The following is an 81,422-nucleotide window of genomic DNA, read 5'->3' on the forward strand; positions in this document are numbered from 1 at the left end:
TGTGGTTGTTCCGCCGCGGCCGCACGCCGCGCGCCCGCTGGTTCTTCCCCGTCGCGACCGCCGGGATCGCGCTGCCGTTCCTGGCCAACAGCGTCGGCTGGATCTTCACCGAAATGGGCCGCCAGCCCTGGTCGGTCTTCGGTGTGCTCAAAACCGCCGACTCGGTGTCGCCGACCGTCCCCGCGAGCAGCGTGCTGACCTCGCTGATCGTGTTCACCCTGCTCTACGGCGTGCTCGCGGTCGTCGACGGCGTCCTGATGGTCCGCTACGCCAAGGCCGGACCGCCACCGGAAGCACCGCAAGAACCCGAGTCCGACGAGCCGCGCCCCGCGGCCTTCGCCTACTAAGCGCCGGAGCACCGCCATGGCCCTCACCGACATCTGGTTCCTGCTCATCGCGGTCCTCTGGACCGGCTACTTCGTCCTCGAAGGCTTCGACTTCGGCGTCGGCACGCTCCTGCGCGTCCTCGGCCACGACGACACCGACCGCCGCGTCCTGATCAACACGATCGGCCCGGTCTGGGACGGCAACGAGGTCTGGCTCCTCGTCGCCGGCGGCGCCACCTTCGCCGCCTTCCCGCTCTGGTACTCCAGCCTCTTCTCCGGCTTCTACCTCGCGCTGCTGCTCGTGCTCGTCGCCCTGATCCTGCGCGGAGTCGCGTTCGAGTTCCGCGGCAAGCTCGACAGCCCCCGCTGGCGCACCACCTGGGACTGGATCATCGTCTTCGGCTCCGCCGCCCCCGCGCTGCTGTGGGGCGTCGCCTTCGGCAACATCGTCCACGGCGTCCCGCTCGACGCCCAGCACCACTTCACCGGCACCTTCTTCACCCTGCTCAACCCCTACGCCCTGCTCGGCGGCCTGGCCACGCTCAGCCTCTTCACCTTCCACGGCGCGGTCTTCCTCACCCTCAAGACCACCGACGCCCTGCGCGACCGGGCCCGCACCCTGGGCCGCGCGCTCGGCGGCACGGCGATCGTGTTCGGCGGCGTCTTCCTCACCTCCACCGCTATCGAACACGGCGGCTGGGCCTGGCTCACCTCGGCCCTCGCCGCCGCGCTGCTCGTCGCGGCGGTGCTGTTCGCCACCGGTGAGCGGGACGGGTACGCCTTCGCCTGCACCGCCGGCGCGATCATCGCCGTCACCTTCACGCTGTTCTGGTCGCTCTACCCGAACGTCCTGCCCTCGACCACCGACCCGGCGTTCAGCCTCACCACCACCAACGCCGCCTCGACGCCGTACACCCTGCAGATCATGACCTGGGTCGCGGTCGCGTTCACCCCGATCGTGCTCGCCTACCAGACCTGGACGTACTGGGTGTTCCGCAAGCGGATCAGCCGCGCCTCGATCCCGGCCGGCGGCGGCCTGCCCGTGGTCCGCCGGTGAAGCCCCTCGACCCCCGCCTGCTGCGCCACGCGAGCGCGGTCCGGCCGTTCGTCCTTGCCTGCGCCGCGCTGGGCGCGCTCACCGCGCTGCTGGTCCTCGCCCAGGCGGAACTGCTGGCGAAGACGATCACGTGGGCGTTCCTCGACGGCTTCGGTCTCCCCAGCCTGCTGCTGCCGCTCGGCCTGCTGGCCCTGGTCGTCCTGGCCAGAGCCGGGATCACCTGGCTGGCCGAGACGACCGCGCACCGCGCCGCCGCCCGGGCCCTCTCCCAGCTGCACGAAACGGTGATCGCGGCCGCGCTGCGGCTCGGGCCCCGGCCGGCCGGCCGCTCCCCCGCCGAGGTCGCCGCCCTGGCCACGCACGGCGTCGACCGCCTGGAGGGCTACTTCGCCCGCTACCTGCCGCAGCTGCTGATCACCTCGGTCGTCCCACTGGTGGTGGGGGTGCGGATCCTGCTCGCCGACTGGGTCGCCGCGGTCATCGTGGGGTTCACGGTGCCGCTGATCCCGATCTTCATGATCCTCATCGGCCTCTACACCCAGCGCGACGTCCGGCGCCAGTGGCAGACGCTGTCCGTGCTGGGCAACCACTTCCTCGACCTGGTCGCCGGGCTCGCCGAGCTGACCGCGTTCGGCCGCGCCCGCGCGCAGATCCGCTCGCTGCGCGAGATCACCGGGAAGTACCGCACGCACACCATGCGGACGCTGCGGGTCGCGTTCCTCTCCGCGCTGGCCCTCGAGCTGCTGGCGACGCTGTCGGTGGCGGTCGTCGCCGTGTCGATCGGCCTGCGGCTGCTGGCCGGCGAACTCGACCTCCAGACGGCGCTCGTCGTGCTGATCCTCGCCCCCGAGGTCTACCTGCCGCTGCGGGCGGCCGGCGCCCGGTTCCACGACAGCGCCGAAGGCCTCGCCGCCGCCGAAGAGATCATCGCCCTCGCCGACACCCCCACCGGCGACACCGGCACCCGCACCGTTCCCGACCTCACCCGCGTCGCTCTGCGCTGCGAAGACGTCACGGTCGAAGGGCGGTCCGGGCCGATCCTCGACCGGTTCAGCCTCCAGGTCCCGGCCGGCGAGGTCGTCGGCATCACCGGCCCGAGCGGAGCAGGCAAGTCCACGTTGCTCGACCTGCTCCTCGGCTGGCGACGTCCCGACGGCGGCCGGATCGTGGCAGGCGACGTCGACCTGGCCGACATCGGGCGGGCCACGTGGCACCGGCACCTCGCCTGGGTACCGCAGCAACCGCACCTGGTCGCCGGGACGGTGGCGGAGAACATCCGCCTGGGCTCCCCCGACGCGACCGGCGACGCCGTGCTCGCCGCCGCCGACACCGCGGCACTCGACGTCCCGCTGTCCACGGTGATCGGCGAGCTGGGCGCCGGGCTCTCGACCGGGCAACGCCGCCGCGTCGCACTGGCCCGCGCGGTGCTGCTCGACCGGCCACTGATCCTGCTGGACGAACCGACCGAGGGCGTCGACGCGGAGACCGAGGCTGCCATCCTGGAGCGGCTGCCCAAGGTCCTGTCCGGGCGGACCGCGGTGATCGTCAGCCACCACCCGGCGGTGCTGGCCCGCTGCGACCGGGTGGTCTCGCTCGGCGAACCGGTCGTCGTTCCCGCTGTCCCGGACACCGTCCCACCGCGGCCGGTCACGCGCCCGGCCACCACTCCGGTCGTTGCCTCGTCCACTGTGGACGTGGCGCGCTGGCGGCCGCTGCGCGAGGCGATCCGGCCCCACCGGCTGCGGCTCGCCCTGGCCTGCCTGGCCGCCACGGCCGCCCTGGGCTCCGGAGTCGCCCTCACGGCGACGTCGTCGTGGCTGATCGCGAGCGCGGCCCTGCACCCGCCGGTGCTGAGCCTGATGGTCGCGATCGTCGCGGTGCGGACGTTCGGCCTCGCCAAAGGGATCTTCCGCTACCTCGAGCGGCTGCTGTCCCACGACGTCGCCCTGCGCGCCCTGGCCGAGCTGCGGGTGCGGGTGTGGGCCCAGCTGGTCCGGATCGGCCCGGCGGGCACCGCCCGTCTCCGCCGGGGCGACCTCCTGCATCGGCTCGTGTCCGATGTGGACAGCCAGCAGGACGTCCTGGTCCGCGGCCTGGTCCCGGGCGTGTCGACGTTCCTGGTGTTGTCGGCGACCGCGGTCACCCTCGGGATCGTCCTGCCCGGCGCGGGTCTGGCGGCGGCCCTCGGCCTGGCCGTCGCCGGTGCGCTGGCCCCGGCCGTGGCAGCCCTGGCGGCACGCCGCGCACAACGCGAGACAGCGCGCCTGCGCGCGGACCTGACCGCGGGAACGGTCGAACTGCTGCAGGCGTCGGCGGACCTGATCACCCACGACGCGGCGACCCGGCGGCACTCGCGGCTGCGCGAACTCGACTTCGTCCTGACAGCCCTTCAGCGCCGGTCGGCGGTGTGGCGGGGCCTGGGTGGCGGGATGGCCACGCTGGCCGTCGGGCTGACGTCGGTGACATGCCTGGCGCTGGGCGTCCTGGCGGCGGTTCCCGGCCCCGCGCTGGCGGTGCTGGCGCTGACGCCACTGGCGACGGCCGAGCTGGTGGCGGGGCTGCCGGAGGCGGCGCAGCGGCTGCTCGGAGCCGCCGGCTCCGCACGTCGCCTCGCCGAACTGGACGTCCTCCCCGCGCCCCACACCGTCTCCACCCGTCCTGCCCCGGCCGCCGTGGAGCTGACCGCCGAACGCCTGTCGGTGCGCTGGCCCCAGGCCACGGCCGACGCGGTCCAGGACGTGGACCTCCACCTCGGCCAGGGGTGCCGGCTCGCGTTGACCGGCCGGTCGGGCGCGGGCAAGAGCACGGTGATCGCGGCGCTGATGCGTTACCTGGACCCCTCGGCGGGCCGGGTCCTGCTGGCCGACACCGACACGTTGACGTGCGAGGGCGACTCGGTGCGGAAGCGGATCGCCTGGTGCGGGCCGGAGACCCACCTGTTCGACAGCACGGTGCGCGAGAACCTCCGCCTGGCCCGGCCCTCCGCCGGCGACTCCGACCTGCGGGCGGCACTGGACCTGGCCCAGCTGGGACCGTGGCTCGCCCGGCTGCCGGACGGCCTCGACACGACGCTGGGCGCCCACGGAACCCCGGTCTCGGGCGGCGAGCGCCGGCGCATCGGCGTGGCCAGGGCCCTGCTGTCGGACCGGCCGATCCTCCTGCTCGACGAACCGACGGCGCACCTGGACGCACCCACGGCGGCGGCGTTGGCGGCCGACGTGCTGAAGGTGACCGAAGGTCGATCGGCGCTGGTCGTGACACACCGGCCGGCGGAGTTCGCGACACTTCCGGTGGTGGCGGTCTCCGCCGGCCGCGCCGTGAGCGCGACCTAGGGTTTCGTACCCGCGGCGCGAACCCTGCTGTTGACATCCCCGTAATCGCCGGAGACTCTGTTAGCGCTCACATCGCACCTGCTCGTGCGCCGGCCCCCGAGGAGCCCACCTATGGCAACGTTCACCCGTGTCCGTCAGCGATGGGCGGTCGCACTCGGCGTGCTCATCGTGCTGCTGACCGTGTTCACCCCGCCGGCCGGCGCCCAGTTCATCACGGTCAACAACCCGGTCATCCAGCAGCGCGCCGACACCGCGATCTACAAGCACACCGACGGCTACTACTACATGACGGCCTCGGTCCCCGACTACAAGCGGGTCGAACTGCGACGCGCCACGACACTGCAGGGCCTCGGCGGCGCCGCGACGGTCAACGCGTTCACCGCGCCGTCGAGCGGCGCGCTGAGCGGGTGGATCTGGGCGCCGGACATCCAGTTCATCGACGGCGCCTGGTACATGTACTTCTCGGCCTCGCCCGGCACCGCGCGATTCGACCAGCGGCTCTACTGGATCCGCAACACCTGCGCCAATCCGATGACCTGCGCGTGGAGCGCACCCCAGCGCTTCAACACCGGGTGGGAGTCCTTCCAGCTCGACGCGGCCTCGTTCGTCAATCGCGGGGTGCGCTACTTCACCTGGGCCCAGGACAGCCCGGCCACCAACTTCAACAGCCACATGTACATCGCCCGGATGAACGGGCCCACCGGCATCACCGGCACGGTCACCGAGATCGCGCGCCCGACGCACGCCTGGGAGATGGAAGGCGTCGCCGGCGTGGTGGAAGGGCCGTCGCCACTGGTCAAGAACGGCCGCGTGTTCATCGCCTACTCGGCCTCGGCGACCGACTCCCGGTACAAGCTGGGCCTGCTAACGGCCGACGACACCGCGGACCTGCTGGACCCCGCCTCCTGGCGCAAGAGCCCGAACCCGGTGTTCCAGACCGCGAACGGGGTCTACGGCCCGGGCCACGGCAGCTTCACCGTGGCCGAGGACAACCGCACGGACGTGTTGGTCTACCACGCCCGTGACTACGCCAACCCGACGCCGGACGCGCTCACCGACCCGAACCGGCACACCCGCTTCCAGCAGCTCTACTTCAGCGACAACGGCGCCCCGTTCTTCGGCCAGCCGCTGCCGAACGGAATGACCGCGCCCGGCATCCGGGGCCAGTACAGCGACCGCTGCGTCGACAACTACGACTTCGACACCACACCCGGCGCGCTCGTGCGGCTGTACAGCTGCAACGGCAACGCCGCGCAGGAGTGGGAATTCAACTACAAGGGCGCCGGCGGGTACGAGATCCGCAACCGCAACACCGGTACCTGCCTGACCGACATCAACGCCAGCACGGCGCTGAACGCCGACGTCGGCCTGGTCGCCTGCACCACCTCGACGGCCCAGCAGTGGCAGATCATCGACCAGGGCAACGGCTGGTTCTCGCTGCGCAACGTCGCCGGCAACATGTGCCTGGACAACTACGAATGGAAGGCCGTGAACGGTGCCCGGCTCTCGCTCTACACCTGCAACGGCTTCGCCGTCCAGCTGTGGCGGCGTGGTTAGCGCAGGACCGACGGAAGGGTAAGCGATCGCCGCGGCCGGTCCGGCCGCGGCGATCGGGTTCTCAGCCTTCCCAGGCCCAGTCGCGGATCTCCGGCAGATCCTCGCCGTGGGTGCGGATCCAGCGGCTGTGCCGGCCCTGGGCCTCGGTCATCTTCTGCCGCAGCACACCCGCCGTCGCGACGAGGCCCGGCACCCGGTCGATCACATCGATCACCAGCTGGAACCGGTCCATGTGGTTGAGCACCAGCATGTCGAACGGCGTCGTCGTCGTACCGTGCTCGGTGTAGCCGCGCACGTGCATCCCCGCGTGGTTGGTGCGGCGGTAGGCCAGCCGGTGAATCAGCCACGGATAGCCGTGGTAGGCGAAGATCACCGGCCGGTCCGGGGTGAACAACGCGTCGAACTCACGATCCGAGAGCCCATGCGGGTGCTCCGCCTCCGGCTGCAAGCGCATCAGGTCGACGACGTTCACCACCCGCACCGCGAGGTCCGGCAGCTCCTGCCGCAGGATCTTCGCGGCGGCCAGGACCTCCAGAGTCGGGGCGTCACCCGCGCAGGCGAGAACGACGTCCGGTTCCCGGTCGGTGTGGGTGCTCGCCCACTCCCAGATGCTCACCCCGCGCGCGCAGTGCAACGCGGCCTGCTCGGCGTCCAGCCAGTTCGGAGTGTCGTTCTTCCCCGCCACCACCACGTTCACGTAGTCACGGCTGCGCAGGCAGTGTGCCGCGACCTCCAGCAGCGTGTTGGTGTCCGGCGGGAAGTACACCCGCACCACCTCGGAACTCTTGTTCGCCACGTGGTCGACGAACCCCGGGTCCTGGTGGGAAAACCCGTTGTGGTCCTGCCGCCACACGTGCGAGGTGAGCAGGTAGTTCAGCGACGCCACCGGGCGCCGCCACGGGATCTGCCGGTGCACCCGCAGCCACTTGATGTGCTGGTTGACCATCGAGTCGACGATGTGCACGAACGCCTCGTAGCAGGAGAACAGCCCGTGCCGGCCCGAGAGCAGGTAGCCCTCCAGCCAGCCCTGGCACAGGTGCTCCGAGAGCACCTCCAGCACCCGGCCGTCGCGGGCCAGGTGCTCGTCGACCGGTTCGACCGTCGCCTGCCATTGCTTGCCGGTGACGTCGTAGACCGCGTCGAGCCGGTTGGAGGCCGTCTCGTCGGGGCCGAACAGGCGGAAGTTCGCCCGGCCGGCGTTGAGCGCGAAGACGTCGCGCAGGAACCGGCCCAGGACCCGGGTCGGCTCGGCCACCGTCGCCCCCGGCGAGGGCACGGCGACGGCGTGGGCCGCGGTGTCCGGCAGGGCGAGCGGGCGCAGGAGGATGCCGCCGTTGGCGTTCGGGTTGGCACCCATCCGCCGGTCCCCTGCCGGGATCATCGCCGTGACGTCGGCGACCGGGCGGCCGCGCTCGTCGAACAACTCCTCCGGACGGTAGGAGTGCAGCCAGTCCTCCAGCTGCTTCAGGTGGCCGGGGTTGTGCCGGACCTCGGCCAGCGGCACCTGATGGGAGCGCCAGGTCCCTTCGACCGGTTTTCCGTCCACAACGGACGGTCCGGTCCAGCCCTTGGGGCTGCGCAGCACGATCATCGGACGGGCCCCGAGGTCGGCGACCGCCGAGTCGAGCGCGGCGGCCATGGCCTGGTGCATCGTCTCCGGATCGCTGCCTTCGACGTGGATCGGCGCGTAGCCGTAGCCGCGCAACAGGGCGTCCAGTTCGGCGTGCGGGATGCGCGAGAGCAGCGTCGGGTTGGCGATCTTGTAGCCGTTGAGGTGCAGGATCGGCAGCACCGTGCCGTCGCGGACCGGGTCGAGGAACTTGTTGGCGTGCCACGACGTCGCCAGCGGACCGGTCTCGGCCTCACCGTCCCCGACGACGCAGGCGACGAGCAGGCCGGGGTTGTCGAACGCGGCCCCGAAGGCGTGGGCCAGGGAGTAACCCAGCTCGCCGCCCTCGTGGATCGACCCGGGCACCTGCGGCGCCACGTGGCTGGGGACACCGCCCGGGAAGGAGAACTGCTTGAACAGCTCCCGCATCCCCACCGCGTCGCGCGTGACCTCCGGCCAGGCTTCGGTGTAGCTGCCTTCGAGCCACGTGTTCGCCAGCAGCGCCGGACCTCCGTGACCGGGTCCGGTGACGAGCATGGCGTTCAGGTCGTGGGTGAGGATTGCCCGGTTGAGGTGGGCGTAGACGAAGTTGAGGCCGGGCGAGGTTCCCCAGTGCCCGAGCAGTCTCGGCTTGACGTGCTCCGGCCGGAGCGGATCGCGCAGCAGCGGGTTCGCCATCAGGTAGATCTGGCCGGCCGAGAGGTAGTTCGCGGCCCGCCAGAGGGCATCCACCTGAGCCAGCGCGGTGCTGCCGAGCACCGCGGGCCGGACGTCGACGGCGGTCATGCCTTCCGCTCCGGGCGGACCACGAGCACCGGGCAGCCGGCGTGCTGGACCAGCGCCTGGCTCGTCGAGCCCAGGAGCATGCCCGTGAACCCGCCGCGGCCGCGGCTGCCGACGACGACCAGCTGGGCCGTCTCGCTCTCCTCGAGCAGGGCGTGCCGCGGCCGATCGCGAACCAGCTTCCGGCGGACCTCGACGTCGGGGTACTTCTCCGGCCAGCCCGCGAGCCGCTGACCCAGCAGCCGCTCCTCCCCCTCTTCGAGGGATTCCGGCTGGGTCAGGATGCGCGCGCTGCCGAAGGCGTCCTCGTAGGTCACGTCGTTCCAGGCGTGCACCGCGACCAGCGGGACGCCGCGCAGCGAGGCCTCTTCGAACGCGACGGCGATGGCCTGCTCGCTGGTCGGGCTGCCGTCGACGCCGACCACGACGGGGCCGGTCGCGGAGTCGTGGTGCCCGCGGACGACAGCGACCGCGCAGTGCGCGTGGGCGGCGACCGACGCCGCCGTGCCGCCGAGGAGCATGTCGGCGAACCCGCCCGTGCCGGTCCGGCCGACGACGAGCAGCCGGGCGTGCCGGGACTCCTCGATCAGCATCGGCACCGGCGGGTCGTTGGGCAGCTCGGTCGTGACGACGAGGTCCTGGTCGACCGACAAGGCCAGAGCGCGGGCCTCGGCGACGGCGCGTTCGCCGTCGGCTTGGACCGCCTCGAACAGCGTCGCCGCGCCGACGCCGGTCATCCCGCCGCCGTAGTAGAGACCGGCGACCTGCAGCCCGTGCACGATCTTCAGCTGAAGGTGCCGCCGGGAAGCGAGCTTCGCCGCCCACGCGACGGCGGCGGTCGACCCCGCCGAGCCGTCGACGCCGACGGTGATCCTCGGGTCGGTGGTGGTCATCGTGTCTGCTCCTCACCCGCGTACGCGGTGTCGGCGGCGACGACCCCGGGCACAGCCAGCGCCAGCAACTGGGCGACGTGCCGGTCGGTGTCGTCGTCGTACTGGTCGGTGATGTCGGTGCCCGACGTCCGGGCGATCTCGGTGTCTTCCCGCGCGAGCATGCGGACGACGTCGCCGCGGGTGACGATCCCGACGACGGCCGAGCCGTCGACGATCGGCACCGCCCGGATCCGGGCGTCCACCAGGGCCTGGCACAGCTCGGCGACGTCGGTGCCGGTGCCCATCGCGGTGACGGGAGTGGTCATGACGTCGCCGACGGTCTTGCCGGCGGTGCTCTCGCGGGGTTCGCGGACATAGCGCGGATCGGCCGGGATGCGGCCGCGGATCAGGTCGGCCTCGGCGACGATGCCGACCAGGCCGCCGTCGTCGTCGACCACGGGCAGAGCGGTGAAGCCGTGCATGGACAGCCGCTCGGCCGCCTCCTTGGCCGAAGTCCACGGCTGCACGGTGATCACCGGCGAGGTCATCAGGTCGCGTGCGCGCATCGGAAGGTCCTTTCTGGTCACTTCCAAGCTAGAAAGCCGGGAACGTGGTGACCGCTGGCGTCGGTCACCGGTCGCGAGGACTTACGTCCCTTCTCGCGATCACGTCCGCGGGGGCCGCACCACCGCCACCGGGCAGGGCGAGTGCGCGATCAGGGCCTGGCTGGTCGAGCCGAGCAGCATGCCGGTGAACCCGCCCCGGCCACGGCAGCCGACCACGACCAGCTGCGCGTGCTCGCCGCGCTCCAGCAGCGTCCGCACCGGCCGGCCGCGCGTGACCTCCAGCTCGATCGCCAGCTCCGGGTACTTGCGCTGCCAGCCCACAACCTGCTCGGCGAGCTTGACGCGCTCCGCCGCCGCGATCTCGGCCGGGTTCTCCGCCAACGGGTGCGGCCGCAGCATGCCGTCAGCGACGACGTCGCTCCAGGTGTGCACCGCGACGAGCCCGATGCCGCGCAACCGCGCCTCCTCGCAGGCGAACGCGATCGCGGCCTCGCTGTCGGGCGAACCGTCGACGCCGACGACGACCGGCCCGGTGACCGGGGGCGGATCGTGCGGCTTCCGGCCGCGGACGACCACGATCGGGCAGTGCGTGTGGGCGGCCACGGCGACCGCGGTCGAACCGACCAGCAGCCCGGTGAAGCCGCCCAGTCCCCGCGAGCCCAGCACCAGCAGTTCGGCGTGCCGCGACTCCCGGACCAAGGCGGTGACGGCGCTCCACTCCCGGGCGGCCGTGGTGACGGACGCGGGGCTGTTCTTCGGCGACCGTCGGCACGTGGTCGCCGGCGGACGACGTACGGCGGTTCCTCTCCCGGAGTTCAGTGCACGACCACGACCGGGCAAGCCGCGTGCGCGAGCAGGGCGTTGCCGGTCGACCCCAGGACGCCGCCGGCGACCGGGCCGCGGCCGCGGGTGCCGACGACGATCAGCCGCGCGTCGCCGGCCGCGGTCAGCAGAGCGCTGGACGCGACGCGGTCCCGGACCGCCTGTGCGGTGATGTCCAGCGCCGGGTACTTGCGGGCCCAGCCCGCGAGGTGGGCGTCCAGCTCGCGCTGCTCGGTGACCCCGATGTCCGCGAGCTCCGCCTCGGGCACCAGCGGGCCGTCGTGCCAGGCGTGCACGACGTGCACCGGCGCCCGCACCGCGGCGGCTTCCTCGATGGCGAACCGCAGAGCGTGCTCGCCGGAGCCCGACGGGTCGACGCCGACGACGATCGGGCCGGTCCGCTCGGGCCGGTGCGCGGGCACGACCACGACCGGGCAGAACGCCCCGGCCGCCACCCGCAAGGCCACCGAACCGATCACCGCGCCGCGCAGCCCACCGAGACCGTGCGAACCGAGGACGACGAGCGCCGCGCCGCCGGACTCGGCGAGCAGCAGATCGACGGCGAGCCCGAGCCGGACCGACGTCTCGACCCGCACGCCCGGCGCCTGGTCACGGGCGATCTCAGCGGCGCGGCGAAGGAGTTCCTCCTGCGGGTCTCGGAGCCGGCACAGCTGCGCCGCTCAGGCGACGTCGTTCCAGACGTAGTCCAGGCGGTTGCGGACCTCCACCACCCCGGACAGCTCCTGGATCAGCCGCGTCACCGGGTCGATGTCGCTGCGCCGCTCCACGCGCCCCACGACCATCACGACCCCGGCCCGGACCTGCACGCGAACCCGGTCGGGCCCGAGGTCGAGCCGGTCACGCACGCGGTCGGTGATCTCACGCTCGAGGTCGGCGTCGCCGCGGGTGAAGACCGCCACCAGATCGCGGCGGGACAGCACCCCCGCCACCTTCCCGCCCCGCAGCACGAACAGCCGGCGAACGCCGGTGCGCGCGAACTCCGCCGCGGCGGCGGCGAGCGTCGCCTCGGCGTCGATCGTGACGGCCGGGCTCGTCATCAGGTCCTTCGCCGTGCACGCCGTCGCCTTGCGGGCCAGCCGGCGGTCACGCCACCGGGGCTTGCGGTCCTCCCACAGGTGCGGCAGCAAGTCGGCCTCGGAGACGACACCAACGAGCGCGCCCGTCTTGTCGAGGACACCGACCGCGCCGATCCCGTTGGCGGTCAGCAACTCGGCGATGTCCTTGAACGGCGTCTGCGGGGAAACAGTGATCGGGTCGGCGGTCATCACCGCGGACACCATTCCGGCGTTCATGTCCGGTTCTCCTTCTCGGTACGGACCACCATCACCGGGCACGACGCGTGATGCAGCAGAGCCTGACTCGTCGAACCCAGCACCAGCCCGGTGAAACCACCCCGGCCGCGGCTGCCGACCACGACCAGCTGCGCGCCGCGGCTCGCCGACAGCAACCGGGCCCGGGGCCTGTCGTGCTCGACCCGGCGCTCGACCTGGACGTCCGGGTACTTTTCCTGCCAGCCGGCGAGCCGCTCGGCCAGCAGCCGCCGGCCGGAGTCCTGAACGGCTTCGCCCTGGAAGGCGACGTTGCCGTCGCTGAACAGGCCGGCGGTGTCCCCGTCGTGCCAGGCGTACAGCGCGACGAGCGGAGCACCGCGGAGCGAGGCCTCCTCGAACGCCCAGGCGATCGCGGCCTCGCTCAGGGGGCTGCCGTCGACGCCGACGACCACCGGGCCGTCCACGGACTCGTTCCCGCGCACGACCACGACCGGGCAGTGCGCCTTGGCGGCGAGGTCGACGTCGGGCGAGCCGCTGAACAGGCCCGCGATCGCGCCGACGGGCTCTCCGGTGACCAGGACCCGCGCCCGTGCCGAGACCTCCAGCAGGACGGGGATCGGCCCGCGATCACTGGCCTCGGTGGAGACGGCCGCTCCGGGAACGGCGGCTTCGAGGGTCGCCCGCGTCGTGCGCAGCAGCTCGCCGGCTTCGGCCCCCTTGACCGCGAGCCAGTCCGACGGCGGGTACATCTTTCCGCCGAACGCGGCGTCCTCGTAGCCGTACGCGGTGAAGACGAGCAGCGCCGCGTGCCGGCGAGCGGCTTCCCCGGCCGCCCACAACGCGGCCGCCGCGGCCGTTTCCGAACCGTCGACGGCGACGACGACCGGCGGGTTTCCGGTTGTGCTCATGACCTGTTTCCTCCGGGTTCCGGTGCGCGGACCACGCATCCGGCTCGAAGGTAGGGCTCGCCGGCGGGCGGACGCTGCGGCCGTTCGTCCCCGCACGCGAGGACCTTTGGCCGCTCTGCTTCAGGCGAGACGGCGGCCTGCGTCCATCACGAATTGATGGATTGATAGAATCATCAATCCAGGAGGTACTCATGCCCGCCAGGTCCCGCACGACCGAGCCGCTCTACCGGATCAAAGCCGACCTGTTCAAGTGCCTCGCGCATCCGACCCGGATCCAGGTGCTGGAGGTGCTGGCCGCGGCCGGCGACGAGGGTGCCCCGGTGACGCGGCTGCTCGAAGTGACCGGCTGTGAAGCCTCCCAGCTGTCCCAGCACCTCGCGGTGTTGCGCCGTACCCGGGTCGTCACCTCGTCGCGGACCGGCAACGCCGTCGACTACTGGCTTGCCGAACCGCTCGTGGCCGAGCTGCTCGTGGTCGCGCGCGCTTTCCTGCTGGCCGGGCTGCACCCCGGTTCCGAGCAGCTGCGCGCGGCGCGCGAGCTGCCGTCGCTGCCCGGCGCGAGTCCCCAAGCCGTGCTCGACGCGATCGCGGCACGGGTGTGACCGCCCGCGACCTGCTGCCGGGCCGCGACGACTACGACCTGCGGCCGCCGGTGCTGCGCGCGGACCTGCTCGCCGGGGTCACGGTCGGTGTCGTCGCGTTGCCGCTGGCACTGGCCTTCGGGGTCAGCTCCGGCGCGGGACCGGCGGCGGGGCTGGTCACGGCCGTCGTGGCGGGGATCGTGGCCGCGGTGTTCGGCGGCTCCCCGGTCCAGGTGTCCGGGCCGACCGGTGCGATGGCCGTCGTCCTGGCCCCGATCGTCGCGGCCCACGGCGCGTCCTCGGTCGCTTTGGTCTCGATCCTCGGCGGTCTGGTCGTGCTCGTCGCGGGAGCCGCGCGGCTGGGCCGGCTGGTCGGCTACCTCCCGTGGCCGGTCGTCGAGGGCTTCACACTCGGCATCGCCTGCATCATCTTCCTGCAGCAGGTCCCCGCGGCCGTCGGCACCAGCGCGCCGCCGGGGAAGAACCCGCTCCTGGCCGCGGCCGGATCCGTCGCCCGTGCCGTGACCGGCGGCGGCCCGGCCGTCTGGACGATCGCGGCCGTGGTGCTGGTCGCCGTGCTCATGGTGGTGCTGCCCAAGCTGCACCGCGGCATACCGGCGTCCCTGCTCGCGGTCGCCGCGGCGACCGTCGCCGCCGAGGTCGTCCACGCGCCCCTGCCGCGGATCGGTGGCTTGCCGAGCACCCTGGCTCCGGCACTGCCGTCCTTCAGCCTCGGTGCCGTCGGCGACCTCACCGGAGCGGTCGTCGCGGTCGCCGCGCTGGCGGCGATCGAGTCCCTGCTTTCCGCTCGCGTCGCCGTGACGATGACCCGCGGCGGGCCACCGGTGGGGCCGACCCGCCCGAACCGCGAACTGGTCGGCCAGGGACTGGCCTCGATCGCCAGCGGGCTCTTCGGCGGTATGCCCGCCACCGGCGCGATCGCCCGCACCGCCGTCAACGTCCGCTCCGGCGCCCGGACCCGGCTGGCGGCCATCACGCACGCCCTGGTGATCCTCGCGGTGATCTACGCCGCCACGGGGCTCGTGTCCCGGATCCCGCTGGCCGCGCTGGCCGGCGTCCTCATGGTCACCAGCCTGCGGATGGTGCCGTTCGGCACGATCCGCGAAGTCGTCCACGCGAGCCGCTCCAGCGCGGTCACCTTCGCCGTGACCGCGCTCGTGACCGTCGCGGCGGACCTCATCCTCGCCGTCGAGGTCGGCCTGCTGGTCGCCGCGTTCTTCGCCCTGCGCCACCTCGCCGGCGCCGCCCACGCCCGCCGCGACCCGCTGCCCGGCCCCGCCGCCCCCGGCGACGAGCACATCGCGGTGTTCGGCTTCGAAGGCGCCCTGTTCTGGGGCGCCTCGGAGCGCATCGTCACCGAAATCGGCGGCACCGCCGACGACGTCCTCGTCGTCATCCTGCGGCTGTCCCGCCTGCACCTCCTCGACGCCACCGGCGCCAAAGCACTCGGCGAAGCGATCGAAGAACTGGAAGCCCGCGGCATCACCGTGCTGGTGAAGGGAATCCGGACGCACCACCGCCACCTGCTGACCGCCACCGGCGCCCTCGGCAAGCTCCGGCACGAGAACCACCTGTTCACCGACCTCGACGACGCGGCCGCCCACGCCCGCTCGCACGTGCGGCGCGCTCGGACACCCGATGCCACGGCCGTCGGTCCGGAAAGCCGGCCCAGGCTGCGCTGAAGCCGTACCCGTACCCGCGCATCGTCCTCCCCCGCTCGGTGTCCGAAGTGGACTGTGCCGTCCCGGCGACCACCGGGCCCGGCGGCTCGGACCCGGTTCACTGCTGGTGACCTTGTGCTCTTTCGGAGCCCGGTCCACCCGGGAGATCCTCGAGCCGAGCCTTCCGATCCACAGCGTGCCGCGCCGCGGCATGGGGGGAGACATGACTTCAGCCATCACGCCGGTCGGCCTGCTGGACTCCGATCAAGTGAAATCCGTGATCGGCGCCGCGGTGCTGGCCCCGTCCACGCACAACACGCAGCCCTGGCGGTTCCGCTGCACCCCCGTGGGCCTCGAACTGCACGCGGACACCGAGCGCGCGCTTCCGGTCGTCGACGCCGACCAGCGGGAACTGCTGCTCTCCTGCGGGGCCGCCTTGTTCAACCTGCGCACCGCCATCCACGCCCTCGGCGCCCACCCGGCCACGACGCTGCTCCCCCGGCGTGACGAGCCGAACCTGCTGGCCGTCGTCCGGCCCTTCGCCGCCCGCAAACCCGACCCGCGGCTGGTCGAGCTGGCCGGCGCGATCCCCCGCCGGCACACCAACCGCACGCCGTTCGAGAAGGCCGCCATCCCCCCCTCCGTGGTCACCAAGCTGCGCCACGCCGCCGAGATCGAGCAGGCCTGGCTGCCCCGGCTGGACGCCGTCCAGCTGGACCGGCTGCGGGAACTGGTCAACAAGAGCCACCACGCCCAGCTCGCCAACCCCGCCTTCGTCGCCGAATGGCGGTACTGGACCGGCCGCGACCGGGGCAGGCGCGACGGCGTCCCCGGCTGCGCCGCCGGAGCGATGCCCGCCGACGACGGTGGCTGGATCTTGCGCGACTTCGGGGCCGAACCCTCGGCCCGGCGCGGCCGGATCGACGAATCCGACCCACTGGTCGTGGTCATCGGCTCCTTCGACGACACCCGCCTCGACCAGCTCCGCGCCGGCCAAGCCATGCAGCGAGTGCTGCTGACCGCGACCGCCACCGGGCTCGACGCGTCGTTCATCTCCCAGCCGGTCGAAGTCGGCTCCGTCCGTGCCGAGCTGCGCGACCTGCTCGGCGGCGGACTCTGGCCGCAGATCGTCCTGCGCCTGGGCCTGGGCAAGCCGGTGGCATGGACACCGCGCCGGTCGCTGGCCGACGTCCTGATCGAGCCGGACCGGCTCAGCGCCTGATCACCAGGCGGCCGGACGGGTTTCCGGCAGGCGAACATCCGAACAGAGCTACGGGGAAGGAATGACGATGACGGAACAGGGAGCGCGGCCGATCGTGGTGGGGGTGGACGGTTCGACCGCCGCGACCCACGCGGTGAGCTGGGCCGCCCAGGAGGCGGTCCGGCGGGATCTGCCGCTGGTGATCGTCCACGCGTGCGTGCTGGTGCCGGTGGCCGTGCCGTACGCGGAGGGGCTGGTGCCCGCCTACCACCGCGCGCAGCTGGAATACGGCCGCGAATGGCTCGATGCGGCGGAAGCGGTGGCGCAGAAGGCCGCGCCGGACGTGCGGGTGAGCACGGACCTGGTCCGCGGCTGGGCGGCCGAGCAGCTGATCGCCCGCTCGGCGTCGGCGGAGCTCGTCGTGCTGGGGTCACGGGGCCTGGGCGGGTTCACCGGCTTGGTGGTGGGGTCGATCGCGGTGGCGGTGGCCACCTACGGCCATTGCCCGATCGTGGTGGTCCGCGGCGCCGACGCCCGGACCGAACCGCGCCACGACGGGCCGGTGGTCGTCGGCGTGGACGGGTCACCCACCAGCGCGGCGGCGATCCCGTTCGCCTTCCGCGCCGCCGCCTCGCGCGGGGTGCCGCTGGTCGCGGTGCACACCTGGCTGGACCTGCCACTGGGCGAGATCGGCGTGGACGAGGCCTGGAACGCGATCGAGCGCGAGCACCGCGCGCTGGTCGGCGAGTGGCTCGCCCCGGCCCGGGCCGAGCACCCGGACGTGCCGGTGGAGGTCGTCGTCGCCCGGCACCGGCCCGCGCACACCCTGCTCGAACAGGCCGAGAACGCCCAACTGGTCGTGGTCGGCTCCCGCGGCCGGGGTGGCTTCCGCGGCCTGCTCCTGGGTTCCACCAGCCACGCCCTCATCTACCACGCCGCCTGCCCGGTGGCCGTCGTCCCACCACCCCGGCCGTGACCGGGACACGGACCGGCCAGGAACCTGCAGCGTCGCAGCCGTGGCGGCTGGACACCACCGACGTCGCCGCCCGGCTCGGCGTGGACCCCGCCCGTGGCCTGGACGAAGCGGCGGCGGCGCACCGGCTCGCGGACGCGGGACCGAACCGGCTGGCCGAAGCGGCGGCCCGGCCGTGGTGGCAGGCGCTGGCCGCCCAGATCGCCAATCCGCTGAACGTGGTGCTGGTGCTCGCCGCCGCGCTGGCCGGCGTAGTCGAACGGTCGTACCGGGAAGCGCTGGTCATCGGGGTGGTCGTGGGCCTCAACGGCGTGCTGGGGTTCTTCCAAGAACGCCGCGCCGACCGCGCCGTGGCGGCCCTGCGGGAAATACTGAGCCCGTCCGCGCGGGTCCGGCGTGGCGGGCAGGTCGTCGATGTGCCGGCCGCCGATCTGGTGCCCGGCGACATCGTGCTGGTCGAGGCCGGAGACCGGATCCCCGCCGACGGACGCGTCCTCGACCAAGTCACCCTGGAGGCCGACGAATCCGGCCTGACCGGCGAATCGGTCCCCGTGGCCAAGACCAGCGAAACCCTGCCCGCCGATGCCGGCCTGCCCGACCGCGCCTGCATGGCCCACATGACCGGCATCGTCACCCGCGGCCGCGGCGAACTGCTGGTCACCGCCACCGGCATGGCCACCGAGATCGGCAAGGTCGCCGGCCTGCTGCAACGCACCGAAGCCGTCCGCACCCCACTGCAGCGGCAGCTCGACCGGCTCGGGGTGCGGCTGGCCTCCCTCGCCGGGATCGCGGTCATCCTGGTCGCGGTGATCCAGTTCGCCACCGGCAGCGGCCTCGGCGAAGTGATCACCCTCGCCGTCGCACTGGGGGTGGCGGCCATCCCGGAAGGCCTGCCCGCGGTCGTCACGGTCACCCTCGCCCTGGGCATGCGCCGCATGGCCCGACGGCGCGCCATCGTCAAACGCCTCACCGCGGTCGAGACCCTCGGCTCCACCACGGTGATCTGCACCGACAAGACCGGCACGCTCACCCTCAACCAGATGACCGCCCGCTCGCTGTGGCACGCCGGCCGCCGCTACCGCGTCAGCGGCGAGGGCTACCGGCCCGAAGGGACGATCACGGCCGAAGACGACGGCCCGGTTCCCGACCTGCGCGACGTGCTGGTCTCCGCCGCCCTGTGCAACGACTCCGTCGTCCACGACGGCACCCTCGTCGGCGACCCCACCGAGGGTGCCCTCGTCACCCTCGCCGGCAAAGCCGGAATCGACGTCACCGCACTGCGCCGGGCCGCCCCGCGCGTCGCCGAAATCCCGTTCGACTCCGGCCGCAAGTACATGGCCACCTTCCACCGCCACGGATCCGGCGTCCGGGTGTGCGTCAAGGGCGCCCCGGACGTCCTGCTCCGCCACGCCACCCACGTCCGCCGCGCCGACAGCGACCGCCCGCTGGACGAGCAGCGGTACCGCGAGATCTCCGCGGTGCTCGAGGAACTCGCCGGCCGCGGCGAACGCGTGCTGGCCATCGCCGTCGCCGACCTCGACCAGCCCGGCCTCAACACGACGGCTCCGTCCCTACCGGAGCGCCTCATCCTCATCGGCCTCGTCGGCATCCTCGACCCGCCCCGCCCGGAAGTCGCCGACGCGGTCGCCGAGTGCCACACCGCCGGCATCGACGTCAAGATGATCACCGGCGACCACCTCGCCACCGCCACCTCGATCGCCCACACCCTCGGCATCACCGGCCGCGGCATCACCGGCCAGGACATCGACCGCCTCGACGACGACGCCCTCGAACAGCAGGCTCCCGCGATCGGGGTGTTCGCCCGCGTCGCCCCGGAACACAAGATCCGCATCGTGCAGACGCTGCGACGCCGCCACGAGACCGTCGCCATGACCGGCGACGGCGTCAACGACGCTCCCGCGCTCAAAGGCGCCGACATCGGCGTGGCCATGGGCATCACCGGCTCCGACGTGTCCAAAGAGGCCGCCTCGATGGTCCTCACCGACGACAACTTCGCCACCATCGTCGGCGCCGTCCGCCAAGGCCGCACCATCTACGACAACATCGTCAAGTTCGTCCGCTTCCAGATCAACACCAACCTCGCCGCCATCCTCACCATGGTCGCCGGATCCGTGCTCTTCCGGTCCGAACCCGCCGTCCTCACCCCGCTGATGCTGTTGTGGGTCAACGTCATCGCCGACGGACCGCCCGCGCTGGCGCTCGGCCTCGAACCCGCCCGCCGCGCCGTCATGCACGAACCACCCCGGCCCCCGGGCGCGCACATCCTCACCGGACGCCGCCTCGCCCGCATCGCCGGCACCGGCCTGCTCATGACCGCCGGCACCCTCTACGCCTACCAGCTCGGCCTCGACCACGGCACCGCCACCGCCCAAACCCTCGCCTTCACCACCTTCGTGCTCTACCAGCTGTTCAACCTCTTCAACGTCCGCGACGAAAACGCCACCGTCTTCGGCCCACTGCTGCTCCGCAACTGGCGCCTCTGGACCGCCACCGCCGCCGTGCTCGCCCTGCAGATCGCCGCGGTCCACATTCCGGCAGCACAGGCACTGGTCGGCACGACCGCCCTCACCGCCACCGACTGGGCCGTCGCCACCGCACTGGCCGCCACCGTGCTCGGCTTCGAAGAACTCCGCAAAGCGCTCCGCCGCCGGCTCACTCCCAGCGGCCACGCCCCGGTCGTCGACGGCGGCGTCACGGCCCACCCGACCCGGCGCCCCGGGGCCCGAACCAGGCCGTGAGAGCCTGTGTCAGGCGCTCCGCGTCCCGGCCCGTCCAGGCGACATACCCGTCCGGGCGCAGCAGGACCGCCGGTGTGCCGAGGTCGTGCGTGACGACGTCGACGCCGTCCTTCCAGTCCGCCGCCGCGTCGGCCAGCGCCGCCGCGGCCGGGGCGACCAGGAGCACCGGGCGGCCCGGGTGCAGCAGCTCGGCGACCGTCCGCTCGCCGAGCCGGAAGTTCGGCAGGAACTCGCCGTCCGGGCCGTAGCGGACGCCCTGCCCGGTGATCCGGTCGCTGAGCAGCCGGTTGGCCTCCGGGACCGCCAGCAGGTCGCCGAGGAGTTCGCGCAGCGGCTCGAACTCCGGCCCCGGCCGCATCAGCGCGGCCTGCGCGCGGGTGTTGGCGATGACGGCTTCGGCGACCGGGTGCCGCTCCGCGTGGTAGGTGTCGAGGAGCGTGTCCGGGGCGGTGCCGGCGACGACCATCGCGAGTTTCCAGCCGAGGTTGATCGCGTCCTGCAGCCCGAGGTTGAGGCCCTGGCCGCCGAGCGGCGCGTGCACGTGGGCCGTGTCGCCGGCGAGCAGCAGCCTGCCGTGGCGGTAGCGGTCGGCCAGCCGGGTGAAGTCGCTGAACCGGCCGAGGAACGTCGCGTCGCTCATCGGCACGTCGTGACCGAGGATGCGGGACGCGGCCGCGCGCAGTTCCTCGAGCGTGACCGGGGCGCCGCGCTCGGGCAGCGGCTCGGTGAACTCGTGGGTCAGGATCCGGCTGTGCCCGGCCGGGTTCGGGTTGATCAGCGTCCAGCCGGACGGCCCGTGCGTCCAGCCGCCGGGCACCCGCGCCGGGTCACCCAGGCGGGCCAGGCCGAGGAGGCCGGCGAAGGTCGCCGGGTGGGTCGTCCCGGTGATCCCGGCCGCCTCGCGGACGGTGCTGCGGGCGCCGTCGCAGCCCACGACGTAGTCGCCGGTCAGTTCGCCGCGGTCGGTGGTGACGGTGACGCGGTCGCCGTCGTCGCGGACGCCGGTGACCTGGTGCCCGCGCAGGACCTCCACGCCGGACGAGCGTGCCCGCGCCTCGAAGAACCGCTCGATGGCGGACTGGGACTGGCCGATCATCGGCGGCCCTTCGAGGGCGGGCGACTCCAGCGTCAGCACCGGGCGGCCGCCGAAGTGGAACGGGACTTCGACGACGGCGTCCGGCTCGGACGGCGGGTCCGGCACGGGCAGGTACCCGCAGCGCAGCAAGGACTGCGTGGTGCGCGCGTGCAGGGTGCCCGCGCGCGGTTCGTCGTGGGTGGTGGTCAGTTTTTCGACGACGGTGGCCGCCACGCCGCGGCGGCCGAGCTCGGCGGCCAGCAGCATGCCGACCGGCCCGCCGCCGGCGACGATCACGCGGGGCATGGTCCCTCCCGTGCGGTGCCTCACGCCGGGCGAATCGACTGGCGGTGCCGGAACACGTCGTCCGGGTCCCAGTGCGCCTTCGCCCGCCGCAAGCGCGCGTAGTTGTCCTTGAAGTACAGGTCGTGCCACGGCACCCCGGAGGTGTTCCAGTCCGGGTCCGACAGGTCGGCGTCCGGGTAGTTGACGTAGCAGCCGTCGACCACCTCGCCCGGCACCGGGACACCGCCCGTTCCGGCGTACATCGAACGGTAGAACTCCCGCACCCAGGCGATGTTCGCCGCGTCGGCGTCCACTGTGGACCAGAACGACTGGTACAGCAGCTTGAACGTGCTGTCCCGCTGGGCCACCGCGGTCGCGGCCGGATCGGCCGCCGAGATCGCGCCGCCGTAGGAGAACGCGACCAGCATCGTGTTCGGGTTCGTGACGCCCGGCCGGGTCAGGAACGCGTACGCGGTCCGCAGCTGGTCGTCCGGCAGGGGGTTCCGGACGTACGCCGACTTGTGCTCGGCGCGCAGCGTCGGGTCGTTCAGCACCGGCGTGTTCGTGCCGAGGAACCGCGTCGCCCGCAGCCACGGCAGCCGCCGCGGCCGGGCCAGGCCAGGCATCGGGCCGAATTCGCCCGCCCGGGCGAACCCGGTCGTCGCCAGGTCGCCGAGGACCGCGGACAGGTGCTCGTCGAGCACGCGGGCCGCGGCCGGCGCGGCCGCGTCGATCTGCGCCACCAGGCCGACCGTGCCGTTGCAGCGGTGGTTCAGCATGAGCAGGCTCGACAGCGCCGCGCCCGGCGAGTCCGGCGCGCGGTGCTCGTGGTGCCAGCGCGCGTAGCCGCCGAGCAGGCGGGCGAACCGCCGCTCGTCGAGGTCCGCCCACGGCACCGACAACGCGGCCACCAGCACCTCGGACGGCGGCGTGACCAGCGGCGCCTCGAACAGGAACCGCGTCACCACGCCGAACGAGCCGCCCCCGCCGCCGGTGTGCGCCCAGAACAGATCCGCCTCGGGGCCGGTGGAATCGCGGGTGGCGACGACGGTCCGGCCGTCGGCGAGCACGACCTCGACGCCGTGGAGGTGGTCGACGGTCAGGCCGTCGCGCCGGGACAGCAGGCCGTAGCCGCCGCCGGTGATGTGGCCGCCCGCGCCGACCGAATAGCAGATCCCGCCGGGGATCGTCACGCCCCAGCCGCGGTACAGCTTCTCGTAGACGTCCTGCAGCTTCGCCCCGGCCCCGACGGAAAAGACGCCGTCCGAGAAGTCCACTTCGGACATCGCGCCGAGGTCGACGAGCTCGTCGACGTCTTCGTGGTGGACGAAGTCCTCGAAGCAGTGGCCACCGCTGCGGATCGAGAGCCGCCCGGTGGCGCCGGCGACCGCCGAAGCGACCTCCGCCGTGGTGCGCGGCAGGTGCACGGACGCCGGTTTCGCGGTGTAGCGCTGGTTGATCCCGGCCGTGAAGTCCGCGTAGCGCGGGTCTTCCGGCCCGATGGCGCATCCGGTCATGGCTCCTCCTGGGGGAAGGCCGGGACGGCAGCGTCCCGGCCTTCGCTCAGAGGTCTTCGGCGAGCTTCCCGCCGAGGCCCCAGTGGTCCTTTTCGACGTCGGTGACGATCACCGTCACCGCCGCTTCCGGGCACTTCGCGAGCCGGGAAACGGTGCCTGTCACCTCTTCGACGAGCTGACGGCGTTCGGGCTCACCGGCCCCCTTCCACCAGCTGACCTGCACGACCGGCATGGCGGTCCACCTCCTCTCCGGTTTTCGTGTCGCCACGGCGGTCGAGTCCCACCGCGGCCAGGGCGACGGCCAGCGAAGCCACCGCCAGCCCGGCGCCGATCCAGCTCGGCGAAAGCAGCCCCGCACCGGCGCTGATGCCGAGGCCACCGAGCCACGGGCCGAGCGCGTTGCCGACGTTGAACGCCGAGATGTTGCTGGTGCTCGCCAGGGTCGGCGCGCCTTCGGTCTCGTTCATCACCCGCGTCTGCAGCGCCGGGTTGATCAGGAAGCTGCCGATCCCGAACAGGAACAGCGTCGCGATCATCGCCGGCTTGCTGTGCGCGGCGAGCGAGAACGCGCCGAGCATCACGGCCAGCACGAGCAGGCCCGCGCACAGCGTGCCCATCAGCGAGCGGTCGGCGAACCGGCCGCCGAGCACGCTGCCGAGGAAGGTGCCGACCCCGAACAGGGCCAGCAGCGGTGGCACCGAACCGGACGAGAAGCCGGTGACGTCGGTCAGCAGCGGCGCGATGTAGGTGTACGCGGTGTAGAGCGCGGCCTGGCTGAGCATGGTCGTGCCCAGCGCCAGCCACACCTTCGGCTTGCGGAACGCGGCCAGCTCGTGGCGCACGCCCAGGTGGCCGGCGCGCGGCTGGTGCGGGACCAGCGCGACGACGCCGATGAGGTCGATCACGCCGAGGACGGCGATCGCCAGGAACGTCGCGCGCCAGCCGAAGTGCTGGCCGATGAACGTGCCGAGCGGGACACCGGCGATGGTGGCGATGGTCAGGCCGCCGAACATGATCGCGATGGCGCGGGCGCGTTTGGCCGGTTCGACCAGCCCGGCCGCGACCACCGCGCCGATACCGAAGAACGAGCCGTGCGCGACGGCGGTGACCACGCGGGCGGCCATCAGCACGCCGAACGACGGCGCGAGCGCGGCGACCACCTCGCCGACGACGAACACCACCAGCAGTGCGACGAGCGCCGCCTTCCGCGGCACCTTGGTGGTCGCCGCGGTGATCAGCGGCGCGCCGACGACGACGCCGAGCGCGAACAGCGAGATGAGCAGCCCGGCCTGGGGCAGGGAAACACCGAAGGCGCCGGACAGTTCCGGCAGCAGGCCGGCGATCATGAACTCGGTCGTCCCCAGGCTGAACACAGTCAGCCCGAGCACGAACAGGGCGATGGGCATCGTGACTCCCGAAGGGGTTCGGTGCGCGGTCAGGGCTTCGCGTCGAGGGCCGACAGGCCGGCTTCGGCGATCTTGACGTCGTCGGTCCAGTGGGCACCGGAGACGCCGATCGCCCCGACGAGCTCGCCGTCGACCACGATGGGCAGGCCGCCGCCCATGCCGACCAGGCGGTCGATCGCGGTGGGCGCGGCCGTCCGCAGCACCGGGTCGGCGTCGAGCACCTCCGACCACTTCTGGGTCGGCATCCCCGACGACGCGGCCGTGTAGGCCTTGTCCTGCGCGACCTGGACGGCGTTGAGCTTCGCCCCGTCCTGCCGCAGGAACGCCTTCAGGTGGCCGCCTTCGTCCACCACCGCGACGGCGAACCGCTTGTCGGTCCCCTTCGCGGCCTCGTCGGCCGCGCGGACGATCTGCCAGGCCAGCTCGTCGCTGACGGACGACCGGCGCTGCACGTGAGGCATGACTGAACTCCTTCTCGGGTTGGCGCTGTCTGTGGGCTCCGTTCGACCGTAACAAATCTGGATTGATCGGTAAACAACAGGGGGGTTGATGACGTGCCCTGAATCAGCAACTTCCTGGGAAAACGCCGAAAAATTTACCTCAGCGGCCAGCCATTGTTGATCAATCAGTCCAGATAACGACTCCTGTTGTTGACCGATCGTTCCACCATCTTTAGACTGGACCCATGCCACGCGTCCGCGAGTTCGACACCGACGAGGTGGTCCAGAAGGCCATGGAGGTCTTCTGGCGCCAGGGGTACGAGGCCACCTCGATCCAGGACCTCGCCGAGGCGACCGGGCTCGGGCGCGGCTCCCTCTACGCCGCGTTCGGGAGCAAGCACGGCCTCTACGAGCACGCGCTGCAGCGGTACGTGCGGCAGACCACCGACGCCACGCGCGAATCGCTGATGCGGCGGGTGCCGATCCGGCAGGTGATGCGCGACCTGCTGCTGGGCCGGATCGACGACGCGCTGAAGGAACCCGGCCGGCCCGGCTGCCTGCTCGTCATGGCGATCACCGAACGGGTACCGCACGACGACGTCGCCAACCGGATCGTGTGCGATGCGATCGCCGCGTTGCAGGACTCCTTCCACGGCACCCTGCACCTGGCCCGCGGCATGGGCGAGCTGCCGCCGGACACCGACATCCCCGCGGTGTCGAACTTCCTGGTGACGATGATCCAGGGACTGCGGGTGATGAGCGCGGTCTGCCGCGACAAGCCACTGCTGGAACAGGTCGTCGACACCGCTTTGCTCGCCATTCCGCAATAAGCACCGTTTCCACACCCGACTGGCGGCCACCGCGAGGTGGCCGCCTTTTTTCTTGTCCAGGAAAAGTCGATCATGCGTGGCAGGCCATTCGGTTTCAACCAGCCGACATCAGCGGAACCATCCGTAAAACCCGGACTTGCGGGAAGTAACCGCACGACGTATGTGACATCCTTCACAGCAGGCGCCCGACTCGGGGTTTCCCCGTGGTTTTGGGCAAACCGGCGGACATCCCCGTTCCCTCGTTCGGCGGACACCGATTTTTACTGAATCGATTCAGTCAATATCTCCTACTCCATTCGAGGCGATTACCGGCGGCTGTTCACAAATTTGCAACATTCCGCCGGGCTATGTACGGTCGTCACCGGAAGCCGAATCAATGATCTGATCATGGTTAATTGATCAATCCGCTTCCCATCCATTGGCAAATCGTCAGCAACTGATTGGACCTGGGATGCTCACCGACCAGATTCAGGGGACGATCGTCCGCGCCGCGGACTTCGTCTTCGCACCGTTCGACTGGGGGCGCGTCGCCGAGCCGGTCGGCCCGGCCATGGGGGCACGCAAGGTGACCCTGCTCGTCGTGGAGGTCGCACCGGGCAAGACCTGGCGCCTCGGCTGGGCCCTCGAAGAGGAGAACGTCGCGGTCGTCTTCGCCGGCTCCGGCCACGGCGACGTCACCGGCCACCGCACCGAGGTCGAGCGCGGCTCCGCCCTGCACTCGCCGACCGGGCGGACGCTCGAGCTCGAAGCCGGCGACGACGGCCTGACCGCGTACGTCTGGCGCACCCGGCTGGAGGGCGGCGAGCCCACCGGCACCGCGCCCCGGCTGCGGAACGACCTGTGGAACACCGAAACGCAGCTGCACGGCTTCAGCGGCACCGGCGAGGTGACCGCCGACGAGAACACCGCCGTCATGAACTTCCTGTTCTGGCCCGGCACCGGCAGCGCGCGGCTGTGCCTGCACTGCGGGATCCAGGAGCCGGGGCAGACCTTCAACGTCCACCAGCACCCGGACAGCGAAGAGGCCTTCATCGCTTTCGAAGGCGACGGCCAGATGTTCCTGATCGACCGCTGGCACGACGTCTCCCCCGGCGACGTGCTGTTCGCCGCGCCCGGCGTGCCGCACGGCACGCGCAATCCGGACACCGCCGCGAAGCGGTTCGCCACCTGCGGCGGTCCCACGCCGTTCGACCCCGTCCTCTACGCCCGTGCGGGCGTCTCCGCGGAGGTGAAGTAGTAGTCATGTGCCGGATCTATGGACACCTGGGCGGTGACCTCGCGCACCACCACCTGCGCGCGGTTTCGGCGCTGCAGCGGCACGGCGGCCCGGATGCCCGGTTCAGCGCGGCCGGGGACGGCTGGGCGCTGGGCAACAACCGGCTGGCCATCATCGACCTCGACGGCGGCGAGCAGCCCTACCGGCTCGGCCGCGACATCAAGGTCGTCTTCAACGGCGAGATCTACAACCACACCGAGCTGCGCCGCGAGCTGCACGCCGCCGGCTACGTCTTCCACGACCACTGCGACGGCAACGTGATCCCGGCCCTCTACCACCGGTACGGCCTGGACTTCGTCGACCACCTCGACGGGATGTACGCCATCGCGGTGCTCGACCTGCGGGCCGAGCCGAAGCTGGTGCTCGCGACCGACGACGCGGGCATGAAACCGCTGTACTACCACGAAAACGGTCACGAGCTGTACTTCTCGTCGGAGCTGCCGGCGCTGCTGAGCGTGCCCGGCGTGCCGTGGGATCTGTGGGAGGAAGGTCTCGACAGCTACCTCACCACCAAGACGCCGTTCGGCGAGCGGACGATGTTCGACGGCGTCCGCGTGCTGCCGCGCGCGGCCACCGCCGTCTACACGCGCTCGGGCGGGCTCAAGATCTCGAAGCGCGCCGAAAGCGCGTTCCCGGCCGAGGACGGCGGCGACCTCGCCGCGGCCGGTGCCCGGGTGCGCGAGATGCTGCGCGCCGAGACCCACCGGCTCGCGCTGGCCGACGTGCCGATCTCGACGATCACCAGCGGGGGCCTGGATTCCAGCCTGGTGACGGCCCTGCTGGCGGAGAAGGTCCCGCACGTGCACGCGTTCAACATCGCCTACACCGGCGACTGGCCGTTCGACGAGAAGCGCTACGCCCGCGAAGTCGCGGCGCGCAGCGGCGCCACCTACCACCAGATCGAGGCGGACCCGGCGACGTTCCCTGGCCTGCTCGACGAGGTCGTGTGGCACCTGGGCCAGCCGAACGCCGACCCGATCACGCTCAGCACGTACCTGCTGTTCCAGGGCGTGCACGACGCCGGGTTCAAGGTGACGCTCTCGGGCGACGCGGCGGACGAGATCTTCGGCGGCTACGGCCGCATCCGCGACGCGCTGCTCGGCACCGAGGACTGGCCGAACGGGTACGTCGAGGCGCTCGCCGCGGTGCCGTCCGCGCTGCGGCAGCGGCTCTACACCGACGACTACCGGGAACTGTTGCGGCAAAAGGGAACCGAAGCCGAACGCATCGAGCGGCGGCTGCGCGCCGACGGCGGCGACCGGCTGGCCGCGATCACCGGGTTCGAAGTGGACGAACGGCTGCCCGCCTACCACCTGCGCCGCGTCGACCACCTGAGCATGGCCCACTCGGTCGAGGTGCGGCTGCCGTTCTGCCAGCGGTCGGTGACGCGCCTGGCCCGCCGGCTGCCTGCCGAGCACCGCGTGCGCGGCCGGGAGGTCAAGCGCGCGCTCTACGCGGGCGCCCGCGGCCTGGTCCCGGACTCCGTGCTCGACCGGCCGAAACAGCCGTTCACGCTGCCGATCACCGCCATGCTCGTGCCGGGGCAGCCGTTGCACGGCTACGCCCGCGACCTGCTGTCCGGTCCGTCGCTCGCCCTCGGCGGGCAGCTGGACCCGAAGGCCGTCGCCGGGCTGTTCGATGCCCAGGCCGCCCGGCCCAACGACGAGTCGGCGCTCGCCATCTGGTCGCTGCTCATCCACCGGATCTGGACCGAGCAGCTGGCCCGCGGCGGCGCCGGGGAAAGGAGGGCGGCCTGATGCTCGCCCACATCGCACACGCCCACGGCAGCCCGAGCTCCACGCTGGTGCTGCCGGCCGAACAGTTGCCGACGTCCGAGGAAGCGCTTGCGCAAGCGCTCTCCGACGGCGTCGCCTGGCTCGCCGAGCACGGCTTGGCCAAGGTCACGAAGATCGCGCTGGTGTCGGTCTCCGAGCACCCGCTGTTCGATCTCGACTACCGGTTCGTGCAGGTCATCCCCGGCGATCCGGTGCGGTTCGACTTCCGCGGGAGCTGCGGGCACTCGGTGCTCTCGTCGGTCGTCGTGGCCAGCAGGCTCGGCTGGCTCCCCCGGCTCGCGCCCGGCCACCGCGCCCGGGTGCGCGTGCTCAACACCGAGGACCACGTGGTGTGCGAGGTCGACGAGTGCGTCCGCGACCGGACGACGTTCACCGCGCACTTCCTCAACCACCCCGCGGTGCCGCTGCACGAGCTGCTGCCGTTCGGGGAGACCACCACGGACCTGCCGTACGAGGACGGGATGATCCGGGTCAGCGCGGTCTCGGCCGGGAACCCGTACCTGTTCCTGTCCGGCCACGACCTCGGCGTGGACACCCCGGAGGAGCTGTTCGCCGCCGGTGAGCCCCTGTTCCGCACGATGAGCGCGATCCGTCGCGCAGCCGCGCACCAGTACGGCTACCCCGTCGGCGGCGCCTTCCCGAAGGTGGCCGCGGTCCTGCCGGACGGCGAGGACGGCCTCGCGGTGCGCGCGGTGTCCGTGCCGTCGTGGCACCCGACGATCGCGCTGACCGGCGCCGTCTGCCTCGGCGCGGCCCGCCGGATCCGCGGCACCATCCCGTTCCACCTCGCCGGCGGCGAGACCCGGCGCACCGCGCCGCTGCGGATCCGCACCGCGGGCGGCTGCACCACCTCCGCCGCGGCGGTGACCGGGCACGACCACGACAGCGAGCTGTCCTGGGTCAGCGTCCCGGAGAAGACGGTGTCGTTCACCGGCGCCGTGTCCATCGACTCGTTCGAACCCCACGTCCTGAAGGAGGACTCGTGCCTGCTGTCGATCTGACCGCCCCCGCGAGGCTGGGTGTCGACGAGCTGGTCGACGTGCTGGAGCAGCATGCCGTCGCGGCCGACGAGGCCGGCCGGCCCGCGCCGGAGGTGCTGGCCGCGCTGCGGGACTCGCCGCTGCCCGGCCTGGTCGTCCCGAAGTCCTACGGCGGCGCCGGCGCGGACGCGCTGGAGTCCAACCGGATGATCGCGCGGATCGCCCGGCACGACCCGTCGACCGCGATCATCGCCTTCCAGCACATGGCCGTGTGCAGCCGGATCGCCGAGTGGGGCAGCGACGAGCAGCGTGCCGAACTGCTGCCGAAGCTGGCCTCCGGCGAGTGGCTGGCCGCCTCGGCGTGGAGCGAATCCGGGGCAGGCGCGGCGAAGAAGAACCTGTCCACCATCGCCGACGAGCTGCCCGGCGGCGGCTGGACGGTCAGCGGCGGCAAGGCGTTCACGACCGGCGCCGGGATCACCGACATCTACCTCGTGCTCGCGCAGAGCACGCCGGTGACCGACGACGACTCCGCGTACGGCTCCGGCGGGCAGAGCTTCTTCCTGGTGCCCGCGACGAACCCGGGCATCGAGCCGGACCTCAGCCTCGACCTGGTCGGCATGCGGGCGTCGGCGACCGGGTTCGTCGAGCTCAAGGACTGCCGGCTCGGGCCGGAGGCGCTGCTCGGGCCGCGGGACGCCGCGAGCACGATCATCGCCGGCGTCCGGCAGTCCGGGGCGACGCTCGGTGCGGTGTCGACCGGCATCGCCGAAGCCGCCTGGGACCTCGGTTTCCAAGCGGCCCAACGGAAGTCACTGCTCGAACTGCAGGCGGTCCGGCACCGGCTGGTGGACCTGCGTGGGCAGGTGGAGTCCGCCCGCGCCCTCGTCGAACGGGCCGGCCGCCGCGACGGCACCGACCCCGGCGAAGTCACGCTGCACAGCAAGATCCACGCCTCCCAGGTGGCCGAGGAGGTCGTCGCGAGCGTCGCGCGGCTGCTCGGCAGCACCGGGTACGTGGTGACCAACCCGATCAACCGGATGGCCCGCGACGCCCGCGCCGTCGCGCTGATGGGCCCGACCAACGACCTGAGCCGAGAGCTGGTGAGCTTGCCATGGGCCGCGTGAAAGACCACGACCTCGTCGTGCGGGGCGGCCGGGTGACCGGACCCGACGGCGTCCGCGTCGCCGACGTCGCCGTCAGCGACGGGAAGATCGCCGACGTGCTCCCCGCCGGGAGCGGGGTCACCGGCACCGAGGAGATCGACGCCGGCGGCCGGCACGTGCTGCCCGGCCTGATCGACTCCCACGTGCACTTCCGCACGCCGGGCCTGACGCACAAGGAAGATTGGGCGCACGCGTCGCGCGCCGCGGTGGCCGGCGGCGTCACCACGGTGTTCGACATGCCGAACACGCGCCCGGCCACGTTCACCCCGGACGACGCCCGGGCCAAGGACGCCGAGATCCGGGGCAGCAGCCTGGTCGACTACCGCTTCCACGCGGGCGTCAACCCGGACGACGTCTCTTCGCTCGAGGCGTTCGAACCGGCCGAAGCGATGACCGCGAAGGCGTTCCTGACCGGGCACCACACCGCGCCGCACGTGCTGCGCGACCCGGGACGGCTCGACGAGCTGTTCGCCCTCGCCGCGCGCAAGGGCCTGCGGCTGCTCTTCCACGCCGAGGACGACGACGTCTTCAAGCTGCTGGACCAGTGGCAGGGCAAACCCGCGGCGTACGGCGACTACGAGCGGTTCCGGCCGCGCTCGGGCGGGATCGTCGCGGTGGCCAAGCTGATCGAGCTGGCCCGGCGGCACGGCACCGCGGCGCACGTGCTGCACGTGTCCAGCCGCGAGGAAGCCGACCTGCTCACCGCCGCCGGGGCGACCGGGCTGCCGGTCACCTGGGAGGTCACCGGGCACCACCTGTCGTTCACCGCGGCCGACACCGCCCGCTACGGCTCCCGGATCCGGCTCAGCCCCGCCATCCGCGGGCAAAGCGACCAGGACCGCCTGTGGGACGCGGTGCTGCGCGGCGAAGTGTCCACTGTGGGCAGTGACCACGCACCGCACGCATTCGCGGACAAGGTGCTCGACGCCCCGGACGCGCCACCCGGGCTGCCGGGGGTGCAGGAGCTGTTCCCGGCGCTCTACACCGGCCTGCGCCGCCGGGTACCGGACGCCACGCCGGACGAGCTCCTGCCGATCGTCACCCGGCTCATGGCCGCCGAGCCGGCGCGGCTGTTCGGGCTCGCCGGCCGCAAGGGCGCCATCGCCCCCGGCTTCGACGCCGACCTGGTGCTGTTCGACCCGGCGCGGAACTGGTCGTTCGAGCACGGCGACGTCCAGGCGAAGTGCGGCTGGACGGCGTACGCGGGCTGGCTGTTCACCGGCCGCGTCGAGCGCACGATCCGCCGGGGCCGCACGGTGTTCTCCCGGTCCGCGGATGCCGGCGTGGACTTCGGCGCGGCCGACGGCGAATGGCTGACCCCCGCCGCGGTGGAGGCCGTCCGATGACCGCGGCGCTGCTCGACGAGTTCAAGGACGCGATGGCGGCGCTGGCCGGCGGGGTGTGCGTGGTGACCGCACTCGACGCCGACGGCACCCCCCGCGGGTACGCAGCGACGTCGGTGACGTCGGTGTCGATGCGCCCGCCGCTGCTGCTCGTCTGCCAGGCGAAGACGTCGAGCTCCTACGAGCTGTTCTCGCGTTGCACGCACTTCGGCGTCAACGTGCTGACGGCGGAGCAGGCCGAGCTGGCCGCGCTGTTCGCCACCCCCGGCGCCGACCGGTTCGGCGGCACCGGCTTCGAAACCGGTGAACACGGCACGCTGCTGCACCCGGACGCACTGGCGAGCGTCGAATGCCGGCGCCGCGACACGGTCGACGCCGGCGACCACGGCCTGCTGCTGGGCGAGGTGTGCGCGGTCCGCACCCGCCCCGGCGACCCCCTCGTCTACCACGGCCGGCGCTACCAGCGCGTCCGGCCCCTGTTCCGGAGGTGAACCATGTTCGAGTTGCCTGAACGCCCCGGCCCCGAGCCGCGCACCCGCGGCCCGGTCCCGCACGGCCAGCTCAACCAGATCGCGCCGACCACGCTGCAGGAGGAGCTGTGGCAGCGGATGCGTTCCCTGGCCGGCGTCTACCTGGCGCCCACGCACGTGCCGTACCCCGAGGCCAGGGCGATCCACCTGGCACCGGAGTTCGGCACCGGCCCGGACGACGCGTTCATCAAGAACAGCCGCGAGTTCGCGCACCTGCACCCCCCGCAGGACGGCAGCCTCCACATGACGCTGCCACCACTGGTGAAGAAGGTCGTGACAGAGGCCGGCTGGGGTGTCCCGCACCCGATCCAGAACACGCAGCTCGTGTACGGCCCGCGTGACCGCGACGAGATCGAGCTGGTGTGGCGGGTGTTGCTGGAGTCGTACGCCTACGCGCGGGGCCGGCACACGGGCTGAGCGCGGCGTGGGGGGGGGTGCGGGGGCGGGGGGACCCCCCCCGCCCGGGCGGGGGGGGCGCGCCGGGGGGGGGGGGGGGGGGGGGGGGGTGTGGGGGGGGCGCCCCCCCCCCCACGGCCGGGCCGGTTCACGTCCGCGCGCCTTCGAAGCTCCCTGTCTCGATTCCCAGCGTGTTCAGGCTGCTTGGCCGTCAGTGCTCTTTCACCGGCCGAACGACCAATAGCGACTTTCGCAGTATGACCAGCGAATCAGACGAACAGGCGCTCCGCTGCGCCGCCGTCGCCCGGAGACCTCGAAGGGTCAGGCGCGCGGACGGGCCTTGCGGCCGGTCACCTTGTTGTAGATGACCAGGACGATGACCGCGCCGATGACCGATCCGATCCACCCGGCCGGCTGGAAGCCACGGATGCCCACGGTAAGCAGGCCGAACAGGAAACCGCCCACGACCGAGCCGACGATGCCCAGCACGATCGTTCGCAGCAGGCCGATGTCGTCCTTGCCCGGCACCAGGGCTCGCGCGATGAAACCGGCGATCAGGCCGAACAGGATCCAGCCCAGGATGGTCCAGAACATCGCTTCCCCTTGTGATCGATCGAGCGAACGTGATCACGATACGAAGAACGGTTCACCGGCGCCACACGGCAGTGAACCGGCCGCTTCCGCGCCGCGAGAATTTTGGGCGCTTTATCCGGAACCATGGACTCCGCAACGGCGTTGGGAGGTTATCGATCACGACCTGTCGAAGGAGAAGACTCCCGGATGGTGTTCAAGAAGATGTTGCAGAAGATCGGCGTCGGCGGCGTTTCGGTCGACACGGTGCTGAGCGACCCGCGCTGCCGGCCGGGTGCCCCGCTGACGGGCGAGGTACGGCTGACCGGCGGTGAGGCCGACGCCGAGATCGAGCACATCGCACTTTCGCTGGCCACTCAGGTCCACAACGACCGGGGCGGCCGGTCGCAGGCGGAGTTCCACCGGGTCGTCGTCGCGGGCGTCACCCGGCTGGCCGCCAAAGAGCAGCGCACCATCCCCTTCACCGTTCCGCTGCCGTGGGAAGCTCCGGTGACCGAGGTGTCCGGCCGGCGGCTGCCCGGTATGGAACTGGGGTTGCGCACCGAGGTGTCGATCGCCAAAGCGGTGGACAAGGGCGACCTGGACCCGGTGATCGTGGAACCGCTGCCCTCGCAGGATGCCGTGCTGGAGGGCTTCGGACAGCTCGGTTTCACCTTCAAGTCCGCCACGGTGCAGCAGGGGCACGCCTACGGGGTCCGGCAGGAACTGCCGTTCTTCCAGCAGCTCGACTTCTCTCCTTCGGGCCAGTTCGGCGGCCGGGTCCAGGTGGTCACCCTGACGCTGGTCACCACCCCCGCCGACGTCACGGTGCTGCTGGACGCCGACCGGCACATGGGCGCGTTCGGCGCCGGTGGCCAGGGGCGGTTCCAGGCCACGCACGAGGAATCGGCGGAGCAGGAGTGGGCCGCCCGCATCCACGACTGGCTCGCCCAGGTCGTCGAGGCCCGGCAGGCCCAGATGATGCACTCGGGCTACGGCCAGCCGGGTTATGGGCAACACGGGTACGGCCACCGGGAACGGCGCGGGCCCGGCATGGGTGGTGTGGTGGCCGGAGTCGCCGGCGGTGTCGTGGGCGGCATGCTGCTGGGCGAGATGCTTGACGGCGACGACGACGGGGGCGACGAAGGCTGACCAGCCGGAACCACCGGACGGGTGAGACCAGAATTTGGTCTCACTCCTCTGTTGTGCGGCATCGGGTGCCACACCGGTCCGGCGCCGGTGCTGATGGGTCACACGGCATCGAGCCGTCGATCACCCGGTTCAGCCGGCCGGACGCGACTGCGGGTCGGCGAGCCAGCGGCTCTTGAACTCCTTCGGCGCGGCGACGTCGAGCCGGTCGCACGTCAGCGTCGTGCGCGCGTTGATCGCCTTGATCTTTCCCCCTGCTGCGGCATGACGCCGCCGGCCACGCGCCGGCCGTCCGGGCCCGTGACCGTGGCCGGGAAGGCTTCGCGGGCGACGAGCACGCCGCCGATCACGGCGAGGACCACGATCACGGCGAGGACCCAGCCCCAGGCCGGGAACCCGCCACCGGAGTCGCTCTGCCGCTGGGCGCGGCAGCTGAGGCGACCAGCACGATTCCCCGTGGCAGGGATGATCACCGGGAGACGGGCCAGCGACGGTGGTGGCGGTCGATGACGAACTCGTGGCTGTGCCGGTATACGCCGTCGCCGACTTCGGTGGCATCTTCGAGGTGGTCGTGCTCGGCGAGGTCGTCGTGGGTGTGCTCGATGTACGCGGGATCGCGCCGCGGCCAGGCGAGCGCGGCGGTGACCAGCCCGGTGGCCGCGAGAGCAGCCAGCACCGACCAGGCCGCGGTGAACCCGGCCGCGGTGGCGACCCAACCCGCGATCGGGTAGGCCAGCAGCCAGCACGCGTGCGACAACGAGAACTGGGCGGCGAAGACCGCGGGCCGGTCGCTCGCGGTGCTGGAACGGCGCAGCACCCGCCCGACCGGCGTCAGCACGAGACCGGTCCCCGTCCCGATGACCGCCCACAGCACCAGGACCGCGGCCCAGCGCCAATCCCCCGATGACGCCGTGGACAGCGCGATCGCACCGGCGATCCCGGCGAGCAGCACCACTGCGCCGGTCAGCAGCACCCGGCGTTCGGGGACGCGGCCGAGCACCGGCGGCAGCAGCAGGGCGACGACCATCGTCCCGACGCCGTTGCCCGCCAGCAGCAACGCGACGTCGGCCTGCGAGCGGCCCAGCTCGCCCTGGACGTAGTTGACCGTGTTGACCATGACGACCGACCCGACCGCCGCGACCACCAGGTTGACCCCGAGCACGCCGCGCAGCCGCGGGGTCGCGGTGTAGATCCGGACCCCGGCCAGCGTGCGGTCCCAGACGCCGCCGCGATGGCTGCGGACGGCGTCGGGAATCCGAGTGGTCACCACCAGGACCGCCGACACGACGAAGCCCACCGAGGTGCCGGTGAACAGCCAGTGGAAGCTCACAACGGTGAGTACGGCCGCGGCGAGCATCGGGCTCAGCAGGCTTTCCGTGGTCGAGGCCAGCTGGGACGCCGACAGCGCCCGCGTGTAGTCGCGTTCGCCGGGCAGGATGTCCGGCAGCACGGCCTGGAACGTCGGGGTGAAGGCGGCCGAGGCGGACTGCAGCACCACGATCAGCACGTAGATCTGCCACACCTGCGTCACGAACGGCAGCGCGAGCACCACCAGCGCGCGCACGACGTCCAGGCAGACCAGGAAGGCCCGCCGTGGGACGCGGTCGGCGTAGGCGCCCGCGATCGGCGCGACGGTGACGTAGGTGATCATCTTGATCGCCAGCGCCGTTCCCAGCACGGCGCCGGCCTCGGCGCCGGCCAGCTCGTAGGCCAGCAGCCCGAGCGCGACGGTCGTCAGGCCGGTCCCGAACAGCGCCACCAGCTGGGCGGTGAACAGGTGCCGGTAGTCCCGGTGTGCGAACAGCGAGGGCATGACGGAAGACTCCTGGGTGACGACGGTTCGCCTCCATGATAGGTGCACATGTACGCACACGACGAGTCTGGTGACCAGTGGTCCCAGTTGCCGCCCGCCGCGCAGGTGGAGGCGGCCACGAATTCACTGCGCATGCTGGCCGACCCCGGCCGGATGCGGATGCTGTGGCTGCTCAGCGGCGACGAGTACGACGTCGCCTCGCTGGCCGAGGCGGTCGGTATCGCGCGGCCCGCGGTTTCGCAGCACCTGGCGAAGCTGCGGCTGACCGGGCTGGTCAGCCAGCGCCGCGACGGGCGGCGGGTGCTCTACAAGGCGCGCGGCGGGCACGTCCGGCGGCTGCTGGTGGAGGTGCTGAACGCCGCCGATCACCACTTGCACGACATCCCCGACCACGACTAGCTGTGCTGCTGCTTCTGGTCGTTGACACCCTTGGGATTGGGGGTTGGATCTTCTGGAGCAGCTTCTCATACGGGGTCTGGCCGCCCAGGCCGCCGTGCGGGCGGGTAGTTGTAGTCCTCCCATTCCTTGAGCCGTCGAACGGTCCCGGAAGACCTGCCGCACGCTGCCGAAGGACTCCGTGTTCGCCAGCCTGGTCCTCGGCGGCACCGCGGTGTTCTTCTCCGGCGACGGCGTGTTCCCGGTCGAGGCCGGGAACCTGGTGCTCGACGAGACCGAGCGGCCGTACCTGTTCGCGTTCTCCGCACCGATGCGCCAGATCCTGGCGGACATCCCGCGCACGGTCTTTCACGGAGCGCTGCCGGCCCGGCGGCGTGCCCGAGCCCACGGTGCTCGGCACGCGTTCGACGGCCGAGACGGCGGCCGTCTCGGCCCCGCGCTCGGTGGCCGACGCGCTGGCCACTCTGCTGGAGCCCTGGCAAACCCGCAGTAACCAAAGATGCGGTCAACCCGGCAGCTCAACCACGACCAGCGCACCTCGCCCATCCCCCGGATCGTCGAACCGGGCACGCCCGCCGTGTGCGGCCGCGATGTCCGCGACGATCGCCAGGCCGAGTCCCGAACCCGGCAGCGACCGAGCCTCGGGAGCCCGCCAGAACCGCTCGAACGCGGCCTCGCGGTGATCCGGCGGAATACCGGGGCCCTGGTCGGCGACGGAGATCCGGCCGGGTGCCGAACGGACCGTGATCACCGACCCCGCCGGCGAGAACTTGATCGCGTTGTCGAGCAGGTTGAGCACCATCCGCTCGAGCGCGGCCGCGTCGCCTCGCACCCGCCACTCGGCGCTTTCGACTTCGAACTCGTGGTCCTGGGCACGGCTCGAAGCCCGCCGGACGGCCTGCCGGACCACGACCGGCATCGCGACATCGGCGTGCTCCAGTTCGCGCTCGTCGCGGGCGAGCACCACCAGCTCGGTCACGAGGTCGCCGAGCTCCTCCGCCTGCACCTGCAGCCGGTCCAGCGTCCGGGCGCGCTGCCCGTCCCCGAGCGGGCGGCCGGTGTGCTCGCTGCGGGCCAGCAGCTCGATGTTCGTCCGGAGGCTGGTCAACGGGGTGCGCAGCTCGTGGGCCGCGTCCGCCACCAGCGCCTGCTGACGCCGCCGCGACTCGGCGAGCGCGCCGGTCATCGCCGCGAACGCCCGCCCCAGCCTGCCCACCTCGTCTCGGCCGGACACCGCCACCGGGAGATCGAGGTTCTGGGTCCGGGCGATCTCCTCGGCCGCCCCGGTCAGCCGCGCCATCGGTTCCAGGGTCCGGCGGGTCAGCAGCAGCCCGGCGGCGGCCGCGAGTGCCGCCCCGACGAGCGACACGATGATCAGGACGTTGGCCAGCCCGTTGAGCGTGCTCTCGACGTCGGCCAGACTGCGCGAGATGACCAGCACGTTCCCGTCGCCGACCGGACCCAGCAGGACCCGCACCGGCGTGCCGGACTGCGTGTAGCCGTCTCGCAGCGTCACCGCGCGCGTCGTCCGGTCCGATGCCGCCAGCGTGACCGAGTCCACGCCCGCGGGCGCGCAGGTCGTCCCGTCGGGCTTGAGCAGCTGCACGCCTTCGAGGAACCGCTGCAACGGACGGCCCCGGTTCACCGCGCGGCACAGGTCGGCCCAGTCGGGTTTCGGTGCCGCGGGATCCTGCGCGCCGGGTGGCGGCCAGCCGCCGAGCAGTGTCTCGTCCAGCTGCGCACGCAGGTTGTGCTGGGTGGAGACGTAAGTGACGGTGCTGATCGACGCGATCGCGAACGCGACGATGGCCGCCGTGATCAGCGCGACGCGGCTGCGCAGCATCCGCGGCCTCACGGTGCCCGCAACACGAACCCGACACCGCGGACGGTGTGCAGCAGGCGGCTCGCCCCGCCCGCCTCCGTCTTGCGCCGCAGGTACCCGACGTAGACGTCGAGGTTGTTGGTGCGGCTCGGTTCCCGCCCCCACACGGCCTGCCTCAGCTGGTGTTTGGTCAGCACCTTGTCCGGCGCGTCGAGGAACGCGGTCAGCAGGTCGAACTCGGTCGGGGTGAGGTCGAGGCGCCGCCCGCCGCGGGTGACCTCGCGGGTGCTCGGGTCGAGCGCCAGGTCACCGAAGCGGCGGATCTCGGGGACACCCCGGCGGTGGCGGTTCTGCTTGAGCAGCGCGCGGACGCGGGCGAGCAGCTCCTCCAGTGCGAAGGGCTTGACGAGGTAGTCGTCGGCGCCGGAGTCGAGGCCGGTGACGCGGTCACCGAGCGCGTCACGCGCGGTGAGCATCAGCACCGGCAGCCGCTCCCCTGCCGCCCGGATCCGGCGGCACGTCTCCAGGCCGTCGATCTCGGGCATCATCACGTCGAGGATCACCAGGTCAGGCTTCGCCTCGCCGGCGACGGCCGCCAGCGCCGTCGTCCCGCAGGTCGCCGTGCCCACGTCGTAGCCCTCGAACTCCAGGCTGCGCTGCAAACTTTCCCGCACGTCGGGGTCGTCGTCCACCACCAGCAGTCGCACCGGCCAGAGGTTACGCGGTGATTCTGTGTGCGAGCTGTTGATCTCACCGGGTCCGGTGAAAGATCCACCTCTCATGATTCTCTCAGGTTAATTCCAGGCCATTCTCACGACCGGTAGCCCACCGTGAGAGCTACGTAACCGGTCACACAGCGTCGTGCTCGACCGCAAGAGACCCAGAACGGAGGAAGCATGTCGGTCGGCGCGACCGGAGGCCTCACGACCTCCCCCGAACAGCGTGCTGTGACAACCACGGTGGACATCGTCGTCCCGGTGTACAACGAGGAGCGCGCGCTGCCGGGGTGCATCCACGTGCTGCGCGAGTTCCTCCGCGACCAGTTCCCCTTCGACTGGACCATCGTGGTCGCGGACAACGCCAGTACCGATCGGACCCTCGAAGTCGCGGAGGCCCTGGCCCGCGACGACGAGTCCGTCCGCGTGCACCACCTCGACCGCAAGGGCCGCGGCCTGGCCCTGCGTGAAACCTGGCGGGCCAGCACCGCCGACGTCGTCGTGTACATGGACGTCGACCTCTCCACCGGGCTCGACGCGCTGCTGCCGCTGGTCGCCCCGCTGGTCAACGGCCACTCCGATGTCGCCATCGGCTCGCGGCTGGCCCCGGGGGCGCGCACGGTCCGCGGACCGAAACGCGAGTTCGTCTCCCGCTGCTACAACGGGCTGATCCGGCTCAGCCACGGCGCCCGGTTCTCCGACGCGCAGTGCGGCTTCAAGGCCGCGCGCACCGACGTCGTCCGGCCGCTGCTGGACCACGTCGAGGACGACGCCTGGTTCTTCGACACCGAACTGCTGCTCCTGGCCGAGCACAACGGGCTACGCGTGCACGAGGTCCCGGTCGACTGGGTCGAGGACACCGACAGCCGCGTCGACGTCACCAAGACCGCCCTCGACGACATCCGCGGGCTGATCCGCGTCGCCCGCGCGAAGGCGGCCGGGACGGCGCGCGTGCCGGACCTCCCCCGCCGTCCCGCCCCGCGCGCCGCCCACCCGGACGCCGTCCTGGGCACGCCGAGCGGCGGCCGGCTCTGGGAAATCCTGTCCTTCGCCGTGGTCGGGGTCGTCTCCACGATCGCGAACCTGGTGCTGTACGCGGTGTTCCGGTTGTGGTGGCCGGTGCTGGTGGCCAACCTCGTCGCGCTCGTGCTCACCACGCTCTTCAACACCGAAGCCAACCGCCGCTTCACCTTCGCCGGCGCGAGCACGTCACGGGGCAAGGCGCACCTGCAGGGGCTCGTCGTCTTCGGGCTGTACTACGCCTTCACCTCCGCCGCGCTGCTGGCCCTGCACGGGTTCGACCCCGAACCGGGCCGCGCGCTGGAGCTGACGGTGCTGTTCGCCGCCTCGGTGCTCGGCACCGCGGGCCGGTTCGTGCTGCTGCGCAGCTGGGTTTTCCGCAGTTCCCCGGGAAAGGACGAAGAATGACAGTCGCCGCCGAACAAGCGGCACCGGCCGGTTCCGTCACCACCCCCTCCCGCACGCGGTGGCGGGTCTGGGCACTCGCCGGGATCTGCGTCGCCGCCGCCGTGCTCTACGCGTGGCGGATCGGCGCGGGCCAGCTGGGCAACACATACTACTCGGCCGCCGTGAAGTCCATGACGAGCAGTTTCACGAACTTCCTGTTCGGCTCGTTCGACCCGTACGGCGTGTTCACCGTGGACAAACCGCCGATGTCGCTGTGGCCGCAAGCGCTTTCGGTGCTGGCGTTCGGATTCCACGGCTGGTCGCTGCTGCTGCCGCAGGTGATCGAGGGCGTCGCGGCGGTGTTCCTGCTGCACCGCACGGTCCGGCACTGGGCGGGCGAGAACGTCGCCCTGCTGGCCGCGCTGATCCTGACGCTCACCCCGATCACCGTGGCGATCAACCGGGACAACAACCCGGACACGCTGCTCGTGCTGCTGCTCGTCGCCGCGGCATACGCGTTCACGCGCTCGGTGAAGGCGGACACGAGCCGCGCGCGGACACGCTGGCTGCTGTGGTGCGCGTTCTTCATCGGCTGCGGGTTCGTCACGAAGATGATGCAGGCGTGGATCGTCGTCCCCGGGTTCGCGCTGGCGTACCTGGCCGGCACGCGCGCGCCGGTCAAGCGGCGGATCGTCGACCTGCTCGGGGCGGGTGTCGTGCTGTTCGCGTCGTCGTTCTGGTGGGCGGCGCTGCACGACTGGTGGCCGGGATCGAAGCCCTACATGGGCGGCAGCACTGACGGCACCGCGTGGAACCTCATCTTCGGCTACAACGGCTTCGGCCGGGTCTTCGGCGGCGACGGCAACCTCGGACCCGGTGGTGGTGGCGGCGGCGCGCGGCCGGATCTTCCCGAAGGGATGAGCCTGCCGTCCGGGATGGGCGGCGGCATGTTCGGCGGCGACACCGGGCTCGGCCGGATGTTCAGCTCGTCGGTGGGCGGGCAGATTTCGTGGCTGCTGCCGCTCTCGCTGTTCGTACTGGTGGTCGTCGCCATCCAGGGCGTGCGGGCGAAAGGATCGGGTGACCCGGCTTCGCGGGCCGGCTGGTTCGCCTGGGGCGGCTGGCTTCTCGTGACGGGGATCGTGTTCAGCTACGCCCAGGGCATCTGGCACCCGTACTACACGACGATGCTCGCCCCGGCGATCGCGGCGATCTCCGCGGCCGGGCTCGCGCGGTTCTGGCGCGCGTACCGCGGGGACGGGGCGGCCTCGTGGCTGCTGCTGCCCGGCGCCGTCGCTCTCACCACGGTGTGGGCGTTCGTGCTGGCGGGCCGCGATCCGTCGTGGCACGGCTGGACCCGCTGGGCGGTCCTCGTCGCGGGCGTGGTCACGCTGGCCGTGTTGCTCGGGGCGCGGCTCGTCGAGACGCGCCGGCTGGTGGTTTCCCGGGTGGCGTTGGTGTTCGGGCTGGTGACGGTACTGCTCGTGCCCGCGGTGTGGTCCACCGCCACCGCGGCGACCGGCGAGAACCTCGGCACGATGCCGGCCGCGGGACCGAGCGGCGGCGGGTTCGGCGGTATGCGCCCGGGCGGGTTCCCCGGCGGTTCGGGAGACCTGCCGCAGTTCCCCGGCGGCACCGGCGGGTTCCCGGGCGGCATGTCGCAGCTGCCCGGCGGCACCGGCGGCTTCCCCGGCGGCGCCCTCCCGGAAATGCCGGGCGGCTCGGGCGGCGGTTTCGGCGGTATGGACGGCAAGCTCACCGACGAGCAACGCCGCGTCCTCGACTACGCCCGGCAGCACAAGGGGAACGCGGAGATCACCCTGGCCGTCGATGCCTCGGCGATGATGGCCGCGGGCTTCATCATCGGCTCCGACGAGACAGTCATCGGCATGGGCGGCTTCTCGGGCATGGACGACTCGCCCTCGGTCGATCAGCTCCAGCAGTGGACCGCCGAAGGCAAGCTGAAGTTCGTGCTCGGCACCGGGTCCGGCGGACGCGGCGGCGGACTGCCCAGCATGAACAGTGGGGCCGGCCAGCGGCGGCAGCAGTGGATCACGCAGCACTGCACCGAGGTCGACCCGGCTGCCTATGGCGGGCAAGCCCAGCAGCAGGGTCAGCAGCAAGTGGAACCGATGGGAGCACAAACCCTCTACGAGTGCCGTGCATGAGCGGCGTTGCCGTCCCGGACGCGCCCCCCGGGCGGGGCCGCCACCCCCCCCCCCAACCCCCCCGGGGGGGGCGGGGCGCCCCTGCGGGGGGGCGCCCCCCCCGCCCCCCCCCGGGGCCCGGCCCCCCACCCCCACCGCCAAGCCGGCCGGGCGGGAGCGGGCACACCGCCGACAACCCGGCGACCAGATCCGGAACGTCGAAGATCATGTCCGCGAGCGACGCCATCCGGACCACCTCGTCATCGAGCAGGCACGTGACCGCGGCATCGGGGTCGACCTCCCGGTCGACGCGGTCGACGCGGTCGCCCGGCAGCTCGACGGTCTCCTGTGGACCGGCGACGCAGGCCGGGAACTTGGTGCACACCAACAGGTCGTCCGGTGGCTCGAACCCGGCCGTCGTCGAGCAGCCGGAGGCCGCGCTCCACACCGACGCACTGGTCACCCTCGCCGCCACGCGCGCCTTCCCCGATCGAGCCGCCCTCGGGAGGCTGATGAGCGCCATGCATCACGGCGTCCCCAACCGGCATTGGACCGCCCCGGAGCCGGTCACCGATAGTGCTGGGCATGGGCGCAGACGCCGTGACGGAGGTTCGCCGATGACCAGCTCCCCAGCACCAGGAACCGCCGAGCCGGCCCGTGCCGCTTCGCCGTTGACGATCAGCGAGCAAGGCGCGTTCTGGGTCGGTGCCGGGCGCAAGCCGACCGAGGCGGGGACCGCCGCCGAGGCCGCGATGTACGTCCAGTCGGGCCACCCGGCGCGCGACCTCGGCGAACGCCGGGGCGGCCGGCGAGTGGCCCGTCTTCGGCCTCGATCACCGATCCCTCGCCGACGACCTGGGCATCAGCTCCGTGTACGTGCGCTACAACTCCGGCCGGCACGTCTCCGGCAACGGCGGCGACCTCGTCACCCCCGCTGACCCGACTCGCCGCTTCATGGCCGGTGCCCCGGCACCGACATCGTCCTCATCGGACACTCCATGGGCGGACTAAGTGCCCTCTACCAAGCACAAGAGCGGAGCGCGCCGTGGCTGCCTCTCGCGAGCCGGCCCGCCTGCCCGGGCACCCCGCACACCGGAGCGCCGCTGGAACGCCGCGTCGCCCAGCTTGCCGGTTTCCTTGACAAATCCTCCCTGACTGCGGCGCCGGCTACCACAGGCCATCACCCATGCGCAGATGGTGGTGGGCGTCGGCGCTCCCGGTCGCAACCTCCGCGTTCCGGCGCCGGTAGACGACCAGCAGCAGGACCAGGCCCGTGACGCTCAGGGCGTGGGTCGAGATCCGCCCGGTGATCGGCAGGCCGCGAAAGAGGTCGCTCGCCGAGGCGACGCCGAGCACGACGGTCAAGCCGCAGTAGAACGGCAGCCAGATGCCCGCCAGCCGTGGGTACAGCGCCACGCACAGCAACCCGGCGCCCAGCGCGAGATTCCAGGAAACACCGGCGAAGCCCGGCTGGACGGGGTACGTCATCCCGGGCATGCCCGCCATGTCGGCATGCGCGCCGGCGGCCAGGAACAGCGTGCCGAACCCGAGCCCGGCCTGCACGAGGGCGATGAGCGCGAGGGCGTACCGCACAGACCACTTCCGGGCTGCGGGCCGCCGGGTGTCCTCCGCGAGAAGTGTCGTCACACCAGGGACACGGCTCCCGGGCCGGATCGGTTGAAGTGATCTCGAGTGGTCGTCACGTCTCCGCGCCCCGCCAACGCACCCTGCTACGTCTGGCGCACTCGGCACGGCGTCCAGCTGTGGCTACCCGAGACAGGCAGCCCGGTCGATCTCGCCGACCGCGACCACAGGGCGCTGCTGGCCACCCAATCGCAGCGTGAAGTACTCCGCACTCGCCACCGCGTCCTGGCAGCGATGCACAAGGCAGCGGCGCGGCCGGCGCCGCGGGTGCCGGGCGAGCAGCGACCGTCGGCTCGAGGCTGCAGCGCCGAGCTTCGGCCCCGCCCTGCAAGATGCCTTCGTCTGCGTCGTCATTCCTCCGCTCCCGTCAGCCGGACTTGGCCTCCTGGATGGCCGCGACCGCGGCGTGCGGATCGGGTACGGTGATCGTCACGCTCCGACCGGTGTGCAGGACCAGCCGCAGAGCAGGCCCGCTCCGGGCCGTGAAGTAGGTGTGACCGGGGGTCCACCAGTGGCCGAGAAACAGGGACCACAGCGGCGACAGGTCGATCACCCCGGCGCGGTCGATCTCGACCAGCCGGTAGGTGCGGCGCGGCCAGCCGAACGCTCCACAGTGGACCGACACCCCGTTGGGTCCTGCCGTCGTCCGGACGCTCACTCCGGTCAGGGCGGTGAAGAGCACGGCCATGGTGGCCACCACCAGCGTGATCGCGGGGCCGCCCGAGTCGAGCCAGCCGCCGTGCGACAGGCTTCCGAGGGCCACCAGCGGCACCATCAGGGCGCCGAAAGCCACCACCAGCGGCCAGTTCGTCACCCGGCCGGTGTAGATCGAGTACCGGCCTGGGCCGGGCAGTGCGGATGCCGTCATCGAGCACCATCCCCTCGCTTTGTCACGTCAACTTCTCGATGAGACGAAGCAGGTCATCGCGCTCCAGTCCGTGCTGACGGGCGACACTCACGAGTGTCAGCGCCGCCTCGGTGACAGGGGCCGGCTCCGTGCCGGCGGACGCGACCCGCGCCCCACGGCCCCGGCGGAACTCCAGCACACCCTCACCGCGTAACCGCCGGTAGGCGGCCAGCACCGTGTTGCGGTCGACCGACAGCGCCTTCGCCAACTCTGCCGCCGGCGGCAGCTGTTCTCCGACGGCAAGCTCACCCGAAGCCACGCCCCGGCGGACACACGCCACGATCTGGAGCGGGAGGGCCTCCCTGGAAGTATGATCGACTACCCATCTCATAGTGCTAGTATTATTAGCACCATACCGTCGAGGCGTCAACCACGCCGCCTCCTCAGCCAACCAGCAGAGAGCTGCGCACCGCTCGGCCCGCTCCTTGCCGTCGCGGCCCAGGTGTCGGTCGAGTTCGTTGCATCGTTCCGGCAGGCTTGGCGAACCAGGCCAGAGCAAGGTGCTGACTGAGGCTTCGTCGGGTTGGTTGTCACCGCACTTTCCGATCAAGTGCACGATCAATGCCGGGAGTTGCGACCGCATTTGTGAATCACTACATCAGTTCGGCGAGTGTTCTATCGATTACCGGTCTGCAGGTTCTGCACTCTCGCACGAGCAGGCGTTCGCGGCCAGAGATCACCCGGATGGCCGGGTAGTCAGGACGGCATCCGACAGGGGGAAACCGGTAATCTGGCGGTGCGGCTGGGCTTCTCCCCGTCAACTCTCGGGCATCACGCCCGTGAGCTCCGGGGAAACCCGGGGTCAGCGGCCCGCGTGAGCGGGCTTGAACCACGGAGAAGTCCATGGCGCAACGGAGAGACAACCGGAAGAAGGCCACGAAGACGACGAGGCTGCGGGTCGCGGCAGTCCTTGCGCACATCGTCCTCGGTTTGGCGCTGGCTGAGCGGGTCATCGACTTGTTTCACCAGCTCAAGGGCCTCGCAGGCTAGCGAGAGGTGGCGCCTCTCTTGCAGTCCAAAAAGCCAGACCCACGCTCTGTGCAACCCCCTGGTACAGACCCATGGTCAGCCGGCATCCGATTATCTCCGGTGCGCCGCAACACCAAGTGACCCGGTGAACGACGAGGAACGAGCATTCACGTCGTGGCAGGTGGCGACCTCTCGCGTCCGTGCCACGCCGCTACTCGACCGCGACGGCGTCACCCGCGATCTCGCCGACGGCATCCAGGACGCCTTCGAACGCCGTGATGGGACCCCAATCGTCCAGGTGCCGTGCCCAACCAGTACCTGGCGATGTGCCGGAAACCCGTCTGCGAGCTCAGTCGGGAGACTTCGCCTGGCCCGCGCATTGTCAGGCCCAGGGCGTGTGCGGCGACGTCGCGCAATACGGCGTCACCGATCCAGGCCGGACGTGGCGCCCGATCTCGAGGCCGGGCGCGATGGGCGCCGACGCCGGTGGCCGCGCGTGGCGCACGATGAGCAGCGTCGAGCTCCAGTCGCCAGGCCCTTGCCGTTTCGCGTCGGGGATGCGCGACCCGCTGCTTGCGCAGCCTCGGTGCGGGCTGTGGTTTCGTCGTCTGCGGGACGCAGTAGGGTGCCGGATGGGACACGTTCCGTCACGTCGGCGGGACCTGGAGCAGGGGGATGGGATGCGTGACTTCGTGATGCGGTCATGACTACACCCAGGCGGGATGTGCGGCTGATGCAGCAGCAGGCCGGTGAGGTGGACGCACGGCTTGCCGCCGCTCGGCACACAGCCCGGTCCGGCGACCAGCTGGTCACGGCCGTCGTCACGGGCCAGGGAAAGCTGCTCGACCTGCGGATCGACGACGGGGCGCTGCACGGCGCGCACGGGCAGAAGCTCGGGCTGAGCATCGTCGAGGCCGTCCGCGCCGCCCGCTCCGCGGCCAACGCCTCGGCGCTTCCGCAGCTGAACGCGCTGTTCGGCAAGCAACCGCCGCCGCCGGTCACTCCGGCCGCGCTTCCGCACCCGCCGGCCGCTGCGGCACCTGCCCGGCGCGAGGCCGCGCCGGCGGACGAGGAGAACTTCGAGGAGCTGGACTTCCTGACCGACGAGCCGGAGCCAGGAGGCCGACGCTGGTGAAAAGCGAAGAACAGCTGTACCACCTCGCGAAGGAAATCGACGCGCGGGTGGCCGCGGTGGAGCAGGCAGCCCGGACCGGTGAGGCCCTGCCGCTGGTGCTCGACATCGGCGCCGGCCTCGGCACCGTGACCGTGGACGGCCTGGGCGGCCTGGTGTCGGTGGACCTCGCTCGCGACGCGGTCGCCAGGCACACCGGGGCCAGCCTCGCCGGGCATGTCCTGCGCGCGATCGCCGGCGCCGAATCGGCCGCCGCCACCCGGCGCAAGACCATGATCGACGACGCCGCCCGGGAGGTCCGATGAGCGACGGCAACTTCAACCCGTTCGGCACCGCCGCGGCCGGCTCCGGCTTCGAGGTCTACCCCCAGGCCCTGCGCGCGGCCACCGACGACGTGTTCGCCGCACGCGACAAGGTGATCAAGTTCGGCCAGGAGGACCTCGCGCAGGTGGTCCTGCGCGACGACGACGTGGGCATCCTGGGCGCCCAAGCCGGTGTCGTCGAGATGTTCAACAGCACCATCGCCCACATCCGCGACAAAACCGCCAAAGGCGCCATGCAGCTGGGGCAGTTCGCCGAAGCACTGGACAAGGCAGCCGACTACTACGACACCCAGGACGAAGCGGACTTCAAGCGTCTGCGCGACCTGGAGAAAGGCATGGGCTGACCTGTGAGCGCACCGACCGCCCCGCCGACGCCAGCGGCGCCGCAGCCCTATCCCGACGAAGCCGACGGGAAGATCCGCAGGATCGCCGAGCTGCTCGGCCGCGGCGACATCATCCAGCTGCTCAACGACGTCCGCAACAAGCTGCTGGGCAACGCCTTCCAGGTCCAGGACATGGCCATGGCGTTCGCGAAGAACCACACCCTCGCCGACGCCGGCGACGACATCGACAACGCGGTCCAGGCGGTGGCCGGCACCTGGAGCGGACGCGCCGCCGCCCAGTTCAACACCTACGCCGGCACCGTCGGGAAAGCGCTCGGTGACCAGCAGAACGTCGTCGGCAGCATGTCCGGCATCCTCTCCGGGATCGCCACCTGCGTGATCGAGACCTACGGCAAAGCCATCGAGTTCATCGGCACCTGCGCCGTCGAGCTCGGCAAGCTCGGCTACAAGACGATCGTCGCGATCGCGACCGCCGCGATTCCCATCGTCGACGTCTTCACCTCCAAGGAAGTCATCGACGCCGTCGTCGACGCGTTCGCCAACCTCATCACCGCCATCAACGGGCTGTTCAGCCAAGCCCTGTACACGCTGGGCAACTTCCAGGCGCAAGCCACCGCCCTCGTGCAGGGCGACACCGACTTCCCCGACCTGCCCCCGATGCCCACCAACTCCGGAATGGACAACGAGAAGCAATGGCGCATCGACCCGTCAGCCGCCCCGGCATGAGGACACCAGCCCTCGGCTGTGCCGCACTCGTGGCGGCGAGCCTGCTCACCGGGTGCGGCCCTTCGACACCCGAACGCGTACTGGCCCAGCCACCAGCCCCCGCGCAGACCGGCGCGCCGCTGCCACTGGACCAGGTCGACAAGCCCCTTGACCTCGCCAAGTTCGACACCGACCCGTGCAGCCTCCTGACGAAAGACCAGGTAGCTGCCGTCGTGGCCGATCCACCCTCTGACGTCAAGCCGTTCAGGACAGCCACCGCGCCCAGATACGGCTGTTCCTGGGTCGCCCCCCTCGGGGCAAACGCCACCGCCTCGAAACCGGCCGAGCGCCCGCAAACCCTCACCGAGCTGGCGGAGTCACCGGCACGGAAACGCGACATGTTCGAACCGTGGACCGAAACCTCGATCGACGGCCTGCCCGCCATCATCTACCACCAACGCGGCAGCACCGACGCCTGCACGGTCGCCGTCCAGGTCACCGACCAGCAGATGCTGACCTTCGAGATCATCGGGAAGGACCTGCCCCGCAACTACTGGGCCAACGACCGCTGCGGCGGGGCCGCCAAAATGGCCGAAGCCGTGATCGGCAACCTCCGCCAGAACTAGCACTGCAACAGCAGTTGAGGTGCGTGGGAAGCTGCAGCCTTGGTCGTGGCCAAGGCGAGCTTGGTGGTGTCGTCGTCTCGCCGGATTTCACCGACCTGCTCGGCCGACGTCCAGTGGTTCTTCCTCAAGCTAACCCTCTCTCATCGGTCGAAGAGGGGCGAGGACCGGACTCTATGAGACGACACCGCCAGTACTCGTCGTGAACGGCCCAGGCATTGTCATGGCGCCGGCGGGCGGCTCAGTAGCCGCGTTTCCACGGCGAGCAGACCTCGTTGTCGAGCGGTCCGTAGCAGACCTGGAAGGAGTCGACACTCGAACCGCCGACGGGTCTGCCCAGACGACGGCAAGGGTGAGCAGCCGCCACGCCGATTTGCCTTCTCCGGCACGAACATCGGGTTCCTTTCCGGAAGATGCGCGAATGGCGTCGCCGGCCTGGGACGAGACGATCGCCGGGCGAAGCACCGGCGTGGTGCGGCCAGGCTGTTGTGCGGCAGCGGCTGGCGCCGGAGGAGCGATGTCTGCCGGCGTGACGGGCGCCACTGAGCAATGTGCTTGCTAACAGACCATTGCTTGCCCGCGCAAGAGCGGATCCGCCGCCGGTCGGCGCGTCCACCGGCTCGGGTAAGCGCTTTCCCCGTGGCTCGCGTGATCAGGAACGAAACTCACGTGATTGGAGCCGTAACTCGCGAGATCCGGCTTCAATCACGCGAGTTACGGCTTCCATCACGCGAGGCACCCTGGCGGCAGCCCGCGGGTCGATCTCGTCGTGGCGGGTCAGATCCGGTTCCAGAACGTGCAGTGGTGGTCGGTGGCGAACGGCGTCGGCGCGATCGAGTCCGCGGCCAGGCCGAGCACGGACGTCGACATGGCGTGGGTGGGCGCCCACGGGGGCAGGTCCGGGGTGTTCGGGTCGCCGCGGTGGGCGAACGTGGTCCAGTAGGCGGTCATGGCTTGGCTCAGCCGACGTTGCGGTGGCGTCATGTCGTGCAGGCCGGGGTATTGGCTGCGCGGGATCGAGGTGTCCAACAGGAACGGGAGATCCCAGCCGTGGTAGGCGCCGTAGGGAAGATTCCCCAGGAACCGCCCGGAGCTCTCGGTGAGCTCGTAGGCGTAGACCGGTGCGTGCCGGGCGGCCGTCCGGGCGGTCGCGAGCGCCGGGCAACTGCCGATCCCGCCGCCCCAGTCGGTGAGCACCGTGGCCAGCGCGAGTGCGGGGTGGGCGAAGGCCTCGGCGGGATATTTCCCGAGCACTGCTTCGGCGTCGGCGCCGAACGCGGTGCGAATCATGGCGGCGTAGCCGTCAGCGGTCAGATCGGCGTACCGGCCGAGCACGAACGCCCGCATCTCGTCGTGGGTGCTGCCCATCAGCAGCGGAACGCCGGCGGCGGATCCGTGCCGGATGGCGTCGATCGGCTGCCACGGCAGGTACGGCGTGCCGGCGACCGGTCCCCACGGGTCATCCCGGCGCTCGCCGGTGACCGGCCTGTCGGGATCGGCCAGCTTCAGCAGCAGATCCGCGACCGGGACGCTGCGCAGGCAGGCGGCGGTGCCGCCCGGGGCGTCGGCGCAACCGAGCGTGCCGACGGCCTGGGCGCCCTTGCGATCGGCGACCGCCTTGGTCATCACCGGGTTGGCGCACGCACCGCTCTGCACGATCGCCCGCTGGAACAGCCCGCGCGACCCGGGTGAGGCCAGGTGGGTGCAGACGCTGCGCGCGCCCGCGGACTGACCGGCCAGGACCACCAGGTTCGGGTGCCCGCCGAACGCGGCGGCGTTGCGGCGGACCCAGCGCAGCGCCTCGGCCTGGTCGAGCAGGCCGTAGTTGCCCGAGACCGTGCCCTCGGCGTCGAGAGCGTTCGAGGAGAGGAAGCCCAGTGCGCCGAGGCGGTAGTTGACGGTGACCACGACGACGTCGCCGCCGGTGGCCAGGCGGGCGCCGTCGTACTCGGAGGCCGCGCCGGAGGCGAGGTTTCCGCCGTGGAGCCAGACGACCACCGGCCGGCGACCGGGGCGGCTGTGGCGGGCCGGCGCGACGACGTCGAGGTAGAGGCAGTTCTCGCTGCCCACGAGGATCGGGTTGAACTCCGCGTCACGACCGACCTGCGGGCACTTGCCGGTCGGGGTGGTGGCGTCGCGAACCCCGGTCCACGGCCGCGGCGGTGTGGGGGCCCGCCAGCGTTGGTCACCGACCGGCGGGGTGGCGTACGGGATGCCCGAGAAGCGGACGACGCCGTCGCCTGTGTCGCCGCGGACATAGCCCCCGTCGGTACGCACGAACGTGGGATCGTGGTCGAGTGGATCAGCCGCGGCCGTGACCACGGGCGTGAGCGTGGTGAGCACCAGGGCGAGCACGATCACCAGACGACGTTTCATCGGGACTCCTCCATTGACGGCGGTGTTCACCGGACGGCCGCGGGGATTGACTGCCGCTCGCCGGCCGTGATCGGATCACCCCGGTCGGGGTGCCGGGTGGTCATGCCCACGATCCCGGGGTGCCCGCCGCCGGGCATCGGCCGACGCTCGTATCCTCGACTACGCCGACGAATGTACGACCTCTCCCCGGCTACGTCAGTGAACGTACGACCTCGAACCCGCCGTCGAACGGCAGCTCCGACCGTCACCCAGCGAGTCAAGCGTTGCCGCAATTGATATGATGTATGCGCTTACTTCTCTCCCCGAACAGACCAGTTGGTCACCCTTGACGGTAAATACATAGGATCTCTAACCTGAATCTTCCTGTCGTCCAGCGAAGAACACGGGTGGGGCGGACATGCGCGTTCGAGGGGAAGCACCACGGCGGACCGCCGTAGCCGTGACGGCCGCGATGGCGTTCGCCCTGGTCAGCGCCGCGGGGGCCGACGCTGACCACAGCGGCCGAGGCGCCGGGCCCGGCCTCGCTGCGGCGGACAAGGCGTCGACCCTGTGGTACGACGAACCGGCGACCGACTGGGAGAGCCGGTCGCTGCCCATCGGCAGCGGCGCGCTGGGAGCCTCGGTGTTCGGCGGCGTGCAGCACGAACAGCTGCAGTTCAACGAAAAGACGCTGTGGACCGGTGGCCCGGGCGTCGCCGGTTACAACTCCGGCAACTGGACCTCGCCCCGGCCGGACGCGATCAAGCAGGTGCAGGACAAGATCGCCGCCGACGGCCGGGCCGATCCCGAGTGGGCCGCCTCGGTCCTCGGCCAGCCCAAGACCGGGTTCGGGGCCTACCAGAACTTCGGCGAGCTGCGCATCTCGCAGCCGAGCGCCCCGGCCGGCGTCACCGGCTACCGACGCGGCCTCGACATCGCGAAGGCGACCGCGAGCGTCGCCTACACCTCGAGCGGCACGACGTTCACGAGGGAATACTTCGCCTCCGCAGCCGACAAAGCCATCGTCGGCCGGTTCACCGCAAGCAAGCGCAAGCAGCTCGGCTTCACCGTGTCCGTGACCGCGCCGGACAACCGGTCGTACACGTCCACCGCCGAGAACGGCCGGATCACCTTGTCCGGCAGCCTGACCGACAACAAGCTTCGGTTCGAGTCGCAGGTGCAGGTCCGCACCGTCGGCGGCACCCGCACCGACAACGCCGACGGCACGGTCACCGTGGCCGGCGCAGACGAGGTGGTCCTGGTCCTCTCCGCGGGCACGGACTACGCCCCGGCGTACCCCGCCTACCGCGGCACGGACCCGCACGCCGCGGTCACCCAGCGGGTCGGCAGCGCCGCCGCCAAGCCGTACCACGCCCTGCGTGCCCGGCACATCGCCGACTACACGAAGCTGTTCGACCGCGTCTCGCTGAGCATCGGCCAGCAGATGCCGGATCTGCCGACCGACGACGTGCTTTCGGCGTACCGCACCGGAACCCTCGCTCCGGCCGGGCGCAAGGCGCTGGAAGTCCTGTACTTCCAATACGGCCGCTACCTGCTGATCAGCTCATCGCGCGCCGGCTCGCTGCCCGCCAACCTGCAGGGCGTGTGGAACAACTCCACGTCCCCGCCGTGGAGTGCCGACTACCACGTGAACATCAACCTGCAGATGAACTACTGGCCCGCCGAGATCACCAACCTCACCGAGACGACCACGCCCCTGTTCGACTACGTCGATTCGCTGGTCGCCCCCGGCAAGGTGACCGCGCGGCAGATGTACGGCAACCGCGGCTGGGTGGTCAACAACGAGACCAACCCCTTCGGCTTCACCGGGCTGCACGACTGGCCCACCGCGTTCTGGATGCCCGAAGCCGGCGCCTGGCTGGCTCAGCACCACTACGACCACTACCTGTTCACCAAGGACGAGAAGTTCCTGCGCGAGCGCGCGTACCCGATCATGAAGTCGCTCACCGAGTTCTGGGCCGACGAGCTCGTGCCCGACCCGCGCGACGGCAAGCTCGTCGTGACCCCGAGCTTCTCCCCCGAACAGGGCCCGTTCTCCGCCGGGGCGTCGATCTCCCAGCAGATCGTGTGGGACCTGTTCACCAACACCCGGGCGGCCGCCCGCACCCTCGGCGACACCGCCGCGGTCCGCTCCACCGGCGACGTCCTGGCCAAGCTCGACCCGGGCCTGCGGATCGGCAGCTGGGGCCAGCTGCAGGAGTGGAAGTCCGACTGGGACGACCCGGACAACACCCACCGGCACGTCTCGCACCTGTTCGCCCTGCACCCCGGGCACCAGATCTCCGCGCGCACCAACCCGGAACTGGCCACCGCGGCCAAGGTCTCGCTGACCGCCCGCGGCGACGGCGGCACCGGCTGGAGCAAGGCCTGGAAGATCAACTTCTGGGCCAGGCTGCTCGACGGCGACCACTCCCACCTGATGCTCGAAGAACAGCTCAAGAACAGCACCCTGCCGAACCTGTGGGACACCCACCCGCCGTTCCAGATCGACGGCAACTTCGGCGCCACCTCCGGCGTGGCCGAAATGCTGCTGCAGAGCCAGAACGACGTCATCGACGTGCTCCCCGCCCTGCCGGCGGCCTGGGCCGACGGCGCGGTGAACGGGCTCAAGGCCCGCGGTGACGTCACCGTCGACACCCAGTGGGCAGGCGGCGTCCCGACCCGGATCACCTTGCGGCCAGGTCACTCCGGCGAACTGAAAGTCGGCAGCGACCTGTTCACCCGCCGGTTCCGCCTGGTGGACGCCATCAGCGGCACAGTGGTCCCGCACCGGCTCGACGGCCGGACGATCACGTTCCGGGCGGCCGCGCACCACCAGTACGTCGCCGTTCCCGTGGCGTGAGCGCGGGGCACCGCCCCAGGGTGTGCGGAGGCGTTGTCCGGTCGCCTACCTCGGGGTGGCGCCGGCTTCGCCATCGGCGATGACGAAGCTCGCGCGCGTGGTCACCGGGGCCCCGGGCCGGGAAACGTAGTCGACGACGCGGTAATCGGCCGTCCACTCGGTCCGGGTCACGACGTTGCGGACGTAACCACGCTTGCGGTTGACGAACTTGATGTGCGGGTTCTCCCGCAGCTGCACGGCATCGCCGGCGTTCTGGTCGACGCCGTCGCCGCCGGAGGTGATCGAGGTGCCCACCAGTTCCGTGCCCACGGTCGCCGAAGCCGGGTTCGTGAAGTCGGCCTTGATGTCGGCGACGTAGCTCGCGTGCACGTCGCCGGTGATCACCACCGGGTTGCCCGCCTTGGCCAGGTGGTCGCGGACGAGGTCGCGCTCGACCGGGTAGCTGTCCCACGCGTCGTCGCTGAAGCTCGTCTCCGGGCCCGCGGTGAAGTCTCGGGCGGAGAAGAACACCTGCTGGGCCAGGATGTTCCAGCGCGCGGTGCGGCCGGCGAGGTTCCGCAGCAGCCATTCCCGCTGCGCGGAGCCGAGGATCGTGCGGGCCGGGTCGAGCCGCTCCTGCGGCGTCACCTCCTGGTCGTCGCGGAACTGGCGGGTGTCGAGCAGGTGCACGTCGGCCAGGTCGCCGAAGGTCAGCCGCCGGTGGATCCGGATGTCCGGGCCGGACGGACGCTGGGCGCGCCGCAACGGCATGTGCTCGTAGTACGCCTGGAACGCGGCCGCGCGGCGCTGCCGGAACACCGCCGGGTCCTGGTCGGGTTCGGTGTCGGGCTGGGAAATGTCGCCCGCCCAGTTGTTCTCGACCTCGTGGTCGTCGAACACGACCGCCCACGGGAAGGCCGCGTGGGCCGCCTGCAGATCAGGGTCGCTCTTGTACTGGGCGAGCCGGGTGCGGTAGTCGGCGAGCGTCCAGATCTCGGCCGCCGGCGCGTGCGCACGGCCGATCGTGCCCTGCGCGCCCCCTTCGTAGATGTAGTCGCCGAGGAACGCGACGAGGTCGAGGTCCTCCTCGGCCAGGTGCCGGTAGGCCGTGTAGAAGCCCTCCGGGTAGTTCTGGCAGCTGGCGAAGGCGAACGCGAACCGGTCGGTCCGCGCGCCCGGCCGCGGCGCGGTCTTCGTCCGGCCCACCGGGCTCAGCTCGCGGCCGGTCCGGAAGCGGTAGAAGTACTCGGCTCCCGGCCGCAGCCCGGACACCTCGACGTGCACCGCGTGCGCCTGATCCGGGCGGGCCGGCTCGGCACCGGCCGCCACCACGCGGTGGAACCGCTCGTCCTCGGCGACCTGCCAGCTCACGGGCACCGGCCGGGCCGGCATGCCACCGTCGGCAGCCAGGGGTTCGGGCGCCAGCCGCGTCCACAGCACCACGCCGCCGGGCAGCGGGTCGCCCGACGCGACCCCCAGCGTGAAGGGCGCCCGCACCGGCGCGCGCCCCGCGCCCTCGGCCGCCGCGGCCGGGATGCCGGACAGCGCGGCGGCGCCGAGCACGGCGCTACCGGCCAGCAGGACCTGACGGCGGGACGGCGCCGGACCCGCGGCGGCGTCGAATGGACCAGCCATGTGTCACCTCTTCCGAAAAGACCGTTGCGGCCTGCACACGCTAAGTTCGAGGGATGACTACGGTGCGACGTCCCGATGACCCGGCGGTGTACACCCGGAGGAAGTAGCAAACTCCCCCTCGGAGCAAAGAGTAACGGCGTCCGGCGAGGGCGCTTTCCCGGCGTGCGGGTGCCACGCAGTCGATCCCGGCATGGCGAAGATCAGCTCGGAGAACGAGGCAGCCGGGAAAGGGCCGCAGTGGCGCTGTGCGTCAACCGGGCCAGACGTGGGGGGCGTGGGTGATCAAGGAAGGGGTTTCCGTGACCTGGACGAGTTCGCCCGGACGCACTGCCGTGGTCGTGCCGTTGATCCGCGAGTGGGACTCGGCGCCCGGGCCCGTTGCCGTGAACGCGGTTCCCGCGTGGGTCCAGCGGATCACCCTCAGCCGGTCGGACTCGTCGAGGAAGGCGCACTGCCAGACGGTAGCGGGCAGTCCCGCGGCGAGCCCCTGCCCGCAGCCTCGCAACCGGGAACCGGTCAGCCAGCGTTGAAGTGTCTCGACAGCGAGGGCGGCGCCGGTCGGCGGGCTTCCTTCGGCCTGCAGCACCAGGGGAAGCTTGCTGGAACCCCAGTTGTAGAAGTACATCCGCCGCAGGTTGAACTCCCTGCCGTAGAGGCCGGCGAGGTAGAACCGCATCGCGTAGTCGGTGGAGCGCGCCGGGGGCAACGGCTCCCTCAGCGGGATGTCGTAGACCGTGCCCGTGTTCCACAGCGGCGGGTGAACGCCGGCCGCGTGCATCGTCGCGTCGAGTTCGCGCAGCAGCGGCACCAGCGTTTCCGGCGGGTCGGCCGCGTCCCGCTGGTACAGCTTCACGCCTGCGGCGTCGCAGTGCTGGTAACCGCCGAGTTCGGCGAACCGCCGCAGGATTTCCCGTGCTTGTGGTTGCCAGAGCTGTCCCATCGAGGGACAGACGAGCGTGGCGTCCGGATCGTTCGACCGCACGATCTTCGCCGCTCGCGCGGTCATCTCCACCAGCCTCTCGACCGACCCCGAGTAGTACATGTGATGCGTGGCCTGCACCCACAGCTCGTAGGCGTGGAGCCGGCCCCGGTACCGGGACGCGAGGGCTTGGACGAAGCGATCCCAATCGGCGAGGTTCTCGGGCGCACCGGTGCGTGAACCGTCGGTGTAGGCGCCCTTCGGCGAGCCCGGTGCCGCCCACCCCGGTGTGCCACCCAGGACGAACAGCGTGGGCAGTCCCGCTTTCTCCGCGCCGTCCACCAGCCGGTCCAAGGTGGCCCAGTCGAACCGGTCGCGAGCCGGCTGCAGGTTCGCCCAGCGGGTCTGGCTGTCCCAGAAGCGCACACTGCCCACCCGGAACGCCGGCATGGTGCCGGTGGCGCTGTTCATGGTCACGCCGAACAGCTCCGGTGCCACCGGAACTGGCTGCGCCTGCCAGGCCGGCGCGGTGATCTGCGGGACATCCGTTCCGGCCGGGGTGCCGGAGGTCACGACGAAAACCATGAGCATCGCGACCGCGACCGCCACCAGCCGCGTTCGTGGGTGACCGGCTTTCCGCGCGCGGACCGTGGGGGCCGCCGGTGGGTCCTCGGCCGGCCGGGCGCCGCCCTCGCGACGGCGCCACCTGAGCAGCAGTTCACTCAGCTCTTCGTCGGTCGCGCCGCACTCCTGGGCGATGCCGACGAGCAACTGGTAGTTCGGTGGCGCACTCCGTCCGGTGCAGTACCGGTGCAGGCTCGAACTGCTGACATATGTTCGCTTGCCGAGCTCGGCGTAGCTGAGGCCGCTGCGTTGCTTCAGCTCCGACAGCAGCTTGGCGATCTCGTCCACGTGCTCCCCCTCCCCCGGCCGAATGCTAACGAAACGCCGGCCCCCGCCACAGCCCCGCGGCCGAAGCATGGCCCAGGCCGTCTCATCGGCGAGGTGAACGCGCAGGTCAGAGCCTGCCGCGGCGTCCCGCCCCCCGGACGGGACGCGAAGATCTTGATATCGGCCGGCTGTCCCGGGGACAGTACTTCCGGGCGGCGGCCGATCAGGGCGTCGCGATGATGAGGGGAGCACAATGCGACTTCAGGCGTTGACGAAACGGATGGGGCCGGTGGTGGCCACGGCCGCGGCCGCCGTGCTGCTGGGGTTCACCGGAACGGCACAAGCGGCTCCGGCCGCGCCGGAGCCGGGCATGATCGTGGTCGAGGAAGTGGTGCCCGCGGGCGCGGACGCGCCGGTGCAGACGATGGGCACCAGCTGTACCTGGCCGGCCTGCGGGGAGGCGCACAACCGCACCGGGAAGAGCCTGGAGATCGACCGGGACTCCTCGTCCCACTGGAGCTGCAAGGTGGACAGCGACCACCGGAAGACGCTCAAGGACGGCGGTGACTCGACCGACTACTGGAAGGACACCGACTGCGTCCGGTCGAAGACGTGCAAGGTCTACTTCCGTGGCGAAACCTACGACCCCGGTGAGTGGATCCGGCTGTACAACCCGACCTGGTTCTACAACCTCAACTGCTGACCGAGCCCGGCAAGGCGATTCGTGACGCCGGCCGGGGCGACGGCGGGTTTCCGCTGTCACCACGGCCGGCGGTGCCACCCTGCAACGACTGTCAGGCGGTCCTGGTCGCGCCGCCCGTCGATGAGGTGGCCCGAGCCGGTCGTCTCGCTCTGCTGCTGCAGGACGCCGGCCTCCGCGGCGGCGGAGAGCACGACGTCATCGCCAGAGCAGCGCGCTGGCGGGTCTACACCCTGTCTCCGATGAGCACACCCTTCTCCCCTGCTCACCGGCGATGAAGGGCTGCCCTCCGGCGGCAAGCCCATCCGCTCAGCCCGATCCCGGCCCTGCTCCAAGCCGCACTTCACACGTAGGCCGCCGATGCAATGTCGGGCGTCAACGTCCACGTTGCTCCAGGTCAGGGTGAGAACGGCCTTACCGGACAACCCTTCGCGAACCGGTGCTCTCTTGGTGAACATCGGCCGGGTTGATGACACGACGGGCAGCGTTCATGACAGTGCACTGGCTTGAGGCCGCCCTCGTGATCGTCAAGACGTACGGCAGGGTGCGTCGTCCGAGCTCCTCGAAGATCTTGCCCGCCTGACTGCGCAGGCTTTCCAAAAAGGGGCACAGGGCCGACGAGCTCCACAGGTCGATGGGATACCAGCCGACGACGTACACGCCCGCATCCGTCGTCTCGGCCGGCAAGTACCGATTCGCGAGCTGGTCGCGTTGAGCCGTGGAAACCGCCGTATGCCATGAGCCCTTGATCTCCACCGGGACGCTCACTACCTCGGCAGCGTCGAGTTCGCGACCAACCACCGACGGCCGACCTACTGGTGCCGCCACGGCGACACCAGCACCCAACGCACGGCCTCGAACGACCGAAGACGCTCTACATCCGCGAAGACCACCTCGTCGACGAGATCAGCATCCGACTCGGAGATGAAGGCAACGACGGCCGCGCCACATCGGAGTTTGATCGGCTACGGCACGGACGTGTGGCAGCGGCGCTGCGCGAGTCAGGAAAGATCATTGTCTACGACGGCGCCGAATTGCGGCTCGAGGAGACCGATTCGAGCTGATCTACGATCGCTCCAGCTTCAAGATCGCGTTTCGCGATCCGTGGGGTAATACTGGGTCCGAGGACGATCGTGCTCGCTAACCACAACACTATCGCTGGCCGAGCAATCTTGATTCAGCGCCACAATGCAGGCGAGCTGACGAGACAGTGACACGGTTGCCCCGCTTCATCACGTCGCGCGCACAGCGACATTGCGTCACTGACCTCACACCTCACTCTCGGGCGCCGCCGACGTCAGTACCGCACGTCAACCACGGACAGTCAAGGCCTCATCGACTGGAGCCGCGCGATCGTGGACGGTGCCTGCGTGCGGGCCAAAAAAGGGGATCTCTGACCGGTCGGAGCCCCGTCGATCGAGGCAAGCCCGGCTCGAAATCCACGCCCTGTCCCACCGCGCCGGGCTACCGCTGGTCGTGGCCATCTCAGCAGCCAACACCCACGACATCCATGCCCTCAAACCCCTGGTCATGGCAATCCCGGCGATCAAGTCCCGGCACGGCCCACGCCGGCGCAAGGCCGCCAAACTGCACGCCGATAAGGCCTACGACCAACCCGGCCTGCGGCGCTGGGTCCGCGACCGCGGCATCAAGGTCCGCATTGCCCGCAAAGGCATCGAGACCAGCAAGAAACTCGGCAAGCACCGCTGGGTCATCGAACGCACCATGGCCTGGCTCACCGGATACCGCCGCCTCACCCTGCGCTACGAACGCAAAGCAGCGCACTTCCTCGCCTTCCTCATCCTCGGCGCAGCCCTCACCTGCCACAAGAAGCTCCGCAAACTCACCACATGAGACAAGCTGTCAGGCGTACTACGAGAGTGCCGAGCAGCTCCCGATCAACGCGCGGATCGGCCGGTTCCCACCGCTGCCGGTCCCGCTCGGGGTGGCGGTGTTCCCGCACGCCGCGTTCGTGGCCATCCGCCGTTTCGCCGAACGCGACTTCCCGACGATCATCCGCTGGACCGAGTACGACCGCGGCGGCCACTACCCCGCGATGGAAGAGCCGGACCTGTTCGTCGAGGACGTACGCATGTTCGCCAGGGCCTTGAAGAAGACCTGACTGCGTGTGGTGCGGACGAACTGCGGCTCGTTCGCAGACCGGCGCACGCCGGTGCGCGCCGGTCCGGGTCACCCCCGGGCCGGGCGGCCGGGTGCGCCGTACACGCACCAGGTGGGATCGGCTCGGCCCACCACCGCACGTCAGGGCATGCGGAGGACGCGCATGAACGGCACCAGCAGCCACGGCCGCCTGCCGTGCACCCGTACCTTTCCCCGGCACATCGCTGACAGCCTGCCGAGCCGGTGGAACAGCATCAGGTTCAACGCCGCCGGCTCGAACGACACGATCGCGTCCGGATCGCTGCCCGGGCCTTCGGCCGTGAGCCGGCCGCCGCGGAGCACCAGCGTCACGGTGGTCGTGTGGCGGGAGCGGAACTCGACCGCGATCCGCCGCGCCGGCGGATTCCGCGCGTCGAGGATCTCGCCCGGGTCCGTGCGGACCATCCCCACGAGGAACAGCTCGAGGAACAATGCCGCCTGCCACGACGGGATCGCCCACGCGCGCCCCTCTGCGCGCGCGATGTCCCCGCCGTGGATCAGCAGCTCGTTGACGAGGTGGGCAAGGATTCCCGCGACCGGCACCCGCGAGCCCCCGAGCCAGTCGATGGGCGTGGCGGGGTCCATCCCCTCGCTGCGCGCGAGGATCTCGGCCACCGCGGTCCGCATCCCCCGCGCGAGCACGACCACGTCCCGCTCGGCGAAGGCGTCCAGCGCCGTCCGGTTGAGCTCGGCCACCGAATGGATGGTCGTCCCCGGCGCCAGGTCCAGGAACTCGTACCCGGCGGAGGGCGGGGAGTGCGGGTCGACCATCACCGTGTAGGAGGACGCGATCCCGACGACGTGGGCCGCGGTCTCGGCGATCGACCATGCTTCGGTGGCCAGGGCGCCGGGGACCGTGGCGGATTCGACCAGGTCGGCGAACCGCTGTCCCGCGTCGGCGAGCGCGGCACGGGCCGCCGCCCACTGCTCTCCGGTGATCGTAACGTCCACGCCCCCACCTCCCTGTCAGGCTTGCGCCACCGTAGCGGTCACCATGGCCGGCAGGCTTCTTCACCTGTGCCGAACCGGGGGCCGCGGCACGGCTCGCCTGCACCCGGCTGACGATCACCGCGCTCACCGAGGCCGGTGAGCGGCGGGTGCGAGTGTGGCGGTGCGCCGAGCCACTGACCGCCCGCGCTCCTGCGGATCGGGTGCGCTGGCAAAGCGAAGGCTGGCTCACCGTCCGCGACGGCGACCGCCCCAGCGCCGGGATCGTGCGGCTGACCCTCGATCCCGAGGAGGTCGTCGGCGGGCAGGCGCTGCAGCTGCAGCTCGGCGCGATCGGCCAGGACGCCGACGCCGCCGAGCGCGCCGGCCGGGCACTGGTACGGATCCAGGGCCTGCTCGGCCCCGACGCGGTGTCCACCCCGCTGCTGGACGGCGGCCGCGGCCCCGGCGAGCGCGTCCGGCTCATTCCATGGGGCGAACCCCGACGCCCCGTGCTCGAAGACCGCCCATGGCCGGGACGCTTGCCCGTCCCCTCACCGGCGCTCGTGCCTGCCGACCCGGTCTCGGCGGCAGGTCAAGGGGTCGCAGGTTCAAATCCTGTCAGCCCGACGGACACACTTGCAGGGCCCGTGACCAGCACACCGCCGCTCACGGGCCCTTTGTGTTGCCTTGACCCGTTCCGCTCGCACAAGGCGATCCCCTGGCTACTTTCCGCATCGCCTCTTGATCCCGAATCACCTCCTCGAACACTTCCCCATTTCGCGACATTCAGTGGTTGTCCCCTTTTGACTGAATGATCGAGTTCGCAAGCGGGTCGCGCCGGTGGGAAAATTACCCGCGACCAAAAGGTGGATCGGCCGTTCGGCGCAGTGACCGAAACATCGCGCCCGGTCGGCGAGCCGATCTATTCCCTCTTTGGGCTCTCACCCTTGCGGTGAAGATTTCGCACCTACGGAGATGCCCGCTCGCTCCTCACGACAGAGTATCGCTGCAGGGAGAAGCGCCGGAATCCGGTGCCGAAAACAAACAATGAGCTCCGAGGAGCGGTGATGTTGAACCGAAGAAAACTACTGGGGTGGGCGACGGCCGGAGGCGTGGTCGGTGGGGCGGCGCTGCTGCCTTCGGCCCTGACCCGGGAACCGAGCGCCGCGGAACACACCGGGCATGCCCCGGCCGCGGGCTCCGCGGCGGGCGGGGGCCGTCCGGCGGCGGGGCTGGGGGTTTTGTTCTCCCAGCGGCTGCCGATACCGCAGCAGCTGACGCCGATGCGGCGCGGCGACGGCGTCGACGTGTACAAGATCCCGATCAAGGCGGCGCAGCACGCCTTCCTGCCCGGCAAGCCGTCGCCGGTGCGCTCGTTCGGCGGCCAGTTCGTCGGGCCCACGATCCGAGCCAAGACCGGCACGCCGGTGGAGGTGACGTTCACCAACCAGCTGGACGTCCCGTCCAACGTGCACCTGCACGGCGGGCACAACGCCCAGGCCGACGACGGCCACCCGATGGACCTGCTCGCCCCGGGGCAGAGCCGGACCTACCACTACCCGAACCGCCAGCAGGGCGCGACCCTCTGGTACCACGACCACGCCCACCACCTCGAGGCCGAGAACGTCTACCGGGGACTCCACGGCTTCTACATCCTCGACGACGAGGCGGAGCGCGGCCTGAACCTGCCTTCGGGGCAGTACGACGTGCCGATCATGCTCCGCGACATCCAGCTCGACGCCAATGGGGCCATGGTCTACCCGAACTTCCCCCCGGACCGCAACACCATCCTCGTCAACGGTGTGGTGAACCCGTACTTCCAGGTCGCGGCCCGCAAGTACCGGTTCCGGCTGCTCAACACCTCCAACGAGCGGCAGTTCCGCCTCACCCTGGGCGGCGTCCAGATGACGCAGATCGCCTCCGACGGCGGGCTGCTGCCGGCGCCGGTGCCGCGGTCGGAAATCCTGCTCGGATCCGCGGAGCGGGTCGACATCGTGGTCGACTTCTCGAAGGTGCCCCTGGGTTCGCACCTGGTGCTCAAGGACATCTCGGGACCGCTGCTCCGGTTCGACGTGACGCGCCTCGCGCTCGACAGCAGCCGCGTGCCCGCCACGTTGCGGCCGTTGCCCGCGCCGGGGACGGCGACCGTTCAGCGGGAAATCACCATGCGGTTCGACGAGACGAACTTCACCGGCCTGATGAACGAGCAGGTCTACGACCCCAACCGGGTGGACATCAAGGTCAAGCGCGGCGCGACCGAGATCTGGACCGTCCGCAACACCGACACCGTCTTCGGTGCGCCCCACTCGTTCCACCTGCACCTCGAGCAATTCCGCGTGCTCGACCGCAACGGCGGCCCGCCGGGACCGGACGACGCGGGCCGCAAGGACACGGTCTTCCTCGGTCCGGGTGAGTGGGTCCGGCTGCAGACCACCTTCACCGACTACGTCGGCCGGTACGTGTACCACTGTCACTTCCTCGACCACTCGAACATCGGCATGATGGCGGAGATGGAGATCGTTCCCTGACGGGTGGGCACGCGGGGCAGGCGGGCGCGTCCGCCTGCCCCGGCTCCCGGCGGTTCGGCACTCGTTGACCGCCACGCTCGGCACTCCGCAGGTTCGTCCCTGAACGAAGGAGGTCCGGATGAGCCATCCGGTGCGGTTCGCCGACGGAACCGGCGCGGTCCGCGTCGGCCTGCTCACCGGTGAGCAGCTCCGACCGCTCGCGGTGGCGTCGATGAGTGACCTGCTGCGGCGCCCCGTAGCCGAGATCCGCGAGCTGGCCGAGGCCGCCGGCGAGCCCGTGTCCACGGCCGGAACGCGGCTGCTACCGCCGCTGGACGGGCGGATGGAGGTGTGGGCCGCCGGGGTGACCTATCTGCGGTCCGAGGAGGCGCGACGCGAGGAGAGCGCCGATGAGGACGTCTACGCGCGGGTGTACCGCGCAAAGCGGCCGGAGTTGTTCTTCAAGTCGGCCGCGTGGCGGGTGGTCACCGACGGTGAGCCGGTCGCCATCCGCGCCGATTCGGCCAACAACGTGCCGGAACCGGAACTCGGCCGAGTACGGTCACGCCCTCGCGCTTGCTCGCGCCGGCCACACCACCGCGCACGCTTGGGCCTTTGCCAACCTCACCGGCACCAAAGCCCGCGAGATCGGCGAGAAGGCATGGCGACGATGGTTCTGGGCGCCGGCCACCACGATCGCCGCAGCCGAATCCAATCTCACTGAGCAGCAAGCTTGGGACCACTTCTACAGAGCGTCCCCAACTCAGGCAGCTTACATCGGACGTGATGCGTGGCGCCGTGATCGCTGCTTGCCCGCGCTCAGGGAAGCAGAGGAACGCAGGCCACGTCGGCTTCGGCTCGGGATTCGCTGCGACGACGACGGCAGTGCGAGAGTCACCATATCGCCTCGCTCGACAGGTTCAGGCTGAGCTGGGTTCCTCCACTTTGTACACCCCAGCCTCGGCCAAGCTGACGGCGTCCGACTCAAGAACCAGCATCAGGAGGATCGACTTCGATGGCATCGCCGCACGACGAGGCCAAGTGCAGGCACGCAAGAATCCACCAAAGGATCCAAGTGTCGCGTAGGTGACAAAAAAGGTCAGCTCCATACCCCTTCCAGATACGAAAGATTCAACTACTTCCAGGCCACGCTGGCACCACAAGCCTGATGCGCCCCGGGTCTGGTGCAGGTCTCGTTGTCTGTCACCGAGCCCGTGCAGGCTCGAAGGGTTGATCGTGACGTGACGCTTGGTGGTCGGCTTCGACCTGGGCTGGAGTGCGCTGTCCGACCTCGCCGTGGACGCGGCGATGGTTGACCAGTCGACGTATTCGGCGACGCTCGGTATAACGAATGGCTCGATATTGAACTCCGCGGTCGGAATGATGGACAAGTCCGGTCACGTCTTGTCCGGCTCGTTGCCGGGCCCAGATCCCCATCTCCAGCGCGTCGAGGGCGAAATTCGTGTGCAACGAGGTCGACACCTGCCAGCCCACGACCATTCTCGAGAACACATCGATGACGAACGCGGCATACACCCATCCCGAGAACGTCCGGATATAGGTGATGTCCGCTACCCAGAGCTGGTTCGGCTGGTCGGCAGTGAAGCGGCGGTCGACCAGGTCCGCCGGCGAAGGCGAGGCGGCAGCGATGGTGGTCCTGGGCCGCCTGCCTCGCCGTAGTCCCTGCAGGCCCCTTCTGGCGCATCAGCCGCTCGACCGTGCAGCGAGCCACGCGGATTCCCTCACGGTTGAGTTGCGCATGCACTTTCCGCGCTCCGTAAACACCGGAATTCTCGCGGAACACACACTCGATCTCAGCGAGCAGTCCGGCGTCCCGCACGGCACCTTTCGACGGCGTGCGCTTCTGTAGTCCTGGACGTCGACGGCCGCGCGTACCGGGTCACCGACCTTGAAGTAGACGACGGCGTCCACTTTCACCGAGACGTTGTCGCGGGTGATGCCATCCTAGGGGGCACCGGCATCGTGAGGATCTGCATGTCGACCTTCTGCAGTCGGTCGATCACGGGCGCGATCACGGCGAGGCCTGGCCCGCGGATGGCCGGACGCACCCGCCCGAACCGATAGACGACACCGCGTTCGTATTGGTTGATCACCCGAACACTGGACGCGATCAGCATGAACGCGACGGCGGTGATCGCAAGGGCAAAATATGCCGCAACCATGCTTTTCTCCGATGTTGGTTGTTTCCACTGCCATGACCGGGAGCGGTGCTCGTCGAGTCCGATCGAAGGTCTTGTCAGCGGTTGCCGAGCCTGTGCTACTCCATCGGATTCACGAGGGCGAACCTGCCGCGGAAAGCACTTGTGAGGCGACCGGCGGACGGCCCGTGTCGACGCGCCATTTCACGGCAACGCGAAGCGGGTCGAACGCGCGCAGCGCCTCCGGTCGCGTGCCGGTGGTGATCTGCTCGGCGGGCAGGCGACCGGTCACCGGGCCGTGCGTGAACCCCCACCGGTCGTGTCCGCCGGCGAGATGGACACCGGCCACGGGCGTCGCGCCGATCAGCGGCCGGCCGTCCGAGGTCACCGGGCCTTCGCCGACCCGGACGTCCCCCCGCTCGTTCCAGCGCACGCCCTCGAGCAGTGGACGCGCGGACGCGATGAGCGACCTCACGTTGTCCCGGATGTCCTCTCGGTCCGGGTCGAGCAACTGCGCCATTCCGGCCACGCGCATCCCGTCGCGATGAGGGGTACACATCGCGCGTGCTTCGGGCAGGTAGATCGGTCCGGGCACGGGACGGTCCACCGCGACGGTGAAGGAATACCCGCGGCTGACCGGAGCCGGCACCGGCACGCCGCAGCGACGGGCCAAGTGCGCCAACGATGCGCCGGTGGCGATCACCGCCACATCGGCCTGCAGTGCCAGGCCGGCACCGGTGCAGACCCGGACACCACCACGGCGAGCGCGGACGTCCACCACCTCCTCGGTCCGGATGTCCCCGCCCCGGGCGAACACCGACCGGGCGAGCGCGTGGGTGAATTCGCTGCATGGTTCGAAAATACCGCGATGACCGGGGCTTCGACGGTCTGCGCGTCGACCCCGTTCGCAGCAAGCATGTCGAAGGCGTCGAGGCACTCGTCGTCGAGCGCCCGATTCCGGCGGACCGCCCGAGTCCACGACGACCAGCGGCGGTTCGCGGAAATCTGCGCGAGGAAGCTCCACCATTCCCGGTCCGGGACAGCCGGGTCTCGCCGCGGGCCGGCCGGGCGCGTCGGTGAGCGCAGCCCGTACCGCAGCACGGCCGGTTCGTGCAGCGCCAGCAGGCTCGGCGCAGTCCACCCGGCGTTGCCCCGCGAGGCACCGGCTGCCACTCCGTTGTGATCGAGCACGGTCACCTCGACCCCACGCTGCTGCAAGAACCACGCTGCCGACAGCCCGACGACCCCGGCACCCACTACGATCGCCGATCGCGGCCCACGGTCGCCCCGAACATCCTCGACGCGGGCGACGTCGCTCCCGTTGGCCCCGAACATTTTCCGACCTCCACATCGCAGTTGTGCTGACACCTCCATGATGATGGGAAATCCACTCGAGCGATTGTCGCGTTCCGCCAATCACGAGGACGCTGTTTGTAGAGTTGCTACACCGCGCCCGCTTCGCCCGCGATGGGCCCTACGGGTGCGAGCTGACTTGACTTCCGCACGGCGCGCACGAAATTCGCAGCAACTCTCCCGTCGCCGCTGACGCACCACACGCATTCCCATGCGTTCCGGTCGAGCAGTATTCACCGACTGCCCGGATTTTCCGAACCTCGGCAAGGTAAAACGTCGAACCCGGTTGATCACGGACCTACAGCAGATCATTTTCCCGTCACGCCAACCGCAGGGTCCTGGGTGACGAGCTTCGCCAGGCACGCTTGGAACGCGACTGGCCCCGCGAGGAGCGCCAGCTCGTCCGGGACGGCGATGTGCCGGGTCCGGCAACTGGCCAGGACGGCGAGTGCGAGCAGATCGTTGAACGCGGCGACCGGGGTGACGGACGTGGCGCCCCGCGTCCACTCCGCCACGGCGGTCCGGGCGCTGTCCTGGGCGTTCCGCACACCCTCGATGCCTGGACCTGCACCTACACCGTCCATGTTGGTCTCTGCGGGGACGAGCGACCGGCCTTACCCGCGAGCAGCGACGGCCACAAGGCCGACATCGACGAGCTCACGGACGTCAGGCGCCCGGCGGGCCGCACCGCGAAGCGGCGGACGCTCAGGGCCCCTCCCGGCCACAGCGGCGCGGCCGCCTCCACGCGATCTTGGACCGTCGCGATGCCCTCCCCCGGCCCCCTTGGTTTCGAAGTGCGGAACCGTGAAGCGGTCCGGCAGCGCCGGGACGCCTTGGCGGTCGGGCCTGAAATGACCGTGCAGGCCGACACCGCGCCGCCACGGCCGATCGTCCACGCTGAGCGCTCCGCGCTGCCTGGATCCGCAGTGACCGGCCGGAGACCCGGGCAGAACACCAAGCTTTCGACTTGGGCGAGCGTGCTGAAGACCGTGAGCGCGAACCAGACCGGTTCAGCATGTGTCAGGGGTGCCGCGAGCGGCTCTCCGGGCGAGTTGTGCCAGCTCGGCGGTACACATCATGAGCCCGCGTGCCGGGAGGTGCCGGAGGTAGTGGTCCACATCGGCACCCAGCACGAACACGTGCAGCGGCGGCCCGGTCTCCTGGCACGACTCGATGGCCTGGCGAAGTGCGGCCAGTACAGCCGGGTGCCGGGTTTGGTACGAGGAGGCGACCAGGTGGTTGCCGCGGTCCGCGGCGAGGTAGAACTGGATCAGGTCCTTGGTGCCGATGAACAGTTCGCCGGCTCCCGCGGTCCGGAACCCGGCTGTCGAGTGCACCGCGGCCGGTGTTTCGAGGAAGGCGCCGAGCGGCAGGGCGCCGGTCAGGCCGAGGTGCTGCCGCAGCCGCCGGAACTCCTCCTGGTCGTTGAGGAACGGCGCGGCGAAACCGACCCGCTCCGCGTCCCAGCCGAGGCGATCCTGCAGGCGTGCGCGCAGGGCCCGGAACGCGCGCGGATAGCGAGGCTCCGCCAGGAGCCACCGGGTGCCGTGGAGCCCGAGCTCCGGGTTGGGTTCGTCCGCCACTGCTGCCCCGGTCGTGATCCGGGCGGCGTCGTCCGAACGGAGGTCGAGCAATCTCATGACCAGGCGTTGCCCGGGAAGGAGTTCCTTCACCATCGAGCACAGCTCCGAGGCGATGGCTTCCCCGTAGCGCTCGGCCTCGCGATCCCCGGCCCGGAGGGCATCGACCGGGCTCAGGCCGGCGCCGAAGCAGAGGAACTCTTCACGGACGAAGTAACAGTTCGCTTGTTCGACGCGCGGCACGAGGTCGTTCGTGGACCGGATGTCGGCAGCGTCGGCGATGACCACGCAGATCGACTCGAGGCCGTCGAGGCTGATACCCGGGGGCTGCGCCTGCTGCGGCTCGCCATCGATGCCGCCGAGGACGACCGACTCGCGATCGACCCGGATGGTGACTTCGCCGACGAACGCGTCCGGCTCGAACGAATCGACGCGCAGGACGGGGATCCCGCGCGAGCGGCAGAGCGACTGCATGTGGCCGGTCCGGCCGCCTCTCGCGCAGATCACGGCGGCCGAAGCGACGATGGCGTCGTAGAAGTCGGGGCCGAGGGTCTCGACCACCAGAACGGCACCCTGGACCGGTTCCCTGGTGCGGTGGCAGATACCGCGAACGGTCGCCCGCGGCGAGCCGACGAGCAGGGACCCCGGGATTTCCCGCAGGCCCGGCTTCCCGCCGGTCTCCGGGTGATCCGCATCCGGTCGAGGCATGCCCCAAGGCTGGCCGTCCGCCCGCCGTCGGCGCGTCCTCCGCGTTGCGGCCTCATCAGTCCGATGTGAACGTTTCCGGTGGCTCGTCGAGGAGGAGCAGGCCCCGCAGTTCGCGCGGCGTCACGGAAAGGTCGTTGAGCTTCCTCGTGGCGGCCGTGTTCACGGCGGCTCGCAGAGCGCGATCGGTCCCGGGGAGCTCGCTGCCGGAAGCGGCGTCACGTACCGACTTCAAGCCCACCTCGAGTCGGTCCACCAGGGCTTCCCGATCGCGCCCACGCCGGGCGGTCATCCGGCGTACCTCGAGCATGACCAAAGCTGCGAACGCCTCCCGTGCGCCGGGATCCTCGGTCAAGATCGCGGCCAGGTTCCCGGCGCGGTCGTCGTAACAGGATTCGAGCCGGCGCAGTACAGCCGCGGCGACACCGACCGAATGGTTCTTGATCGCGGCGAGGTTGAACGCGAACGCGCCGACCCGGCCGTTCCGGACGATCTCGTCGCCCTCCCGAGGACCGCCGATCACCGAGACCGGACCGGACGGCAGCCCGGACGGCCCGAGCAGGGCACCGGACCCGTCGACCTCCACCCCGCGCCCGGTACGCCGGTGCTGCACGGCGATCTTCTTCCGCAGGAGCGCCGCCCAGAGCGCCGACCCGGTTCGCCCGTAGTCCGGCTCCCGTCCGAAGTTCGAGATCACCAGGTCCGCTTCGAGGGTTTGCGACGACGACGCTCCGGCCACCGACACCAGCAGCGTGCCTGCCTCGGTGCCGTCGATCCGGCCCACCTTTCCCGTGACGAGGGTGACCGGCCCACCGCCGTCGATCGCCGCGTCGACGACCTCGGTGGTGTACGCGACAGCGCCGACCCGCAGGGTGGCCAGCAGCGTCCCGTACTGGTCGAGGAGCCCGCGCAGGTCGGCGGACGGGATCCGGGCCAGTACCCCGGGCAGGTGGGGCTCCCACGACTTCGAGACCCGTTCCGACACGACAGCAGGCGGAACGTCGGGGTGCTCGCGAGCGACGATCGCACACGCCCGCTCCCATTCGGCCACGACGCGCATCAGCAGGTTCTGGCGGCCTTCGTAGCTTTCGCGGTGCAGCCGGGGTGCCGGCAGATCGAGAACGCGATGCCGGTGGTCCGGCGGGTAGGTCCGCAGCATCCGGCCGGAGCGGGAGATCATGGCGATCTTTCCCCGGTGCCCGCGCCGCAACAGCAACGCGGCCACGTCGTAGGCGGTGAGCAACGTGCCGATGATGACGACCGTCGCGTCCGGCCCGGTGCCGAGGATGCGCGCGATCCCCGCTTCGGAGTACGGGCGCCGCACGAAGGCCGGGTGGTTCACCACCTCGGCCGCGAAGGGGAGGTCCCTTTCCTCCAAGCCCGTCGCGATGACGACGTGGTCGGCGCGGAGAGTCACGCGCCCGGGCTCGGCATCGTCGCCGGGCAGGCAGAACCGGTCGACGACGACGTGGCACCCGCCGGCAGCGGTTGCCACGTCGACCACCTCGCCGTCGGCTTCGACCAGGCTCACGTCGTCCGCCGCCTCCCGCGCGGCCCGAGCCAGGCGGCCGGCCAGGTAGTCGGCGTAGATCCGGCGCGGCGCGGGCCCGGACTCGGTGAACGTGAAGCCGCTCCACTCCGGGGGCCAGCCGGCCCGGTCGGCCTCGCTGTTCGCCCAGTCCACGAAATCGTCGACGTCCTCACGGAACATCGACATCCGGCCCGCCTGGATGTTGAAGACGTGCTGCCAGTGGTTTCCGGCCCGGTGGTAGGCCACGCCCGCGCTGCGATACCCGGGGTGCCGCTCGATCAGCACCACCTGCACGGGCTCTCGCGCGAACTGGAGCAGCCGGACCGCGGTGGCAGTGCCGCCCAGACCCGCTCCGACGATGACCACCCGGGGCACCTGGTCCGACAGCCGCATCTCGCCACTCCTGTCCTGCCGAATTCCGCGAACGGCCACGATCAGCGCTCCGCGCGGACGCCCGCCGCCGACAGCGAGCAATGAGATTACCTTGAGCAGCCTGGGTCGCACCGCGGCCGATCGTGTTCACGCGATGACCCGGCCAGGTCGGACCGCCGACAGCGGGCGATGCCGGCCGCGTCGGCGAATCACCGCCAGACTCCGCGCGCCGAGCGGTCCGGACTGGCTGCGGCCCCAAAGGATGTTGCTGGAGAGTCGGACAAGCTCCGGTAGAAGGTCCGATGGGCTTCGGCGGCCGCGGCCCACCTGTAGCGCCGGGCCAATGCCCGCCCGGGTGCCGGGTCGGCGCCGTCGAGCGCCGCGCGCAGCTCGCGGGCGAAGCCGGGCGGGTCGGCGGCAAACCTCGCGGCGGCACCGAAGACCTCACGCAGCACGGGCAGGTCGCGGGTCACCACCGGCACTCCGGCGGCGAGTGCCTCCATCGCGGCCAGCCCGAAGCCCTCCTTGGTGGACGGGAACGCGAACACCGCCGCCGAAGCGACCAGCGACGGCAGTTCGTCGTGCCGGACCGGGCCCAGCACCACTGGCTCGACGCCCAGCTCGGCGGCGCGTTTCTCCCAGCGGGTGCGGTAGTCGCGGTAGTCGAAGAGGGTCTCGCCGCCGGCGATGAGCAGGCGGAGGCCCGGTTCGGCCAGCAGTGCGAACGCTTCCAGCAGGTCCAGTGAGCCCTTCCGCGGCTCGATCCCGCCGACGGCGAGCACGTAGCGCCCCCGCTCCGAGGTCCGTGGGGCCGTCGCGAAGCGGTCGTAGTCGACGCCGTTGGGGATCACCGCCGCCTCGATGCCCCAGCCGTCGCGGACCTCCGCGGCGACCGAGGCCGAGACGCAGACGTGCGCGTACGGCCGGACGATCGCGCGCTCGTGGCACGCCGCCAGCTCCGGCGTCGTGAAAGTGTCGAGGTGGTGGACCGTCCGGACGCACCGGTCGACGGCGTTCGCGCTGATGCAGTCCTGCGCGTGCACGACGTCGTAGGCGGCCGGGGTGAACGCGGCACGCAGCACCGCGATCGACCGCAGGATCCGCTCCCCCACGGACTCGTCCGCGAGGTCGGGGAACGGGACGATCGCCAGCCGCACGCGCGGGTCGACCGGCCGGAAGAACCCCGCGTCGCCGCCGCGTCCAAGGGTCCACACGGTGACGTCCTCGCCGAGTTCCGCCAGCGCCTCGGCCAGGGAAAGGGTGTGCACGACCCCACCGCGGGGTTTGGTCGAGTAGCTCAGCAGGGCGATGCGCATCAGGCCTCCCGGTACACCGACGGTTTCCGCTCGCCCAGGTGGTGCAGCACGCGCCGGGCGTTGGCGAGTTCCTGCCCGACGTCGAGCTCGGCCACCGCGATCCCGGCCTTCGACCACGTGCGGGCGAGGATTTCCCCGCCGGGTCCGACGACCTTGGCCTGGCCGAGGAACCGCATCCCGCCCATCGCACCGGTCTGGTTGGACGAGACGAGCACGACCTGGTTCTCCGCGGCCCGCGCCTGGTCGTAGAGGTCGAACAGGCGGGATTGGCGGTCCTGGGCCATCCGGGGTGCCCGGTTGGTGATACTGGTCGGCCACGCGCTCAGGCAGGCGACGATGTCGGCGCCGTCGAGGGCGAGGGACCGGGCCGACTCGGGGAAGGTCTTGTCGTAGTCGATCAGCATGCCCAGCCGCCCGACCGGGGTGTCGAACGCGGCGAACCGGTCACCCGGCTGGTAGGCGACGCTCTCCCCCGGCGGCTGGTGGACCTTGCGGTGCCGGCCGAGCACCCCGTCACCGGTCACGCAGACCGCCGAGTTGTAGCGCTGCGGCCCGTCGGCCTCGCAGTAGCCCACGCAGACGACCATCTCCGCGGCCAGCGAAGCGATGGTCTTCAGCTCGGCGCAGTCCGGGTCGAGGGCCGGGGGCAGGGCGTCCGGGTCGGGGTGGCGCAAGTCGGCGAGGTAACCGCCGAGGGCCGCGTCCGGCAGCACCAGCAGCGCGGCGCCCGACGTGCGCGCGTGGTCGATCAGCGTCGCGATGCGCTGGAGGTCGAAGTCGAGGTCGCGGCCGAAGTGCGCGGCCACGGCCCCTATGCGGATCTGCCCCATCCACGTGACACTAACGCGTACGCCTCGGGCCGGCGGTCGGCCAGGTGTGCCATCGACCGCCGGGCCGTGGCCAGCGCCGCCCCGACGTCGAGTTCGGCGACGGCCATGCCCTCGACGACGCCGGTGTCGGCCAGGATCTCGCCACCCGGGTCGACGACCTTGGCGCTCGCGACGAACCGCAGGTCACCGAAGGTGCCGGACTGGTTGGCCGAGAGCCAGACGATCTGGTTCTCCAGCGCGCGGGCCCGGTCGAACAGGTCGAACCGGCGCTTCCAGCGGTCTTCGGCGAGGTCGGCGGCCGGGTTGGTCCGGCTGCCGGGCCAGGCCGACATGCAGACGACGATCTCGGCGCCGTCGAGCGCCAGCGCCCGCGCGGATTCGGGGAACGCCTTGTCGTAGCAGATGAGCATGCCCAGCCGCCCGACCGGCGTGTCGAACGCGGCGAACTCCCCACCCGCGCCGTAGCTGGCGTTCTCGGAGAGGGGCTGGTGGACCTTGCGGTGGTGGCCAAGGAGGCCGTCGCCGCTGACGCACACCGCGGAGTTGTACCGGCGGCCGGCATCGAGTTCGCAGTACCCGGCGGTCACCACCAGGTCGCCGGCCAGCGAGGCCAGCCGTTTCAGCTCCGGGCCGTCGGCGGCCAGCGCGGGCGGCCCTTCGGCGCCGCCGTCGAGGTTGGCGAGGTAGCCGCCGAGCGCGGCTTCGGGCAGGGCCAGCAGCCGGACGCCTTCGGCCTTCGCCTCGCCGATCAGCTTCTCGATGCGCGCGAAGTCGGCTTCGAGGTCGCGGTCGAACGGCGCGGCGACCGCGGCCATCCTCAGTGTCGTCATGAGTTCCCCAATCCGGTGACGCCGCCGTCGATGGCGCGCGTCAGTTCGCCGTCCGGCCAGCGCAGCGCGACGCCGGTGCCCGCCACCAGCTCGCCGCAGGCCGCGGTGACCGCGGGCCCGGCGGGCGCCGGAGCACCGGCGGTGAGCATGGCGAAGCCCGGGAAGCAGGTCAGCCAGTCCCCGGTGGACGCTCCAGGTGGCCGTGGGACCTTTTCGACGTCCAAGACCGCGCCGCAACCGGACGCCTCGGCGAGCATGCCGAGCGTGCCGGCAATCCCGGCCATCGAGACGTCCTTCGCGGCAGCCGGTCTCGCCCTGGCCACCGAACCGAGCAGTTCCCGCAGCTCAGGCGTGCGGCGGAAGCTCGTCGAATCCCACTGCCGTCCCGTGTGGCCGGGCCGCCAGCCCCCGCCGAGGTCGGCGGTGAGCCAGACGCGCTGCCCCGGTTTCCCGCCCCCGCCGGGCACCGGATCGGTGGTCCGGCCCAGCGCGGTGACCGAAAGCGAAGCCGGGACGCCGAACTGCGTGTGCCCGCCGAGCACCGGAACGCCGTACGCCTCGCTCGCCTTCCGCAGTCCACTGAGGACACGGGCGGCGAAGGACGCGTCCCGGGCACCGAGCGCGTCCAGCAACCCGGTCGGCGTGGCGCCCATCGCGGCCAGGTCGTTGAGGTTGACCAGCACCGAGCACCAGCCCGCCCACTCCGGGTCGCGCTCGACCATGGCCGGGATGATCGCGTCGCAGGCGGCAACGACATCGGTGCCGGGCAGCGGCACGCCGTCGTCGCCGACGAAGCCGGGCACGCCGGTCAGCCCGCGCAGCAGCGGCCCGAGTGCGGCCTTGGTCGCGCGGGCCAGCTCGGCGATCCGGCCGATCGGCCAGCGCATCAGCAGGTGCTCGCGACCGGCGACGGTCACCGGCCACAGACGCTGCCAGCCGAGCCGGGTGAACAGCTTCTCGGTGCGGGTCTGGACGGTGGCCTCGAACCGCAGCGCGCCTTCGGCCTCGGCCCGTGCGCAGGCCGCGCGGACCAGCGCCGAGCCGATGCCGGGCGGCGAGCCGGGGGCGACGACCAGGCGGCCGCCGCGCCACCAGCCGAGGTCGGGACCGCCGGTGGCCGGGCCGAGCCGGACGCCGCCGAGCACGGCTCCGGCGGTGTCCCGCGCGACCAGGACGATCGTGCGCGGGTCGGTGTCGTGGTCGTCGAGGTCGTGCCCGGCGAACAGGCCCTGCCGCGCCACGAACGCCTCGTGGCGCAACGCGCGGTACGCCGTCAGTCCAGTGTGGCCGGCTTCGGAGATGTGGAACGCGGGGCGGGCGGCGACGCTGCGGACGTCGCCGAGCAGCGCGAGGATGTCGTGGTCCACGTCAGGCTCCCGCCGCGCTCAGCAGGCCGCAGGCACCGCACGCGGCGCAGCCCGCGCCCTGGTCGGCCCCGGTCATCCCGGCGGCCCGCAGCAGCGCCGCGACCCGGCTGGTGACCTCGGCGACCAGCGACGGCGGAGGCGCGGTGGCGCCGTCGCGGCGGGCCAGGGTGCCGAGCATGGGCCGCATCGGGACGACGAACGGGTAGACACCCAGGCCGATCAGCCGCCCGGCGCCCTCGACGAGGTCGTCCGGGTTCTCGCCGAGCCCGATCAGCAGGTACGTCGAGACGCGGTTGCGGCCGAAGACCCGAACGGCCTCCGCCCACGCGGCCTCGTACTCGGCCAGCGGCACGGTCGACTTGCCCGGCATCCACCGCCGCCGGACGGCGTCGTCGAGCGACTCGACGTGGATGCCGATCGACGTCGCCCCGGCTTCGCGGAGTTCGGTGAGCACGCCGAGGTCGCCCGGCGGCTCGATCTGCACCTGGATCGGCAGGCCCGGCACGGCGTCGAGCACCGCCCGGACGCACCGGAGGAGGTGCCGGGCGCCGCGGTCGGGCCCGGCCGTGGTCCCGATCGTCATCACCATCTGCCGGACGCCGTCGAGCCGCACGGCCGCCTCGGCGACCTCCGCCAGCTGCTGCGGCGTCTTCGCGGCCACGGTGGATCCTGCCCGCAGTGACTCTTCGATGGTGCAGAACCGGCAGCGCTGGTCCTCGGCGTACCGGATGCACGTCTGCACGACGGTCGTCGCGAGGACGTCCTTGCCGTGCAGCAGTGCGATCTTCCGGTACGGCACGCCATCCGAAGTGGACAGATCGTAGAACCGCGGCCGCGCCACCGGGGTCACGCTCAGGCCGAGGTCGACCGTCCCCCGGTGGATCCGGCCGTCGCGGACCTCGTACGGGCTTTCGGGGTTCAGCGGCAGCGTCGCGTTGGCACCGTCGACGACCAGGTGGCCGTCGTCGCTCGGCCCGGCGCCCTTGCTGCGTTGTACGGGTGCGTCCACTCGCACCCCGCGGACGGCGATGTCGGCGCGGGTGTCCAGGTCTTCTTCGATGCCAACGCGCACGGACCGCTCCTAGAACATGTAGGTGGAGTTGATGATGGCGCCCTTGCGCGCGTAGTGGATCAGCGCGTCCTGCACATCCAGGGGGTGGGTCGGGATGACGCCTTCGATGAGGTCCTCCTCGCGGGCACCGTGCAGCGACAGGCCGAACCGGCAGCAGTAGGCCTTGCCGCCTTCGCTGATGAACGTCTTGAGCTGGTCGTTGATGTTCAGCTCGCCCGGGAACGCGGCGTTGCCGGTGGTCGGGAAGCCGCGGGTGGCCAGGCAGTTCAGCGAACCCGGGCCGTAGAAGTAGATCGCGGCCTCGAAGCCCTTTCGCAGCGCGCGGGTCGCCTGCAGGATCGCCACGAAGCTCACCGACGACTCGTGCGCGATGCCGTGCACGAGCGTGAAATAGCTCTGGCCGGGTTCGGCCTGGTAGTCCGGGAAGACCTTGGTCCCGCCGTACAGGCTCGATCCCTGCGGCAGCGACGGGTGCGGGATCTCGTCGAGGCTGGTCTTCTCGGTCTCGGTCAGCTCTGCCATCGGTCTATTTCCCTTTCTTCGGTCCGTACAGCACGTCGAACGTGCCGCGGAAAACCAGGTCGGCGAGTTCGCCGTCGCCGGCGGCGGCGGCCAGCTTCGCGAGTTCGCCCTCGTGATCGCCCCACGGCTGGTCGGAGGCGAACAGCACGCGGTCGTGGCCGAGGCCACGGCGGGAGATCTCCTCGACGAGCCAGCGCGGCGTGAAGCCGATCGCCCAGGACAGGTCCGTGTAGACTTGCTTGCCGGCGGCGATCCAGTCGAAGAAGCGGCCGCCGACGAGCTTGATGTGCCCGCTCATCCCGCCGCCGAAGTGGACGAGGTGCAGCTTGACGTCGCCGGCGTAGTCATCGACGAGCTTGCCGACCTCGTCGATGTCCGACGCCGCGCCCGGCGAGGTGTGGACGTGCACGACCAAGTCGTGCTCCCTCGCCGTGGCGAAGATCCGGTCCAGCTGCGGCCGGCACGCGGGGTCGGACGCTCGGCCGCCGAGCAGGAAGCTGAGCTTGAGCGCCCGCACGCCTTCTTCGCCGGCCAGTTTCAGTGCTTCTTCGATCCGGTCGGCGTCTTCGGCACGTGGGGACACCCACAGCGCGGCGCTGATCCGGTCGTCGTTGCTCGCCGCTTCGACGCAGAGTTCGTTGAAGGAGAACGCGATCGCCGGGTCCGGCACGCCGTAGTTCGGGATCACCAATGCCCGCTCGGTGCCCTCGCTGTCCAAATCGGACAGCAGCTCCCCGATCGTGCCGCGGGCGCCGATCGCCGGGGCGACCGGTGGTCCCCCGTAGAACGGATAAGCGGGCAGCACGCCCAGGTGCCGGTGGGCGTCGTTCGTCCACTTCATCAGGCCACCGTCCGGGGCGCGACCCAGTCGTCGTCGGCCGGGTAGGTGCTCACCGGCGTGCCGGAGAGCCACCGGACGTCGGCGCCGCGCCCGCCCGCGGTGATCCGCCGGGTCAGGTACTCCGCGTCCGCGGCGACGCCGCAGAACCGGCCGGACCCCCAGGTGTGCTGCCAAGGCAGACCGAGGAAGTACAGCCCGGGACAGCTGGTGACGCCGCGGTGGTGCGTCGGGTAGCCCTTGCCGTCGAACACCGGGACGTCGATCCAGCGGTGGTCACGGCCGAACCCGGTGCTCCAGACGACCGCCGAAATCGCTTCCGCGTCGAGCGTCCGAGGCCCCTCCGGCGGTTCCCACACCGGCTGGTAGCGCTCTTCCCGCGGCACAGCTGTCCCGCGTTGCGCGACGAAGGCGTCGATCGAGTCCTTGATGCCCTCGGAGACCGCGTCGGCCGCGTCGAGGTTGCGCCGCAGGTCGTCCGCGAAGCTCAGTTGTCCACTTCGGACACCGGTCAGCCTGCCGTAGAGCTGCATGCCGTCCGCGGCGAACGCGCGCAGGTCGATGTCGTGCCCGCCGTCGCGGCCGGTGACGTAGTGGTTCGCCCGGAACCGCACCGCGTCCGCGTCGGCGAACTCGTCGATCCCCCGGGCGTAGTACCCCATGTCGTCGAGCCAGGCGACGACGTCCCGGCCGCGGTAGCGCCGGGCCACCCGCGGCGCCGACCCGACGGCGAGGTGCACCCGGCGTCCGGCCAGGTGCAGGTCCTCGGCGATCTGGCAGCCGGACTGCCCGGTGCCGACCACCAGGACCTCGCCATCCGGCAGCTGCGCCGGGTTGCGGTACTCGGCAGAATGCAGCTGGACGACGTGCTCGGGCAGCCGCTCGGCCAGCCGCGGCTTGAGCGGCACCTGGTATGGGCCGGTCGCCAGCACCACGTGGTCGGCGGTCAGCTCGCCGTCCGACGTCGTGAGCCGGAACCCGCCGCCGGGCAGCTGCCGCAGCCGAGTCGCTTCGACGCCCTCGTGCAGCGGGACGTCGAACTCTTTCACATACGCCTCGAGGTAGGCAACGATCTCGTCCCGGACCATGAACCCGTCCGGATCGTCGCCCGCGTAGGGGAATCCGGGCAGCCGGCATTGCCAGTTCGGCGTGACCAGGCAGAAACTGTCCCAGCGGCGGGTCCGCCATTCGTGCCCCGCGCGCTCGCGTTCGAGCACCACGTGCCCGACCCCGGCAGTGGTCAGGCAGTGGGACATCGACAGTCCCGCCTGGCCGCCGCCGACCACGATCACCGGCCGGTGCAGGCCGTCGAGCTGGAAGTTCATGCCGATCAGTGCACCGGCGAACCATTTCCGAACAGTTTCATCCGGAACACCTGCGGGTTACCAGACCACCGCCGCGTGACAACTTTCCCCGGTGCTGCTTAACATCGGCGGCGGCCGGCCCGCAGGTTCACCGGCGCCGGACCAGCGCGTCCAGCGCTGTCACGCCCTGCCCGCGCGCGCCGATCAGAAGCGGGTTCACCTCCGCCTCGACGTCGTCTTCGGGACACTTCGGTCGGCCGGTTGGCCGGGCGACGCCGCGAGCCGGCGGCCGAGCTGGTCGAGGGTGCAGCGGTGTCGGTGCCGTAGTTGGTCAGCGTCACCACCGCCATGCGTGTCGAGCGACATCCCGGGCCCGGCCCGGTCGTGCGGGACTACGCCGGGTTCTCCGCGACGGCGAGGTAGTCCGTGTAGATCTGCGGCGAGCCGGAGAACGAGGCCAGCCGCTTCCACTCCTCGTACATCTGCTTGGTGTCGCGGTGGGCAGCCGCGAACTCCGCAGCCTCCCCGGTGGCGATGTCGGGCTCGGGATAGAACACGTCCAGCGCGTCCAGGCTCGCGATTTCCATCATCATCACGTACTGGTCGAGGCGATTGCCCCGCTCACCCTTGAGCACGTGGAACCGCCAGTCCGGGTAGTCGTCGATCCGGTGGTGGTT

General features: G+C 71.1%; 74 protein-coding genes and 5 pseudogenes. 35 read left to right on the forward strand and 44 right to left on the reverse strand.

Annotated elements, in window-relative coordinates; genetic code table 11:
* The 4 genes from I4Q55_RS45455 to I4Q55_RS45470 form a co-directional block, all read left to right on the forward strand.
* Positions 1 to 347 (forward strand): cytochrome ubiquinol oxidase subunit I (locus I4Q55_RS45455; RefSeq protein WP_206797092.1); only part of this gene is annotated, 347 nt, incomplete at its 5' end.
* Positions 348 to 363: 16 nt separating this feature from the next.
* Positions 364 to 1,383 (forward strand): cytochrome d ubiquinol oxidase subunit II, encoded by a 1,020-nt coding sequence (cydB, locus tag I4Q55_RS45460; RefSeq protein ID WP_206797093.1) that lies wholly within the window; start codon positions 364 to 366, stop codon positions 1,381 to 1,383.
* Positions 1,380 to 4,715: a thiol reductant ABC exporter subunit CydD gene (cydD, locus tag I4Q55_RS45465; RefSeq protein ID WP_206797094.1), complete on the forward strand. Its 3,336-nt coding sequence runs from the start codon at positions 1,380 to 1,382 to the stop codon at positions 4,713 to 4,715. Before cydB ends, cydD begins: the two co-directional genes overlap by 4 nt.
* A 111-nt stretch (positions 4,716 to 4,826) precedes the next feature.
* Positions 4,827 to 6,272, forward strand: a complete 1,446-nt coding sequence (locus tag I4Q55_RS45470) for a family 43 glycosylhydrolase (RefSeq protein ID WP_206797095.1) — start codon at positions 4,827 to 4,829, stop codon at positions 6,270 to 6,272.
* Positions 6,273 to 6,333: 61 nt separating this feature from the next.
* Here the strand turns inward: I4Q55_RS45470 and I4Q55_RS45475 are convergent, their stop codons facing one another.
* The 7 genes and pseudogenes from I4Q55_RS45475 to I4Q55_RS45505 form a co-directional block, all read right to left on the reverse strand.
* Positions 6,334 to 8,667: a phosphoketolase gene (locus tag I4Q55_RS45475; RefSeq protein WP_206797097.1), complete on the reverse strand. Its 2,334-nt coding sequence runs from the start codon at positions 8,665 to 8,667 to the stop codon at positions 6,334 to 6,336.
* Entirely contained in the window at positions 8,664 to 9,557 is an 894-nt protein-coding gene (locus tag I4Q55_RS45480; protein WP_206797099.1) for a universal stress protein, read from the reverse strand. Before I4Q55_RS45480 ends, I4Q55_RS45475 begins: the two co-directional genes overlap by 4 nt.
* On the reverse strand, positions 9,554 to 10,102 hold the full coding sequence (locus tag I4Q55_RS45485; protein WP_206797101.1) for an HPP family protein: 549 nt from the start codon (positions 10,100 to 10,102) through the stop codon (positions 9,554 to 9,556). The genes I4Q55_RS45480 and I4Q55_RS45485 overlap by 4 nt, the downstream gene beginning before the upstream one ends.
* Positions 10,103 to 10,201: 99 nt before the next feature.
* A pseudogene (locus I4Q55_RS45490) lies at positions 10,202 to 10,840 on the reverse strand (universal stress protein); the annotation flags it as partial.
* A 77-nt stretch (positions 10,841 to 10,917) separates the two neighbouring features.
* Positions 10,918 to 11,520 (reverse strand): universal stress protein, encoded by a 603-nt coding sequence (locus I4Q55_RS45495; protein ID WP_374194542.1) that lies wholly within the window; start codon positions 11,518 to 11,520, stop codon positions 10,918 to 10,920.
* An 84-nt stretch (positions 11,521 to 11,604) separates the two neighbouring features.
* Positions 11,605 to 12,237: a CBS domain-containing protein gene (locus tag I4Q55_RS45500; RefSeq protein WP_206797103.1), complete on the reverse strand. Its 633-nt coding sequence runs from the start codon at positions 12,235 to 12,237 to the stop codon at positions 11,605 to 11,607.
* Positions 12,234 to 13,124 (reverse strand): universal stress protein, encoded by an 891-nt coding sequence (locus I4Q55_RS45505; protein ID WP_206797105.1) that lies wholly within the window; start codon positions 13,122 to 13,124, stop codon positions 12,234 to 12,236. The genes I4Q55_RS45500 and I4Q55_RS45505 overlap by 4 nt, the downstream gene beginning before the upstream one ends.
* Positions 13,125 to 13,315: 191 nt before the next feature.
* Between I4Q55_RS45505 and I4Q55_RS45510 the strand changes: the two genes are divergently transcribed.
* From I4Q55_RS45510 to I4Q55_RS45530, 5 genes are all read left to right on the forward strand, one after another.
* On the forward strand, positions 13,316 to 13,726 hold the full coding sequence (locus I4Q55_RS45510) for a metalloregulator ArsR/SmtB family transcription factor (protein ID WP_206797107.1): 411 nt from the start codon (positions 13,316 to 13,318) through the stop codon (positions 13,724 to 13,726).
* On the forward strand, positions 13,723 to 15,408 hold the full coding sequence (locus tag I4Q55_RS45515) for a SulP family inorganic anion transporter (protein ID WP_206797109.1): 1,686 nt from the start codon (positions 13,723 to 13,725) through the stop codon (positions 15,406 to 15,408). The genes I4Q55_RS45510 and I4Q55_RS45515 overlap by 4 nt, the downstream gene beginning before the upstream one ends.
* 202 nt (positions 15,409 to 15,610) lie before the next feature.
* A complete protein-coding gene (locus tag I4Q55_RS45520; protein WP_206797111.1) occupies positions 15,611 to 16,609 on the forward strand; it encodes a nitroreductase family protein in 999 nt (332 codons plus the stop codon).
* A 67-nt stretch (positions 16,610 to 16,676) separates the two neighbouring features.
* Positions 16,677 to 17,564 (forward strand): universal stress protein, encoded by an 888-nt coding sequence (locus I4Q55_RS45525; protein WP_206797113.1) that lies wholly within the window; start codon positions 16,677 to 16,679, stop codon positions 17,562 to 17,564.
* Entirely contained in the window at positions 17,561 to 20,320 is a 2,760-nt protein-coding gene (locus tag I4Q55_RS45530) for an HAD-IC family P-type ATPase (protein WP_206797115.1), read from the forward strand. Before I4Q55_RS45525 ends, I4Q55_RS45530 begins: the two co-directional genes overlap by 4 nt.
* Here I4Q55_RS45530 and I4Q55_RS45535 read toward each other — a convergent pair.
* From I4Q55_RS45535 to I4Q55_RS45555, 5 genes are read right to left on the reverse strand one after another with little or no spacing between them, the layout of a single operon-like run.
* The gene (locus tag I4Q55_RS45535) at positions 20,274 to 21,701 is read right to left on the reverse strand and encodes an FAD-dependent monooxygenase (protein WP_206797117.1); all 1,428 of its coding nucleotides are present in this window, start codon (positions 21,699 to 21,701) and stop codon (positions 20,274 to 20,276) included. The genes I4Q55_RS45530 and I4Q55_RS45535 overlap by 47 nt on opposite strands.
* Before the next feature lie 20 nt (positions 21,702 to 21,721).
* Positions 21,722 to 23,197: an FAD-binding oxidoreductase gene (locus tag I4Q55_RS45540; RefSeq protein ID WP_206797118.1), complete on the reverse strand. Its 1,476-nt coding sequence runs from the start codon at positions 23,195 to 23,197 to the stop codon at positions 21,722 to 21,724.
* A gap of 46 nt (positions 23,198 to 23,243) precedes the next feature.
* Positions 23,244 to 23,429, reverse strand: coding sequence for a tautomerase family protein (locus I4Q55_RS45545; protein ID WP_206797120.1), 186 nt, complete (start codon positions 23,427 to 23,429; stop codon positions 23,244 to 23,246).
* A complete protein-coding gene (locus I4Q55_RS45550) occupies positions 23,389 to 24,603 on the reverse strand; it encodes a Cmx/CmrA family chloramphenicol efflux MFS transporter (protein ID WP_206797121.1) in 1,215 nt (404 codons plus the stop codon). The genes I4Q55_RS45545 and I4Q55_RS45550 overlap by 41 nt, the downstream gene beginning before the upstream one ends.
* 29 nt (positions 24,604 to 24,632) lie before the next feature.
* The gene (locus I4Q55_RS45555; protein ID WP_206797122.1) at positions 24,633 to 25,064 is read right to left on the reverse strand and encodes a heme-binding protein; all 432 of its coding nucleotides are present in this window, start codon (positions 25,062 to 25,064) and stop codon (positions 24,633 to 24,635) included.
* A 224-nt stretch (positions 25,065 to 25,288) separates the two neighbouring features.
* On the opposite strand from I4Q55_RS45555, the gene I4Q55_RS45560 reads away from it, so the two are divergent.
* The 8 genes from I4Q55_RS45560 to I4Q55_RS45595 all read left to right on the forward strand — a co-directional run bounded on the left by I4Q55_RS45560 (position 25,289) and on the right by I4Q55_RS45595 (position 33,381).
* On the forward strand, positions 25,289 to 25,873 hold the full coding sequence (locus tag I4Q55_RS45560; RefSeq protein ID WP_206797123.1) for a TetR/AcrR family transcriptional regulator: 585 nt from the start codon (positions 25,289 to 25,291) through the stop codon (positions 25,871 to 25,873).
* A gap of 451 nt (positions 25,874 to 26,324) precedes the next feature.
* On the forward strand, positions 26,325 to 27,110 hold the full coding sequence (locus I4Q55_RS45565; RefSeq protein ID WP_206797124.1) for a cupin domain-containing protein: 786 nt from the start codon (positions 26,325 to 26,327) through the stop codon (positions 27,108 to 27,110).
* Positions 27,111 to 27,115: 5 nt separating this feature from the next.
* Entirely contained in the window at positions 27,116 to 28,906 is a 1,791-nt protein-coding gene (gene asnB, locus I4Q55_RS45570; protein ID WP_206797125.1) for an asparagine synthase (glutamine-hydrolyzing), read from the forward strand.
* Positions 28,906 to 29,946: a PrpF domain-containing protein gene (locus I4Q55_RS45575; protein WP_206797127.1), complete on the forward strand. Its 1,041-nt coding sequence runs from the start codon at positions 28,906 to 28,908 to the stop codon at positions 29,944 to 29,946. Before asnB ends, I4Q55_RS45575 begins: the two co-directional genes overlap by 1 nt.
* Positions 29,928 to 31,052: an acyl-CoA dehydrogenase family protein gene (locus tag I4Q55_RS45580; RefSeq protein ID WP_307793479.1), complete on the forward strand. Its 1,125-nt coding sequence runs from the start codon at positions 29,928 to 29,930 to the stop codon at positions 31,050 to 31,052. Before I4Q55_RS45575 ends, I4Q55_RS45580 begins: the two co-directional genes overlap by 19 nt.
* Positions 31,049 to 32,437: a dihydroorotase family protein gene (locus tag I4Q55_RS45585; RefSeq protein WP_307793480.1), complete on the forward strand. Its 1,389-nt coding sequence runs from the start codon at positions 31,049 to 31,051 to the stop codon at positions 32,435 to 32,437. Before I4Q55_RS45580 ends, I4Q55_RS45585 begins: the two co-directional genes overlap by 4 nt.
* Positions 32,434 to 32,925, forward strand: coding sequence for a flavin reductase family protein (locus I4Q55_RS45590; RefSeq protein ID WP_206797131.1), 492 nt, complete (start codon positions 32,434 to 32,436; stop codon positions 32,923 to 32,925). The genes I4Q55_RS45585 and I4Q55_RS45590 overlap by 4 nt, the downstream gene beginning before the upstream one ends.
* A 3-nt stretch (positions 32,926 to 32,928) precedes the next feature.
* Positions 32,929 to 33,381 (forward strand): luciferase family protein, encoded by a 453-nt coding sequence (locus I4Q55_RS45595; RefSeq protein WP_206797133.1) that lies wholly within the window; start codon positions 32,929 to 32,931, stop codon positions 33,379 to 33,381.
* A 300-nt stretch (positions 33,382 to 33,681) separates the two neighbouring features.
* On the opposite strand, the gene I4Q55_RS45600 is transcribed toward I4Q55_RS45595, so the two are convergent.
* On the reverse strand, positions 33,682 to 33,954 hold the full coding sequence (locus I4Q55_RS45600; RefSeq protein ID WP_206797135.1) for a GlsB/YeaQ/YmgE family stress response membrane protein: 273 nt from the start codon (positions 33,952 to 33,954) through the stop codon (positions 33,682 to 33,684).
* Between the two features lie 186 nt (positions 33,955 to 34,140).
* On the opposite strand from I4Q55_RS45600, the gene I4Q55_RS45605 reads away from it, so the two are divergent.
* On the forward strand, positions 34,141 to 35,082 hold the full coding sequence (locus I4Q55_RS45605; RefSeq protein ID WP_206797137.1) for a sporulation protein: 942 nt from the start codon (positions 34,141 to 34,143) through the stop codon (positions 35,080 to 35,082).
* 212 nt (positions 35,083 to 35,294) lie between these two features.
* Here I4Q55_RS45605 and I4Q55_RS45610 read toward each other — a convergent pair whose 3' ends face one another.
* Positions 35,295 to 35,552 carry a hypothetical protein gene (locus tag I4Q55_RS45610; RefSeq protein WP_206797139.1) on the reverse strand — a complete coding sequence of 86 codons (258 nt, stop codon included), beginning with the start codon at positions 35,550 to 35,552 and terminating at the stop codon, positions 35,295 to 35,297.
* Positions 35,549 to 36,892 carry an MFS transporter gene (locus tag I4Q55_RS45615; protein ID WP_206797141.1) on the reverse strand — a complete coding sequence of 448 codons (1,344 nt, stop codon included), beginning with the start codon at positions 36,890 to 36,892 and terminating at the stop codon, positions 35,549 to 35,551. Before I4Q55_RS45615 ends, I4Q55_RS45610 begins: the two co-directional genes overlap by 4 nt.
* A 48-nt stretch (positions 36,893 to 36,940) precedes the next feature.
* Here I4Q55_RS45615 and I4Q55_RS45620 point away from each other — a divergent pair, with 48 nt between their 5' ends.
* Both I4Q55_RS45620 and I4Q55_RS45625 read left to right on the forward strand, forming a co-directional pair.
* A complete protein-coding gene (locus I4Q55_RS45620; RefSeq protein ID WP_206797143.1) occupies positions 36,941 to 37,291 on the forward strand; it encodes a metalloregulator ArsR/SmtB family transcription factor in 351 nt (116 codons plus the stop codon).
* A gap of 178 nt (positions 37,292 to 37,469) precedes the next feature.
* Positions 37,470 to 37,781 carry a hypothetical protein gene (locus I4Q55_RS45625; RefSeq protein WP_206797145.1) on the forward strand — a complete coding sequence of 104 codons (312 nt, stop codon included), beginning with the start codon at positions 37,470 to 37,472 and terminating at the stop codon, positions 37,779 to 37,781.
* Between the two features lie 12 nt (positions 37,782 to 37,793).
* Here the strand turns inward: I4Q55_RS45625 and I4Q55_RS45630 are convergent, their stop codons facing one another.
* On the reverse strand, positions 37,794 to 39,131 hold the full coding sequence (locus I4Q55_RS45630) for a HAMP domain-containing sensor histidine kinase (RefSeq protein WP_206797146.1): 1,338 nt from the start codon (positions 39,129 to 39,131) through the stop codon (positions 37,794 to 37,796).
* A gap of 8 nt (positions 39,132 to 39,139) precedes the next feature.
* On the reverse strand, positions 39,140 to 39,817 hold the full coding sequence (locus I4Q55_RS45635; RefSeq protein ID WP_307793481.1) for a response regulator transcription factor: 678 nt from the start codon (positions 39,815 to 39,817) through the stop codon (positions 39,140 to 39,142).
* A gap of 189 nt (positions 39,818 to 40,006) precedes the next feature.
* Here I4Q55_RS45635 and I4Q55_RS45640 point away from each other — a divergent pair, with 189 nt between their 5' ends.
* Positions 40,007 to 41,254 carry a bifunctional glycosyltransferase family 2/GtrA family protein gene (locus tag I4Q55_RS45640; RefSeq protein WP_206797148.1) on the forward strand — a complete coding sequence of 416 codons (1,248 nt, stop codon included), beginning with the start codon at positions 40,007 to 40,009 and terminating at the stop codon, positions 41,252 to 41,254.
* Entirely contained in the window at positions 41,251 to 43,401 is a 2,151-nt protein-coding gene (locus I4Q55_RS45645; protein WP_206797149.1) for a glycosyltransferase family 39 protein, read from the forward strand. Before I4Q55_RS45640 ends, I4Q55_RS45645 begins: the two co-directional genes overlap by 4 nt.
* On the opposite strand, the gene I4Q55_RS51160 is transcribed toward I4Q55_RS45645, so the two are convergent.
* The 4 genes from I4Q55_RS51160 to I4Q55_RS50855 all read right to left on the reverse strand — a co-directional run bounded on the left by I4Q55_RS51160 (position 43,286) and on the right by I4Q55_RS50855 (position 46,514).
* The gene (locus I4Q55_RS51160) at positions 43,286 to 43,903 is read right to left on the reverse strand and encodes a fumarylacetoacetate hydrolase family protein (RefSeq protein WP_206797151.1); all 618 of its coding nucleotides are present in this window, start codon (positions 43,901 to 43,903) and stop codon (positions 43,286 to 43,288) included. The two genes, I4Q55_RS45645 and I4Q55_RS51160, sit on opposite strands and share 116 nt — an antisense overlap.
* Before the next feature lie 644 nt (positions 43,904 to 44,547).
* Complete coding sequence (locus tag I4Q55_RS45655) at positions 44,548 to 45,027, reverse strand: hypothetical protein (RefSeq protein ID WP_206797153.1); 480 nt, start codon at positions 45,025 to 45,027, stop codon at positions 44,548 to 44,550.
* A 364-nt stretch (positions 45,028 to 45,391) separates the two neighbouring features.
* The gene (locus I4Q55_RS45660; RefSeq protein WP_206797154.1) at positions 45,392 to 45,892 is read right to left on the reverse strand and encodes a hypothetical protein; all 501 of its coding nucleotides are present in this window, start codon (positions 45,890 to 45,892) and stop codon (positions 45,392 to 45,394) included.
* A 22-nt stretch (positions 45,893 to 45,914) separates the two neighbouring features.
* A complete protein-coding gene (locus I4Q55_RS50855) occupies positions 45,915 to 46,514 on the reverse strand; it encodes a GntR family transcriptional regulator (RefSeq protein ID WP_307793482.1) in 600 nt (199 codons plus the stop codon).
* Positions 46,515 to 47,603: 1,089 nt separating this feature from the next.
* Between I4Q55_RS50855 and I4Q55_RS45670 the strand changes: the two genes are divergently transcribed.
* From I4Q55_RS45670 to I4Q55_RS45690, 5 genes are read left to right on the forward strand one after another with little or no spacing between them, the layout of a single operon-like run.
* A complete protein-coding gene (locus I4Q55_RS45670; RefSeq protein ID WP_206797156.1) occupies positions 47,604 to 48,035 on the forward strand; it encodes a YbaB/EbfC family nucleoid-associated protein in 432 nt (143 codons plus the stop codon).
* Positions 48,032 to 48,337 carry a hypothetical protein gene (locus I4Q55_RS45675; protein ID WP_206797157.1) on the forward strand — a complete coding sequence of 102 codons (306 nt, stop codon included), beginning with the start codon at positions 48,032 to 48,034 and terminating at the stop codon, positions 48,335 to 48,337. Before I4Q55_RS45670 ends, I4Q55_RS45675 begins: the two co-directional genes overlap by 4 nt.
* Positions 48,334 to 48,699: a hypothetical protein gene (locus I4Q55_RS45680; RefSeq protein ID WP_206797158.1), complete on the forward strand. Its 366-nt coding sequence runs from the start codon at positions 48,334 to 48,336 to the stop codon at positions 48,697 to 48,699. The genes I4Q55_RS45675 and I4Q55_RS45680 overlap by 4 nt, the downstream gene beginning before the upstream one ends.
* Positions 48,700 to 48,702: 3 nt before the next feature.
* Positions 48,703 to 49,425, forward strand: a complete 723-nt coding sequence (locus I4Q55_RS45685; protein WP_206797159.1) for a hypothetical protein — start codon at positions 48,703 to 48,705, stop codon at positions 49,423 to 49,425.
* A complete protein-coding gene (locus I4Q55_RS45690; protein WP_206797160.1) occupies positions 49,422 to 50,030 on the forward strand; it encodes a DUF3558 domain-containing protein in 609 nt (202 codons plus the stop codon). The genes I4Q55_RS45685 and I4Q55_RS45690 overlap by 4 nt, the downstream gene beginning before the upstream one ends.
* A 774-nt stretch (positions 50,031 to 50,804) precedes the next feature.
* On the opposite strand, the gene I4Q55_RS45695 is transcribed toward I4Q55_RS45690, so the two are convergent.
* On the reverse strand, positions 50,805 to 52,403 hold the full coding sequence (locus tag I4Q55_RS45695) for a carboxylesterase/lipase family protein (RefSeq protein ID WP_206797162.1): 1,599 nt from the start codon (positions 52,401 to 52,403) through the stop codon (positions 50,805 to 50,807).
* A 439-nt stretch (positions 52,404 to 52,842) separates the two neighbouring features.
* On the opposite strand from I4Q55_RS45695, the gene I4Q55_RS45700 reads away from it, so the two are divergent.
* Complete coding sequence (locus I4Q55_RS45700) at positions 52,843 to 55,245, forward strand: glycoside hydrolase family 95 protein (protein ID WP_307793483.1); 2,403 nt, start codon at positions 52,843 to 52,845, stop codon at positions 55,243 to 55,245.
* A gap of 45 nt (positions 55,246 to 55,290) precedes the next feature.
* On the opposite strand, the gene I4Q55_RS45705 is transcribed toward I4Q55_RS45700, so the two are convergent.
* Both I4Q55_RS45705 and I4Q55_RS45710 read right to left on the reverse strand, forming a co-directional pair.
* On the reverse strand, positions 55,291 to 56,859 hold the full coding sequence (locus I4Q55_RS45705; RefSeq protein WP_206797165.1) for an alkaline phosphatase: 1,569 nt from the start codon (positions 56,857 to 56,859) through the stop codon (positions 55,291 to 55,293).
* A gap of 250 nt (positions 56,860 to 57,109) precedes the next feature.
* Positions 57,110 to 58,690, reverse strand: coding sequence for a helix-turn-helix domain-containing protein (locus I4Q55_RS45710; RefSeq protein ID WP_206797166.1), 1,581 nt, complete (start codon positions 58,688 to 58,690; stop codon positions 57,110 to 57,112).
* Between the two features lie 247 nt (positions 58,691 to 58,937).
* Between I4Q55_RS45710 and I4Q55_RS45715 the strand changes: the two genes are divergently transcribed.
* Positions 58,938 to 59,372, forward strand: a complete 435-nt coding sequence (locus tag I4Q55_RS45715) for a hypothetical protein (protein ID WP_206797167.1) — start codon at positions 58,938 to 58,940, stop codon at positions 59,370 to 59,372.
* Between the two features lie 411 nt (positions 59,373 to 59,783).
* Here the strand turns inward: I4Q55_RS45715 and I4Q55_RS45720 are convergent, their stop codons facing one another.
* The gene (locus tag I4Q55_RS45720; protein WP_206797168.1) at positions 59,784 to 60,125 is read right to left on the reverse strand and encodes a hypothetical protein; all 342 of its coding nucleotides are present in this window, start codon (positions 60,123 to 60,125) and stop codon (positions 59,784 to 59,786) included.
* 62 nt (positions 60,126 to 60,187) lie between these two features.
* Between I4Q55_RS45720 and I4Q55_RS45725 the strand changes: the two genes are divergently transcribed.
* The 3 genes from I4Q55_RS45725 (at position 60,188) to I4Q55_RS45735 (ending at position 61,491) form a co-directional block, all read left to right on the forward strand.
* Positions 60,188 to 60,433 carry a hypothetical protein gene (locus I4Q55_RS45725; protein ID WP_206797169.1) on the forward strand — a complete coding sequence of 82 codons (246 nt, stop codon included), beginning with the start codon at positions 60,188 to 60,190 and terminating at the stop codon, positions 60,431 to 60,433.
* 298 nt (positions 60,434 to 60,731) lie between these two features.
* Entirely contained in the window at positions 60,732 to 61,223 is a 492-nt protein-coding gene (locus I4Q55_RS45730) for an IS5 family transposase (protein WP_307793484.1), read from the forward strand.
* Positions 61,224 to 61,341: 118 nt separating this feature from the next.
* Positions 61,342 to 61,491: an alpha/beta fold hydrolase gene (locus I4Q55_RS45735; protein ID WP_206797170.1), complete on the forward strand. Its 150-nt coding sequence runs from the start codon at positions 61,342 to 61,344 to the stop codon at positions 61,489 to 61,491.
* 140 nt (positions 61,492 to 61,631) lie between these two features.
* Here I4Q55_RS45735 and I4Q55_RS45740 read toward each other — a convergent pair whose 3' ends face one another.
* Positions 61,632 to 62,480: a maleylpyruvate isomerase N-terminal domain-containing protein gene (locus tag I4Q55_RS45740; protein ID WP_307793485.1), complete on the reverse strand. Its 849-nt coding sequence runs from the start codon at positions 62,478 to 62,480 to the stop codon at positions 61,632 to 61,634.
* 200 nt (positions 62,481 to 62,680) lie between these two features.
* On the opposite strand from I4Q55_RS45740, the gene I4Q55_RS50860 reads away from it, so the two are divergent.
* From I4Q55_RS50860 to I4Q55_RS45755, 3 genes are all read left to right on the forward strand, one after another.
* Complete coding sequence (locus I4Q55_RS50860; protein WP_206797172.1) at positions 62,681 to 63,274, forward strand: hypothetical protein; 594 nt, start codon at positions 62,681 to 62,683, stop codon at positions 63,272 to 63,274.
* A gap of 252 nt (positions 63,275 to 63,526) precedes the next feature.
* Positions 63,527 to 64,987, forward strand: a complete 1,461-nt coding sequence (locus tag I4Q55_RS45750; protein WP_206797174.1) for a multicopper oxidase family protein — start codon at positions 63,527 to 63,529, stop codon at positions 64,985 to 64,987.
* 118 nt (positions 64,988 to 65,105) lie between these two features.
* The gene (locus I4Q55_RS45755) at positions 65,106 to 65,690 is read left to right on the forward strand and encodes a hypothetical protein (protein ID WP_242547918.1); all 585 of its coding nucleotides are present in this window, start codon (positions 65,106 to 65,108) and stop codon (positions 65,688 to 65,690) included.
* A 196-nt stretch (positions 65,691 to 65,886) separates the two neighbouring features.
* On the opposite strand, the gene I4Q55_RS49930 is transcribed toward I4Q55_RS45755, so the two are convergent.
* The 18 genes and pseudogenes from I4Q55_RS49930 to I4Q55_RS45830 form a co-directional block, all read right to left on the reverse strand.
* Positions 65,887 to 66,357 (reverse strand): hypothetical protein, encoded by a 471-nt coding sequence (locus I4Q55_RS49930; protein ID WP_242547931.1) that lies wholly within the window; start codon positions 66,355 to 66,357, stop codon positions 65,887 to 65,889.
* A 7-nt stretch (positions 66,358 to 66,364) separates the two neighbouring features.
* Positions 66,365 to 66,502: pseudogene (locus I4Q55_RS51165) on the reverse strand (IS3 family transposase); the annotation flags it as partial.
* Between the two features lie 151 nt (positions 66,503 to 66,653).
* Positions 66,654 to 66,806, reverse strand: a pseudogene (locus I4Q55_RS51170) (IS3 family transposase); the annotation flags it as partial.
* Positions 66,807 to 66,823: 17 nt separating this feature from the next.
* A pseudogene (locus tag I4Q55_RS45765) lies at positions 66,824 to 67,104 on the reverse strand (SPFH domain-containing protein); the annotation flags it as partial.
* Between the two features lie 154 nt (positions 67,105 to 67,258).
* A complete protein-coding gene (locus I4Q55_RS51175) occupies positions 67,259 to 67,942 on the reverse strand; it encodes an NAD(P)/FAD-dependent oxidoreductase (protein ID WP_374194543.1) in 684 nt (227 codons plus the stop codon).
* On the reverse strand, positions 67,825 to 68,499 hold the full coding sequence (locus I4Q55_RS51180) for an FAD-dependent oxidoreductase (RefSeq protein ID WP_374194544.1): 675 nt from the start codon (positions 68,497 to 68,499) through the stop codon (positions 67,825 to 67,827). Before I4Q55_RS51180 ends, I4Q55_RS51175 begins: the two co-directional genes overlap by 118 nt.
* Positions 68,500 to 68,786: 287 nt before the next feature.
* On the reverse strand, positions 68,787 to 69,026 hold the full coding sequence (locus I4Q55_RS45775) for a substrate-binding domain-containing protein (protein ID WP_206797178.1): 240 nt from the start codon (positions 69,024 to 69,026) through the stop codon (positions 68,787 to 68,789).
* A 462-nt stretch (positions 69,027 to 69,488) separates the two neighbouring features.
* A complete protein-coding gene (locus tag I4Q55_RS45780) occupies positions 69,489 to 70,766 on the reverse strand; it encodes a putative PEP-binding protein (protein WP_206797180.1) in 1,278 nt (425 codons plus the stop codon).
* A 55-nt stretch (positions 70,767 to 70,821) separates the two neighbouring features.
* On the reverse strand, positions 70,822 to 72,687 hold the full coding sequence (locus tag I4Q55_RS45785; protein ID WP_206797182.1) for an FAD/NAD(P)-binding protein: 1,866 nt from the start codon (positions 72,685 to 72,687) through the stop codon (positions 70,822 to 70,824).
* A 188-nt stretch (positions 72,688 to 72,875) separates the two neighbouring features.
* Positions 72,876 to 73,982, reverse strand: a complete 1,107-nt coding sequence (locus I4Q55_RS45790) for an MSMEG_0565 family glycosyltransferase (RefSeq protein WP_206797184.1) — start codon at positions 73,980 to 73,982, stop codon at positions 72,876 to 72,878.
* Positions 73,982 to 74,812 carry a carbon-nitrogen hydrolase family protein gene (locus tag I4Q55_RS45795; protein WP_206797186.1) on the reverse strand — a complete coding sequence of 277 codons (831 nt, stop codon included), beginning with the start codon at positions 74,810 to 74,812 and terminating at the stop codon, positions 73,982 to 73,984. Before I4Q55_RS45795 ends, I4Q55_RS45790 begins: the two co-directional genes overlap by 1 nt.
* Positions 74,794 to 75,642, reverse strand: coding sequence for a carbon-nitrogen hydrolase family protein (locus I4Q55_RS45800; RefSeq protein ID WP_206797188.1), 849 nt, complete (start codon positions 75,640 to 75,642; stop codon positions 74,794 to 74,796). Before I4Q55_RS45800 ends, I4Q55_RS45795 begins: the two co-directional genes overlap by 19 nt.
* Positions 75,639 to 77,009 (reverse strand): MSMEG_0567/sll0787 family protein, encoded by a 1,371-nt coding sequence (locus I4Q55_RS45805; protein WP_206797190.1) that lies wholly within the window; start codon positions 77,007 to 77,009, stop codon positions 75,639 to 75,641. The genes I4Q55_RS45800 and I4Q55_RS45805 overlap by 4 nt, the downstream gene beginning before the upstream one ends.
* A gap of 1 nt (position 77,010) precedes the next feature.
* On the reverse strand, positions 77,011 to 78,081 hold the full coding sequence (locus I4Q55_RS45810; protein WP_206797192.1) for an MSMEG_0568 family radical SAM protein: 1,071 nt from the start codon (positions 78,079 to 78,081) through the stop codon (positions 77,011 to 77,013).
* Between the two features lie 9 nt (positions 78,082 to 78,090).
* The gene (locus I4Q55_RS45815; RefSeq protein ID WP_086864132.1) at positions 78,091 to 78,603 is read right to left on the reverse strand and encodes an MSMEG_0572/Sll0783 family nitrogen starvation response protein; all 513 of its coding nucleotides are present in this window, start codon (positions 78,601 to 78,603) and stop codon (positions 78,091 to 78,093) included.
* A gap of 4 nt (positions 78,604 to 78,607) precedes the next feature.
* Positions 78,608 to 79,444, reverse strand: a complete 837-nt coding sequence (locus tag I4Q55_RS45820) for an amidohydrolase family protein (RefSeq protein ID WP_206797194.1) — start codon at positions 79,442 to 79,444, stop codon at positions 78,608 to 78,610.
* Entirely contained in the window at positions 79,444 to 80,766 is a 1,323-nt protein-coding gene (locus I4Q55_RS45825) for an MSMEG_0569 family flavin-dependent oxidoreductase (protein WP_206797195.1), read from the reverse strand. The genes I4Q55_RS45820 and I4Q55_RS45825 overlap by 1 nt, the downstream gene beginning before the upstream one ends.
* 371 nt (positions 80,767 to 81,137) lie before the next feature.
* A pseudogene (locus tag I4Q55_RS45830) lies at positions 81,138 to 81,422 on the reverse strand (hypothetical protein); the annotation flags it as partial.

Source organism: Amycolatopsis sp. MtRt-6, from assembly GCF_017308975.1.
GTDB lineage: Bacteria > Actinomycetota > Actinomycetes > Mycobacteriales > Pseudonocardiaceae > Amycolatopsis.

Coding starts and splice junctions, on each gene's coding strand:
- cydB (WP_206797093.1), top strand. CDS start 364: ATGGCCCTCACCGACATCTGGTTCCTGCTCATCGCGGTCCTCTGGACC.
- I4Q55_RS45470 (WP_206797095.1), top strand. CDS start 4,827: ATGGCAACGTTCACCCGTGTCCGTCAGCGATGGGCGGTCGCACTCGGC.
- I4Q55_RS45475 (WP_206797097.1), bottom strand. CDS start 8,667: ATGACCGCCGTCGACGTCCGGCCCGCGGTGCTCGGCAGCACCGCGCTG.
- I4Q55_RS45480 (WP_206797099.1), bottom strand. CDS start 9,557: ATGACCACCACCGACCCGAGGATCACCGTCGGCGTCGACGGCTCGGCG.
- I4Q55_RS45485 (WP_206797101.1), bottom strand. CDS start 10,102: ATGCGCGCACGCGACCTGATGACCTCGCCGGTGATCACCGTGCAGCCG.
- I4Q55_RS45500 (WP_206797103.1), bottom strand. CDS start 12,237: ATGAACGCCGGAATGGTGTCCGCGGTGATGACCGCCGACCCGATCACT.
- I4Q55_RS45505 (WP_206797105.1), bottom strand. CDS start 13,124: ATGAGCACAACCGGAAACCCGCCGGTCGTCGTCGCCGTCGACGGTTCG.
- I4Q55_RS45510 (WP_206797107.1), top strand. CDS start 13,316: ATGCCCGCCAGGTCCCGCACGACCGAGCCGCTCTACCGGATCAAAGCC.
- I4Q55_RS45520 (WP_206797111.1), top strand. CDS start 15,611: ATGACTTCAGCCATCACGCCGGTCGGCCTGCTGGACTCCGATCAAGTG.
- I4Q55_RS45525 (WP_206797113.1), top strand. CDS start 16,677: ATGACGGAACAGGGAGCGCGGCCGATCGTGGTGGGGGTGGACGGTTCG.
- I4Q55_RS45535 (WP_206797117.1), bottom strand. CDS start 21,701: ATGCCCCGCGTGATCGTCGCCGGCGGCGGGCCGGTCGGCATGCTGCTG.
- I4Q55_RS45540 (WP_206797118.1), bottom strand. CDS start 23,197: ATGACCGGATGCGCCATCGGGCCGGAAGACCCGCGCTACGCGGACTTC.
- I4Q55_RS45545 (WP_206797120.1), bottom strand. CDS start 23,429: ATGCCGGTCGTGCAGGTCAGCTGGTGGAAGGGGGCCGGTGAGCCCGAA.
- I4Q55_RS45550 (WP_206797121.1), bottom strand. CDS start 24,603: ATGCCCATCGCCCTGTTCGTGCTCGGGCTGACTGTGTTCAGCCTGGGG.
- I4Q55_RS45555 (WP_206797122.1), bottom strand. CDS start 25,064: ATGCCTCACGTGCAGCGCCGGTCGTCCGTCAGCGACGAGCTGGCCTGG.
- I4Q55_RS45560 (WP_206797123.1), top strand. CDS start 25,289: ATGCCACGCGTCCGCGAGTTCGACACCGACGAGGTGGTCCAGAAGGCC.
- I4Q55_RS45565 (WP_206797124.1), top strand. CDS start 26,325: ATGCTCACCGACCAGATTCAGGGGACGATCGTCCGCGCCGCGGACTTC.
- asnB (WP_206797125.1), top strand. CDS start 27,116: ATGTGCCGGATCTATGGACACCTGGGCGGTGACCTCGCGCACCACCAC.
- I4Q55_RS45575 (WP_206797127.1), top strand. CDS start 28,906: ATGCTCGCCCACATCGCACACGCCCACGGCAGCCCGAGCTCCACGCTG.
- I4Q55_RS45590 (WP_206797131.1), top strand. CDS start 32,434: ATGACCGCGGCGCTGCTCGACGAGTTCAAGGACGCGATGGCGGCGCTG.
- I4Q55_RS45595 (WP_206797133.1), top strand. CDS start 32,929: ATGTTCGAGTTGCCTGAACGCCCCGGCCCCGAGCCGCGCACCCGCGGC.
- I4Q55_RS45600 (WP_206797135.1), bottom strand. CDS start 33,954: ATGTTCTGGACCATCCTGGGCTGGATCCTGTTCGGCCTGATCGCCGGT.
- I4Q55_RS45605 (WP_206797137.1), top strand. CDS start 34,141: ATGGTGTTCAAGAAGATGTTGCAGAAGATCGGCGTCGGCGGCGTTTCG.
- I4Q55_RS45615 (WP_206797141.1), bottom strand. CDS start 36,892: ATGCCCTCGCTGTTCGCACACCGGGACTACCGGCACCTGTTCACCGCC.
- I4Q55_RS45620 (WP_206797143.1), top strand. CDS start 36,941: ATGTACGCACACGACGAGTCTGGTGACCAGTGGTCCCAGTTGCCGCCC.
- I4Q55_RS45630 (WP_206797146.1), bottom strand. CDS start 39,131: ATGCTGCGCAGCCGCGTCGCGCTGATCACGGCGGCCATCGTCGCGTTC.
- I4Q55_RS45640 (WP_206797148.1), top strand. CDS start 40,007: ATGTCGGTCGGCGCGACCGGAGGCCTCACGACCTCCCCCGAACAGCGT.
- I4Q55_RS45645 (WP_206797149.1), top strand. CDS start 41,251: ATGACAGTCGCCGCCGAACAAGCGGCACCGGCCGGTTCCGTCACCACC.
- I4Q55_RS51160 (WP_206797151.1), bottom strand. CDS start 43,903: ATGGCGCTCATCAGCCTCCCGAGGGCGGCTCGATCGGGGAAGGCGCGC.
- I4Q55_RS45660 (WP_206797154.1), bottom strand. CDS start 45,892: ATGACGGCATCCGCACTGCCCGGCCCAGGCCGGTACTCGATCTACACC.
- I4Q55_RS50855 (WP_307793482.1), bottom strand. CDS start 46,514: ATGCGGTCGCAACTCCCGGCATTGATCGTGCACTTGATCGGAAAGTGC.
- I4Q55_RS45670 (WP_206797156.1), top strand. CDS start 47,604: ATGACTACACCCAGGCGGGATGTGCGGCTGATGCAGCAGCAGGCCGGT.
- I4Q55_RS45680 (WP_206797158.1), top strand. CDS start 48,334: ATGAGCGACGGCAACTTCAACCCGTTCGGCACCGCCGCGGCCGGCTCC.
- I4Q55_RS45690 (WP_206797160.1), top strand. CDS start 49,422: ATGAGGACACCAGCCCTCGGCTGTGCCGCACTCGTGGCGGCGAGCCTG.
- I4Q55_RS45695 (WP_206797162.1), bottom strand. CDS start 52,403: ATGAAACGTCGTCTGGTGATCGTGCTCGCCCTGGTGCTCACCACGCTC.
- I4Q55_RS45705 (WP_206797165.1), bottom strand. CDS start 56,859: ATGGCTGGTCCATTCGACGCCGCCGCGGGTCCGGCGCCGTCCCGCCGT.
- I4Q55_RS45750 (WP_206797174.1), top strand. CDS start 63,527: ATGTTGAACCGAAGAAAACTACTGGGGTGGGCGACGGCCGGAGGCGTG.
- I4Q55_RS45755 (WP_242547918.1), top strand. CDS start 65,106: ATGAGCCATCCGGTGCGGTTCGCCGACGGAACCGGCGCGGTCCGCGTC.
- I4Q55_RS51180 (WP_374194544.1), bottom strand. CDS start 68,499: ATGGAGGTGTCAGCACAACTGCGATGTGGAGGTCGGAAAATGTTCGGG.
- I4Q55_RS45780 (WP_206797180.1), bottom strand. CDS start 70,766: ATGCCTCGACCGGATGCGGATCACCCGGAGACCGGCGGGAAGCCGGGC.
- I4Q55_RS45785 (WP_206797182.1), bottom strand. CDS start 72,687: ATGCGGCTGTCGGACCAGGTGCCCCGGGTGGTCATCGTCGGAGCGGGT.
- I4Q55_RS45790 (WP_206797184.1), bottom strand. CDS start 73,982: ATGCGCATCGCCCTGCTGAGCTACTCGACCAAACCCCGCGGTGGGGTC.
- I4Q55_RS45795 (WP_206797186.1), bottom strand. CDS start 74,812: ATGGGGCAGATCCGCATAGGGGCCGTGGCCGCGCACTTCGGCCGCGAC.
- I4Q55_RS45800 (WP_206797188.1), bottom strand. CDS start 75,642: ATGACGACACTGAGGATGGCCGCGGTCGCCGCGCCGTTCGACCGCGAC.
- I4Q55_RS45815 (WP_086864132.1), bottom strand. CDS start 78,603: ATGGCAGAGCTGACCGAGACCGAGAAGACCAGCCTCGACGAGATCCCG.
- I4Q55_RS45820 (WP_206797194.1), bottom strand. CDS start 79,444: ATGAAGTGGACGAACGACGCCCACCGGCACCTGGGCGTGCTGCCCGCT.
- I4Q55_RS45825 (WP_206797195.1), bottom strand. CDS start 80,766: ATGAACTTCCAGCTCGACGGCCTGCACCGGCCGGTGATCGTGGTCGGC.